This is a genomic window from Pseudoalteromonas sp. XMcav1-K (genome assembly GCF_044005875.1).
Taxonomy (GTDB): domain Bacteria; phylum Pseudomonadota; class Gammaproteobacteria; order Enterobacterales; family Alteromonadaceae; genus Pseudoalteromonas; species Pseudoalteromonas spongiae.
The window spans coordinates 288,357-403,699 of the sequence record NZ_JBIPJE010000043.1 but is presented as its reverse complement, the minus strand read 5'-3'; the positions used below and the strand labels follow the sequence as shown (position 1 = coordinate 403,699).

The 115,343-nt window shown below is 39.9% G+C and carries 115 protein-coding genes (2 of these 115 cut by a window edge); 75 read left to right on the top strand and 40 right to left on the bottom strand.

What is annotated here, in order from left to right; genetic code table 11:
* On the top strand, positions 1-223 hold the 3' end of the coding sequence (locus tag ACHSBP_RS12175; protein ID WP_395388963.1) for a sensor histidine kinase. It extends 1,061 nt beyond the left edge of the window; 223 of the gene's 1,284 nt are visible here — the last part of the coding sequence; the start codon falls outside the window, past its left edge; its stop codon occupies positions 221-223.
* A 259-nt stretch (positions 224-482) separates the two neighbouring features.
* Here ACHSBP_RS12175 and fur read toward each other — a convergent pair whose 3' ends face one another.
* From fur to ACHSBP_RS12150, 5 genes are all read right to left on the bottom strand, one after another.
* Complete coding sequence (gene fur, locus ACHSBP_RS12170) at positions 483-926, bottom strand: ferric iron uptake transcriptional regulator (protein ID WP_010560166.1); 444 nt, start codon at positions 924-926, stop codon at positions 483-485.
* A gap of 96 nt (positions 927-1,022) precedes the next feature.
* The gene (gene fldA / locus ACHSBP_RS12165; RefSeq protein ID WP_010560165.1) at positions 1,023-1,550 is read right to left on the bottom strand and encodes a flavodoxin FldA; all 528 of its coding nucleotides are present in this window, start codon (positions 1,548-1,550) and stop codon (positions 1,023-1,025) included.
* Between the two features lie 6 nt (positions 1,551-1,556).
* Positions 1,557-1,835: a LexA regulated protein gene (gene ybfE, locus ACHSBP_RS12160; RefSeq protein ID WP_010560164.1), complete on the bottom strand. Its 279-nt coding sequence runs from the start codon at positions 1,833-1,835 to the stop codon at positions 1,557-1,559.
* Positions 1,835-2,056 (bottom strand): DUF2788 domain-containing protein, encoded by a 222-nt coding sequence (locus tag ACHSBP_RS12155; RefSeq protein WP_010560163.1) that lies wholly within the window; start codon positions 2,054-2,056, stop codon positions 1,835-1,837. Before ACHSBP_RS12155 ends, ybfE begins: the two co-directional genes overlap by 1 nt.
* A 343-nt stretch (positions 2,057-2,399) precedes the next feature.
* Entirely contained in the window at positions 2,400-3,170 is a 771-nt protein-coding gene (locus ACHSBP_RS12150) for an alpha/beta fold hydrolase (protein WP_395388962.1), read from the bottom strand.
* Positions 3,171-3,302: 132 nt separating this feature from the next.
* Between ACHSBP_RS12150 and seqA the strand changes: the two genes are divergently transcribed.
* The 6 genes from seqA to ACHSBP_RS12120 all read left to right on the top strand — a co-directional run bounded on the left by seqA (position 3,303) and on the right by ACHSBP_RS12120 (position 10,637).
* On the top strand, positions 3,303-3,830 hold the full coding sequence (seqA, locus tag ACHSBP_RS12145) for a replication initiation negative regulator SeqA (protein WP_010560161.1): 528 nt from the start codon (positions 3,303-3,305) through the stop codon (positions 3,828-3,830).
* An 18-nt stretch (positions 3,831-3,848) separates the two neighbouring features.
* A complete protein-coding gene (gene pgm / locus ACHSBP_RS12140; RefSeq protein ID WP_395388961.1) occupies positions 3,849-5,489 on the top strand; it encodes a phosphoglucomutase (alpha-D-glucose-1,6-bisphosphate-dependent) in 1,641 nt (546 codons plus the stop codon).
* A 58-nt stretch (positions 5,490-5,547) separates the two neighbouring features.
* A complete protein-coding gene (gene astE / locus ACHSBP_RS12135; protein ID WP_395388960.1) occupies positions 5,548-6,591 on the top strand; it encodes a succinylglutamate desuccinylase in 1,044 nt (347 codons plus the stop codon).
* Positions 6,592-6,879: 288 nt separating this feature from the next.
* Positions 6,880-8,094 (top strand): thiamine pyrophosphate-dependent dehydrogenase E1 component subunit alpha, encoded by a 1,215-nt coding sequence (locus ACHSBP_RS12130; RefSeq protein ID WP_010560158.1) that lies wholly within the window; start codon positions 6,880-6,882, stop codon positions 8,092-8,094.
* Positions 8,094-9,071, top strand: coding sequence for a transketolase C-terminal domain-containing protein (locus ACHSBP_RS12125; protein WP_010560157.1), 978 nt, complete (start codon positions 8,094-8,096; stop codon positions 9,069-9,071). The genes ACHSBP_RS12130 and ACHSBP_RS12125 overlap by 1 nt, the downstream gene beginning before the upstream one ends.
* Positions 9,072-9,080: 9 nt before the next feature.
* The gene (locus tag ACHSBP_RS12120; RefSeq protein WP_010560156.1) at positions 9,081-10,637 is read left to right on the top strand and encodes a dihydrolipoyllysine-residue acetyltransferase; all 1,557 of its coding nucleotides are present in this window, start codon (positions 9,081-9,083) and stop codon (positions 10,635-10,637) included.
* A 37-nt stretch (positions 10,638-10,674) separates the two neighbouring features.
* On the opposite strand, the gene ACHSBP_RS12115 is transcribed toward ACHSBP_RS12120, so the two are convergent.
* Together ACHSBP_RS12115 and ACHSBP_RS12110 are read right to left on the bottom strand one after the other, a co-directional pair.
* Positions 10,675-11,832 carry a putative manganese transporter gene (locus ACHSBP_RS12115; RefSeq protein ID WP_395388958.1) on the bottom strand — a complete coding sequence of 386 codons (1,158 nt, stop codon included), beginning with the start codon at positions 11,830-11,832 and terminating at the stop codon, positions 10,675-10,677.
* 91 nt (positions 11,833-11,923) lie between these two features.
* On the bottom strand, positions 11,924-13,549 hold the full coding sequence (locus ACHSBP_RS12110; protein ID WP_395388957.1) for a M20/M25/M40 family metallo-hydrolase: 1,626 nt from the start codon (positions 13,547-13,549) through the stop codon (positions 11,924-11,926).
* Between the two features lie 107 nt (positions 13,550-13,656).
* Here ACHSBP_RS12110 and ACHSBP_RS12105 point away from each other — a divergent pair, with 107 nt between their 5' ends.
* From ACHSBP_RS12105 to ACHSBP_RS12095, 3 genes are read left to right on the top strand one after another with little or no spacing between them, the layout of a single operon-like run.
* Positions 13,657-14,466, top strand: coding sequence for a DUF3025 domain-containing protein (locus ACHSBP_RS12105; RefSeq protein ID WP_010560153.1), 810 nt, complete (start codon positions 13,657-13,659; stop codon positions 14,464-14,466).
* The gene (locus tag ACHSBP_RS12100) at positions 14,463-15,251 is read left to right on the top strand and encodes an ABC transporter ATP-binding protein (protein ID WP_010560152.1); all 789 of its coding nucleotides are present in this window, start codon (positions 14,463-14,465) and stop codon (positions 15,249-15,251) included. The genes ACHSBP_RS12105 and ACHSBP_RS12100 overlap by 4 nt, the downstream gene beginning before the upstream one ends.
* A complete protein-coding gene (locus tag ACHSBP_RS12095; RefSeq protein WP_010560151.1) occupies positions 15,244-16,446 on the top strand; it encodes an ABC transporter permease in 1,203 nt (400 codons plus the stop codon). Before ACHSBP_RS12100 ends, ACHSBP_RS12095 begins: the two co-directional genes overlap by 8 nt.
* A gap of 83 nt (positions 16,447-16,529) precedes the next feature.
* Here ACHSBP_RS12095 and ACHSBP_RS12090 read toward each other — a convergent pair whose 3' ends face one another.
* Positions 16,530-17,435, bottom strand: coding sequence for an OmpA family protein (locus ACHSBP_RS12090; protein ID WP_010560150.1), 906 nt, complete (start codon positions 17,433-17,435; stop codon positions 16,530-16,532).
* Positions 17,436-17,570: 135 nt separating this feature from the next.
* Between ACHSBP_RS12090 and ACHSBP_RS12085 the strand changes: the two genes are divergently transcribed.
* From ACHSBP_RS12085 to ACHSBP_RS11950, 28 genes are all read left to right on the top strand, one after another.
* Positions 17,571-18,290: a hypothetical protein gene (locus ACHSBP_RS12085; protein WP_010560149.1), complete on the top strand. Its 720-nt coding sequence runs from the start codon at positions 17,571-17,573 to the stop codon at positions 18,288-18,290.
* A gap of 14 nt (positions 18,291-18,304) precedes the next feature.
* A complete protein-coding gene (locus tag ACHSBP_RS12080) occupies positions 18,305-18,901 on the top strand; it encodes a LuxR C-terminal-related transcriptional regulator (RefSeq protein WP_010560148.1) in 597 nt (198 codons plus the stop codon).
* Positions 18,902-19,033: 132 nt separating this feature from the next.
* A complete protein-coding gene (locus ACHSBP_RS12075; protein WP_010560147.1) occupies positions 19,034-19,297 on the top strand; it encodes a Flp family type IVb pilin in 264 nt (87 codons plus the stop codon).
* A 28-nt stretch (positions 19,298-19,325) separates the two neighbouring features.
* Complete coding sequence (locus tag ACHSBP_RS12070; protein ID WP_010560146.1) at positions 19,326-19,619, top strand: Flp family type IVb pilin; 294 nt, start codon at positions 19,326-19,328, stop codon at positions 19,617-19,619.
* A 61-nt stretch (positions 19,620-19,680) separates the two neighbouring features.
* Entirely contained in the window at positions 19,681-21,093 is a 1,413-nt protein-coding gene (locus tag ACHSBP_RS12065; RefSeq protein ID WP_010560145.1) for a pilus assembly protein TadG-related protein, read from the top strand.
* Complete coding sequence (locus ACHSBP_RS12060; protein WP_010560144.1) at positions 21,094-21,999, top strand: hypothetical protein; 906 nt, start codon at positions 21,094-21,096, stop codon at positions 21,997-21,999.
* On the top strand, positions 21,992-22,669 hold the full coding sequence (locus ACHSBP_RS12055; RefSeq protein WP_010560143.1) for a hypothetical protein: 678 nt from the start codon (positions 21,992-21,994) through the stop codon (positions 22,667-22,669). The genes ACHSBP_RS12060 and ACHSBP_RS12055 overlap by 8 nt, the downstream gene beginning before the upstream one ends.
* Positions 22,670-22,900 (top strand): hypothetical protein, encoded by a 231-nt coding sequence (locus ACHSBP_RS12050; RefSeq protein WP_010560142.1) that lies wholly within the window; start codon positions 22,670-22,672, stop codon positions 22,898-22,900.
* An 18-nt stretch (positions 22,901-22,918) separates the two neighbouring features.
* Positions 22,919-23,806, top strand: a complete 888-nt coding sequence (cpaB, locus tag ACHSBP_RS12045) for a Flp pilus assembly protein CpaB (RefSeq protein WP_010560141.1) — start codon at positions 22,919-22,921, stop codon at positions 23,804-23,806.
* Between the two features lie 8 nt (positions 23,807-23,814).
* A complete protein-coding gene (locus ACHSBP_RS12040; RefSeq protein ID WP_010560140.1) occupies positions 23,815-25,110 on the top strand; it encodes a type II and III secretion system protein family protein in 1,296 nt (431 codons plus the stop codon).
* A gap of 5 nt (positions 25,111-25,115) precedes the next feature.
* Complete coding sequence (locus tag ACHSBP_RS12035; RefSeq protein ID WP_010560139.1) at positions 25,116-26,855, top strand: ATPase, T2SS/T4P/T4SS family; 1,740 nt, start codon at positions 25,116-25,118, stop codon at positions 26,853-26,855.
* The gene (locus tag ACHSBP_RS12030) at positions 26,848-27,696 is read left to right on the top strand and encodes a type II secretion system F family protein (RefSeq protein ID WP_010560138.1); all 849 of its coding nucleotides are present in this window, start codon (positions 26,848-26,850) and stop codon (positions 27,694-27,696) included. Before ACHSBP_RS12035 ends, ACHSBP_RS12030 begins: the two co-directional genes overlap by 8 nt.
* A gap of 9 nt (positions 27,697-27,705) precedes the next feature.
* A complete protein-coding gene (locus ACHSBP_RS12025; RefSeq protein WP_010560137.1) occupies positions 27,706-28,569 on the top strand; it encodes a type II secretion system F family protein in 864 nt (287 codons plus the stop codon).
* Complete coding sequence (locus tag ACHSBP_RS12020) at positions 28,570-28,914, top strand: DUF192 domain-containing protein (protein ID WP_010560136.1); 345 nt, start codon at positions 28,570-28,572, stop codon at positions 28,912-28,914.
* Positions 28,905-29,408, top strand: coding sequence for a tetratricopeptide repeat protein (locus ACHSBP_RS12015; RefSeq protein ID WP_010560135.1), 504 nt, complete (start codon positions 28,905-28,907; stop codon positions 29,406-29,408). Before ACHSBP_RS12020 ends, ACHSBP_RS12015 begins: the two co-directional genes overlap by 10 nt.
* Positions 29,395-30,198 (top strand): TadE family protein, encoded by an 804-nt coding sequence (locus ACHSBP_RS12010; protein WP_010560134.1) that lies wholly within the window; start codon positions 29,395-29,397, stop codon positions 30,196-30,198. Before ACHSBP_RS12015 ends, ACHSBP_RS12010 begins: the two co-directional genes overlap by 14 nt.
* A gap of 14 nt (positions 30,199-30,212) precedes the next feature.
* Positions 30,213-34,376, top strand: a complete 4,164-nt coding sequence (locus ACHSBP_RS12005; protein ID WP_395388955.1) for an IPT/TIG domain-containing protein — start codon at positions 30,213-30,215, stop codon at positions 34,374-34,376.
* A 46-nt stretch (positions 34,377-34,422) separates the two neighbouring features.
* Positions 34,423-34,878 (top strand): hypothetical protein, encoded by a 456-nt coding sequence (locus ACHSBP_RS12000; protein ID WP_010560132.1) that lies wholly within the window; start codon positions 34,423-34,425, stop codon positions 34,876-34,878.
* A 133-nt stretch (positions 34,879-35,011) separates the two neighbouring features.
* Positions 35,012-35,710 (top strand): IPT/TIG domain-containing protein, encoded by a 699-nt coding sequence (locus ACHSBP_RS11995; RefSeq protein ID WP_010560131.1) that lies wholly within the window; start codon positions 35,012-35,014, stop codon positions 35,708-35,710.
* A 32-nt stretch (positions 35,711-35,742) separates the two neighbouring features.
* Entirely contained in the window at positions 35,743-36,168 is a 426-nt protein-coding gene (locus ACHSBP_RS11990) for a hypothetical protein (RefSeq protein ID WP_148665232.1), read from the top strand.
* A 72-nt stretch (positions 36,169-36,240) separates the two neighbouring features.
* A complete protein-coding gene (locus tag ACHSBP_RS11985) occupies positions 36,241-38,268 on the top strand; it encodes an IPT/TIG domain-containing protein (RefSeq protein ID WP_395388954.1) in 2,028 nt (675 codons plus the stop codon).
* Between the two features lie 31 nt (positions 38,269-38,299).
* Positions 38,300-38,428: a hypothetical protein gene (locus ACHSBP_RS11980; protein ID WP_267890923.1), complete on the top strand. Its 129-nt coding sequence runs from the start codon at positions 38,300-38,302 to the stop codon at positions 38,426-38,428.
* Between the two features lie 71 nt (positions 38,429-38,499).
* Positions 38,500-39,192 carry a hypothetical protein gene (locus ACHSBP_RS11975; RefSeq protein ID WP_010560128.1) on the top strand — a complete coding sequence of 231 codons (693 nt, stop codon included), beginning with the start codon at positions 38,500-38,502 and terminating at the stop codon, positions 39,190-39,192.
* A gap of 116 nt (positions 39,193-39,308) precedes the next feature.
* Positions 39,309-39,896 carry a hypothetical protein gene (locus ACHSBP_RS11970; protein WP_395388953.1) on the top strand — a complete coding sequence of 196 codons (588 nt, stop codon included), beginning with the start codon at positions 39,309-39,311 and terminating at the stop codon, positions 39,894-39,896.
* Between the two features lie 172 nt (positions 39,897-40,068).
* Complete coding sequence (locus ACHSBP_RS11965) at positions 40,069-40,728, top strand: IPT/TIG domain-containing protein (RefSeq protein WP_010560126.1); 660 nt, start codon at positions 40,069-40,071, stop codon at positions 40,726-40,728.
* 263 nt (positions 40,729-40,991) lie between these two features.
* A complete protein-coding gene (locus tag ACHSBP_RS11960; protein ID WP_010560125.1) occupies positions 40,992-41,573 on the top strand; it encodes a LemA family protein in 582 nt (193 codons plus the stop codon).
* A 30-nt stretch (positions 41,574-41,603) separates the two neighbouring features.
* On the top strand, positions 41,604-42,686 hold the full coding sequence (locus tag ACHSBP_RS11955) for a DUF3137 domain-containing protein (protein ID WP_395388952.1): 1,083 nt from the start codon (positions 41,604-41,606) through the stop codon (positions 42,684-42,686).
* A 95-nt stretch (positions 42,687-42,781) separates the two neighbouring features.
* Positions 42,782-43,177, top strand: coding sequence for a hypothetical protein (locus tag ACHSBP_RS11950; protein ID WP_395388951.1), 396 nt, complete (start codon positions 42,782-42,784; stop codon positions 43,175-43,177).
* Between the two features lie 50 nt (positions 43,178-43,227).
* Here the strand turns inward: ACHSBP_RS11950 and asnB are convergent, their stop codons facing one another.
* The 9 genes from asnB to ACHSBP_RS11905 all read right to left on the bottom strand — a co-directional run bounded on the left by asnB (position 43,228) and on the right by ACHSBP_RS11905 (position 53,616).
* A complete protein-coding gene (gene asnB, locus ACHSBP_RS11945; protein ID WP_010560122.1) occupies positions 43,228-44,889 on the bottom strand; it encodes an asparagine synthase B in 1,662 nt (553 codons plus the stop codon).
* Positions 44,890-45,330: 441 nt separating this feature from the next.
* Positions 45,331-45,987: a CoA transferase subunit B gene (locus tag ACHSBP_RS11940; protein WP_395388950.1), complete on the bottom strand. Its 657-nt coding sequence runs from the start codon at positions 45,985-45,987 to the stop codon at positions 45,331-45,333.
* 8 nt (positions 45,988-45,995) lie between these two features.
* Positions 45,996-46,694 carry a CoA transferase subunit A gene (locus tag ACHSBP_RS11935; protein WP_010560120.1) on the bottom strand — a complete coding sequence of 233 codons (699 nt, stop codon included), beginning with the start codon at positions 46,692-46,694 and terminating at the stop codon, positions 45,996-45,998.
* Between the two features lie 34 nt (positions 46,695-46,728).
* Positions 46,729-47,628 (bottom strand): hydroxymethylglutaryl-CoA lyase, encoded by a 900-nt coding sequence (locus ACHSBP_RS11930; protein WP_010560119.1) that lies wholly within the window; start codon positions 47,626-47,628, stop codon positions 46,729-46,731.
* Positions 47,628-49,589 (bottom strand): acetyl/propionyl/methylcrotonyl-CoA carboxylase subunit alpha, encoded by a 1,962-nt coding sequence (locus ACHSBP_RS11925; RefSeq protein WP_010560118.1) that lies wholly within the window; start codon positions 49,587-49,589, stop codon positions 47,628-47,630. Before ACHSBP_RS11925 ends, ACHSBP_RS11930 begins: the two co-directional genes overlap by 1 nt.
* 11 nt (positions 49,590-49,600) lie before the next feature.
* Positions 49,601-50,368 carry an enoyl-CoA hydratase/isomerase family protein gene (locus ACHSBP_RS11920; RefSeq protein WP_010560117.1) on the bottom strand — a complete coding sequence of 256 codons (768 nt, stop codon included), beginning with the start codon at positions 50,366-50,368 and terminating at the stop codon, positions 49,601-49,603.
* Between the two features lie 9 nt (positions 50,369-50,377).
* Entirely contained in the window at positions 50,378-51,985 is a 1,608-nt protein-coding gene (locus ACHSBP_RS11915) for a carboxyl transferase domain-containing protein (RefSeq protein WP_010560116.1), read from the bottom strand.
* 8 nt (positions 51,986-51,993) lie between these two features.
* On the bottom strand, positions 51,994-53,169 hold the full coding sequence (locus ACHSBP_RS11910; protein WP_395388949.1) for an isovaleryl-CoA dehydrogenase: 1,176 nt from the start codon (positions 53,167-53,169) through the stop codon (positions 51,994-51,996).
* A 48-nt stretch (positions 53,170-53,217) separates the two neighbouring features.
* Positions 53,218-53,616, bottom strand: coding sequence for a MerR family DNA-binding transcriptional regulator (locus tag ACHSBP_RS11905; RefSeq protein WP_010560114.1), 399 nt, complete (start codon positions 53,614-53,616; stop codon positions 53,218-53,220).
* 288 nt (positions 53,617-53,904) lie between these two features.
* Here ACHSBP_RS11905 and ACHSBP_RS11900 point away from each other — a divergent pair, with 288 nt between their 5' ends.
* The 9 genes from ACHSBP_RS11900 (at position 53,905) to rmf (ending at position 63,910) form a co-directional block, all read left to right on the top strand.
* A complete protein-coding gene (locus ACHSBP_RS11900; protein ID WP_395388948.1) occupies positions 53,905-55,101 on the top strand; it encodes an acetyl-CoA C-acyltransferase in 1,197 nt (398 codons plus the stop codon).
* Between the two features lie 52 nt (positions 55,102-55,153).
* Positions 55,154-56,644 (top strand): CoA-acylating methylmalonate-semialdehyde dehydrogenase, encoded by a 1,491-nt coding sequence (locus ACHSBP_RS11895; protein ID WP_395388947.1) that lies wholly within the window; start codon positions 55,154-55,156, stop codon positions 56,642-56,644.
* A gap of 35 nt (positions 56,645-56,679) precedes the next feature.
* Complete coding sequence (locus ACHSBP_RS11890) at positions 56,680-57,837, top strand: acyl-CoA dehydrogenase family protein (RefSeq protein WP_395388946.1); 1,158 nt, start codon at positions 56,680-56,682, stop codon at positions 57,835-57,837.
* Positions 57,838-57,847: 10 nt separating this feature from the next.
* Complete coding sequence (locus ACHSBP_RS11885; RefSeq protein ID WP_010560110.1) at positions 57,848-58,624, top strand: enoyl-CoA hydratase; 777 nt, start codon at positions 57,848-57,850, stop codon at positions 58,622-58,624.
* Positions 58,624-59,727: an enoyl-CoA hydratase/isomerase family protein gene (locus ACHSBP_RS11880; RefSeq protein ID WP_010560109.1), complete on the top strand. Its 1,104-nt coding sequence runs from the start codon at positions 58,624-58,626 to the stop codon at positions 59,725-59,727. The genes ACHSBP_RS11885 and ACHSBP_RS11880 overlap by 1 nt, the downstream gene beginning before the upstream one ends.
* 2 nt (positions 59,728-59,729) lie before the next feature.
* Positions 59,730-60,626: a 3-hydroxyisobutyrate dehydrogenase gene (mmsB, locus tag ACHSBP_RS11875; RefSeq protein ID WP_395388979.1), complete on the top strand. Its 897-nt coding sequence runs from the start codon at positions 59,730-59,732 to the stop codon at positions 60,624-60,626.
* 1 nt (position 60,627) lies between these two features.
* Positions 60,628-61,389: an SDR family oxidoreductase gene (locus ACHSBP_RS11870; protein WP_010560107.1), complete on the top strand. Its 762-nt coding sequence runs from the start codon at positions 60,628-60,630 to the stop codon at positions 61,387-61,389.
* Positions 61,390-61,477: 88 nt separating this feature from the next.
* Entirely contained in the window at positions 61,478-63,319 is a 1,842-nt protein-coding gene (locus ACHSBP_RS11865) for a protein kinase (RefSeq protein WP_395388945.1), read from the top strand.
* Between the two features lie 420 nt (positions 63,320-63,739).
* Entirely contained in the window at positions 63,740-63,910 is a 171-nt protein-coding gene (gene rmf / locus ACHSBP_RS11860; RefSeq protein ID WP_010560105.1) for a ribosome modulation factor, read from the top strand.
* A gap of 55 nt (positions 63,911-63,965) precedes the next feature.
* Here rmf and fabA read toward each other — a convergent pair whose 3' ends face one another.
* On the bottom strand, positions 63,966-64,481 hold the full coding sequence (gene fabA / locus ACHSBP_RS11855) for a 3-hydroxyacyl-[acyl-carrier-protein] dehydratase FabA (RefSeq protein ID WP_010560104.1): 516 nt from the start codon (positions 64,479-64,481) through the stop codon (positions 63,966-63,968).
* A 146-nt stretch (positions 64,482-64,627) separates the two neighbouring features.
* On the opposite strand from fabA, the gene ACHSBP_RS11850 reads away from it, so the two are divergent.
* The 4 genes from ACHSBP_RS11850 (at position 64,628) to ACHSBP_RS11835 (ending at position 67,233) form a co-directional block, all read left to right on the top strand.
* On the top strand, positions 64,628-65,482 hold the full coding sequence (locus ACHSBP_RS11850; RefSeq protein WP_010560103.1) for a 6-carboxytetrahydropterin synthase: 855 nt from the start codon (positions 64,628-64,630) through the stop codon (positions 65,480-65,482).
* Positions 65,475-66,290, top strand: a complete 816-nt coding sequence (locus ACHSBP_RS11845) for a M23 family metallopeptidase (protein ID WP_010560102.1) — start codon at positions 65,475-65,477, stop codon at positions 66,288-66,290. Before ACHSBP_RS11850 ends, ACHSBP_RS11845 begins: the two co-directional genes overlap by 8 nt.
* Before the next feature lie 2 nt (positions 66,291-66,292).
* Positions 66,293-66,715, top strand: a complete 423-nt coding sequence (locus tag ACHSBP_RS11840) for an acyl-CoA thioesterase (RefSeq protein WP_010560101.1) — start codon at positions 66,293-66,295, stop codon at positions 66,713-66,715.
* 86 nt (positions 66,716-66,801) lie between these two features.
* Positions 66,802-67,233 (top strand): DUF962 domain-containing protein, encoded by a 432-nt coding sequence (locus tag ACHSBP_RS11835; protein WP_010560100.1) that lies wholly within the window; start codon positions 66,802-66,804, stop codon positions 67,231-67,233.
* 20 nt (positions 67,234-67,253) lie between these two features.
* On the opposite strand, the gene ACHSBP_RS11830 is transcribed toward ACHSBP_RS11835, so the two are convergent.
* From ACHSBP_RS11830 to ACHSBP_RS11810, 5 genes are all read right to left on the bottom strand, one after another.
* The gene (locus ACHSBP_RS11830) at positions 67,254-68,573 is read right to left on the bottom strand and encodes a Na+/H+ antiporter family protein (protein ID WP_395388942.1); all 1,320 of its coding nucleotides are present in this window, start codon (positions 68,571-68,573) and stop codon (positions 67,254-67,256) included.
* Positions 68,570-70,516: a DUF3488 and transglutaminase-like domain-containing protein gene (locus ACHSBP_RS11825; protein WP_010560098.1), complete on the bottom strand. Its 1,947-nt coding sequence runs from the start codon at positions 70,514-70,516 to the stop codon at positions 68,570-68,572. The genes ACHSBP_RS11830 and ACHSBP_RS11825 overlap by 4 nt, the downstream gene beginning before the upstream one ends.
* Entirely contained in the window at positions 70,509-71,459 is a 951-nt protein-coding gene (locus ACHSBP_RS11820) for a DUF58 domain-containing protein (protein ID WP_395388941.1), read from the bottom strand. The genes ACHSBP_RS11825 and ACHSBP_RS11820 overlap by 8 nt, the downstream gene beginning before the upstream one ends.
* 27 nt (positions 71,460-71,486) lie before the next feature.
* Positions 71,487-72,392, bottom strand: a complete 906-nt coding sequence (locus ACHSBP_RS11815) for a MoxR family ATPase (protein WP_010560096.1) — start codon at positions 72,390-72,392, stop codon at positions 71,487-71,489.
* Positions 72,393-72,514: 122 nt separating this feature from the next.
* Complete coding sequence (locus ACHSBP_RS11810; RefSeq protein WP_237128763.1) at positions 72,515-72,856, bottom strand: hypothetical protein; 342 nt, start codon at positions 72,854-72,856, stop codon at positions 72,515-72,517.
* A 160-nt stretch (positions 72,857-73,016) separates the two neighbouring features.
* Here ACHSBP_RS11810 and ACHSBP_RS11805 point away from each other — a divergent pair, with 160 nt between their 5' ends.
* From ACHSBP_RS11805 to ACHSBP_RS11745, 13 genes are all read left to right on the top strand, one after another.
* The gene (locus ACHSBP_RS11805; protein ID WP_054981225.1) at positions 73,017-73,619 is read left to right on the top strand and encodes a 3'-5' exonuclease; all 603 of its coding nucleotides are present in this window, start codon (positions 73,017-73,019) and stop codon (positions 73,617-73,619) included.
* 3 nt (positions 73,620-73,622) lie between these two features.
* Positions 73,623-73,823 (top strand): hypothetical protein, encoded by a 201-nt coding sequence (locus tag ACHSBP_RS11800; protein WP_395388940.1) that lies wholly within the window; start codon positions 73,623-73,625, stop codon positions 73,821-73,823.
* Complete coding sequence (locus ACHSBP_RS11795) at positions 73,823-75,202, top strand: replication initiation factor domain-containing protein (RefSeq protein ID WP_395388939.1); 1,380 nt, start codon at positions 73,823-73,825, stop codon at positions 75,200-75,202. Before ACHSBP_RS11800 ends, ACHSBP_RS11795 begins: the two co-directional genes overlap by 1 nt.
* Entirely contained in the window at positions 75,193-75,510 is a 318-nt protein-coding gene (locus tag ACHSBP_RS11790; RefSeq protein ID WP_237128767.1) for a hypothetical protein, read from the top strand. The genes ACHSBP_RS11795 and ACHSBP_RS11790 overlap by 10 nt, the downstream gene beginning before the upstream one ends.
* 2 nt (positions 75,511-75,512) lie before the next feature.
* Positions 75,513-75,752, top strand: coding sequence for a hypothetical protein (locus tag ACHSBP_RS11785; RefSeq protein WP_395388938.1), 240 nt, complete (start codon positions 75,513-75,515; stop codon positions 75,750-75,752).
* A 31-nt stretch (positions 75,753-75,783) separates the two neighbouring features.
* On the top strand, positions 75,784-76,020 hold the full coding sequence (locus ACHSBP_RS11780) for a hypothetical protein (RefSeq protein ID WP_395388937.1): 237 nt from the start codon (positions 75,784-75,786) through the stop codon (positions 76,018-76,020).
* A gap of 119 nt (positions 76,021-76,139) precedes the next feature.
* Positions 76,140-77,450 carry a hypothetical protein gene (locus ACHSBP_RS11775; RefSeq protein WP_395388936.1) on the top strand — a complete coding sequence of 437 codons (1,311 nt, stop codon included), beginning with the start codon at positions 76,140-76,142 and terminating at the stop codon, positions 77,448-77,450.
* Positions 77,443-77,844 (top strand): DUF2523 family protein, encoded by a 402-nt coding sequence (locus ACHSBP_RS11770; protein WP_395388934.1) that lies wholly within the window; start codon positions 77,443-77,445, stop codon positions 77,842-77,844. Before ACHSBP_RS11775 ends, ACHSBP_RS11770 begins: the two co-directional genes overlap by 8 nt.
* Positions 77,844-79,166, top strand: a complete 1,323-nt coding sequence (locus ACHSBP_RS11765; RefSeq protein ID WP_395388933.1) for a zonular occludens toxin domain-containing protein — start codon at positions 77,844-77,846, stop codon at positions 79,164-79,166. Before ACHSBP_RS11770 ends, ACHSBP_RS11765 begins: the two co-directional genes overlap by 1 nt.
* A 657-nt stretch (positions 79,167-79,823) precedes the next feature.
* A complete protein-coding gene (locus tag ACHSBP_RS11760) occupies positions 79,824-80,240 on the top strand; it encodes a hypothetical protein (protein ID WP_395388931.1) in 417 nt (138 codons plus the stop codon).
* Positions 80,241-80,300: 60 nt separating this feature from the next.
* A complete protein-coding gene (locus tag ACHSBP_RS11755) occupies positions 80,301-80,996 on the top strand; it encodes a phospholipase D family protein (protein WP_138632631.1) in 696 nt (231 codons plus the stop codon).
* 413 nt (positions 80,997-81,409) lie between these two features.
* Positions 81,410-81,763: a DUF6864 domain-containing function gene (locus ACHSBP_RS11750; RefSeq protein ID WP_395388930.1), complete on the top strand. Its 354-nt coding sequence runs from the start codon at positions 81,410-81,412 to the stop codon at positions 81,761-81,763.
* Between the two features lie 2 nt (positions 81,764-81,765).
* Complete coding sequence (locus ACHSBP_RS11745; RefSeq protein ID WP_395388929.1) at positions 81,766-82,083, top strand: hypothetical protein; 318 nt, start codon at positions 81,766-81,768, stop codon at positions 82,081-82,083.
* Between the two features lie 258 nt (positions 82,084-82,341).
* Here the strand turns inward: ACHSBP_RS11745 and ACHSBP_RS11740 are convergent, their stop codons facing one another.
* Entirely contained in the window at positions 82,342-82,833 is a 492-nt protein-coding gene (locus ACHSBP_RS11740) for a hypothetical protein (RefSeq protein ID WP_010560095.1), read from the bottom strand.
* Between the two features lie 327 nt (positions 82,834-83,160).
* Positions 83,161-84,147: a rhodanese-related sulfurtransferase gene (locus tag ACHSBP_RS11735; RefSeq protein ID WP_138632626.1), complete on the bottom strand. Its 987-nt coding sequence runs from the start codon at positions 84,145-84,147 to the stop codon at positions 83,161-83,163.
* Between the two features lie 207 nt (positions 84,148-84,354).
* Between ACHSBP_RS11735 and ACHSBP_RS11730 the strand changes: the two genes are divergently transcribed.
* Both ACHSBP_RS11730 and ACHSBP_RS11725 read left to right on the top strand, forming a co-directional pair.
* On the top strand, positions 84,355-85,689 hold the full coding sequence (locus ACHSBP_RS11730) for a DEAD/DEAH box helicase (protein WP_010560093.1): 1,335 nt from the start codon (positions 84,355-84,357) through the stop codon (positions 85,687-85,689).
* Entirely contained in the window at positions 85,689-86,525 is an 837-nt protein-coding gene (locus tag ACHSBP_RS11725; protein ID WP_010560092.1) for a S1 RNA-binding domain-containing protein, read from the top strand. Before ACHSBP_RS11730 ends, ACHSBP_RS11725 begins: the two co-directional genes overlap by 1 nt.
* A 24-nt stretch (positions 86,526-86,549) precedes the next feature.
* On the opposite strand, the gene ACHSBP_RS11720 is transcribed toward ACHSBP_RS11725, so the two are convergent.
* From ACHSBP_RS11720 to gyrA, 10 genes are all read right to left on the bottom strand, one after another.
* Positions 86,550-86,939 (bottom strand): hypothetical protein, encoded by a 390-nt coding sequence (locus tag ACHSBP_RS11720; RefSeq protein WP_010560091.1) that lies wholly within the window; start codon positions 86,937-86,939, stop codon positions 86,550-86,552.
* An 86-nt stretch (positions 86,940-87,025) separates the two neighbouring features.
* Complete coding sequence (pyrF, locus tag ACHSBP_RS11715) at positions 87,026-87,724, bottom strand: orotidine-5'-phosphate decarboxylase (RefSeq protein ID WP_010560090.1); 699 nt, start codon at positions 87,722-87,724, stop codon at positions 87,026-87,028.
* Positions 87,725-87,771: 47 nt separating this feature from the next.
* Entirely contained in the window at positions 87,772-88,908 is a 1,137-nt protein-coding gene (locus ACHSBP_RS11710) for a lipopolysaccharide assembly protein LapB (protein WP_395388928.1), read from the bottom strand.
* A gap of 3 nt (positions 88,909-88,911) precedes the next feature.
* Entirely contained in the window at positions 88,912-89,118 is a 207-nt protein-coding gene (locus ACHSBP_RS11705; protein ID WP_233430497.1) for a LapA family protein, read from the bottom strand.
* 69 nt (positions 89,119-89,187) lie between these two features.
* Positions 89,188-89,475, bottom strand: coding sequence for an integration host factor subunit beta (gene ihfB, locus ACHSBP_RS11700; protein ID WP_010560088.1), 288 nt, complete (start codon positions 89,473-89,475; stop codon positions 89,188-89,190).
* A 64-nt stretch (positions 89,476-89,539) separates the two neighbouring features.
* The gene (gene rpsA, locus ACHSBP_RS11695; protein WP_010560087.1) at positions 89,540-91,207 is read right to left on the bottom strand and encodes a 30S ribosomal protein S1; all 1,668 of its coding nucleotides are present in this window, start codon (positions 91,205-91,207) and stop codon (positions 89,540-89,542) included.
* 77 nt (positions 91,208-91,284) lie between these two features.
* A complete protein-coding gene (gene cmk, locus ACHSBP_RS11690; RefSeq protein ID WP_010560086.1) occupies positions 91,285-91,974 on the bottom strand; it encodes a (d)CMP kinase in 690 nt (229 codons plus the stop codon).
* A 108-nt stretch (positions 91,975-92,082) separates the two neighbouring features.
* The gene (gene aroA, locus ACHSBP_RS11685; RefSeq protein WP_010560085.1) at positions 92,083-93,360 is read right to left on the bottom strand and encodes a 3-phosphoshikimate 1-carboxyvinyltransferase; all 1,278 of its coding nucleotides are present in this window, start codon (positions 93,358-93,360) and stop codon (positions 92,083-92,085) included.
* Positions 93,360-94,439 (bottom strand): 3-phosphoserine/phosphohydroxythreonine transaminase, encoded by a 1,080-nt coding sequence (serC, locus tag ACHSBP_RS11680; RefSeq protein WP_010560084.1) that lies wholly within the window; start codon positions 94,437-94,439, stop codon positions 93,360-93,362. The genes aroA and serC overlap by 1 nt, the downstream gene beginning before the upstream one ends.
* Before the next feature lie 122 nt (positions 94,440-94,561).
* Positions 94,562-97,258, bottom strand: coding sequence for a DNA gyrase subunit A (gene gyrA / locus ACHSBP_RS11675; RefSeq protein WP_395388927.1), 2,697 nt, complete (start codon positions 97,256-97,258; stop codon positions 94,562-94,564).
* A gap of 154 nt (positions 97,259-97,412) precedes the next feature.
* Here gyrA and ubiG point away from each other — a divergent pair, with 154 nt between their 5' ends.
* The 7 genes from ubiG (at position 97,413) to ACHSBP_RS11640 (ending at position 106,494) form a co-directional block, all read left to right on the top strand.
* Complete coding sequence (gene ubiG, locus ACHSBP_RS11670) at positions 97,413-98,123, top strand: bifunctional 2-polyprenyl-6-hydroxyphenol methylase/3-demethylubiquinol 3-O-methyltransferase UbiG (protein WP_010560082.1); 711 nt, start codon at positions 97,413-97,415, stop codon at positions 98,121-98,123.
* Between the two features lies 1 nt (position 98,124).
* Positions 98,125-98,799, top strand: coding sequence for an HAD family hydrolase (locus ACHSBP_RS11665; RefSeq protein WP_395388926.1), 675 nt, complete (start codon positions 98,125-98,127; stop codon positions 98,797-98,799).
* A gap of 401 nt (positions 98,800-99,200) precedes the next feature.
* Positions 99,201-101,486 (top strand): class 1a ribonucleoside-diphosphate reductase subunit alpha, encoded by a 2,286-nt coding sequence (gene nrdA / locus ACHSBP_RS11660; protein WP_010560079.1) that lies wholly within the window; start codon positions 99,201-99,203, stop codon positions 101,484-101,486.
* A 64-nt stretch (positions 101,487-101,550) separates the two neighbouring features.
* Positions 101,551-102,681: a class Ia ribonucleoside-diphosphate reductase subunit beta gene (gene nrdB / locus ACHSBP_RS11655; RefSeq protein WP_010560078.1), complete on the top strand. Its 1,131-nt coding sequence runs from the start codon at positions 101,551-101,553 to the stop codon at positions 102,679-102,681.
* The gene (gene yfaE / locus ACHSBP_RS11650; RefSeq protein ID WP_010560077.1) at positions 102,681-102,944 is read left to right on the top strand and encodes a class I ribonucleotide reductase maintenance protein YfaE; all 264 of its coding nucleotides are present in this window, start codon (positions 102,681-102,683) and stop codon (positions 102,942-102,944) included. The genes nrdB and yfaE overlap by 1 nt, the downstream gene beginning before the upstream one ends.
* A 155-nt stretch (positions 102,945-103,099) precedes the next feature.
* Positions 103,100-105,547 carry a TonB-dependent receptor gene (locus ACHSBP_RS11645; protein WP_010560076.1) on the top strand — a complete coding sequence of 816 codons (2,448 nt, stop codon included), beginning with the start codon at positions 103,100-103,102 and terminating at the stop codon, positions 105,545-105,547.
* A gap of 233 nt (positions 105,548-105,780) precedes the next feature.
* The gene (locus tag ACHSBP_RS11640) at positions 105,781-106,494 is read left to right on the top strand and encodes a nucleoside-binding protein (protein ID WP_395388925.1); all 714 of its coding nucleotides are present in this window, start codon (positions 105,781-105,783) and stop codon (positions 106,492-106,494) included.
* A gap of 50 nt (positions 106,495-106,544) precedes the next feature.
* Here ACHSBP_RS11640 and ACHSBP_RS11635 read toward each other — a convergent pair whose 3' ends face one another.
* Together ACHSBP_RS11635 and ggt are read right to left on the bottom strand one after the other, a co-directional pair.
* Complete coding sequence (locus ACHSBP_RS11635) at positions 106,545-108,239, bottom strand: NAD-dependent malic enzyme (protein ID WP_010560074.1); 1,695 nt, start codon at positions 108,237-108,239, stop codon at positions 106,545-106,547.
* 185 nt (positions 108,240-108,424) lie between these two features.
* Positions 108,425-110,164 (bottom strand): gamma-glutamyltransferase, encoded by a 1,740-nt coding sequence (ggt, locus tag ACHSBP_RS11630; protein ID WP_010560073.1) that lies wholly within the window; start codon positions 110,162-110,164, stop codon positions 108,425-108,427.
* Between the two features lie 66 nt (positions 110,165-110,230).
* Between ggt and rrtA the strand changes: the two genes are divergently transcribed.
* Positions 110,231-110,821 (top strand): rhombosortase, encoded by a 591-nt coding sequence (rrtA, locus tag ACHSBP_RS11625; RefSeq protein ID WP_010560072.1) that lies wholly within the window; start codon positions 110,231-110,233, stop codon positions 110,819-110,821.
* 26 nt (positions 110,822-110,847) lie between these two features.
* On the opposite strand, the gene ACHSBP_RS11620 is transcribed toward rrtA, so the two are convergent.
* Positions 110,848-113,325, bottom strand: a complete 2,478-nt coding sequence (locus ACHSBP_RS11620) for a prolyl oligopeptidase family serine peptidase (RefSeq protein WP_395388924.1) — start codon at positions 113,323-113,325, stop codon at positions 110,848-110,850.
* A gap of 307 nt (positions 113,326-113,632) precedes the next feature.
* Here ACHSBP_RS11620 and ACHSBP_RS11615 point away from each other — a divergent pair, with 307 nt between their 5' ends.
* On the top strand, positions 113,633-113,926 hold the full coding sequence (locus ACHSBP_RS11615; RefSeq protein WP_010560069.1) for a hypothetical protein: 294 nt from the start codon (positions 113,633-113,635) through the stop codon (positions 113,924-113,926).
* A 105-nt stretch (positions 113,927-114,031) separates the two neighbouring features.
* On the opposite strand, the gene ACHSBP_RS11610 is transcribed toward ACHSBP_RS11615, so the two are convergent.
* Both ACHSBP_RS11610 and purE read right to left on the bottom strand, forming a co-directional pair.
* Positions 114,032-115,177, bottom strand: a complete 1,146-nt coding sequence (locus ACHSBP_RS11610; RefSeq protein ID WP_010560068.1) for a 5-(carboxyamino)imidazole ribonucleotide synthase — start codon at positions 115,175-115,177, stop codon at positions 114,032-114,034.
* Position 115,178: 1 nt separating this feature from the next.
* Positions 115,179-115,343, bottom strand: partial view of a 5-(carboxyamino)imidazole ribonucleotide mutase gene (gene purE / locus ACHSBP_RS11605; RefSeq protein WP_010560067.1) — the end only. It continues 318 nt past the right edge of the window; only the last 165 of its 483 coding nucleotides appear in the window; its start codon lies beyond the right edge, outside the window — the gene reads right to left on this strand; it ends in the stop codon at positions 115,179-115,181.

The following is a 115,343-nucleotide window of genomic DNA, read 5'->3' as shown; positions in this document are numbered from 1 at the left end:
ATTTGATGTAATCGATACTGGACCTGGCTTTTCTAATTTGGAAGACGCCGGCGCTGCGTTTTATACAACAAAAAGCGGGGGTAATGGTATTGGTTTAATGTTGTCACGCGTAATTATTGAAAATCATGGTTCGGTACTTAAACTTCAAAACCACACAGAGGGTGGTGCGTGGGTGCAATTTGCATTAGAACGGGTTGTTAACAATACCAATTCATTTAAGTAGCTGAGCATCTTAGCGCGCTAAATATCATGCGAACTGCATTAGAATTTATCAATGTTCAGCAACTACATAAGAAAACTTCCGCCTAGTTTGAATTTCAATTATCCAGCGCTCTCGCTGATCACATACTTAACAGAATTGATATAATTAGCGGTCAATTGATAAACCAAAGTGCCTGTTGGTTGCTAACAAGTATTATAAAAACAACATAATACAAACAAAAAAAGCGCCGATTGGCGCTTTTAAATCATCGACCTAACAATTAGCTGTTATCGTCTGCATATTTTTTACATGCTTCTTTATCTTCACATTCACCGTAAAGATAAAGCGAGTGGTTTGTTAGCTTGATGCCGTTGTCTTTAGCAATCTCTTCTTGACGCGTTTCAATCACGTCGTCTTCGAATTCAACTACTTTACCGCACTTTAAGCATACCAAGTGATCATGGTGTGTGCTGCCAGCTAGTTCAAATACTGATTTGCCGCCTTCAAAGTGGTGACGGGTAACAATACCGGCATCATCAAATTGGTTAAGAACACGGTAAACAGTGGCAAGACCAATTTCTTCGCCTTTATCTAATAAGATTTTATAAACATCTTCAGCGCTGATATGTTGATTATCTGGCGACTGTAAAATCTCCAAGATTTTGATTCGCGGCAGTGTTACTTTTAAACCTGCTTTTTTTAGCTCTAAATTGTGATCAGTCATCAACTTGGTCTCGTTTTTCTATTGTTTTGTCTATATTTGCACGACGTTTTAGTAAGGCTATACTAGATATAGCCTAATGTAAACGCAGGTTTAACTTTAATCTTCTAATTCTGCCAAGCACATTTCATCATACACTTGAGCACACCAATCTTTAATGCGCTTTTCTGTTAGTTCAGGCTGACGGTCTTCATCAATACCTAAACCAACAAAGTGGTTGTCATCAACTAATGCTTTTGACGCTTCAAATTCATAACCTTCAGTTGACCAATGGCCAACAACAATAGCGCCACGTTCAGTAACGATATCGTTAATCATGCCCATAGCGTCAAGGAAGTACTCGGCGTAATCTTCTTGGTCGCCGCAGCCAAAAATAGCAACTAGCTTACCGTCGAAGCTAATTTCTTCCAGTTCAGGGAAGAAATCATCCCAATCGCATTGCGCTTCGCCGTAATACCAAGTTGGGATACCAAATAAAATTAAATCAAATTCAGCAATGTCTTCTTTTGAGCTTTTAGCGATGTCATGAACATCCACCATTTTCTTACCTAGCTCTTTTTGAATTAGCTTGGCGACGTGCTCTGTGTTACCTGTATCACTACCAAAAAAAATGCCTACGCTTGCCATAGTTTATTACCTTTTTGTCGCTAATTTCTCTTGTAATATAATTTCTATTAATGCGCTTCGACTCACGTTCTGCTCTTCAGCCATATCATTTAATGCTTGATATAGCTCTGAAGACACCTTGAATTCGACGCGTTTTAAACCACGTGCTTTATCACGTTTAAGCTGATTACGCTTATTGATCTTAAGCTGTAATTCTCGTGGTAAGGGGTTGGTTTTTGGACGCCCCGGTCGCTTATCGTGTTCAAATAAGTCTCGGGTCGTTCTGTCAGATTCCGCTTTGGCCATTATCCAACTCCAGCACCTTGCCAAAATACCTGAATAAGCCCTTTCGCAATAAACCCAGAACAGCCTAAAAACAGCACTAACCAAACGACGTAACGCCCAAATTTAGGAACGTCACCTTTTTTTAAAACGTCTTGGATTGCCATACCGATTAAAAAGAATATTCCGGCTAAGCCGAAATAGAGTCCAAGTATATCAATACCATCTAATAATTTATCTAACATTATTATTCTGTATCTGCGCGAAAACGGCCGCAACTATAGCATAGTAAGCCGTTAAATACATTATCAAAGATCAAAAATAGTACCACTTTAAAAAGTGTGGTTTTTAAAGTTAACAAAATCACAAATAAGTAAATCTACTTGGGGAGGGTTTGGTTTGTATTTAAAGCATTTTAGTGTGCTTTGTAAATTTCGTGTACGTTAATAACGTCACGTATAAAAGCGTGAATTTAGTGAATGCAACGAATAGATAATTTAATAAATGTATAAAACATCGAGGGGATAAGAACCTAACTAATCGTTTGCATGTTAAACACAGCTAGGTTCTTGATAAAAACAAAACTATTTAATCTGCACTTAGAAACTGAGCTATTGCCAAATTCACTTGGCTTGGTTTTTCAGCATGCAACCAGTGACCTGCACCTGCGATGATCTTGGCTTTTGCATTTGGGAAAAGCGCTGCAATTTCACCGCGATGAGCTTCTAAAATGTAGTCTGAGTTAGCACCTTTTATAAATAAGGTTGGCTTTTTAAACGCATCACCTTGCGGCTTATCTAAAATATTATCGTACGATGCAATTAGTTGAGGCAAATTAAAGCGCCATGCAAAACCGCTATCTGTTTTTGCAAGGCTCTTTAATAAAAATTGCCTTACACCAGCCTCTTGAATGTACTCTGCCAATTGTTTATCGGCGTCGCTGCGGTTAGTGATTGCCTGTAAATCAACATTATTTAATCCATTAAATACTTGTTGATGACGAGGTGAATATTTAGTTGGCGCGATATCGAGTACAACCAATTTTTCGACACGGTTACTATTAGTTAACGCCATTTGCATTGCGACTTTACCACCCATAGAGTGACCAATCACAATTGCACGAGAAATAGTTAACTCATCTAATAGTTTTAAAACATCATCTGCCATCGCAGTGTATGTCATTTCGCTATTGTGAAATGACTGTCCGTGATTACGTAAATCAATGTTGATTACACAATTTTGCTCGCTCAGAGGTTTGGCGATTACATTTAGGTTTTCTTTTGAACCAAATAGTCCATGAATAATGACAATTGGGAGCGCGTCGGTTTTCTCACCTAGCTGAGTGTAATTTAATTGCATAGGGGTCGCTAAGCTAATGTAAAAGCTGCATTGTGCCGAGTGAAACTTGAAAAAGCAAACATAGAGAAATGAATTTAAACTGGGTATACTATGCGGGATTTTTGCTAAATTCGTCTAACAATTAGGATAACCATGAAAAAAATCGAAATCGACGACGAGTTATATCAGTATATAGCAAGTAATACGCAGAGTATTGGTGAAAGTGCATCGCAAATATTGCGCCGTTTGTTACAGCTGGATACGGAACTCCCAGAAAAGGCAGTAACAGAAACGCAAGAAGAGGCGCCTGAAGCCGCTCAACCAGAACAAAAAGAACATAAATGCGACAACGTATTTAATATTCTTAATAAAGAAGAGTTGGCAATGCAAAAAGGCGTGGTTGGCCGCTTTTTGTTTATTCTTTCTGCGCTGCACCGTACACATAAAGGCATTTTTAATCGTGTACTGGATATTAAAGGACGCGACCGTATTTATTTTGCAACCAATAAAGAAGATTTAATTGCATCGGGTAGCAGTACTAACCCAAAAAATATTATGGATAGTGGCTATTGGGTTATGACGAACTCAAACACGACACGTAAAAAAATGATGGTTCACGAAGTTGCCATATCATTAGGCTACAGTGAAGAAGAAGCCGAAAAGCTACGCGATTACTTATAAATATATTGAAGGTGAATCATGGCAAACCATGAAAAAGCAGGGCAGCGCGCCGTACAATCTGATTTAGTCAACATTCCTAAACTGATGTCAGCTTATTATTTGTATGAACCAGATATTGAGCAAAACCCAGAGCAAGCCGTTGCGTTTGGTACATCAGGGCACCGTGGGTGTTCGTTAGACACAAAATTCAACGAGTCTCATATATTGGCAATCACTCAAGCGATTTGTGATTACCGTAAACAAAACAATATATTTGGCCCACTGTTTTTAGGCAAAGATACGCATGCGTTATCAGAAGCTGCGTTTAACTCTGCTATTGAAGTATTAGTTGCGAACGAAGTGCAGGTTGTAACGCAAGAAAATGATGATTTCACACCGACACCTGTAATTAGTCATGCGATTGTCACGCACAATAAAACGCACAGTGCTGAACTTGCGGATGGTATCGTGATTACACCTTCACACAACCCGCCACAGGATGGTGGTTTTAAGTACAACCCGCCAAATGGTGGTCCTGCTGATACCGACATTACAAAGTGGATTGAGAATAGAGCAAACCAATTGTTAATTGAAGACTTGGTTGAAGTTGAGCTATTTCCATTTGTAAAAGCAAAGCGTTCGGGCTTTATTCAATACCAAGACTTAATGACACCGTATATTGACGATTTAGCTAATATTATTGATATGCAAGCGATCAGCAAAGCAGGCATTAAAATTGGCGTTGATCCACTCGGTGGTTCAGGTATTAATTTCTGGCCACTGATTGCTGAAAAATACAATCTTGATATTACTGTGGTTAACGAGCAAATCGACCCACAGTTTTCGTTTATGTCGTTAGATAAAGACGGCAAAATTCGTATGGATTGTTCATCACCACACGCAATGGCAAGCTTAATTGCCATGAAAGATAAGTTTGATATTGCGGTAGGTAACGACCCTGATTATGACCGTCATGGCATTGTCACGCCCGATGGTTTAATGAACCCGAACCATTATTTAGCTGTTGCGATTGATTACCTAATTAGTCATCGCCCAGATTGGCCGACCAACGCCAAAGTAGGTAAAACTTTGGTATCGAGTGGCATGATTGATAAAGTCGTCGCCAAGCATGGTCGTGAAGTATTTGAAGTGCCTGTTGGCTTTAAATGGTTCGTTGATGGTTTACTAGAATCAAGTTTACTGTTTGGCGGTGAAGAAAGTGCAGGAGCCGCATTTTTACGACGCGACGGTAGTGTGTGGGAAACCGATAAAGACGGCTTTATTTTAGCGTTACTAGCCGCTGAAATTTTAGCGGTTACGGGCAAAACACCAAGTCAGCATTATAAAGCACTCACTGATGAATTCGGCGCACCACTTTACAAGCGCTTAGATGCCCCTGCAAATACGGCGCAAAAAGCCAAACTGTCAAAACTATCGGCGGAAGATGTAAGTGCAAATACCTTAGCGGGTGATGAAATTACCGCAAAGCTAACTCACGCACCGGGCAACGGCGCGGCAATTGGTGGCTTAAAGGTAACAACGGCCAATGGCTGGTTTGCAGCCCGTCCTTCAGGTACCGAAGATATCTATAAAATTTATCTTGAATCGTTTGTCTCTGAGGCACATTTAAACGAGCTTGAAACTGAAGCCATCGCTTTAGTTAATTCAGTTATTTCATAACATTATTAGAAGTTTTAAAAGGCGGTTTACCGCCTTTTTTATTATGTAAAGAACAAAGATGAGTACTATGACAACAACAAATCTAGCAACTTCAGGCGATTTTTTATCAATTACCCGTAATCATGAATGGCATTTAGACCCTTTTGAGTTCACTTTAGATAACGGCACGCATGTCAGCGTTAAAGATACAGGCGTCATTGAGTTTACTCCTCCGCGCTATGGCAAAAAAGACATTGTGTTATCGTCAGCTGTGCATGGCAATGAAACAGCGCCAATCGAAATTTGCGATGAGCTAATCCAAAACATTATCAAGGGTAAATTAACCTTAGCGCATCGTGTGCTGTTTATTTTTGGTAACCCTGCATCTATTAATATTGCGAAGCGTTTTGTTGAAGAAAACCTCAATCGTTTGTTTTGTGGCGCACACAAAGCAGGTGAGCAGAATAATGAAAAAATACGTGCGGCAAAACTCGAAAACTACGTAAGTGATTTCTTTAATAAAGAGGCCGGTGAAGACAGAAAACGTATCCATTACGACTTACACACAGCCATTCGTGATTCTAAGAATGAAAAATTCGCGGTATACCCATTTTTACACGGTAAACCATGGAAAAAAGAAGAATTAAGCTTTTTATTAAGCTGTGGTGTAAATACTGTAATGATGATGAAGTCTGCTGCAACCACATTCAGCTATTTTTCTAGCAGTACCTTTGGTGCCGATGCGTTTACTATCGAACTAGGTAAAGTAAGGCCGTTTGGCGAAAACGATATGTCACGCTTTGAAAAGGCAAAGCAGAGCTTAACGCAGCTGATCTCTCAACATGAGATGCAATATCCCGCGTTTAACTTTGATGACTTTGAATTATTCGATGTATACCGCACCATTAATCGTACAGAGCAAAACTTTAGTTTTCCGTTTAGCGACAGCGCTGCAAACTTTACAGGCTTTGCCAAAGGAGCGCTATTGGCAACCGACGGCAATACCGAATATTTTGCCGATGTTGATGGCGAAGCAATTATTTTCCCTAACGCAAAGGTGGCACTTGGCCAACGCGCATTATTGACAGTTATCCCGCTACAAAATAAAACAGATTTTGTATAAATATCTTGCCACACCTTTTCGGATATTCAGCTAAAATTAGTTGAATATCCGTTTACGTTAACGTAAAGTCGAGCTAACTTTAATTTAATATCAGTCCAATTTATGGGTGATATGTACTAATCATACCAGTCATTTGCATAAATTAGTTGTTTAATGGTTATTGTTAGTTGAATTGATGCATTTATTTCAAATAACCTAGCTGTTATGCGTATCTCAACGTGTTGCTAATTATGTTGCTAAATTGGATATTTACTCATTTTTAAAGCGCTACATCATTAGAGGTAAGCTATGACGAACCCGCAAAATGTGTCGTTAAATGCGTCAACGGAACTCGAGTTTATCGATCCATCCGCATTAGACATACCTACTGTTAGTTTATTAGATGAAAATGGTCATTTAGTAAAAGGCGCAGTAGATCCAAACATTGATAAAGACACTGCACTAAAAATTTACAAAACCATGCGATTCATCCGTGCGTTAGATGAACGTATGCAAGCAGCCCAACGCCAAGGTCGCGTTTCGTTCTATATGCAATGTTTAGGTGAAGAAGGCGCAGTTACGGCCAGTGCCGCAGCGCTAAAAGACAGCGATATGATTATGGCGCAGTATCGCGAGCAAGCAGCATTGCGTTATCGCGGTTTTAGCTTAGAGCAGTTTATGAACCAAATGTTCTCTAATGAGAAAGATTTGGGTAAAGGTCGTCAAATGCCAATTCACTATGGTTCAAAAGAATTGCACTACATGACGATTTCATCCCCTCTTGGAACGCAAATTCCACAAGCAACAGGCTATGCATATTCACAAAAAATTCCACACATTAATGCGCAATCGGGCGAGCTTGATTCTGAAATTGATAACATCACGTTATGCTATTTTGGTGAAGGTGCTGCATCTGAAGGTGACTTTCACGCGGGCTTGAACATGGCTGCAGTGTTAAAAGCGCCGGTTATCTTTTTTGCGCGTAACAACGGTTATGCAATTTCGACACCGGCAGACGAGCAATTTGCCGGCGACGGTATTGCCAGCCGCGGTGTTGGTTATGGCATCAAAACAATACGTGTTGATGGTGCAGATGCGCTTGCAGTTTACGCTGCGACGCAAAAAGCACGTCAATACAGTGTAGAAACGGGTGAGCCAGTATTAATTGAATCGATTGCATATCGCTTAGGTGCGCACTCGACGTCGGATGACCCAACGGGCTATCGTTCAAAAGAAGAAGAAAGCACCAATACGAAATGCCCAATTCAACGCTTTAAAGGCTACTTATTAAGCAAAGGTTGGTTAGACGAAGCGCAAGATAACGCAGAAGATGAAAGCTTGCGAGAAGCAATTTTAGACGCTGTAAAAGTAGCTGAAAAAGTGGCTAAGCCACCGATTGAAGATTTAGTTACAGATGTGTACGACACACCAATTCCATTACTTGAAAAACAACTCGAAGCATTAAAAGAGCATGTAAAAGCGCATCCAGACGCTTACCCGACAACCGCAGGGAGAATCAAATAATGGCACAAATGAATATGTTACAAGCGATTAATTCTGCGCTTGATATTTCAATGTCGGAACATCCACTTGCCTGTATTTTTGGTGAAGATGTGGGTTACTTTGGTGGTGTATTCCGTGCTACCAGTGGCTTACAAGAAAAATACGGTAAACACCGTGTGTTTAACACGCCGCTTACAGAGCAAGGTATTTTAGGTTTCGCTAACGGTTTGGCGGCAGCAGGTGCACCTGCCATCGCAGAAATCCAATTTGCTGACTATATTTTTCCAGCGTTTGACCAAATCGTAAACGAGTCTGCTAAGTTCCGTTACCGCAGTGGTAATGAATTTAATGTGGGTAAGCTAACTATTCGTACACCATACGGTGGCGGTATCGCCGGTGGTTTATACCACTCTCAATCGCCAGAAGCGTATTTTGCTCATACACCTGGTTTAAAATTGGTTGTGCCACGCAACGCTTACCAAGCAAAAGGTTTGTTACGCGCATGTATTAAAGACGATAACCCAGTTATTTTCTTTGAGCCTAAGCGTTTATATCGCGCCTCTATCGGCGATGTGCCAGAAGATGATTTTATTATCCCAATTGGTAAAGCGGAAGTGGTTTCTGAAGGTTCAGACATCACGCTGCTTGCATGGGGCGCACAAATGGAAATCATTGAAAAAGCAGCTGAAATGGCGAAGCAAGATGGCATTAGCTGTGAAGTGATTGATTTACGCAGTATTCAACCTTGGGATGTTGAAACGGTTGCAAAGTCAGTAACTAAAACTGGTCGCTTAATCATCAGCCACGAAGCACCTATTACGTGCGGTTTTGGTGCCGAAATTGCTGCAACAATCCAGCAAGAGTGTTTCTTACATTTAGAGTCGCCAATTAGTCGCGTATGTGGTTTAGATACACCGTATCCGCTTGCACTGGAAAAAGAATACATTCCTGATGCATTAAAAGTGTTATCAGCAATTAAGCAGTCAGTGCAGTTTTAAGGAGTGGTTATGAGTCAAGATTTTATTTTACCAGACATTGGTGAAGGCATTGTTGAATGCGAAGTAGTCGAATGGCTTATTAGCGAAGGCGATACGGTAGCTGAAGATCAGCCTATTTGTGATGTAATGACCGATAAAGCATTGGTACAAATACCTGCAGTGCATAATGGTGTGATCACTAAGCTGTATTATCAAAAAGGTGAAATAGCAAAAGTGCATGCGCCGCTTTTTGCGATGGATGTTGATGGTGCAGCGGTTACGAGTGCACCTCAAGAAGTAGCGCCAGAAACCAGCACTGAGCAGCCAGTGGTAAGCGATGCGCCACAAGGCACCGCACTTGAAGATTTTATTTTACCGGATATCGGCGAAGGTATCGTCGAGTGTGAAATTGTTGATTGGTTAGTTGCTGAAGGCGATGAAATCAAAGAAGACCAAGCGGTTTGTGATGTAATGACAGATAAAGCGCTGGTACAAATTCCTGCTAAACACACGGGCCGAGTAACCAAGCTTTACCATCAAAAAGGTGAGATTGCCAAAGTACACGCTCCGCTTTTCCAAATGCAGGTTGCCAGTGCACAAGTTATCAATATTCAAGAAAAAGTGGTGAACGCTCAGCAAAATGCCTCAGCTAAACAGCTTGAAGCGACACCATCACAAGCTATTGCGAGCGGCAAAGCCGTTGCTAGCCCAGCAGTACGCCGTTTAGCGCGAGAGCATAACATTGATATTGCGAAGGTGGATGGCTCTGGTAAAAATGGCCGTGTTTATAAAGAAGATATTAAACGTTTCTTAAATGACGACAGTACAGCGTCTAAGCGCACTGACGACACATCAGCGCCAGTAGTAGCAACACAAACGCAAGCAACGCGCGTTGAGCCAATTCGTGGTATGCAAGCTGCGATGGCGAAACAAATGATGGAGTCGGTATCGACCATTCCACATTTCACATTGAGCGATGAGATTGATTTAACAGAACTTATTAGCTTGCGTAAAAGTCTTAAAGAACAGTATGCAAAGCAGGGCGTTAAGCTCACCATGATGCCGTTCTTTATTAAGGCATTGTCTCTAGCGTTAAAAGAGTTCCCTGTGATCAATTCGCAAGTTAATGCGGATTGCACAGAGCTTACATACTTTAATGATCACAACATAGGTATGGCGGTTGACTCAAAACTTGGCCTGTTAGTACCAAATATCAAATCATGCCAAGCTAAAAATATGGTGGACATTGCCAATGAAGTATCTCGCTTAACAGAGCAAGCGCGAGAAGGCCGTGTAACGCCTGCAGATTTAAAAGGCGGCACAATTTCAATTTCAAATATTGGTGCAATTGGTGGCACAACAGCAACACCAATTATCAATAAGCCAGAAGTTGCGATTGTGGCGCTCGGTAAACTACAACATTTACCGCGCTTTAATGAAAAAGGTGAGGTTGAATCACGTGCAATTATGCAAATATCGTGGTCAGGCGATCACCGCATTATTGATGGTGCAACGATGGCACGATTCAATAACTTGTGGAAACACTATTTGGAAACGCCAAGTGCCATGTTAATGGCAATGAGCTAATAGAAAAAAGGGGTCACATGACCCCTTTTTTAATTTACTAAAAAAAGAAGATTAAGTAGCCGATAGCTAAACTAGGTATGGAGGTATACAAGGTTGCTATGAGCGCCGCTTTTGGTGCAAGTGCAATCGCCGGGAAAAGGGCATCACCATCATTTGAAATGGCATTCGCCATAAGTGCCGAAAAGGGTACTAATCCTTGCATATAAAGTGAGGTGACAAGAATTTGTGGCCCGCACCCTGGTAGTAAACCAATTAAGCAGGCAATAAGCGGCAGTAACACGGCGTAGTTTTGAAAAAGAGCTGCTATATTCACATCAGACCACAGCACGAATAATTCATAGCCAATAAACGCAGCCACCACCCAACTGGTAATAAAGTGTGTATCTTGCAGTACCTTTGTCGTTAAATTTTCTTTACTGCAGTCGTCTTCAGCGGTGACATCTTGATAACTTTTACCAGGAGATGAGCACGCCCACAATAGCGCCACGATAAAACAACAGGCCGCAGCGATATAACCTAAGCCTTGGTTAATATTTTCACCAAAGTCATATTGAAATGCGACAAGCAGAGCGGCAAGTGTCATCGGTAACGCGACAATACGCCAAAATTGAAGGCTAATAAAACCAATAGGCTTAGGCAACCTTTGGCACTGTAATTGTTGATGTGATGGTGTATTTGGCGCAAGAAAATCAGCTGGGTGCAGCAAATTCACGAGCCAACCAAACAGTGTTGCAACTGTAAAACTAGTGGTTAACACCAACAGTGCTGTTTTTGGCTCTGCCGCGATAAGTAAGAATGCAGCATCGCCCATAGTGGCAATGAGCACTGCTACCAAGGAGCCAAAACTGGCTTGTTTTTTAGTGTATTGTGTTACTACTATTATTGCGCCGCCGCAGCCTGGTAGTGCACCGAGCAAAGCGGCAAACGGAATTTCAAGCTTTGGTGCAACCCGTGCAATATAACTCAACTCGAGTTTAGGAAATCGATTTACCAATAAGTAATAGCCATAAAGCGTTACTGCAACAAACATAGTTACTTGTAAAAATGCATCGGCGAGTGCGCCGAGCACCACAGCGCGGGTAGACTCATTAAAAATAAGGCAGAGCAATGCTATTGGTAAAAACAAGCGTTTATAAGCGAGAGATCTTTTAATTGTGTGTTTTGGTAGCGCGAATTGTGAGAGGGAAAACAACATATAGTGTACCTAATCGAATATTAGCTTCACTATAGTACTAACGGTAATGCGAATCAATCACATTACCGTTTAATTTAATCAATCGTAGTGATTATTTTTTTCGCTGGAACTCTGATTGACTGTACCACTTAGGCCAAGCCGTGCTGTCAGCAATATCTAAACCAACTTGATAAAACAGCTGTAAGTCCTCAACAGCACCTGAAAGGTCCCAGCCTTTACGGTATTGATCGCATGGTTGGTGATAGCATCCACGTAAAATCAGCCCCATACGTTTGCGATAACGGGCTGTTTCGTCGTCAATCGCTTCGGTGCCACCGCCTGAATACATCGCTGGAATGCCCATTTGTGCAAATGCAAAGTGATCAGAACGATAATAGCCACCAGCAGCAGGGTGCGGATCGCCTGATAGTGTACGACTTTGCTTTGCAGCAGCACGTGCTAAGTACTCATCCATTTCTGATTTACCAGCGCCAACTACGCTCATGTCTTTTACACGACCTAGCAGGTTCAAACTATCCATATTAATATTGGCAACAGATTTATTTGCGTCGATAACTGGGTTTGCTGCGTAATACTTGGCCCCCAACAAGCCTTGCTCTTCAGCTGTTACCGCTAAGAATGTGACTGAACGAGCAGGTTTCTTAGGTAGCATTGCAAATGCTTCTGCGATTTCAATCATACCCGCTGTACCGGTTGCGTTATCATGCGCACCGTTATAAATGTTGTCGCCTTTTTTACTTGGATCTTTGCCGAGGTGATCCCAATGCGCTGAGTATATAATGTGTTCGTCAGGTGTTTCAGCACCTGGCAATGTAGCAATAAAATTACGCGAAACTGACTTTTTAATTTCGCTTTTAACCGTTACAGACGCCGTTAGATCACCCATATCAATTGAGTAGCCACCTTTCGCGGCTTTTGCTTTCTCTTTAGCAAAATCAAGTCCGGCTTTCGTAAACAGTTCATTGGCAACATCAAGTGTGATCCAACCTTCAACTGCTACGCGATCCATATTCTTGTTTTCTTTTTGAAAACCAAATTGCGGGCCTGACCATGAGTTTTCAACCACCGACCATGGATACGATGCAGGGGCAGTTTCATGAACTATAATTGCGCCAGCAGCACCTTGGCGTGATGCTTCTTCGTATTTATACGTCCAACGGCCGTAATAGGTCATTGCATTACCGGTGAAGAGTGACTCGTCTTGCGTAGCAAAACCAGGGTCGTTAACCAGCATTACGACGGTTTTTCCTTTTACGTCTAATCCTTCGTAATCGTTCCAGTTATATTCAGGCGCGTTAATACCATACCCGACAAATACCAGCTCTGAATTTTCGATGGCTTCAAGCTCGCTCATGCGACTCGTACCCATTACCATATCTTTTTTGTATTGATATGTTTTGCCATCAATGGTTAGCGACATATCAGGTGATGCTTCGATTGATACAAGTGGTACCTCTTGATAAAAGCTACCTTTGTTGCCACCTACAAAGCCTAATGCTTTAAAATGTTTTTCTAAATAGGCAAGAGTGAGCTCTTCACCTTTAGTGGATGGCGCACGACCTTCAAACTCATCTGATGCAATTGTTTTTATATGTTGTCCGAGTTGTTCGGCATTAATGCTGTTATAAGCAGCATCGAGCGCGTGTTGATCATTGGTAGTTGCACAGCCACTTAACAATAAAGAGACGGCAATACCGATTGGCGTAAGTTTTTTCATAATTCAACCTGTGTCACAAATTTAGGCGATTATAAAAACTAGTTTAGTGTTGTGCTAGTAAATGCGTTAAAGTACGCGTTTTAGTTTTTACTTTTTAAATCACCAGAATGAAATTTGAAGCCCCAGCACATTGGACGACTGATTTTTTACATCATGGGATCTTTGACGATTTAAACGCCTTATTTAATTTAACGCAATTTTCCAACTGGCCAACACTTGATTGGCTAAACTCCTTAGCTATAAACATAACAAACCGAAATAACCAGCAAATTTCATTTGTTGCCAATGACGATGTTGACTGGCAACACGGTTATTACGAAGAAATCATTTTTGATAAGGGAGAGATCCCAACGCGTTTGGAGAACTGGCACGATTTGTTTGGTGCCTTTATTTGGTTACTCTTTCCAAAGACAAAGGCATTGCTTAATCAATTACATATTGAGCAAATAAATAAACATGGTAAAACCGAGCGCTCAAAAAAGCGCAATGCTATCACATTATTGGATGAATGCGGCGTGTTAGTCGTATGTGACCAAGCACAGGCAGATTTATTGAAAAATCACTTATGGGTCGAAGGTTTTTATAATCAGCGTGAACAGTGGCACAGTACGATTTATCCGTTTATGTTTGGCCATGCAAATTACGAAATGGCAACACGCCCTTACCTTGGATTAACCGGAAAAGCCCTGTATATCACCGTTGAACATCAATTAATGCCAAAATGCCTGAAAGATAGGTATGCTTGGCTAGACAGTTATCTTGAAAATCTTATTGAAAACGAAGACATTCTTTGCGATAACAGCAGTTTGTTTCCATTACCGTTACTTGGCGTACCAAATTGGTACGAGCAAAACAAAGAAAAAGCATTTTACGAAAATACCGATTATTTTCGTCCTAAACGAAGGAAGTTGAAATGATAGAAGTGTCGGCGCTGAAAAAGCGTTTTAAGCTTACTAAAGATCACAAAGTAAAAAACCAAGAAAAAAAGGATCCTAGAGAAGACAAAGATTACTTTCACTCAGTTCGTGATGTGTCGTTTACCTGTAACAAGGGTGAAGTACTGGGTTTATTAGGACCAAATGGAGCCGGTAAAACTACGACATTACGCATGCTTTCAACTGCATTGGGCCCTGATGCTGGAAAAATTGAAATTAACGGCATAGATGTTGTTAAAAAGCCACTTGAAGCACGTAAAAAGATTGGCTTTTTATCAGGTTCTACCGGACTTTACGGGCGTTTAACGGCGAAGGAAAACATCGAGTATTTTGCACGGCTTCATGGCATGAATAAGCAAGCGGTAAAAACGCGTTGTGAAGAGTTATTTGAAATGCTTGATATGCATAGCTTTTTAGATAAGCGAGCGGAGCATTTATCAACCGGCATGAAGCAAAAAACCAATATTGCCCGTGCAGTAGTGCATAACCCCGAAGTGATTGTGCTTGATGAGCCAACAACGGGCCTTGATATTATGACAACGCAAACTGTTATTAGCTTTATTCAAAGTATTAAAGCGCAGGGCACACCGGTTATCTTCTCAACTCACCATTTAGATGAAGTTGAGCTTTTATGTGAACGCGTAAGTGTTATTGATAAAGGCATTACCTGTTTTGATGGTACGATTGATGAATTTAAAGCACGTGGCCAAAGCGATGTATTAAACAATGCGTTTTTAACGATTTTGAAGGAGCAACAAAGTGTTTGAGGTATTTTTAAAAGAGTTAAAAGAACTGCTGCGCGATAGAAAAACCCTTATTTTTGTCGTTGCCTTACCGGTTGCAATTTTTCCGGTGATTTTTGCGCTGATGGGCTTTCTAATGAGTAAAGCAGCCTTAGAGGCTGAGCAAAAGGTTCATAATTACGCAATTATAAACGCTGAGTACGCACCTGAATTTAAAGACAAATTGTTTTTTCATAAAAACTTTAAGCTAGTAGAAGGTGACTTCAAAACCGTTGAAGAATTAAAACAAGCGGTGAAAGACGAAGTAATTGATGTCGGTATTGTTATTCCTTCAGATGCGCGCGACGCGTTGGAAAATGGTAGCAGTAATGAATGGCAAATTGTATTTAACGATGCGTCATCACTGAGTTTTATTTTTACCCGCATTAAAGAAATGGCGGAAGAGTTTTCGCAAACATTACAAAGTGAGCAATTTAACAAGCTCGGTATTGCGAAAGAGCATCAAGAATCACTATTGAACCCTGTTGTATTAGAAAAAGTAGATACCGCCGATTTACGTGAAAACTTAGGTGAAAAACTCGGCGCGTTAATTCCATATTTATTGATCCCGTTAGTGCTTGCTGGTGCAAGTTATCCAGCCATTGATTTAGGCGCGGGTGAAAAAGAACGCGGTACATTAGAAACTCTACTGCTTACACCAATTCCACGTACCGAACTGGTATTGGGCAAGTTCTTTACAGTACTTTTTACCTCACTTGCCACGGCATTAATAACCGTTGCCAGTATGGGAGTCTGGATGAAGTTGGCAAGTAGCTTCTTTGACGTTGAAAAAATAACTGATGCATTTTCAATGCTAGGTTTTATGGACTTTGCCTTGATCTTATTACTGCTAATTCCACTTGCGTGCGTATTTTCATCACTCGTGCTTGCGATTTCAATCTATGCACGTTCGTTTAAAGAAGCGCAAAACTATATGGGACCATTATCAATGCTGGCGTTTTTACCGCTGATTGTTGCCATGATGCCAAATATGGAACTCAGCATGAGTACAGCTATGGTGCCAATTACCAATGTTGCATTAGCAATTAAAGAAATTATTAAAGGCACAGTAGATTATAGCTATGTTGGTATGATTTTTATTGCTACTGCTGTTTTAGCTGGTGTATTAATGGCTGCATGCGTACATTGGTTTAAAAAAGAAGAAGTGTTATTTAGATAACAATTGGTTAGATAACAATTGGTTAGATAACAATTTTAAAAAATGGAATTGTAAAACGCCCAACACAGGTTGGGCGTTTTTGTTTAGAGCAAGTCTGTGCGTTTAACTAGCTCGACACGGCGGTTAGATAAACGCCCGTTTTCTGATGCATTGCTTTCTTTAGGTGAAAACTCACCGACACCAATTGCAACTAAACGCGATTTCTCAATACCTAAATCACTTAACTTAGTTTGAATAGCCAAGGCGCGCTTTTTCGATAATGTTTGATTGTACTGAGCATTACCACTGTCATCCGTATGACCGACTAAATAGAAGTTTTGATTAGGCACAGATTTTAGGTAAGTTGCCAGCTTTTCGATGCTTTTACCCGAAGATTCGGTTAACTCATCACTGTCAAACTTAAATTGAATATTGGGGATTTGATACTTTCCTTGTTTGTCGATAAGCGAATCGATATACGCCTTGTCGACAGATACCGTTGAATCATTATTGCGTTTTTCCACAACCTGCACATTTAGATTGCGCGCTTTATCGTAACCCGTTGCATAAATGGTGACATAAAGGTCGTCTTTAATGGCAAAAGAGCGAAACTCTTGTGTCTCATCAAATCCAAATGGAGCAGAAATACCTAAGGCGTTAGCCATACTCGCGATACTGCCACATGCCGATGCAGAACATTGACTTAATAGTGTAAAACCACTTTTTTCAAGCGCTGCTTGATATTGCTCTACAACATCCACTTCGCTCAACGCAAGTGGAATACTATAGCTAGTTGAGCTCAGTGAACCTTTGACATCTTTACCTTGATAGCCAGTTTGTTCAAACCCAACCAATACGGTTTTTTTAACGTACTTTTTGTAATCTTGATGGGTTATCGAAGACCCTTCAATATTCGACATAAATTGCGCTAGTTGATTGGTTTTAGCATTTAAAGCGAATGATGCAGAAATTGCTATTGTGGCACAAATAGCAAGGGGGTTGATTTTCATAACACGTCCTATGTTGTTCTGAATTTATAAAGTTACTAAATTACAAAGCGTTGCAAAATGTAAAATAATATGTTCCCATAAAAAAGATTTAAGTAAAACCTCTAATTTCTGAAAAATGCTTCAAGGATTGAAACTATGCTGCGTAGCCTACTTACGACCATTGTATTCGTATTATTCTCTTTGTGTAATTCTCTACATGCGAAATCAATTAAGTTAACTTATCAAGTGCTTCATGATGATTCGCCCTATGGTAACAGTGAGTTATGGATTAGTGCCGAAGCCACACGATTTGATCTAAATATTGAAGCACAACACGACATGACAGAAGTCGTATTGTTTAACGAAAGAACATCATCGCTATATAAACACGATTCTAAACAGCATTATGTTTTGGACGATAAAAGTTATAAAAATCGTGTTAAAAAGCAAATGAATTGGAAAAAGTCGGATGACGAATTTCACCAATTACTTTTACAAATGGAAAAACAATCTGGGTACCCACGTTTTTTAGATTTTGAAAAACAAGGCAACGTCTTTGTCGCTGAAAATGAGGGTGAGCAACTTTACATTGTAACGCCAGTTTTAGGTAACCAGTATTCATTAACAACTGATGAGTTAAAACTAATAAAACACGCAGTTGTAGAACGTAAAAAAATGGCGCTCGCAAAAATGGGCTTAATTGATTTTTTACCACTCGATATTTTGTATATGTTGAGTGAAAAACCTCAAATGATGTTTTCAAAATATACAAACAAAATGTATGCGTTAACATTTAAACTAAAATCTGTTGAGCGCATGAATAACACGCTTTTTTTAGAGAACCTACCAAAAAACTATCAAATGTCTAAACGTTAATATCAGAGATTAAAATGGATTTTTACATTATTGGTAAAGAGCATGATCTTGCGAGCAAGGTCTTTAAATGTGCTTGCTTAATTGACGTTAAAGTGCGCTTTGTAATGCCAGGCGACAGTATTATAAAAATTTATAATACACTCAATGCTGTTTGCTTCGTCGAGTCTGATTGTTTATCAGACGAATTAACTCGTCAATTTGATAAAACTTCGATTGTGGTGCTATCAAAACGGATTAGCTTAGAGCAGGAATGTGTGTATATGCGAGAAGGATATCGCGGAATTATAGATACCACACGATCGCCACAGCAAATTATCGATCAACTACAACTTTTGTTAAGCAATGTGGAGCTGATTTATAGTAGGGCAGCATTGTCTACGATTGCGTTGGAATATTTGCAAAATCGCGTGCTTGAATTTAAACCTATTAGTGCGCTTACTCGCAAAGAAAATCAAATAGTTACTTACATTCAAAGTGGTCTTCAGAACAAGGAAATAGCGAAAGAGTTAGCGATTTCTCCGGCAACTGTAAAAACACATGTGCAACGTATTTTGAAGAAAACGGGCGCAAAAAACAGAACGCAAATCATAAGTAAAACTGCGTATTTTTAAGTACGCCAAACGGAGTAGTTTTTTACCCTTATTTAATTTTGTAACAAAATCTAATCCTCCATTTGGTGAATAGAGCATTCTCTCTAAAGCACGTATCATTTTGTTGCGTTTATTCTATTTAAGGAGAAAATTGTGAAAAAACGTCAACTTGGTCAAGGTATGACCGAATACATTATTATTGTTGCTTTAATTGCGGTTGCAGCGATTGGTGTGTATAGCTTTTTTGGTAAAACAGTACGTAACCAGGTTTCAGCACTTGCAACAGAAGTTGGTGGTACTGATTCGTCAACTCAAATTCAAGCTGCTAAAACGGCTGCAGAAGACGGAGCTAAGGTAGCGGATAAGAATTACAACCTTGGTAACTACAACGAAGCTGCTAATAAGTCATCAAACTAAGCTAAACCATATTTAGTTGAGGTGGGTTATGAAACGGTACCAACATGGTCAAGGAATGACTGAATACATCATTATTGTTGCGTTAATAGCGGTAGCGGCAATTGGTGTTTACAGTTTTTTCGGGAAAACGGTCCGCAACCAAGCTGCTGCGATTTCAACTGAAATATCGGGTGTCGATTCAAGCAATCAAATCCAAGCAGCGAAAGACGCCGCAGATGACGCGAGCAACACAGCTAATAAGAACTACAACCTTGGAAACTACAATGAAGGCGCAAATAAAGCGTCAGGTGGTGGCGGTAGTGGTTCTGGTGGCGTCGATTAGGGATTGTTAGTTAAATAGTTCTAGGGAGTTTCGCTTCCTAGAACTACATATGGAGATGAAAATGAAAAAGCAGCGTGGTCAATCGTTGGTTGTAGGGCTCATGTTTCTGCCAATTATTGTTCTGTTCATACTTTATTTGTATAACGTTTCTCAACAAAACCTTCATAAAACGAGACTACAGAACACTGCAGACGCAGCGGTCTTAAGTAGTTCTCAATATTTAGTGAGGGAATTAAATTTTAAGGCGTACACCAATCGCGCAATGATCGCCAACCATGTTGCAGTGGGACAATATGTCGGTGTAGCGTCATGGTTCAACTTCCTTGTCGAAACAATTGATAACATTGAGAATGTAGCTAAATATATTCCCTACGTTGGGCCTGTTTTTTCTCAGGCTGAAGCGTGGGTAGATAATATTAATGAAGTGGCTGTTCAGCCAGGAATGGAAATTGCTGTTAGAGCGACTGATTTGGTGAATAACGCCCTTTCTATGTCGCAAGATATTATGGCTTACGCCTCGTCAGCGACCATGATTGAATCACTTAATGACGTGATCAAAGTTAATGATAACCACGCATCTCTTGATGCGATTGCTGCTCCTACCTTAGCCAATACACTTTTTAATGATTGGCGTGGGTTTCAAGGAGATTTCAACCGCCAAGATAATTCAGGCAGGTATAACGATTTCTATAAAGTTATATTAAATTCTCGAGACCCATTTATGAAAAACCGCTCACATGAGTGGCCATTCCCTTTTACGATAGACATTATTAGTTTCTGCTTTTTAGGTATGAGTATGAATTACTGGACCAAACAGGCAGGCGGTACAGATCTTGTTAACAATGGTAGATATGACCCAGAAACGTGGACATCAATGGACACATTAAGTTGGCATAAAGAATGGTTTAAAAAAAGTTTATTCAGCTCAGGTTGTCGTCGCAGCGAATTAGAAATCGGCTGGGGGGCAGCACATGCTGGCGAGGATAAAGATACAGGTCAGTTTAGAAGCCGCCAATATTATGGGCGCTCGCGTATGATAAATCGCGATGCATCAAATCGAGCAAGGTACAACGAATCGGAGTTCAATAATGCATACGGTGGCATTTATGATTTCTATTCGATAAAAAAAATTAACAAATCAAATGATGCGCCACCAGTAACAATTGTTGTGTCGAAATCAATCAATGATATTCAATCTTCAAAATCGCTAAATATAGGCACTATTAACGAGGCGACGACTAAAGAAGTAGACATCAATATTGAAGAACACTTACAAGTGCCGAGAAATCAACAATCATCAGCGTCAAAAGCTCGGATTTATTATTATCGAGCGAACGACCTGTGGAAAAACAATAAATTTGAATACGGTAATCTATATAACCCTTACTGGCAAAATACCTTATCCGATATCGATAATAATCAGCGTAGAGATCTTCTTCTCTTGTTAGCTTCCTTTAACTTAGCAGGTGCCTAAATGTTTATTTCACGTAATAAAGGACAGTCGCTTGTCGAGCTATCAGTATTGTTGGCATTTGTTATTGCTCCGTTAATGCTAATTTTACCCTATTTTTCAAAGCTCATTGAAGCGAGACATTACAACGATATGGCCGCCCGTTATGTTGCGTTTGAAAAAACCGTATGGTTAGAAAAAGGACCTGAGAACTACGCAAATAGTGGATACGGTAGACTGGCAGTAAAGCAAACAACAGATATATCAAAAGAGGTGCCCGATAGGGTATTTGGTAAAATAGAAAAAGCGATTAACTCTAGCTTGCCGTCATCACTGGTTTGGAATGCAAAAGAACATGGTTATGCAACATTCCAATTTAATCAATCGAAACGTAATGATGCTCAGAGTCTATTCGCAGCTTTTAATCCTAATGCAGAGCAAAGCAAACAACAGTTTTTCAAGGTTGAGTCAGGAAACGGAAAAGCGCCGGGTAAAATTTCAAGTATCACCAATGGTTCTTTAAACCTGCTTGAATTGGGGGGTACGGACTTCAATGATAAAAGCTTTTATACGGGTCGCTCGTCAATACAAATCGCGAGTCATTTATTACTAGAGGATGAGCGCTATCGGAACCAGCCGTCGAATATCAGTGGTCGTGAAACCAAGCGGCGTAGCGAATTTGAGTTTGTAATGAATAGCTCACTGTCACTTTTAGCCGATGGTTGGAATGTCGGCGGACCAAAACACAATTATAACCAAGTACGTGGTCTTGTGCCGTCGTCATTCTTAGATGGTGACATCTTAAACAAGGCCCGTAATTTATTGTCAAAATCAGGTATTCCAATTGTTAAAAAGCTAGGTCCCAGTGACTTGAAATTTGGACATATAGCCATCGAAGAGCTTCCTAAGGAAAGGTATCGAAATGAATAAGTACAACGTTTTTTTTGTTCTATTCACTCTTGTTTTTTGTAATCAAATTTATGCTTTTACGCTTGATTTTCCGAACGATGCGTCAGTAAAAGTAGTTGGTCACGACCTTTTTATCGATAGTAAACAAGTCTCTATTTGGCAAGTAGAGAGTAAAATGAGCCGTGAAGAGCATGCTCAGTTTTATGCTGAGCAATGGAAGCGAAACGGTAACAACTTTGGCGTTACTGCACTAAAAACCGAAACTGTGGTAAGTAAACTTTATGATAACGCACTCTATACTGCACAAGTTATTCAACACTTTCCTCACTCAATCGCTGTAGTCTCGGTATCAAAAGAACCGTCAAACTCATTAAAACGAATAGTTAGAAAAATTGAAGACTTACCGAGCCCAAGCGGAAGCGAGATTTTAAATAACATTAAAGCAAAAGACGGCGCAAAATATTCAAACACCTTGGTATTAAAGAATAACCGTACGATTTCGAAAAATATGAATTTTTATCAAACGTTTATTCAAAAGAAAGGGTTTTCGGTCGAGAAAGCACAAGTGCATCCAAAGCGTACAATGGGCGTTTTACTCGCTCGTAAAGGGCCTAACGAATTTAATGTAACCTTTGAAAGAAAAAATAACCAAACCTTTGTTACCGCAATTAAAGTTGACACGGATATATAGATGAAAAGGACACAAAAAGGACAATCGGCAGTCGAGTTTTTCGTTGTTACCGGCGCGCTCGTAGCTGCGTTACTCACGCCAATACCAAGTAATGAGTTGGGCGGTTTTTTACAAGAGCATCAAGGTAAAAATGCGATTGAAATCTTAACGATAAAAATTAAAGAAAGTTACGCTGCGTATAGTTATGCAAAAAGCATAACACCAATCCCTACAAACATAACAAACAACTAAGGAAGAGGTTTTAGTTACATGAAGTCTATAAAGTTTTTGGATAGAAACTGGATACTGTTATTCGTTTCACTGTTGTTAGGTGGCATTGCCGCTTGGGCAGTGGGAAACTATCTAAAAGTAAAAGAGGGGGAGATCAAACAACAGTATGCACGTACCGACATTGTAAAGGTACCTGTAGTAGTGGCGGTTTCACCTTTGTCACGTGGTGATGTAATAACCCCTGAGTCAGTTGTTGTACGTGAAATCCCAAGTGACTATGTGCCAGATGACGCAGTGCACCCAAATGACTTCGGTCAAATTGCGAACAAAATTATGCTGAATGACGTACAACCAGGAAAACCTATTTTACGTTCTTACGTACCAAAAACGGGCCAGCAGCAATTCTCTGACATCCTTCAAGACGGGCGCCGCGCAGTAACGATAAATATTAATGAAAATAACTCTAATGCAAACATGTTAAAACCTGGTGATTTCATCGATTTGTATTTATCTCAAAGCCAAGACGAAAAAAGCCTTCATTTAATATTAGAGCGTGTGACAGTGTTGGCGACAGGGCGTCAGAGCATTTCCGAGAAAGACAAGATCAAGCAAAGCATTTTTGGCGAAAGCGAAGATTACTCTACAGTGACGTTGGATCTGTCAGTTAAAGACGCAGGCCGAGTATCTTTGGCACAAGAATATGGAAACTTTGTGGCATTACTTAGAAATCGTACTGATGAACTTAAAGTTACAAATCGCCTTGTAAAAGAGGCGGATGTTTTTTTACATAATGAAAGAGAGCATCACGTTGAATACATTATTGGTGGCAGCGGTGGTATCGCTGAAGGCGTAAATAGCCAAAATAAAATTAAAGAAAATTTAAGTACATTGAAATCATTCGCAAATAATGTGAATAACAAGTTTTAGGGATAAAAATGAGAAGTTTATTTTATTTAGCGATGTGTGTCGTAGCGCTTTTTCCTAGTTATTTGCTGGCAAGTATTAAACTTGATATGCATGTGGGTGCCATAGAGGTTTTGCCGGTTTCTAAAGTTACGCGAGTAGTGGTTGGTAAAGGTGGCATCGTTAGTGCAAAAGTATTAGATGACAACCGCTTACTGCTTATTGCAGAAGAGTTTGGACAGACTGAAATTCAAATTTGGGATGAGGCAAACAATACTAAAAAGATTTATGTCAACGTAGATTCGGTCAATATGGAGCAACTTGTCGAGCAAGTACGAGTGCTAGTTGCAGGATTACCTGGTGTAAGCGCCAAACAAGTTGGCTCACTAGTCGTTTTAGAGGGTGAGGTGAGTAGCGAAACAATGAAACAAGCGCTTAAATTGTCTCAGGTTATTCCAAACTTAACTTCAATGCTGAGTTTATCTCCTCAATCAGTTGATCTTAAACACATGATCCGCATGGATGTGCAAATTGTTGAAATGCGTAACAACACATTAAAAAATGTTGGTGTAAAGTGGGACAATTCTATGGCAGGCCCTGCTTATGGTGGAGTAAAGAACTTTGTGCATAACGATTTATTTGCAACATATACACAAAGTGACATTGGCGACAAAATTGTTGAGTCTATCGGTGATGTTGCAATCGGAGGCAACGGTTATGCGTCATTTGGAATTGTGACAGGACTTGCATCGCAAATTCAATTGTTAGACGAGCAGGGCGACTCTCGTACGTTGGCAAGACCAACGTTAAGCACTCGAAGCGGCGAAAAGGCAAAGTTTTTAGCGGGTGGTGAAGTTCCTATCCCAATTACTGATTCTAATGGTGGGCTTAATGTCGAATATAAAGAGTATGGCGTTAAATTAGAAATTGAGCCGACATCAGATGAAAGCGGCAACATCGTGTCTTATGTAAAAGCGGAAGTTAGTGCTATCGACCCATCGGTTACGGTTGCCGGTTATCCAGGTTTTCAAACCCGTGAAACCGAATCAGTTGTGAATGTAAGAAATGGTGAAACACTTGTAATTTCGGGGCTTGTGAATAGTGATATGTCGAAATCTGTTAATAAGGTGCCATTATTAGGCGACATTCCAATTTTAGGAGAGCTCTTTAAATCTCGCGACTTTATCGACAAGAAAAGTGAGCTTGTGATACTAGTTACACCAAAAATAGTGCCAATTGAGGACGAATCTCATAAAAACCGCTTAAAACGTGCTAAAGAGTTGATCGGTGACGCTGAAAAGCTCGAAATGTTTAATATCTTGGATTAATTATTATGTTTGAGATAAGTATAAAAACAGCTAAGGGCACAGATGTAGGCACCGTTCGTTGTAGTGAACCATCTTGTTTAATCGGTAAAGACAAGCATCACCACATTAAACTACATGGTTTTAAAGTGTCAAAAGAACACGCTAAGTTATATTACCGTCCCGAGGGTATTTTTTTAGAAGACAGAGCTAGTCGTACAGGTACATTTGTTAATAGCCAAAAAATTGAGTCTGCAGGACCTTTATCTGAGTCTGATAGAATCGAAATTGGTGGTTATCATATTTACGTAAAAGCTGAAAACAAACACTCTACAAATTCGAGCCAATCGTTTAATACAAGCGCGTCAACAAATAGACCTTTAGGCCCAGACCTCGAAACTGACATTTCAGTTCCGAGCAAGCCAATGCCTGAAACTAAAATAGAAGGTCATGATTTGGCTCAAGGTGACAACGACGAGACGCGACAAAAAATTAGAGAGCGTAACGAATGGCGTAGACGTGTTCACAAGGAACTGATCAATCAAATTGATTTAAGACGAGTCAATGTATCTGAAATGTCCGATGAAGAATTGCGCTCTCAAAGTGGAAATTTAATCTCAAACATAATTAAAGGATTAAATGTACCTCCGCATATAGATGGACAAGAGCTCGCTAAAGAGGTTTTGGATGAATCTGTTGGTTTAGGTCCTTTGGAAGCACTTGTCAACGACAAAAATGTGTCTGAAATTATGGTAAACGCTTATGATGAGATCTTTTATGAACGCTCTGGAAAGCTTTTTCTTTCAGATATTAGCTTTACCGACCAACAGGCTGTGCTTAGTGCAATTGAACGAATAGTGACTCCAATTGGGCGTCGTATCGATGAAGGGCAGCCAATGGTTGATGCGCGCTTAAAAGATGGTTCTCGAGTTAATGCAATAATTCCGCCATTAGCATTAAAGGGACCCTGTATCACAATTCGTAAGTTCATGGAAAAAAAGTTAGAGATAGAAGACCTCATTAACTTTGGTTCAATGAATGAAAATATGGCTAACTTCTTAAAAACTACTGTTTTAAATAAGCGAAATGTCGTTATTTCGGGTGGAACAGGTTCGGGTAAAACAACATTACTGAATGTGTTATCAAACTTTATTCCAGATGATGAACGCATTATTACTGTTGAAGATGCGGCTGAATTAAAACTTTACCAACCAAACTTAGTGTCACTTGAAGCAAGGCCACCTAACCAAGAAGGCAAAGGTGCTGTTGAAATTCGAGATTTAGTTAAAAACTGTTTACGTATGCGCCCGGACAGAATTGTAGTAGGCGAGTGTCGTGGCGGTGAAGCGTTAGATATGCTGCAAGCAATGAATACGGGTCATGATGGTTCTTTAACTACCGCTCACGCAAACACTCCGCGAGACTGTATTTCCCGTCTTGAAGTCATGGTTATGATGGCGGGAATGGATTTACCAATAATGGCGATACGCGAACAAATTGGCTCAGCAGTAAATATGATTGTTCAACAATCACGTTTTAGTGATGGCTCGAGGCGTGTTACGTCAATTACAGAAGTTACCGGCGTAGAGGGTAACACCTTGCAATTGTCTGAAATTTTCAAATTTAAGCAAACAGGGTATGACCAGAACGGGAAGGTCGTTGGGCACTATATGGCAACAGGTATGGTGCCTGAGTTTTATGAAAATCTCCGAGATCGTGGTATTGATGTAGATCTAAGTATCTTCAAACCTGAGGTGCCAAATGTCTAGTGTCTTATTGATGGTAATAGTTGGTATATCCGTTGCTATTTTAGTGTTCGGAGGCTCTTTTATTTCACAAGAGTTAGCGCAAAAATACCATGAAACCTTCAAATACAATGCGAAGCGTAACCTTTCTGACATGTTTCTATTTATTGAACCAGGAAAGCTTTTTGTTGGAAACATTGTCTTAATGGTTGTTACTTTTATTGTCGTGTGGGCTTATACAGGCGCATGGTTTGTAGCATTAATTGCGGTTATTGGCATGGCTATTTTACCGCCGTATTTGTACAAGTATTTACAAAAACGACGTCGTAAAAAGTTTATTCAACAATTGCCTGATGGATTGAATATGATCTGCGCATCAATGCGCTCAGGTTCAAGTTTAATTAACGCCATAGAGGCTATGGTGCAGGAAGCTGAAGCGCCAATTTCTCAAGAGTTTTCACTCTTTTTAAGAGAGCAGCGGTTGGGGGTAGATTTTATGGAAGCCCTGGACAACATGGTCGAAAGAATGCCTGAACAAGACTTTAAACTCGTCGTTTCGGGTATGCAAATTTCGAAAGAAATCGGTGGCAATTTGGCCGAAACGCTCGAACGTCTAGGCGAGACTCTTAGAAAGAAAATTGAGATGGAAGGTAAAATTGACAGTTTAACTGCGCAAGGTCGAATTCAGGGAATTGTGATGACGTGTTTACCTATTTTTCTAGGATACGTGCTGTATCACATGGAGCCAGTTCATATGTCACGCTTATTTACAGAACCGATGGGATGGATTGTCATTGCGGGGTCATCAGTCATGTTGTACATCGGATATTTCTTTATTCAGAAAATAGTTAACATAGATGTTTAGAAGGTAAAAATGGTTTATTGGATACTTTTTTTCTTTGGCGCATCAATATGCCTAGGTATATATAGCGTTACTAAAATAAAACAGGAAGTGCCTGAAGATACGCGTGATTTTATGGATCCATTGCCACCGTCGTTAAAGATTATATGGCCTTTGGTTAAAATTGCTTCCTATTATATCGGTGAACGTTTACCAATTGATTACTTGGTTAAAACCAATAAAAAACTGCAAATTTCAGGTCTTTCTTACATTATTTCAGCAGAAGACTACTTTGGCATTCGTCTTGTTGTGTCAATGATATGCGGTTTAATGACATGGTTTTGTTTATCTGCTTTGGACTCTGTGTCGTTAGACTATATTGTTTTCGCGTTGATTGCTGGTTACTTTTTACCGTTAGTCACGTTAAGTGATTTGAAAAAGAAACGTCAATTAAAAATAGTTAAAGCGCTTCCTGTTTATCTCGACTTTATTACTATGGCGGTGGAAGCAGGCTTGAATTTAACAGGCGCGATCGCACAATCCGTAGATAAAGGCCCTGATGGTCCATTAAAAGTAGAGTTTGAAAAAGTAATGCGAGATTTACGTTCTGGCGTTGGCAAAATCGACGCATTTAGATCGATGGCTGAGCGTGTCCATATAAGTGAGATCAATAACTTAGTAAGTGCTTTAGCACAAGCTGAACGTACCGGTGCGAGTTTGGGTTCTACGTTACGTATACAAGCTGATCAAAGGCGAGTAGAACGATTTCAACGTGCTGAGAAAAAGGCTCTAGAAGCGCCAGTTAAACTTGTGTTTCCGCTTGTTGCATTCATATTTCCTGTGACATTTGCAATCTTATTTTTCCCAATCGTTATGAAATTTATATACGAAGTGTAAATGATGAGAGTTAGTAGATTGATGCTCGATGGTGAGTACATATCAGGTTTTGATTTGGGTATTGCAGATTCAATTTGGTTACGCCTTCGTGGATTGCTTGGACGCAAAATATCAAATAATTTTGGTCTAATTATTATGCCTTGTAATAGCATTCACACAATGTGGATGGCCTACGATATCGATGCGGTATTTTTGGATTCCAAAGGACGTATAACGTCAATACATCAACATTTAGCACCTTGGAAATTCGCGCGATGCAAAAACGCAAAAAATGTATTGGAGCTAAAGTCTGGCAATGCAGAAAAGCTAAAGTTAAAAGAAGGGAGTGTAATTTCATGGGGTTAAAATCAATTCGATGCATCGCATTCGTGCTTGCGGTAATACTCACTCATGGATGTTCAACTGCAAATGCACCGAAAAGTGCTGCACAAGAGAACAATATTGATTTATTGGTGTTAGAAGGTAACGCAGATACAGCATACAAATCTGGTCATTTAGAACTAGCAGAAGGGCTTTATCGTCAATTGCTTTCTTATAAAAAAGATTATGCACCGGCATGGTTTCGGTTGGGAAATATTTACACCCGCACTAACCGTCTTGACGCGGCAGTTAATGCGTATCAAAACAGTATATCAAGTGACAACGAGCATGCAAAAGCTTGGCATAACCTTGCGATTGCACGTGTTAGACAAGCAACTGATGTTTTGATTGAAGCGCAGAATCATTTGGTGGTAGACACCGCAGCGAAAGATAGAATGGACCAACTATTTCTTGAACTAATGCGGATCCAATCGGCTAAAAATCAGGGACCGAAAGTAGCGAGTTATGAAAACTTATAACGTTAAAAGGGGGCAAGTGGGACAATCGATGGCTGAGTTTTCAATCAGTCTGCCATTTTTAGCTCCGATCGTACTTGTATTAATTATGCTTTTGATTCAATGGGCGACGATTTACCGAGACAAAATGACATTAAACGCTGCAACGTTTGATGCTGTGAGATCGGGAACATTAAATCACGGTAGTATGGCTAAAATGCGAGAAGCGCTCGCACAAGGTATGACGCCATTATTTATGCGTGATGAGTCGTCTGGTGTTGAGGTTGGTAGGGCTTATTTGCTTGCAAGAGCTTATGTTGAAGGGAGTAATATGCTTGGGGTAGGCGCGCAAATTAAACAATTACACCCTACCAACGAAGTCTACGAGAAACATAAGGTTTTAAGAAAAGATGGCAGCGGCAATGTCTGGTATGAAATCCCGAACGATAATTTAATGTATCGAAATCCAGTACAAAAGCATATTAAAGGTGATGTGTTTCTCAATGTACAAGATGCCAATTTACTCAAGATAGAAGTAAATTGGTGTAAAAAACTTGAAGTGCCAATTGCCAATTGGGTAATCGGTAAAATCTTAACGTTTACCGACGTTTCTATTAATCCATTTGACGCAAAATATGTAAATTATGTACCGAGTAACCATCAACTTGGTTGTAATGCGCTCGGCTTAGTATCGGGTGCTGACGGTACATTCAATATTAACGAGTATTACATTTCACTTAAGTCATATGCGATTGCACGAATGCAAACCCCATATAGACAACAAGACTCATCTATACCGGATATAAAAGATTAGAAAAAGGACAACTAATGAAGACTAAAACGCTTATAGCGATGTTTTTGAGTGGTGTAATTTCACTCGGATTAGCTGGATGTAACGACCCAATAGAAACAGAACCTGACACGGTGCAACCAGATGATGGAAATGGGGGGACTGATGATGGAAACGGAAATGATGGCACTGATGGTAATGACGGTGGAGATGTAATCGACCCTTCGACAGGTACATGGGAAAACAATGACGAAGATGGGGATGGTACACCTGATTTAGAAGATGACTTACCTTTCGACCCTAATGAAAACAGTTATCCAGAGTTCTTTGAACAGGAACCCAATGACAATCCATCAATTGCTAATCCAGTAAGCTTAGAACATGGGTTTATTGTTAATGGTGTGATTTCTTCAAACCTTGATAAAGGTGATCTATTCGCGTTTGAAGTACAAGACACTAAATTTATTACCGCAATTTTTAGAACAGATGCACAAAGGTTTTCACCACAAGTTTATTTGTCAAATGCAGACGGTGAAGTGCTTGAATCTTATGAAATGTATCGTTCAGTAAGTCCAAACGTTGTGATTGTTAACTTTCAAATTCAAAATGCCGGTACATATAACCTAAGTGTAATGGATAACAATTACGCCGGTGGAAGCGACCTAATTTACAACGTAAGTGTTTTTACCGATGAAGATGTAGACGCCTTTGATGACATGAAGGAATATGCATTTGGCTCTAGTCTGGTATCTCAAGATAACGATAAAGATGGGATTAAGGACGGCTTCGAGTACGCGCTTATGGCTGCACCAAGTCATATTGATTTCGATGAGGATGGTATTCCAAACTGGTTCGATGAAGATGCGGATGGAGACGGATTTAGTGATGAAATTGAAGGTATCAACGATCTAAATAACGATTTTTTCCCAAATTACATTGATAGGGATTCGGACGGAAATAATATTGACGACCAGTTAGAAAGTGGCGACCCAAAGAATCCTAATAATTTTGACAATGATTCGTTTATCGACCACTTAGATTTAGATGATGACAATGATGATATTCTTGATGTATATGACCAAAAGCGTTTAGAACACGCGTCGCGTATTACTGCTATAGAAGAAAACGGCATCATGCTACGCTGGACCAATAATGTAACGTCAACAGCTTATACGGTAAGAGATTTTATTAGAGCTGGAGACAAGGCTGAGTTAATCGTAAGTGGTATAACAGAACAAACGCAGAATGTTGTGGTGTCATATAAAATAAACGGCGTCGTAACAAATTCAAAACCTCAAATCACACAAGATCTAGATAATAATTATAGATTGACGTTAGAGGTACCAAATATTGTTGGTAATGGTTATCTAAAAGTAGCCTATGAAGGAGATTACATTTCTGAGGAAATGCCTTTCACTGTACACGAATCAAGTTTACCTCTGTTGTCTAATGAGATTAGAACGATAGGAGAAAAAGATTTGTTAACGTTATCAGGTGATAATTTTGATAACGACACAAGTGTGTTTTTTGGTAGTAAAGCGGCTAAAGCAAGCTTGATTGACGAAAACACAATCACGGTGCAAGTGCCAGAGGGCATCACTGGTGGTTCATATTGGGTTACTAACACACATGGCGCAAGTAACGCTGTTAGTTACATATTGAACACAAATGTTGAATTTAATGTAACGTCAAGCAATGTAAAGGAAATTACCCATATCGGCGGAATTTTACCTAGCCATGGTTCCGCTATAACAGGAAATACATTTGAGCACCAAGTACTCGGTAGCCAACCTGAAGTGATTTATAGCTATACAGTAAACCAACAAGGTGAGCGTGAAACTTATTTGAGTACATTGTTGGTTCCTGGTCAGCGTAAAATCGAATTTAGTGATGAGTCTACAGCGAGTTCAGCACTGGTTGCTTATCTTGATTTAATGTTATTAGGTGCGGGTATTGGACCACAGGAATTTTTAGAGAAAGTAGCTGAATTTGAGGAGTATAAAGACTATATCGAACAGTCTGTGGCTTATTTAGAACAAGACTCGGCGTTTTTCTCATTTACCGAACCTCGTCAGGAGCGTATTGCGCTATTGAACCAATATGGACGTAAAATTTTAGACAAAGTAACTAGGCCTAACAGTGCCGAAAAGCATCGAGTTGCTAAAGCCAATGGTGAAACTGGCGCGACAAATAAATTTATTTCTACCAATACTGATACGTCAATTGAACCAAGTATTGTTTCTTACCCTGAAACCAACGGAACATGGGCGCTTTTCGATATGTCTATGGAGGCAACTACCTTTCTTGAGAATAAGTTTGTTGCCGGACATAAGTGTGGTGAAGGCGTAGACCCTAAATGGCACGAAGTGCTCAATTACGATGGTTGTGTCGAGTTACAAAACCGAAGCCAATTGTACTTAAGTTATCGTGTATATGAGGTAAACCCCATGACCGGTAACTTGAAAGACGGTGCTTTAAATAACCCACTGCAAGAGCATGTCGATACACCTTATCATAAAGATATGATGGGGCCTACGAGTGGTACTTTCCTTGGTTTAGAGTTTTGGTCAGCTGATTCATTAATTGATAAATGCGTTTATAAAGACTGCTTGTATCAAATAATCACGCCTGGAGTAGATGGCATCTATGGCATCAGTCCTTTTAGTTTAAAAGGTACTGAAAGTTATAATTTATCGGGCCAAAAAGCTAAGAAAATGTTAGCGATTAGAACGATCATCGATAACATTGTAATTCGCTTTTACAATACGCTAATTGATGCTGTTGGAATTGGCATACCAGCCGACAACGCAACAAAAGCGAAAATGGTACGTGACGTTATTATGGCAGTGTATCAGCATATGCCTGCAATCACAGATCAGGTTGAAGCTCTGGCCGCTAAGGACACTGTGACCGCGCAGGATTGGGAAGATCTTGCATATAATATTGGTCAAGAACTTTATAAGAAAGAAATTCAGCCAATCCTAACGATGGATATGAGTAAACTACCAAACATACCGGTAGGCCCAGCTACTCAAGCGATTCTTTCTGCCTATGAAATTCAAATGCCTGATTTTAGAAAGGCACTCGCTGAAAAGCTTGCGAAAAAGTTATTCCCTGGTTGGGGGGCCATAGACACAGCATATGATGCCTCAATGGTTGCGTCCGCAATGATAGATATGGCAAAAACACTAAAAGATATGGCGGCGGTTCCGACAAAGATCGATTATGTTGTTTCGTGGGGGCTAACGCTTTCAGACATTACACCACGAACAATTTTCAAAGATAATACCCAAAAATCATTTGAGATTGTCGGCAGTGGTATGGCTGTTGTAAAAGGGATTTGGGACGACGAACCAGAAGTAATTGTTATTGATAGCGTTACGGGTAAAGAGCTTGATACTGATGTTCAGTATGTAAACAAAGAGGGTACAAAACTAACATTTACACTCGATAATATCCAGCAGATTGAAGAGGCAGTTGGTCCTCTTACGGTTTATGTTAGACATCGAGGCGATGAAGCAAAGCTAGGTTATGAAATACTAATTGGCTCTAGTCTTTCAATCACAAATGTTACACCTAACAAAGCGCCACCCGGAACTGAGGTAACAATTGAAGGCGTCGGGTTCAGTACGAAAATATCAGATAATAAAGTCACTTTCACAGGCCCGAATGACACGCGGATCAGTGCCACGATTGTTTCAGCCACTACCGAAGTGCTCGTAGTTAAAGTACCGAATCAGGTTCAAACAGGCTTTATTACTGTAGAAGTAAATGGCGATTTAAGTAACGAATATCCTTTCTTCGGCCCAAGTCAGCTAGAAATTATATTTGGCGACAACGGTAACTTTAATGATGACGTTTACAAACTATCTGTTAATGGTGCGGTTAAATATGACAATAGTTCTCCAAAACGAAAAGTAGGACCTGTCTATGTATCTCTAGATGAGGGAACACACTCAGTTGAACTTACAGGTATCCGAGCTGATGATGGAATTGGTACCTACTACATACAGTTCGGCGGTGATGTTATAAGTGTTTCCGGTGATGCGCAGTCAGGCAGAGATTTATGTCCAGATGTTGTTAAGCGCTATCAAGTAGAAGTAGGTCAATCAGGCACTCATTATCATGCAGTTACACAACAAGTAATGGTAAAACAATCTGAATTTGCACGCTCAACAGATGACGAATGTGCAGCGAGATAGTTAATTTAAATAAAGCCCTTTTTTAAGGGCTTTTATAGGAGTTGTAATGAAAAAATTATTCTGTGTTGTATGCTTTTTTTCACTAAGTCACGTATACGCTTCGGAATATAGTGAGCAAGAAAATCAATGTGCAACAGCGTCAGACATTGTAACGAACCAAGACTATGATACGTTTAAATCATTTTTACCAGAGGTACTGTCGAATAATACCTCTGCGCTTCAACGTTTGGTTACTAAACAACATAACAAGTACTTTGGCTCTCGATATAACGGCATAGCAAACTTTAAAACAACTGATTATGAGCTCATAAAGCAACCTCAAAGTCATAAGGTTTCTTCAGTTAGAAGGAGTCATGAAAAATGGGGGGCCACCAAGCTATTACGAATCAGGTATACATTTGATACAACGATAGTAAGAACTCAAAAAGAACAATCAGTTGGTGGTTATTGTGAGTTTGGCTATATAGATAATAACTGGTATATGCTGAACTTACTTAAATAGAGCGCAAAAATTCATTGGTTAGAGAAGTATTTAACACTTGTATAAAGGTTAACTTGCGCTCAAGTTTGATTCTAACAATAACGTGACCTCAACTGATAAAACAGTGTATTTAATTACTAAGCAAAGGGTAAAGATGAGTAAGCTAGCAAATTTATTATTTCTTTCGCTGTTTACAACCAATGTAATGGCATCTGGGTCAGTATTAAGTAGTCAAACTGAAAAAGACACAGATCATGATAAAGTGTTTGATATCTATGACAGTTCGCCACAGCAAAAAGTTAAAACAATGTCGATTGAGGACCTGCCGATAATTCAATTATCACGAATATCAGGCAACTTTAATAACAAAATTGTAAAAGGGCGTTATCGCATCGGTGATACAGTTACACTGACCGGCATGGGCATCGACAAGATTAAAGACCCTGTGGTTGTAATTTACGATAACGTACGAAGCTATAACGTAAAGCAGATCGAATTAAGCAATAAAGGCATTTCTTTTCAACTTAGCGTTCCGCAAGGTAAATATAAGCTATTTGTTTACAGCAATGATAAGCGTACAAATGACTTATATATCGAACCTTTTGCAGCGGACGCACCGCTAATTTTCGGCAGCACGTCAGTTATCTTAACGAGAGGGAAAGAATACACCATAACTGGTACAGGATTTGATACAGATACAAAAGTGTTAATTGGCGCTAAAACCATTACTCCTCTCGCAGTGTCAAACGATTCCCTGTCATTTAAAGTGCCAGAGTCGAGTAGTGAAGGGTATTTGCAAGTACGCAATAAATTCGCAAAAAGTAATAGTATTCGCGTATTCAAATATAATTAACGATTCACATATCAAGCTAAACAAGGACTGTTATGAAATTTAGATGGACTATGTTTGCACTAGCATTGTCTAGCGCATCACTAATTGCATCACCAAACTACGGTATCGCTGCAAAAAATAACCAAGATCCAATTTTTATAGAAAAATGCGATGTTTATCAACAAGCGCAAAAAGAGGGAGACTTAGAAACTCTAAAGTCATTTGTAGATAAAGTGTGGTTTGAAGGTGATAAAGCTAAAAGAGCGGAGCAAGCTTTGTTAAAGAAAGCAGCCCGCTTTGAACAAAGAGTGTCAAAAGCCGGTAACTATATCGTTAAAGAAAAGCGTCTTTCAGATAAAACGCAAGATAATTTCGCAGAAGTACTCATAAATTGGACAAATGGGGAAAAATTTTCATCACATGACGGTTGTGTTTTTGAAAAAATAAAAGATAGCGATTTGTGGAGAATTCACTTATAGCGTTTTTATTTACTAAAGTCGCTTTATGATGACGGTTAAACCGTGAACATAAATAAAGTAACAAGGATTGTTATGATTTTTCGATTAGCGTTAGTAGCGTTCACATTATATAGCGCAGGCGTGTATGCAGCGCCACTTAATCAACTCGAAACGCCTAAGGGCACTTGGGAAAACAAAGACGAAGATGGCGACGGCGTTTTAGATGAAAACGATGATTTTCCATTTGACAAGAGCAAAGCGGTTTTTCCTGAACACATAGAAGAAGAATTTAACAATAACGTTGGTGAAGCAAACTATATTGGTTCAGTCCCTTTTAGAGTAGAGGGGGTCATTAACCAACATATTGATATTGATGATTTCAAATTTGACGTAACACAAGAGATTATTGATAACGATGACCTAATTACTTTTATAGTTTTGAAGCAAGCAGATAGATTTTCACCAACCGTTGGTGTGTTAACTAACGAAGGTAAAGCTGTTCAACATGTGAAACTTAAAATAGATACCGTTAATCCATTGGGTGCTGCGATTAATATCAGACCAAAAGAAGAAGGACAACTGAACTTCTCAATATTAGATGCGAATGGTATTCATGATGAATTATTCGAATATGAGGTTATCGCATTTATCGATTCAGACCGAGACGGCGTGCCAGATGAAATGGAACAAGCGCTAGGCTTAAACCACTTAGTTCAAGATACAGACGGTGATGGCGTAGTAGATGGCAATGAGTATTATGCTTTTTCAAGTCGCAATGTATTTTCTCACGATAGTGATAATGATTCAGTACCAAACTGGTTAGATGAAGACAGTGATAACGATGGCATAAAAGATACGTTTGAAAAAACAACGGATCTTGATGCGGACAAACTGCCTGCGTTCATTGATAAGGACAGTGATAACGATGGTACGTCCGACAAGGCAACGTTTGAGGCTGATGAAAAGCTTTTGGATAGCGATGGAGATTCACTAATAAATGTTGTTGATATAGATGATGACAATGATGGGGTACTCGATATATTCGATAAAGCTCCGCTAACGCCTATTGATTATTCAAGTCAACAAACTAATGCTGTGTTAACTCAGGTGACTCTATCATTGTCTGAGTCGGAATCAATGGTAAACACAGCCCGTCCTTTTTGGCCTATTACATTACATGGCCATAATCTAGACTTAACAAATGCCACTGTAGTTGTTTTTAAAGGTGATAAACGTATACCAATCGTTAACGAAAGGATTAACAACAACGACCCTGATAAGCTCACTATTGTCGTACCAAATTATGAATCAGTTGAACTGGGTGGAGAACCGTTAACTGTGTTTGTTGCAACCGACGAGTACAAAACTAATAGTGTCGAGCTGCATTTACTACACCCAGAAACACCGCTTATTTACTCTATTAGCGAAAAACGGGCTACACCCGGTACCAGTGTTGTTATAGATGGAGAAAACCTTACTTCTCTATCAGAAATAGTGCTTGGTGAATATAAAACAGCGGTTACTTGGCAAAGCGATAACTCTATTAGTTTTATTGTCCCACAAAATACACAGTCTAATTATTTACATGTAGAAAACTCATATGGAAAGAGTAACAAGGTCTTCTTTGCAATCGACGAAAGTAAATCACTGCAAACGTCAGTAGATATTCCTTCTGTATATCAAGGGTTCACAGGACCTTTTAAAGTATTACCTACAAAGCAAGAGGTTGCCTCATGGCAAGATTTGCCAGAACAGTTGGTGGTAGACATTGATGAGACCAAGGTGAGTATTTGGCATAACGAGCAAGAAATATTATCAACTATATTGTTAAAAGGTCAGACTAGTGTTGAACTTTCGTTAGAAAGCTTTATTAAAGAAAATGTCCTAACGCCATTATTTTTAAACAAAGACGACGCATTTAAAACTAGTGCATTAAACACACTTGTTGAGCTGGATGAATATCAAGAAATTATTTTATATTATGAGCAAGGTTTAGCTTCGGATTATGAAGTTTTCCTTACTGATGAAGAATATGCATTAGAAATGAAGCTAGTTCAAATTAGGGATATCTTAATTGCAGAAATGGCAAAAAAACAGTCTCAACAGGCAAGATGGAATTAAGGTTGAACCGACGAGGAAAGGCGTAACAAGTTTGTTTGATTACGACGGATACACGGAAGTTCAAAACAGTACACCGATGTACTTAAGTGCGGCAGTATATGAACTAGATCAAAACCCTAACCCAAAAGGTACACCAGCAACCGGAATTGATGCACTGTAAATTCGCGCTCTTAGATAACAAGTGGTACATGATCAACTTATTAAAATAAAAAGGATTGTGGTAAACAACCCATGGAAGAGACGATAACAACCGACAATAAACATTGGTTTAAATACACCGACTTTAACGGTAAAAACGAGCTGTGTGAAAACAGTGTTATCCAATTAAGAGTAACAAAGACATTTTATCCATTACCTTTTTGGCTTGAACTTATTTTCTTTGTATTACTGTTAGCAGTTTCGCTGTTTCCGCTCGTTAATCATTACGTTGCAATAGTTAATATTGCTTTTAGAGACTTAACCTTAGTCTATCTGCCCATTGTGCCATGTTATTTAGTTATACGAATGCTACTGGTGAATTTGTATTATCAAACTGGTAGCAAACTGTTTGTGTCAGTCAGTAACAGTGCGTTAGTGCTGCCTGCAAATCGCTTAATTGGTCATAAAAAAGGGCAGCTGGTTTTAGCAAAAGGCGATATAAAAGAGATAAAAGTGCAGTATATGCAAAATACTACGAGTCATAGTCTGTCTTGTCGCGCCTTACAGTTAACAATAGAGTCAATCTCTAACAACGTCATCACACTAAAAGTGGATTATTTTCCAATTCAATCAATGCTTTATTTACTAACGTACTTTGGTTACCCGCTTAGTTTCGAAAGAACACATTTTGGTATTTTAAAAATGGCACGTATGTTTATGTTAATTATTCCGGTAATTAGTGTAATGGCTATAAGCGGAGCATTATTCAGTGATAGCTTTTTATAACAAGAATAAATTATGAGAAATACGTGATAAATTTGAACTAACTTATTTGCATCGATTTTGTTATATCAAACTCATATAGCATCTAATAATTCCTAACACACGTAAAATATATCCAAATGAATATCGAAGAGTTACTTAAAAACCAACACCAAGTATGTTTAGCGCATACTCGGCGAATACCTTATACACGTTTTACCTCATTTTTAATCATGTTGATTGCATCAGTGGTTATTGCATTTTTTATCGATGCTGGGCCGCTTTATAATACACGGGAATCACAAACAAGCGTTATATTAGCGGCAACGCCGTTTATTTTTACATTGTTAGTGTGGTTACAGGCTTTTTTTCAACGCAGTACCTGTTATAACTCAGATGTGTTTATTACCCGTAAAGGTGTGAGTATTCCTGATTTAAAAGGGCAGCAAGACTACTTTATAAAATATGCCAATATCGTAAGTATTAACGTGTATTATTTACCACTAACCCCATTATTCAAATTTGGTCCGTACATTACAACGCACTTTTCCCTAACGGATATATTAAACGTGTCTCATGGAGTGCATACATTTAACACCAAAAATTCAGAATTGTTCATTGCGTTTTTAAAGGCGCGCGGGGTAAAGGTCAAATATCGTATCGCACGTTGGCCTGTTATTTATATTTTTCTGTTTCCACTGTTTTTTACGCTTTCGTGGCTGGTATAAAATTAGTTTCGAGATCGTTAATTATGTACTTGAATAAACAAAGCACCGTCTTTATCAACGCTGTGTGTTAACAGTCGAGAAAAACGCACTTTTGTGCAATATTTTTATAAACATCTTTATTAATAAATGGTATATGACTAACTTAATAAAGTAGTCACAATTTGAGTTAATTATGAGAAGTTATGTTATCGCTATTATTACGGGTTGTTTGTTTTGTGCAAATGCTTTTGCATCAGACAGTGATAACGATAAAGTACTTGATACCTTTGATTTAAATCCATCTTCTAAAGTAAAGCCGTTTGCTAAAGGTTTTATTCAAATTAATGAATTGGGTGGAAATTTTAACAACGTGATAGAAAAAGGGCGCTATCGTTTTGGTGATTCAATTACGTTAATAGGTGATAATTTCAGTGCGTTAAACGATCCTGTTGTGGTTGTGTATCAACACAATAATGTATTTAACTTTAAACCTAATTCCGTAACCGCTAATCAATTAACCTTTAATTTTGATGTGCCAAAAGGCAAGTATGCCTTGTTTATTTACGACGCTGATAGCAAAACAAATGAAATGAAAGTCGATGCGTTTAATAATGCGTCTCCGCTTATTTTTGGTCACAGTGAGATATCGCTTAGTAAAGGCAAGTCGTTTACCTTAAACGGCGTTGGTTTTACAAAAGGCAGCAAAATTGTCATTGGCGCATTAAAAGTAACCCCGTCAAACGTCACCAGTACGCAAATACAATTTGATGTTCCCAATAACGCTGCAGGTCTGCAGTTATACGTCGAAAATGCGTCCTCAAAGAGTAACATTGTACGAATTGTTAGTTATTAAAAACTGTTGATATTTTATGATTGCTTATCGCAGTTTGAATAGCATATCGGTTTAGGCGTTACGTCGAACGACGCGAAAAAATACAGTTAATAAGAGCTAAAATAGCGCAGCAAAATTACACATACCAGATATATAGGTAATTTAAAATGATGTACTTAAATGTTAAGGTAATGGTTAAAACCTAGACGGGCTTTACTAAGTCATACACAAGCTATTACTAGCCCGTTTATTAAAAGGATTGATAAAGTTAAAAGGAAACAATTATGTCTGAATTTCTCACAGCAAACTGGTTGCTCATTTCAATTTTAGTCGTTTTTATTGTTATTTTTTATGCGTGGTATGTCTCAATAATAACCAAACGCAACGCGATGGAAGAAGCGTTCTCTGGCATTGATGTGCAACTTAAAAAACGCACCGACTTAATTCCAAATGTATTAGCAATCGCGAAAAAATTTATGACACACGAAAAGGAGCTACTTGAAGAAGTCACCCGTTTACGAACTGATGTATTAAATGCGGCCAGCAGCAATAACAACGAACAACGTTTTAAACTCGAAGGTCAGTTAGAAAACTCGCTATCTGGTTTGATGATTGCGGTAGAAAATTATCCAGAGCTAAAATCGGATGCAACAATGCTTGATGCGCAACGTACCTATGCCGATGTAGAAGCGCATATATCCGCGGCAAGACGTAATTTTAATAGCGCAAATCGTGTATTACGTAACGCAATTCAAGTGTTTCCAGGCAACATCATTGCCGCCATGGTTGGCGTAAAAGCGATGGCATTTTTCGAAATTTCTGAATCTGAACGACAGCCGGTTAACGCCGCAGAACTTTTAAACTAGTTACGGGCTTTTTAGCAACAAGGAGAGTTTATGTCATCGGATAAACATGAGTTTGCAGATTTTTTGTCGAAAGAAATAAAAGGATATATTGATGCATTGTCATTACGTTTCAGACGTCATAAAAAAAATGCCACCGATGTGCCAGCATCAGACACCTTAAAAAACACGTTTGAACATGAGATTAAACCAAAGTTAGACCTTATTGAGCAGCAACGAGATTCGTTTAACAGCGAGTTTGAAAAGAGAAATCGCCTGCTTAATTTTAAAGTATTTCCTGCAGTGGTAATTATTGTTTTGTTAGTGGTTGCGCTAGGGGGCGATGGTAGTTTCTTTTCTACACTTATATTTGCGTTTTGTATTGGCACCAGTTGGGCGTATAAACCAGCGCTTGATTATATACACTTTTACAAACGAAACGTGATGCCGATATTAGTTAAAATGTATGGTGAATTTAGTTATTCACTGACCTCAGAAATCAAAAAAGACGAGATTAAAAAGCTCGCAATCTCACCTAGTTTTGATCACATTGAAACAGAAGATAGCATTGTTGGCGAGCTTGATAATATTGGCTTTCAATTTTGTGAACTAAAGCTTGAGCGCAGTGGTAATAATGGCCGACACGCTATGTTTAAAGGCTGTATGGTTAAGTTAACCATGCCGTTTGATTTTAATTCACACACTATCGTTCAGCAAGATCGCGGTAAAGTAGCAAATTGGCTAACAAAAGATCCCAAAGCAACACAAAAAGTAGAATTAGAAAACAATTACTTTGAACAAGCATTCGAAGTATTTTCAACTGATCAAGTGCTTGCTCGCTATATACTTACGCCAGTGATGATGGAACAGATCCTAGCGCTTTATACCATGTTTATGCACAAAGCCGGTGCACAAAGCTTTGAGTGTGAATTTATTGATAACACTGCGATATTTTTAATTAGTTACAAAGCTAATCTGATTGAACCAGCGTGGATAAGTCAGTCAGCTTACGATATTGATGCGTTACCACTGATTGAGCAAGAACTTGAATTATTAACCTCTATATCAAAACAACTTAACCTTGATTTAATGGCAGCACGAAAAGTATCAAGTGCACAAATGGCCGTAAATCAATAATCGTTTGTGTGTTTTATTTATGGTTTTATGGCTAGAGCGCCTGATATTAAAGGCGCTCTTTTTATGTAAAGGGGTATTACACAGTGCAAAACAATATGCGTAACTTAGCCTTTATGGCTTTATTTAGCGCGTTATTTGGTTGCAGTTCACATGTTGAAAATCAACTAATGGTTTCGGGTCTGGCTTTTTACAACGACAGCAACGAAACCATTGAAAATGTAACACTTAAAGTAACAGAGACTGGGAAAATGGTGAGTTGCACGCTTGTAGAGCCAAAGCGTTATTGTGCGACAGGTTTTCCGCAAACGCATTATAAAAATGCGAAGCTCTCTCTTAGCTGGCAAGTGTCGGGAAATAACGCAGTAACCAATGAGGTTGAATTTACTAAACCCGCTTCGATTGATAGTGATATAAGTTACATAGCGGTTATAAAATTTAATTCAACTACAGGCTTAGATGCGTTTTTCACTAAAAATCCAAGACCGTTTTAAATAAAAAAGCCCGAAAATTCGGGCTTTATCATGTTATATAAAGTGAATTATTAATACGCTTCGTTATGAACACCCGCTGCACGACCTGATGGATCGGCGTTGTTCTTAAAGCTTTCATCCCATTCAAGAGCGGCTTCAGTAGAGCAGGCTACCGACTTACCATGTGGTACAGTTTTCGCTGCAGCATCACCTGGGAAGTGCTCTTCAAAAATTGAACGATAGTAATAGGCTTCTTTTGTTTGTGGTGTGTTAATCGGATACTTAAACGCAGCAGCTTCCATCATTTGGTCACTTACGATTGATTCAACATGCTCTTTTAAAGTATCAATCCAACTATAACCAACGCCATCTGAGAACTGCTCTTTTTGACGCCATAATACTTCATCTGGTAAATAGCCATCGAACGCTTCACGAATAATGTGTTTCTCGATTTTACCGTCTTTACACATTTTACCTTCAGGGTTGATACGCATTGCGGTATCAACAAATTCTTTATCTAAGAATGGTACACGCGCTTCAACACCCCAAGCTGCCATCGATTTGTTTGCTCGTAAACAATCGAATTGGTGTAACTTACTTACTTTACGGTTTAATTCATCATGGAACTCTTTAGCATTTGGCGCTTTGTGGAAATATAAATAACCGCCAAATAACTCATCAGCACCTTCACCTGATAACACCATTTTAATGCCCATGGCTTTAATATAACGTGCCATTAAATACATCGGTGTAGACGCACGAATGGTTGTTACATCATATGTTTCTATGTGGTAGATAACCTCTTTAAGCGCATCGATACCTTGTTGAATTGTAAAGGTAATAGGGTGGTGTACTGTGCCGATGCTGTCTGCTACTTTTTGTGCAGCAGCTAGATCTGGCGAACCTTCTAAGCCAATAGAAAAAGAGTGTAACTGAGGCCACCAGGCACTCGATTCATCGTTATCCTCAACACGTTTAGCGGCAAACATTTGCGTGATTGCTGAGATTACCGATGAGTCTAAGCCGCCCGATAATAATACGCCGTAAGGCACATCACACATCAATTGACGTTTAACTGCCGCTTCTAAGCCTTCTTTTACATCGCTTACTTTTGCTTCGTTATCTTTTACCGCATCATAACTTTGCCAGTCACGTGCGTAATAAGGGCGAATTTCACCATCTTGACTCCATAAGTAATGACCTGGAGGAAACTCCTCAATGGTTTTACAAATAGGTGCAAGGGCTTTCATCTCAGATGCAACATAAAAGTTACCATGCTCATCATGACCGGTATAAAGTGGAATAATACCAATGTGATCACGGCCAATTAAGTATGCGTCTTTTTCTTCATCGTATAAACAAAATGCAAAAATGCCGTTTAGGTCATCTAAGAATTCAGGCCCTTTTTGTTTATAAAGAGCCAGTAAGACTTCACAATCTGATTCGGTCTGAAATTCAAAGTCTACGCTTAGATCTTGTTTTAATTGTTTGTGGTTATAAATTTCACCGTTTACTGCCAGTACGTGTGTCTGCTCTGGGTTATAAAGTGGTTGCGCGCCACTTGAAACACCAACGATGGCTAAACGCTCGTGTACCAAAATTGCTTTTTCTGATGAATATACGCCCGACCAATCTGGGCCACGGTGACGAAGTAACTTCGACATTTCGATTGCTTGTGAACGCAACTGCGCTGCATCTGATTTAATGTCTAGTACGCCAAAAATTGAACACATACTTCTTTCCTCATTCCTGTCAATTTTTCTTATCTTGGATAAGTTTGTTAATTAATTTGTACCAAACCAAAAATCAAATGTCACATCAAAATGAACAAAAAATAATGATTTATCAATTTGATTGTGAATTCGTTAAAAATATAAGCTCTCAATGATTGGATTATTAATAATTAACGATGATTTACAATGAATATTATCAAATCGATAATTTAGTGTGTTTTTCGCACAAAAAAGTATTTTTGAGCTAGTTTATGCAGTTAATCAAAAAACTAGATTTTGGCTTTAACAAAGACATTTATTAGCCTTTTAATGCGACGTGATAAATTTATTAAGTCGTTTTGTCGATAGGGTTAAAGAAAAAACCCCTCAATTGAGGGGTTTTTGTTGGGTTTCTCAGTGTTCATTACACCGGGAATGAGGAACTGTTACTGTGTAAGCGGTTTATACTTTCATTTCAGGAATATCACCTTCAACAATTAACTTACCAGCCGTTTTACTGATAATTTCATCAACACTTACACCAGGTGCGCGCTCTAACAAATAAAATGCACCGTCTTTTACTTCTAACACGGCTAAATCGGTTACGATTTTCTTAACGCAGTTAACGCCTGTCAGTGGTAACGTGCATGATTCAAGTAACTTTGATTCACCGTGTTTATTGGCGTGGGTCATGGTAACGACAATATTTTTTGCACCTGCCACTAAATCCATTGCGCCACCCATGCCTTTAACAAGCTTTTTAGGGATCATCCAAGAAGCAATATTTCCTTGTTGATCAACCTCAAAGGCACCAAGTACTGTTAAATCTACATGACCACCACGGATCATTGCAAAGCTTTCGGCACTATTAAATATTGCCGCACCTATGGCTGCTGTAACGGTTTCTTTACCCGCGTTGATCATATCCGCGTCAACTTGGTCACGTGTAGGGTATGGACCCATACCTAACAAACCATTTTCAGACTGCAGCATGACTTCCATACCATCGGGTACATAGTTTGCCACTAAGGTAGGAATACCAATGCCTAAATTAACGTAATAACCGTCTTGTAGTTCTTGTGCAACACGCATTGCAACTTGTTCTCTTGATAACGCCATGTTGCCTCCTAGTCTTTTGTAGTTACACGTTCGATGCGTTTTTCAAAGTTACCTTTAATCACGCGGTTAACATAAATGCCTGGGGTGTGAATTTCGCTTGGTGATAGTTCACCAGGCTCAACAATCTCTTCCACTTCAGCTACGGTAATTTTACCTGCTGTTGCGGCCATAGGGTTAAAATTCATTGCTGTGTGGCGAAACACCAAGTTACCGTAGCGATCTGCTTTCCACGCTTTTACAATGGCAAATTCACCGGTAATTGACTCTTCAAGAATATACGGGCGACCGTCAAACTCTTTTACTTCTTTGCCCTCAGCCACCGGTGTACCGTAACCCGTTGCGGTATAAAACGCAGGGATACCGGCTCCGCCAGCACGCATTTTCTCGGCAAGCGTACCTTGTGGTGTTAGCTCAACTTCAATTTCACCGTTAAGTAACTGCTGTTCAAAAATCGCGTTTTCACCAACGTATGATGCGATGATTTTTTTAATTTGCTTATCGTGTAATAAAATACCTAAGCCAAAATCATCCACACCACAGTTATTTGAAACCACGGTAAGATCAGTGGTTTTTCTACGTTTAATTTCTGCGATTAAGCCCTCTGGAATACCACATAAGCCAAATCCGCCTGCGATAACAGTATCGCCGTCTTTAATGCCTTCAAGTGCGTCTTGATAATTGTCGACGACCTTATTAAAACCTGCCATAAAATTCTCCTGAACGAGTAGGGCGAGAAATCGGTTAAGTTAGTTTGGCTTGTAATGCCAGTGAAACTTTACTTGTTGGTTGTTTATTTAATGCTTCACTAATTTGCCAACCTGCTTGGGCTAGCATTTCTAAATCAATTCCATGCTCAATGCCAAGTCCATTAAGCATATAAATTAAATCCTCAGTGGCAAGATTTCCTGACGCACCAGCAGCATAAGGGCAGCCACCAAGGCCTGCAACCGCTGAATCGACGGTTTTAATGCCCATATTAAGCGCGGTATACACGTTAGCAAGTGCTTGGCCGTAGGTATCGTGAAAGTGTACAGCTAACTTGTCAGCGGATACTTGCTCAAGCAGGGCGTTTAATAATTGTTCGGTAGATTGAGGTGTGCCAACACCTATGGTGTCACCCAGCGATACTTCGTAACTGCCCATAGCTAAAAGCTTTTTGGTTACTTTTACAACAGTATCAAGGCTAACAGCACCATCGTAGGGGCAACCCATAACACACGACACATAACCACGTACCGGAATATTATGTTGCTTAGCAAAATCCATTACAGGTTGAAAACGTGCTATGGATTCATCAATCGAGCAATTAATGTTTTTTTGGGTAAAGGCTTCGCTTGCCGCAGTGAATATGGCAAATTCATTTGCGCCTGCATTAAATGCAAGCTCAGCGCCTTTTAAATTAGGTGTAAGTGCGCTGAATGTAGTGAGTGCACTTTTATCAATTTGGCGTAATACATCGCTAGAATCAGCCATTTGTGGCACCCATTTGGGTGACACAAAAGCTCCGGCTTCGAGATGCTTAACACCCGCTTTTGCTAAAGCGTTAATCAGCGAAACTTTATCTTGTGTTGAAACTGAACCTTCATTTTGCAAGCCATCACGAGCGCCTACTTCAACTACTTTTACAAACTTTGGTTGCATTACGCTTCCTCAACTTTAGCAAGTAGGTCACCGTGCGATACAAGATTGCCCTCAGCAAAATAAAATTGGCTTAACTGGCCATCAAATGGTGCCGTTAAGGTGTATTCCATTTTCATCGCTTCAATAATAATAACTGCATCACCTTGTTTAAGGTTATCGCCTACGCTTGCCACTTGCTTGACTACTGTGCCATTAAGTGGTGCTTGTAAACTATTACCATCATTTTGTTTTTCAGCCACATAGTGCTTACTTTTCAATGCAAATTGGTGAGTGTTACCACTGTGCATAATCGCAATAGACTGCTCATCTAATACAAACTTCGCCGTGTGTTTCTCACCGTTGATAAATGCGGTGAGGTTGTTACCGTTAAAATCGGCATTTACTGCAAAGTGTTCAGTATCGTAAACCAAGGTCATAGCATCGTTATTACGCTGGCACTCAAGGTTAAAATCAACAAATGGCAAGGTATAATGATTACTGGCATTTAAGCTAAATGCGGTAAGCGTATTCCAAGGTGATGTACTTGTTTGACACGTATTTGCATTAATATAAACAAGCGCCGCCATTATTAATTGCAGAGTCTGTTCTTGTTCATCTTTTTGCGTTAGCTCACTAATGTGATCATCTATAAAATGGGTGCTAGTTGGGCTTTCAATAAAACTTGGGTGATTTGCTAAGGTATGCAAAAAGCTTACGTTAGTCGCAACACCTGAAATGGCTGTTTTCTCAAGGGCAAGTGATAGCTGGCGCAACGCAACTGTGCGATTGGCACCATGCACAATCAGTTTTGCAATCATCGGATCGTAAAATGCCGAGATTTCAGAACCTTCAATTACACCCGTATCGATTCTTACTGCTGAAAGATCACTTGCATGCTCATTTGGCATATCAAATAGGCTTAATACACCTGAAGATGGCATAAAGTCATCACTTGGCTCTTCTGCGTAGATACGCGCTTCGAAAGCATGGCCAGAAATCACTACTTGGTCTTGCTCTAGCGGTAGCGGCTCGTTACTAGCCACGGCTAATTGCCATTCTACTAAATCTTGACCCACCACACATTCAGTAACAGGGTGCTCTACTTGCAAGCGTGTATTCATCTCCATAAAGAAGAATTCATCGCCACACAATAAGAATTCAACGGTACCTGCGCCTTTATAGTTAATTTTTTTGGCGCAGCGTACCGCCGCTTCTCCCATTTCTTTTCGAAGCTCAGCGCTTAAACCAGGCGCTGGGGCTTCTTCAATCACTTTTTGGTGACGACGCTGCAGTGTACAGTCGCGATCGCCTAAATAAATACAGTTACCGAAGTTATCTGCAAACACTTGCACTTCTACGTGACGCGGTGCTTCAACATAGCGTTCAATCAGCACTTTATCGTTGCCAAAGCCAGCAAGTGCCTCTCGTTTTGCACCTTCTAACTCTTTGTTAAATGATGCGCTATCGCGTACCACACGCATGCCTTTACCGCCACCGCCATAGGTCGCTTTAATTAAAACTGGAAAGCCCACTTTTTCCGCTTCTGTAAGTAAAAATGCTGGGTCTTGGTTTTCACCATAGTAACCGGGTACAAGCGGCACATTGGCTTCAAACATCAGCTCTTTTGAGCGTGATTTTGACCCCATAGCGTTAATCGCTTCACTGCTTGGACCAATGAAAATAATGTTATTTTGCTCGCACTTATCAGCAAAATGTGTGTTTTCTGATAAAAAACCATAGCCCGGGTGAATTGCATTTACACCTGCTTTAAGCGCAACATTAATAATTTTATCGCCATCTAAATAAGATTCACGGCTTGGTGCTGCGCCAATATGGTAGGCCTCGTCCGCTGATTTTACATGCTCGGCATGAATATCAGCGTCGGAATAAACCGCAACTGTTTTAATGCCTAGACGACGTGCTGTTTTGATAATACGACACGCAATTTCACCGCGGTTTGCTATTAAAAGTTTATTAATCATGGTGATGCTCTCTATTGCCAGCTAGGTTTGCGTTTATCAAAAAAGGCTTGCAGACCTTCTTGTCCTTCATCCGATACACGAATTTGGGCAATACGTTCTGCAGTCAGTTGTCGTAAATCGTTATCAATCGATTTGTTTGCTACATCACAAATAAGCTGTTTTGCTTGCTTTGTAGCCTCAGGTCCGTTTTGTAAAATTGCATGAAGTAGGGTGTCGAGTGTATCTTCTGGTGAATCTGATACTTCATGAACTAAACCAAGGGCAAGAGCTTTATCGGCAAAAAACACTTCAGCCGTTTGGAAATAACGACGCGCTTGTCGCTCACCAATTGCATTAATTACATATGGGCTTATAACTGCGGGAATAAGACCAAGTTTTACTTCGCTTAGGCAAAATTTCGCTTTTTCATTAGCTACCGCAATATCACAACAGGCAATTAAACCTAGGGCACCACCAAAAGCCGCGCCTTGTACTAAACATAAGGTAGGCACTTTGGTTTCAAACAGTACCTGCATTAAACGGGCAAGCTCCATTGAATCCGCTACGTTATCTTCAAACGTATTAGACACCATGGATTTCATCCAGTTTAAATCAGCACCAGCACTAAAATGCTTACCTTCGCCTTTTAAAACTAACGCGCGAATATCTAAAGTGTTGGCATATTCAATTTGTTGAATAAGTTGTGCGATGGTGTGTGCGTCAAATGCGTTATGTACTTCGCTGCGTTCAATTGTAAGCGTCGCAACTTTCTGCTTTGTTATTGTTAAGGTTACAGACATCACTTACTCCTACATTCTAAATACGCCAAACTTCGATTCTTGCTCTGGCGCATTTTTAGCTGCACTTAAAGCAAGTCCGAGTACGTTTCGTGTTTCAGCAGGGTCGATGATGCCGTCATCCCATAATCGTGCACTGGCATAATACGGATGACCTTGTTCTTCATACTGCGCAATAATAGGCTTTTTGAATGCCGCAACTTCATCATCGCTCATTGCAAGGCCTTTACGTTTTAAACCATCTTGTTTTACTTGGGTTAATACGCCAGCGGCTTGTTCACCACCCATTACTGAAATACGAGCATTAGGCCACATCCACATCATGGTTGGCTCAAATGCACGGCCACACATGCCATAGTTACCAGCACCGTACGAACCACCAATTAAAATAGTGAACTTCGGCACATCAGCGCAGCTTACAGCTGTTACCATTTTCGCACCGTGTTTTGCGATGCCTTCAGCTTCGTATTTTTTACCCACCATAAAGCCGGTAATATTTTGTAAAAACACTAATGGAATATTGCGCTGAGCACAAAGTTGAATAAAGTGCGCGCCTTTTTGCGCTGATTCTGAGAAAAGAATTCCGTTGTTGGCAACAATACCTACGGGCATACCAAAGATCTCAGCAAAGCCGGTGACTAAGGTTTCGCCAAAGTACTGTTTAAATTCATCAAACGATGAATCATCGACAACACGGGCAATCACTTCACGAACATCAAATGGTTTTTTAAGGTCGGTACCTACTATGCCGTAAATTTCTTTCGCATCATAACGAGGAGCTTTGAAACTTGTTAAAATTGGGGCAGTAGGGCGTGTATGATTTAAACGCGATACACATTGGCGTGCAATTGAAAGGGCATGCTCATCATTTTCAGCGTAGTGATCGGCAACACCAGATGTTTTACAGTGCACATTTGCGCCGCCAAGTTCTTCGGCTGATACTTCTTCACCTGTTGCTGCTTTTACAAGAGGCGGACCTGCTAAAAAGATGGTGCCTTGCTCTTTAACGATAATACTTTCATCTGCCATTGCTGGTACATAAGCGCCACCTGCGGTACATAAGCCCATTACCACAGCAATTTGCGGAATACCTTTTGCTGACATACGGCTTTGGTTATAGAAAATACGGCCAAAATGCAGTTTATCTGGGAATACCTCATCTTGCTCAGGCAGGTTAGCACCACCTGAATCAACTAGATAAATGCACGGTAAATGACAACGCTCTGCAATTTCTTGTGCACGCAGGTGTTTTTTTACCGTAATAGGGAAGTAGGTACCGCCTTTAACTGTTGCGTCGTTTGCGATGATCATACATTCAACGCCTTTAACGCGGCCAATGCCTGCGACTACGCCAGCACATGGGATTTGCTCTGGATACACGCCAAAAGCTGCAAATTGCGATACTTCTAAAAACGGTGAACCTTCGTCTAATAAACAATTAATGCGGTCACGGACAAATAATTTACCGCGACTGCGATGACGTTCAACAAGGCTTTCGCCACCACCTTGGGTGATTTCTTGCGTTTTAGCTTTTAAGTCATCAACCAGTAGCTGCATTGATTCAGCTTTTGCTAAAAAGTCAGAATCAAGCGGGTTAATATTTGAAGTTAATATGGTCATGGTACATCCTATTTACTTTCGTTAAATAGTTCACGACCAATCAGCATACGGCGAATTTCAGATGTACCCGCACCAATTTCATAGAGCTTTGCGTCACGCAGTAATCGGCCTGTGGCATATTCATTGATGTAACCGTTACCACCTAGAATTTGAATTGCATCAAGTGCCATTTTGGTAGCCAGCTCTGCGGCATATAAAATTGCGCCAGCAGCATCTTTACGGGTTGTTTCACCACGGTCACAGGCTTTTGCAACGGTATAAACGTAAGAACGTGCGGCATTCATTTGCGTATACATATCAGCAATCTTGCCTTGAATTAGCTGGAAGTTACCAATTTCAGTATTAAACTGCTTACGCTCGTGAATATAAGGTACAACAATGTCCATACACGCTTGCATAATGCCAAGTGGACCACCTGCAAGCACAACACGCTCGTAATCAAGGCCGCTCATGAGCACTTTTACACCTTGGTTTAACTCGCCAAGAATGTTTTCTTCTGGTACTTCACAATCTTCAAACACAAGCTCACAAGTGTTTGAGCCACGCATACCTAATTTATCGAGTTTTTGTGCTTGACTAAAACCTGGATACGATTTTTCAACGATGAAAGCTGTAATGCCTTTCGGGCCCGCTTCTAAATCCGTTTTTGCGTAAATAACAAAGGTATCTGCATCTGGACCATTGGTGATCCACATTTTATTACCGTTGAGAATGTATTTATCGCCACGCTTTTCGGCTTTTAAACGCATAGAAACAACGTCTGAGCCAGAGTTTGGTTCACTCATGGCAAGCGCACCAATGTGTTCACCTGAAATAAGTTTTGGCAAATATTTTTCTTTTTGCACTTGGTTACCGTTACGGGCAATTTGGTTTACACATAAATTTGAATGTGCACCGTAGCTTAAACCGATTGACGCACTGGCACGGCTGATTTCTTCCATTGCAATTACATGTTCAAGGTAACCTAGGTTAGAACCGCCAAATTCTTCATCAACGGTTAAGCCCAATAAACCCATTTCACCAAACTTTGGCCAAAGCTGATTTGGGAACATATTGTCGATATCAGTTTTTTCAGCGAGTGGGGCAATTTCATTAGTTGCAAAACTATTTACGTGGTCACGGATCATGTCGGCTGTTTCACCAAGACCAAAATTTAATTCTTTATAAAGAGAAACGGTGCTCATTGTGTGTATCCTATTGATGTATTGTTGTCATAAGGTGTGATTATTATTTTAAGCGTCGTCTAGGTTTTTAAGTGTGTCACGACAGCGTCGTTCAGCGGTAACCAGTTCCATTAAAACAACTTTAATGTCATCCATTTGCTGTTCTAGATGTGCTTTTTTATCAGAGATTAGCTCAAGCATAATTTTAAGTTGAGTTGCACTTGATTTGTCGGCATCATACAGCTCGAACAAACGGCCTGTTTCAGCTAGCGTAAATCCTAGGCGTTTACCTCGTAAGATCAGTTTTAAACGCACTTTATCGCGTTTACTATAGATACGTGTTTGCCCTTGACGGCGGGGCGTAACCAAACCTTGGTCTTCATAAAAACGAATGCTTCTAGTTGTTATGTCAAATTCTTTCGCAAGTTCGCTAATACTAAAGGTCTGTTCTGTATTTTCTGTACTCATCTAAACTACACCTCATTAATTTGGTAATTAACTATAAGTGAAGTTTACGTAAAGGTAAAGCTGCATACTTGGGAGAGAGTATTTATCTACCCCAATTAGTCGTAGGTATATGCAATAAATGTTGGTTCGCCAACGAGCTTTACCAAGCTTACCGCCTTAATTTCAATACATAGTTGCCATTCATTGTCATTATTTCTTAACACTATAAAAGGTATGACATCTAGATTTACGTTTGCGTAAACGTAATTTTTATGTATGCTGAAAACATATAAATTTTGGAGATAACAAATGTCTGTTGAAAATTCTCAAATCGATCCGGTTGTAATTGTGAGTGCAAAACGCACTGCAATGGGCGGTTTTATGGGTGCTTTATCATCGGTAAATGCAACTGATTTAGGTGCTACAGCAATTAAAAGTAGTATTGAAAGCTGTGATTTAAACGCTGATATGATTGACGAAGTCATTATGGGCTGCGTATTACCTGCAGGTCTTGGCCAAGCACCTGCACGTCAAGCAATGATAAAGGCAGGGCTTAATTTAGCAACAGGCGCAACAACTATTAATAAAGTATGTGGTTCAGGCTTAAAAGCAGCGATGTTAGCCCATGACTTAATTAAAGCAGACAGCATTAACGTTGCGGTTGCTGGCGGTATGGAAAGCATGAGTAACGCACCTTACTTCTTACCAAAAGCACGTGGCGGTTTCCGTATGGGTCATGGTGAAATTAAAGATCATATGATGGCCGATGGCTTAGAAGATGCTTACGACAACAAAGCAATGGGTTGTTTTGCTCAAGAAACGGCTGATAAGTACGGTTTAACCCGTGACGATATGGATGCGTTTGCCATTTCATCTCTTTCTAAAGCCAACGCTGCAATTGAAAGTGGTGCATTTGAAGGTGAAATTGCGCCACATACCTATTCAAGCCGTAAAGGTGATGTGACAGTAGCAATTGATGAGCAGCCAGGTAATGCGCGTCCTGAGAAAATTCCAAGCCTACGCGCTGCATTTGCAAAAGACGGCACCATTACAGCAGCAAACTCATCGTCAATTTCTGACGGTGCAGCTTCACTTGTTTTAATGAAAGCGTCAAAAGCAGCAGAACTTGGTTTAACACCACTGTGTGAAATTAAAGCCCATGCAACAAATTCTCATATTCCAGCTGAATTTACGACAGCGCCAATTGGTGCGATGGAAAAGGTGTTAGACAAAGCAGGCTGGTCAAAAGAAGACGTTGATCTTTGGGAAATTAATGAAGCATTTGCCATGGTAACTATGCTTGCTATTAACGAAATGCAACTTGATAACAATAAAGTAAACGTGAATGGCGGTGCGTGTGCACTTGGGCATCCAATTGGTGCCAGTGGCGCGCGTATTTTAGTAACGCTTATTCATGCGCTGAAAAACCGTGGCCTAAATAAAGGCGTAGCATCACTATGTATTGGTGGTGGCGAAGCGGTCGCAATGGCAATCGAAGTAAAATAATTAAAAATTAAAGGCGCGTTGATGCGCCTTTTTTTATTTGGGGAGAAGAATAATGGTAAAGGTTCCTTTATATATTAATGGCGAAATGCGCCAATCGGGATCAAATGAATGGTTAGATGTTGTAAACCCAGCTAACCAAGAAGTGCTGGCACAAGTGCCATTAGCAACAGACAGCGAAATTGATGAAGCAATTGCCTCTGCTAAAGAAACGTTTAAAACGTGGAAAGATGTTCCTGTAACAGAACGTGCACGCATTATGATGCGCTACGCAGCACTTTTAAAAGAACACCATGACGAGCTAGCAACCATTATTTGTCACGAATTAGGCAAAACCTTTGAAGATGCTAAAGGCGATGTGTGGCGTGGTATTGAAGTTGTTGAACAAGCAGCTAACGCGCCTGCATTAATGATGGGTGAAACCGTTGAAAACGTAGCGCGTAATATCGATACCTATTCGTATATGCAGCCACTTGGTGTGTGTGCTGGTATTACACCATTTAACTTTCCTGCGATGATCCCACTTTGGATGTTCCCAATGGCGATTGTTTGCGGTAATACCTTTATTTTAAAACCGTCTGAGCAAGATCCGCTTACACCAATGCGTTTAGTTGAACTGTTTGAAGAAGCTGGCGCACCTAAAGGTGTATTACAGGTTATTCATGGTACAAAACACCAAGTAGACCGTATTTTAGATGAGCCAAGTGTACGTGCAATTTCATTTGTTGGTTCATGTGGTGTTGGTGAGTACATTTATTCACGTGGTACAGCGAATCTTAAACGTGTTCAAGCCTGTGTTGGTGCTAAAAACCACATGGTAATTATGCCTGATGCGAAAAAAGAGCGCGCTATTTCAAACCTTGTTGGTGCATCTGTTGGTGCGGCTGGTCAGCGCTGTATGGGTATTTCAGTTGCTGTATTTGTTGGTCAATCAAAAGAGTGGATTAACGAATTAAAAGAAGAATTTACCAAAGTACGTCCTGGCGTTTGGAATGACCCAGAAGCAGCCTATGGCCCACAAACATCGCCACAAGCAAAAGCACGTATTTTATCAATTATTGAAAGTGGTAAAGCGCAAGGTGCAACGTGTTTAATTGATGGCTCTGACTTTGTTGTTGAAGGTTATGACAAAGGTAACTGGGTAGGCCCAACGTTATTTACTGATGTAACGCGCGAAATGGACTTATATAAAGAAGAAATTTTCGGTCCTGTGCTTGCGTGTATTTGCGTTGATACGCTTGATGAAGCAATCCAAATCATCAACGAAAGCCCATACGGTAATGGTACGTCTTTATTTACAGCTTGCGGTGCGGCAGCACGTAAATTCCAGCATGAAATTGAAGTAGGCCAAGTAGGTATTAATGTGCCAATTCCGGTACCACTTCCTTTCTTCTCATTTACTGGTTGGAAAGGCTCATTCTACGGCGACCAACATACCTATGGTAAACAAGGTGTTCGCTTTTACACTGAGACTAAAACAATTACTGCACGCTGGTTTGAAGATGATATCGCAACCGGTCCAAATATGAGTATCAACCTACGATAAGGCATTTGCCTTATCTGCCGTTCAAAGGGGTGACTATGAATTTTAATCTAACAGAAGATCAACAAGCGTTTGCAGAAACCGCTAAACAATTTGCGATGAGCGAATTACTACCAAATGCGGGCAAGTGGGATCAAGAACATATTTTTCCAAAAGACGTAATCCAAAAAGCCGGTGAACTAGGTTTCTGTGGTTTATATACGCCTGAAGAAGCTGGCGGTCTTGGTTTATCGCGTCTTGATTCGAGCATTATTTTTGAGCAGTTGGCAATGGGATGCACGGCAACCACTGCGATGTTGACCATTCACAATATGGCAACTTGGATGATTGCAAGCTTTGGTACTGATGAAGTTAAAGCGCAGTATTGTGATGAACTTGTGATGGGGCAATTGCTTGCATCGTATTGTTTAACAGAGCCAGGTTCCGGTTCAGATGCCGCATCTCTTAAAACCAAAGCGGTTTTAGAAGGGGATGAATACGTTATTTCTGGTTCTAAAATGTTTATTTCAGGTGCAGGCGAAACAGATTTATTAGTAGTTATGGCGCGCACTGGTGAAGATGGCCCGAAAGGTATTTCGGCGTTTGTAGTTGATGCCAATGCTGCAGGTATTGAATACGGTAAAGCAGAAGAAAAAATGGGTTGGAACGCGCAACCGACACGTCTTATTTCGTTTGATGGTGTACGTATTCCAAAACAAAACTTACTTGGTCAAGAAGGCGAAGGCTTTAAATTTGCCATGATGGGCTTAGATGGCGGCCGCATTAATATTGCGACCTGTTCAATTGGTACTGCGCAGCAAGCACTTAACACAGCTAAAGAATATATGCTTGAGCGTAAGCAATTTGGCAAACCATTAGCAGCATTCCAAGCACTTCAATTTAAACTTGCTGATATGAGCACAGAACTGGTAGCTGCCCGTCAAATGGTACGCCTTGCTGCATTTAAATTGGATGAAAAAGATCCTGAGCGCACCACGTATTGTGCAATGGCAAAACGCTATGCAACCGATGTTGGCTTTAAAGTATGTGACGATGCACTGCAACTTCACGGTGGTTATGGTTACATCAAAGAATACCCGTTAGAGCGTCACTTCCGTGATGTGCGTGTACACCAAATTTTAGAAGGCACAAATGAAATTATGCGCCTAATTATTGGTCGTCGTATTTTGGCTGAAGGTTCACAAGAGATTTTGTAAGGAGAGCACAATGAGCGCACAAATCAAATTATCGATTGAACGGCATATCGCAGTTGTTACTATGTCTAATCCACCGGCAAATACGTGGACCAAAGAAACACTAACGCAATTGCGTGATATGGTCGCTGATCTGAATAACAATAAAGATGTGTATTCGCTTGTGATCACAGGGGAAGGTGAAAAATTCTTCTCAGCTGGCGCTGACCTAAACCTATTTGCAAGTGGCGACAAAGGCGTTGCCGCTGAAATGTCTATTATTTTTGGCCAGGCGTTTGAAGCGTTAAGTAATTTCCGTGGTGTATCTATTGCAGCGATTAACGGTTATGCCATGGGTGGCGGTTTAGAAGTTGCACTTGCATGTGATTTACGCATTGCTGAAGAACAAGCGCAAATGGCATTGCCTGAAGCAAAAGTGGGTTTATTACCTTGTGCTGGCGGTACGCAAAACCTTGCATGGCTTGTTGGAGAAGGCTGGGCGAAACGCATGATTTTATGTGGTGAGCGATTAACTGCCGAGAAAGCCCATAATATTGGACTTGTGGAAGAGGTTGTTGCTAAAGGCGAAGCGTTTGATAAAGCAATTGCGCTTGCAAAACAAGTTGAAGAACAAAGCCCAACTTCGGTTGCTGCGTGTAAATCACTGATCCAACATAGCCGCTCAGGCACTATGAGTTCAGCTTTACCACTTGAACGTGAACTTTTCATCAACCTATTTGATACGCAAGATCAAAAAGAAGGCGTGAATGCCTTTTTAGAAAAGCGTAAAGCAAACTGGGTGAACGGCTAATGGCTGTTGTTACGTTTGAAACAAAAAATACCGATAACGGCTTTGTTATCGGTATCGCAACCTTAAACGTTGAAAAGGCACTTAATGCGCTTAATCTTGAAATGATTGAGCTGCTTTATAACCAGTTACTTGATTGGCAAAGTGATGAAAAGGTTAGCATGGTGCTGTTACAAGGTGCGGGCGATAAAGCGTTTTGCGCCGGTGGTGATGTAGTTAGCTTGTACAATGCAATGCATACCGGCGAGCCAAGCAATTACATTGAGACGTTTTTCACTAAAGAGTATCGTTTAGATTACCTTATTCATAATTATGCAAAACCAATCTGTGTGTGGGGTAATGGCATTATTATGGGTGGCGGCCTTGGTTTAATGGCTGGTGCATCTCACCGTGTGTTAACTGAATCATCGCGTATCGCTATGCCTGAACTTACCATTGGTTTATACCCTGATGTCGGTGGCAGCTATTTTCTAAATAAAATGCCAACGCAAGTAGGCTTATTTTTGGGATTAACCGGTGCATCGGTGAATGCCCAAGATGCGCTTTATATTGGTTTAGGCGATACCGTAATCGAGCATCAGTTTAAAAGTGAGCTAATAGATTCACTTATAAGTACAAAGTGGTCAACCAATGCTGATGAAAACCATCAAGCATTAAGTCATTTATTAACAACGTTTAACGCGAAAAGTGATATTAACCTGCCAGCCAATGTTGAATCGCACAACGCAGTATTTGCTGCAATGGCAGAAGTAGACGAACTTACCGATAAAGTAGATGCCATTTTATCGTTTGAAACAGACGATAAATGGCTAACACGTGCGCAAAAAGGCCTTTCACATGGTAGCCCACTGGGTGCACATCTAGTATATCAACAGCTTAATCGTGCAAATGGCTTATCACTCAAAGCCTGCTTTCAAATGGAGCTAGGTATGAGCGTACGTTGTGGTCAACTTGGTGAATTTAAAGAAGGTGTGCGCGCATTACTGATTGATAAAGACAATGCACCTCAATGGCAATTTGACGCCATCAGCAATGTAGATAGCGATGTGATTGCATCATTCTTTAATGTTGAATGGTCAAACGGGCATCCACTAACGGATTTATAGGAATAATCATGGCAAATATTGGATTTATTGGTTTAGGTAACATGGGCGGCCCGATGGCTGCAAACCTTGTAAAAGCAGGTCATGCAGTTACGGTATTTGATTTAAATGACTCAGCAGTGTCTGAACTGGTTGAAAAAGGTGCTAATAGCGCCACAACTGCCTTAGCATGTGCGGAAGAGAAAGACTTTGTCATTACTATGCTACCTGCTGGCAAGCACGTTAAGTCTATTTATTTAGATGAAAACGGTGTTGGCGCTGCGCTTACAAATAATACACAAGTGATTGATTGCAGCACCATTGATGCGGATACGGCTAAATTTGTTGCAAGCGAACTTGCCAAACGTGGCGTTAGTTTTGTAGATGCACCTGTTTCTGGTGGCGTAGCGGGCGCGACGAATGGCACGTTAACTTTTATTGTGGGCGGCAGTGTTACTGAGTTTGAAAATGCAAAAACCGTTTTAGCTGACATGGGTAAAAACATTTTCCATGCGGGCGACCACGGTGCAGGGCAGGTGGCTAAAATCTGTAATAACATGCTACTTGCAATTTTAATGGCCGGTACCAGCGAAGCGCTTCAAATGGGTATCGACAACGGCCTTGATCCTAAGGTTTTGTCAGACATTATGCTGCAAAGTTCTGGCCGTAACTGGACGTTAGAATTATATAACCCTTGCCCGAATGTGCTTGAAAATGTGCCAAGCTCAAATGACTATAAAGGTGGCTTTATGGTTGATTTAATGGCAAAAGATCTTGGCCTTGCTATGGATACGGCAAGCAGCAGTCAATCAAATGTACCACTTGGCCGTTTATCGCAAAGCTTATATCAGTTAATGCAAAATCAAGAGATGGGTAATCTCGATTTCTCTTCAATCTTTAAGTTGTTTAATAAGGATTCATAATATGCAAGTAAATGGTAAAAACATTGTTATTACCGGAGGTGCGCAAGGTTTAGGGCTTGCGATGGCAAAACATTTTGCAGATAAAGGCGCGAGTATTGCCCTTATTGATATGCAAGAAGAGATGCTTGCAAATGCGAAATCTGAATTAGGCACCACAACGGGCGTTATTCGCACTTACGTATGTAATGTAACGCAAGAACAAGAAGTTGAAGACACCTTTAACCAAATTAATAGCGATTTTGGTCAGATTGATGGCTTAGTAAATAACGCAGGCATTTTACGTGACGGTTTATTTTTAAAAGTCAAAGAGGGCAAAGTGGCCAAAAAAATGTCACTAGAGCAGTTCCAATCGGTCATTGACGTTAATCTAACAGGTGTATTTCTGTGTGGCCGTGAAGCGGCAAACCATATGGTTAATAACGGGAATAAAGGCGTTATTATTAATATGTCGAGTGTGGCCCGAGCAGGCAATATGGGACAAACCAATTACGCAGCATCAAAAGCCGGCGTTGTTGCAATGACGACCACTTGGGCACGTGAACTAGGCCGTTATGGTATTCGTGTAGCTGCTATTGCACCCGGTGTTATCCGCACTGCCATGACAGATGCAATGAAACCTGAAGCGAAAGAGCGTTTACTTAAAATGAAGCCTGTTGGTCGTTTAGGTGAAGCAGATGAAATCGCGCATACAGCGAACTTTATTTTTGAAAATGACTTTGTTACTGGCCGCGTAATGGAAATTGATGGAGGTATCACTTTCTAACCATTAAAGCGCGTTTAAATCTAAAAACGAGTGGTCTTTCACTCGTTTTTTTCTTTATAATCAATAAAAACACAGTTTATTTCCTTTCATGTCTAAAGCCATTCGTAATTTTTATATCAATGAAGAGCAATCAATTTATTTGCTTTCACACATTGATGCTAAAAAACATAAGCAATGGCTGAAAATTTGCGAAAAGCAGCTAGAAAAACTTGGCTACCATCACGTTAAAGTAATTGGCTCAGGCGCATTTGGTTTTGTTTTTGTTGGCACCAATACTCAAGGTAAAGAATGCGTATTTAAGTTTTCACGTATTACCCTTGCACAAAGTGTTCGGGATCGCTTAGAAGATGAAGGCTACATGCTTTCTCAGGTAAAAAATCCTATGGTGCCTGAATTCTATGCCTTTGAGCGCATTAAAAAGCAGGGCATTTTAATGATGGCCTATGCGAAAGGCGATAACCTAGAACAAGTCAGCTTACAACAAGGCCGCGTGTCAGTGCCTTTTTTGGTAAATCTGGGTCTTGAACTTCGCAATATTTTGCTGGCACTTCGCAATCATAAAACTGGCTTTACCGAACAGCCTATAGTGCACGGTGATATTAAACCTTCTAATATTGTGTGGGATGAAAACACAAACCAGTTTTCGTTAGTTGATTGGGGCTCAAGTGTGTTTGCGCAAGAAGACGGTTTTGGTAATCCCGTTGCAGCCAATATGATGGATTTAATGAGCCATGATGCGAATTATTCAAATGCACGCATGGGCGATGTTTATTTTATTGGTGATGAGCAGATGTCGGGGGCTAAATCCTCGCCTCGTTTTGATGAACAAGGTGTAGCATCTACACTTTATGCGTTAGCGTCTGCACAATCATGTCGTTTTGGTAATCAAATCTTACCCGCTAAAAGTTTAGGCTTACCGGTTGAGTTTGCCAGTATTATCGATGGCATGCTCAGTAAAGATAAAACCACTCGCGATTTATCAGGCGATTACTTTATTAAAAACATGCCAAAAATTGCCAAAAGCTATTTACCTGACTTACCACTTCATAAAGACAAAGCACTTATTCCGTTTTGGCATCATCCCTTTGATGATAAGCCTGATACCGTAGTGTATAGCTCTCGAAAACAATTTTTACGTCAAGCCGACAGTGAAAAGCAACTTGCTAAGGTTGAAGATGCCCAGCTTGATCGCTACTACAAAGAGTTTTTAGTGGATATGGGGGATACTGAAAAAGCGTTTTTGGCGTCTATTTCACGTTTAGCTAAATATCCTGTGGTAGGCGGCTTAAGTTATCAATGGCGTGAAGATAATTTGTATGTTGAATCTAATTTGGTGCTGCACGATGAATCATATCGCACAGCCTTTACTCAAGCGGTAAACAATACCATTCGTATTGCTCAAGGCATTAAGCAAAAAGGGTTGTTTAAGTGTTGTTTATTCGATGCAAGGCAAACCATTCAGCTTGAGCGCGACCAAGAAGGTGCACTCATTTTCGATGAAATGCCAACCTTGCATTATTCCGTCTCTGAAATGCCTGATAGCGAAATAGTAAGGCCGCACAGTTATTTTGAAGATGGTAAAGACCCAGACGAACAACTAACGTTACCCAATGAAATTTTAAAAGCAGTTTTTGGCTTAAACCAAATTCACCATACAGGTTGCATTATTATTGAGTCGCTGCCTGAACGTATCAAAGTGCATTATTACTATCGCTTGTTAGAACCTAGCAAAAAAGGCCTGTTTGAAAATCTGTTAAACCGCATTATGGCAAACATCGTACGGATCAAAGATCATGGTATTGCGGGCTTTATGAAGTTGCCGTATAAAAACACTCGTGAGTTTTCTCTTTGCGATCAACACCCTAGCTTTTACTACCCGAAAAATCCGAAACTATTCATTGAAAATCAAATAGATAGAGGTAATAAATAAAGTTCAAAAATTGTTTTAAAAAAAACACAAATAAAAATATTTATTCGCTTATTGTCACTTCATTAAAAAATAATTTTCCTATTTACACAAAACTGCATTGATTTCCCAAATATGCAATTAAATCTTCATACATTTGTCATGTTTATTCTATCTAACATGTTTTCTGTGTTTGATCTAACCTTATAAATATGGTCTTCTAGACATGTGGCCTTTGAGCCAGTTCACTTACTCATAATGTAAAAAGGAGCAACTTAAATCTATGTAGAGCACTTCCATTTGTTAGCAACGATTGCTAACAAGGAAATGTTAAACACCGTAACTGTAACGTGAGACCGTTACGAATTTTTTAAGTTATTGGTTAAGGGCCTTTGCCCAACTTCAACATCCAATTAGTTTAATAAGAAGGTGAGGACATTACCTATGAAGAGACAAAAAAGAGATCGTTTAGAAAGAGCACATTCTCAAGGTTACAAAGCAGGCCTAGCAGGTCGTTCCAAAGAAATGTGTCCGTATGACAATATTGATCCAAGATCTCAATGGCTCGGTGGATGGCGAGAAGCGATGGAAGATCGCACAATGTTTAAATCATAGTTTTAGGAGACGACGCCCACACAAAGTGGGCGTTTTTGTATCTGCTCGTTTTAAATTAAAACGCGCTAGTATCTTGGAAAAGACCTACTTTTAAATCTTTTGCTTCATAGATTACACGGCCATCAACTTCAACCGTACCATCTGCAAGACCCATAAATAATTTACGCTTGATTACACGTTTCATATTTAAACGATACGTTACTTTTTTAGCTGTTGGTAAGATTTGGCCTGTAAATTTAACTTCGCCAACACCTAATGCACGGCCAAGACCTGGACCACCAGACCAACCTAAGAAAAAGCCCACTAACTGCCACATAGCGTCTAGACCTAAACAACCTGGCATTACTGGGTCACCTTTAAAGTGACAGTCAAAAAACCACAGGCTAGGGTCGATATCAAGCTCAGCAATGATTTCGCCTTTACCGTATTCACCGCCTTCATCGGCGATTTTAATGATGCGGTCCATCATGAGCATATTATCTGACGGAAGGCGGCAATTGCCTTCTCCAAACATTTCACCACGACCACATGCTTCTAATTCGGCTTTGCTATAACTGTTTTTCTGTTCCATAACTTCTTTCTTCTTAAATTTTTCCGGCTACTTTAGCTTACACTTGTACGCCAAACAACTCCGAACAGTTGAATTACAACAATTTGCTACTAATAGCCACGTTATCCCTTTATAATTACAGCATTGTTAAAAAGCGCAGCTTATCTATGATTTTATTTGTAAAAGACCTAACCGTTATTGATTTTTCTTACCTTTGTAAAGACCGTGGTCCATTGGGTGAAAGTTGGATCGTCGACCTTGAAATGCATGGCGATTTAAACGACGAATCAATGGTGCTTGATTTTTCACTGGTTAAAAAACAAGTGAAACGCATTATAGATGATGTGATTGACCATAAATTAGCGATTGCAACACAAGGCGATGCGGTTATTTCTGAGGCCGGTGAACAAACCAATGTTAGTTTTAGCTTTGGCGAGCATCAGCTTGCCGTCAGTTCGCCTCATCAAGCGTTTTGTTTGATTGATACAGATAAAATCAACGAAACCAGTGTTAAAGGCTTTTTAGAACAAACAATACTGCCACAACTACCTAGTAACGTAAGTAAAATCATACTGAACTTAAGACCAGAACACACCAACGGGTTTTATTATCATTATAGTCATGGTTTGAAAAAACACGATGGTAATTGTCAGCGTATTATTCACGGTCATCGCAGCACCATTGAAATTGAAGAAAATGGCATGCGCAGCCCAAGGCTTAACAAGCTTTGGTGTCAAAAGTGGCAAGATATTTACCTTGTAAGTGCAGAGGATCGTATCAACGCAAACGAACTTAAGTTTGTAGCACCAATTGAAAATGGTGTTCACTCTGCCTACAACGCATCGCAAGGGTATTTTGAGCTAAGCATCAGTGAAGCGGTTACCGATATTTTACCGGTTGATTCAACCGTTGAGTGCATTGCACAACATGTTGTACAAACATTAAAAAATGATAACCCAGAGAATTCTTATCGCGTAGCCGCCTATGAAGGTGTTGGGAAAGGAGCTATTGCATATGCTTAAAAAACTGTTGGCATTAAGTCTTTCAATTATAAGTTCAGCACAAGCATTAGAGCTAAAAGGGCATTTAACCCAAGGTGGCTTAGTAACAGGTCATATAAAAAACGCTAAGCAGGTTAAGCTAAACGATAAACCGCTTGCGATTACCCCCGGAGGCCATTTTGTTTTTGGTTTTGGCCGCGATGAAACATTAACACACACGCTTTCTTGGCAAACTGCTGATGGCAGCTGGCAAACGCAACCGATAGTAATAACCAAGCGTGATTACGACATTGATAAAATTACTGGTGTAGAAAAGAAATATGTTTCTCCGCCAAAATCAGTGCTTACGCGCACTAAAAAAGAAGCAAAAGCCGTGAAAGAGGCACGCAGTACCTTTTCTCATCGAGAAGATTTTTTGTCGCCGCTTTATCGCCCTGCGACAGGACGTATTTCTGGCGTGTATGGTAGTCAGCGTTATTTCAATGGTACCCCTAAACGTCCACACTTTGGGTTAGATATTGCTAACAAAACCGGTACACCTGTATATGCACCCGTTTCAGGTAAAGTTGTATTTGCCAATAACGACTTATATTACTCAGGTGGTACGCTTATTCTTGACCATGGTTATGGCGTAACCACAACCTATATTCACCTTCATAAACTGCACGTTAAAGAAGGTCAGGAAGTCAAATTAGGCGATAAAATCGCTGAAATAGGCGCTACTGGCCGCGTTACTGGGCCTCATTTAGATTGGCGCTTAAACTGGGGTCAAGTTCGCCTAGATCCCGCACTATTAATGCAAGTTCAGCTTGCGAGTAAACAAAAGTAATCATGACAAATCAAGATATTATTGAACAACGTATTAAAGACTCAATTACCTCTGTAACTAAAACGGTATTTCCAGGTCGTACAAATCATCACAACACCTTATTTGGTGGTGATGCACTTGCATGGATGGACGAAGTGGCGTTTATTGCTGCAACACGTTTTTGTCGTAAGCCTTTAGTAACCATCTCTTCTGATCGCGTTGATTTTAAAGAGGCGATCCCTGCAGGCAGTTTTGCTGAGCTTGTAGCTAAAGTGGTACACGTAGGTAATACCAGTTTGAAAGTAGAGGTAGTTATTTACCTTGAAACTATGCACAAAGATGACAAGCATCAGGCTATTTCAGGTAGTTTTACATTTGTTGCTGTCGATGCCGAGCATAAGCCAACACCGGTTGTATGTGACAAAATGATAAATGGTTTCGAATAGCATCGAGCAAATTGGCTTTTTATACCTCAGTGTATTATTGTTGTTAGTGTAATTATTCTAATAAATCTAATAACACTGAGGTAATTATGAAAACGATTGAACAATGGTTTTCTTTGTATGGCGAAAGCCATCAAAACCCCACCAACATTAAAATCCACAAAGTCGCAGTGCCGCTTATTTACTTCTCTGTTGTAGCGCTAATTAGTGCAATACCAGGGCTAACGGGGCACGTTATTCTTGGTGCTATCACGCTGGCCGCATTACTCTTTTATTTTATTCTGAGCATTAAACTTGGTTTTGTAATGTTGATTTTTACTGGGCTGTGTATTTACGTTGCGAGCAGTATTTCAATTTATGTGATTGAAATTGCCATTGCGGTATTTGTTGTCGCTTGGATATTTCAGTTTGTGGGGCATAAAGTAGAAGGTAAAAAGCCATCATTTTTTGATGACTTGAGCTTTTTACTCATAGGGCCTGCTTGGGTATTTAATCCGATTTTTAGTTTTGACAAAAAGTAAAAGGCCAAATAAGGCCTTTTTTATAATACCATTGCAGCAATCCAGCCAAATATTAACAACGGAATGTTAAAGTGAATAAATGTTGGTATAACGGTATCTCTTATATGGTCGTGTTGATTATCGGCATTGAGACCAGATGTCGGACCTAGGGTTGAATCAGAAGCAGGGGAGCCAGCATCACCTAATGCACCTGCCGTGCCCACTAACGCAGCGGTGGCCATTGGCGAAAAGCCAAGTGTTATGGCAAGTGGTACAATAATCGTCGCCACGATTGGCACCGTGGAAAACGAACTGCCAATGCCCATAGTGATCAACAGGCCAATTATTAAAATAAGTGCTGCGGCAAGTGCTTTACTATCACCAATTGAACTCGAGATACTTTGCACAAGCGTTGATACTTCATTGGTTTGTTGAATAACAGAGGCAAAGCCTTGAGCTGAGATCATAATAAACCCGATCATCGCCATCATTGCTGCACCTTTACTGAAAATATCAGACGACTCTTGCCATTTTACAATACCAAAAATAGTAAAAATAAGTACGCCGATTAAGCCACCTAGAATCATTGAGTTGGTAATGGTTTGCGCGTAAAGAGAAGTCACTACTGCAATAAAGCCAACAGCAATCACTTTGCTTTTGTTTTTAGGCAGTTTAATTTCGGAAGTTTGGTTTAACGCTTGATAAGTTCGCTCGTTGCGATAAGTAAAAAACACCGCGATTATCAAACCAATTAACATGCCAATAGCTGGAATAATCATCGCAAACGGTACACTGGAAGCGTCAATTTCTAGCGCATTTTTTCCAAGATTGGTGTGCACAATGTCATATAAAAATATTCCACCAAAGCCGTAAGGCAGCACCATATAGGCGGTTGCCAAACCAAAGGTCAACACGCATGCTATTGCGCGGCGATCGAGTTTTAAATGATCAAAAATAATAAGCAAAGGCGGTATCAAAATTGGAATAAACGCAATATGCACTGGAATTAAGTTTTGTGAACTGATTGATACAAGTAAGATTAAGCTCAATACGCTTGCTTTAATAAAAAGTTGTGAGTATTGAGTTTGTTCACCTTTTATCTGGTTAATTAATTTGTCTGCGACGATATCGGTTAAGCCTGATTTGGCAATAGCAACTGCGAACCCGCCAAGCATTGCATAACTTAGAGCGGTTTTTGCGCCACCTTGCAAACCATCATTAAATGCTTGCAGTGTTTGTTCAAGGCCAAGACCTGCGGTTAATCCTGTGGTAATCGCGGCGATTGTCATCGCTACGATCACATTAATACGCAGTAAACTTAAAATCAGCATTACACTAACGCCGAGTACGACTGAGTTCATAATTGTCTCTTATATTTTATGTTATTGACATTACGTTTAAGCATCTTAGTTTGTGCCTTTGTAAGCGTTTTTTCACCATAACGGTGGCGACTATAAAGGCTTAAGAAGCTCATTAAATCGGTTTTATTATTAGGGAAATGTTCGCATAATCGTGTTAAAAAATGTGCTACAGTTTCGCCATTTTCACGGGCGAGATTTTTGCCTTTCGCAAAATGCTCTAATGCAATTAAGTAAGCAGCAACTGGGTCGTCAATTTGCGTACGTAGTTGCCATAGTTTTATCACTAAAAAGCTTACCAAAAATAATCCAATTAACGACATCACAATCACTGCTATTTTGAGCGCACTGGTTTCCTTTATAAGCTCTTTTAATAACTTATTTTGTGCTTCGTTATCAAAACTCAGCACCCATGCTGTCCATTGATAATCCAATTGTTCGAGATAAAGCCTTAGTTCATTAAAAACAGCAATATCACTTAACGCGGTGAGGCCCACGCCAATATTATCTTCGAAGTCATCGCGTGTATTATCAAGTTGAGAGAGAGAACCGTATAGACGATCAGGTTCGACAAATGCAGTCGCATCAAATTTAACCCAACCTTTTGAAGGTAGCCAAACTTCCGTCCAAGCGTGTGCATCGTATTGATAAACTGATAAATATTTCGCGCTATTTGAAGCTTCACCACCTAAGTAACCCGATACTACCCGAGCAGGAATGCCCGCTGCTCGAAATATAAAGGCGCTGCTACTTGCGTAATGCCCACAAAAACCTTGTTTTTCCCCAAACATAAACTCATCAATTGAATTGTTACCAGTATAAATAGGTGGCTTTAACGTATAGCTAAATTGTTGTTGAGTGTAATAGCGTGATAGCAATTGAATAAACTGCTCGGTTGATGTTGATTGTGCTTTTAATTGAGCAGCTAACGCAATGGCTTGAGTATTGATATCTTGTGGTAATGTGAGATTTAACCGACGTTTGCTAGACGTTAAATCGTCAGCAAAGTCTATTTCGGTTATGTCATACGTAAATTTTTGGTTGTTAGGGTTAACTCGATATAAACCACCGTCAACTGTAGTGAAGATATTACCGGTGCTTGACGAACCTGCATACAAAGTGGGTAGCCAGTTTAATGATGTTTGTTCATGGTAGATTTTAATCTCGTGACCGGCTTTTTTAAGCGCGCTGTTGCGCAATTTTAAATCCGCTGAATCAACGATATTCCATGAACGACCATCAAACTCTTCATGTATCATAGTGCGCCAATAGTAAGGAGCAGCAATATTGTCAGGCACAACAGCGCGAAATGCGAGTTTGTCTGACTTAGTGAGATCAGAGATATTAAAAGGGTTTACCGATTCAGATAATCCAACTTGCGCGGTAGATAAACTAGGCATTCGCCAAAAGGCTGGCAATTTTGGTAAAAACAGGAAAAGTACACAGGTTATTGGCAAACTTAACAGTAATAGCTTAAAAGCACGTGCGCCGCTTTGTTTTATGATTTTTCGGTTGGTAAGTAAATACAGCGCGGTGATGTTGAGCAAAAATAAAAACAAAACCAAAAGTGTAACCGGCAGCGAGTGATAAAACAAAAACACACAGCTTGAAATGAAAAAGTTAACTAACACAATTGATTTGATTTGACGTGGCTTTTCAGCAATCAATAGTTTCAGACAATTGGCTTGCAATAACATGGCGATAAATAAATTTACAAGCTCACTGATGCCGATTGTTAAGAATAAGGTAAGCGTGCATACCAAAGCGAGTACATTACCAACGATAACAGTTGGTGCACTGGCTTTTGTGTAAGCAATTGCAAATACCCAAATAATTAAAAGTGCAACGGTAGCAACAAATAATACCGCAAGTTCATTAAATAATAAGGCGCTAACAATAGCGATGATCAGCGCAGATAAGCTTTTAACGCTTTGATGATTATACATTGCTTAATTCTTCCAAACATTTGGTCATATGCGGTGTACCCGAACCTAAATCTACTTTAGCGTGTGGTAACAATAGGCTATATCGTAAATTTTCATTTTCCGCATGGGTTACTAAATAGCTTAGATGTTGCAGTTTTTGCTCTAGGTTGCCGGGTACTGTTTGCAAGCTGAATTCGTATTCACTGGTACTGCCTGAAGAAAAGTCTTTAGTTGCAAGTACTTGGTGTTTAGCATAATGTTTCCACGATATGCGATTCACTTTGTCGCCATCAATATAAGGCCTAACTCCTTGATAGTTCTCACTAACCGTTGCTTGGTTAGATTGAGATTGGCTGTCTGATTCAATTTCAGCTTGGCTTACTTGGTGAAATGAAAACGACAGTGGAGTGGGGTATACATACGTTTTTTTATCGGGAACAAAGTAACTCCAAGTAGTTACAAGACCAAAAGGATAGCGAGAAAAAAACTTTAACCGTGGCAAACTATGCAGACCGCGATTAGCGATATTAATTTGTAATTCTAATTTTTGCGTAGTCTCTTCAATACTATCAATAAACTGGCTGCGAATATGCTCACCACTAACTTCTAAACTCGTGGTGCCATCTTTATTGACCAATTGAAAGTAGGCAAAGTACCCGGTGTGCTGATAACCCGCGACTGTGTGAGAAAGTGATACTTTAAGATTATACAGATTGATAAACGCAACGATAAAATTCACTAAAAGAAACGAAAACATTAAGTAACTAAACATAATTACTAAGTTGTTTTGGTAATTAATACCTAACACATAGACCAAAACGTTCGATATCAAATACGCCATGCCAAATTTACTCGGTAAAATATAAATATTTTTATGAGTAAGGGTAATAGACGTTTCGCTGTGCTTACGTTTTTTTAATTGATTGTTAAACCAAACATTTACGTGCGATTTTATTGACTGCACAAGACTTGTTTTAGTATCGGACATAACTTAAGGGTTGATTTTAACTTTATTTAATAAGTCATATGACAAACTATTTGAGGTATTACTGGTTAATCCAAGACGATGTTCCGCAACAAATGGAAATATAGCTTGTACATCATCTGGGATAACATAATCACGTTGGTGTATAAATGCCCACGCCTTAGCTGCGTTTGCTATCGCTATGGATGCTCGTGGCGATAATGCCATTGGGTAATCAGGGCTATCGCGTGTTTCATTTACTAAATCTAAAATATAATCAGCAACAACTGAAGAAAGTACGACCTCGCTAACGATTTGCTGCATCTCGACTAAAAGCTCTGGTGAAAGTAATGCATTAATTTTCTTTGCCGCGTTATTTATTTCACCAAGAAGAATAGATTTTTCTGAAGCTTTATCTGGATAACCTAAACCGATACGCATCAAAAATCGGTCTAACTGAGACTCTGGCAATGGAAAGGTGCCAGCTTGATGCATTGGGTTTTGTGTAGCTATCACAAAAAAAGGAGAAGGAAGTGTGTGACTTTTACCATCGATACTCACTTGTTGTTCTTCCATTGCTTCAAGCAAGGCACTTTGTGTTTTAGGGCCTGCGCGGTTTATTTCATCTGCCAACACAACTTGATTAAATAGTGGGCCTGCATGGAAATGAAAAGTTTGCTTATTTGGATCAAAGATGGTGCTGCCGGTAATATCCGACGGTAACAGATCGCTAGTAAACTGCACGCGTTGATAATTGAGACCAAGAACATTGGATAGCGCATGCGCCAAAGAAGTTTTACCCATACCTGGTAAGTCTTCAATTAATAAGTGACCCTTAGCGAGCAAACAACATATTGAGAGTTTAATTTGTTGTTGTTTACCTAAGATGACCGAATTTAGTTGTTGTATTATCTGGTCGAGTGTTTTGTTCATTATGCTAATGTTTAAATAAACTAATAATTCACAACAGCATATAACAAAGAAGTGGACGCAACAAATAGGAAAACAGTATCAAATACATTATTTAACATAATATACATTATGGGCTATATAGATTAAGCGAAAGTCTCCTGACTTTCTGGTTCTGCTGCAAGCCCTAAACATAGACCCACAATCGCACAAGCAGCACTAATCTTTTTTATAACATCTGTCCATACTGCCGATTCTTCTTTTGATTTCGATTTTTCTAATGCTAATTGCAATAAAGCCTCTTTAACATCCATTTCCATCGCTTCGGCAATGTATATCACTTGGTTGGCTGTAAGGTGCCTTTCACCTTTTCTAATTTTAGACAAGTTACCCTGATGCAAACTTTCAACATCAGACAGTACTTGTTTATCCTGAGTGTAGTCTTTAAATTTTTTATACTTATCAATAAGTTCGCTACTAAAAGCCATAAGTACCTCCTTTATAAATCTATTATAAATACAAAATCTCAAAAATGACATTTTGGAAAATATCACATTTGACATATTGACACATGTCAAAATTGACATTACGCTAAATATCAAAATTGACATGTGATCATTTTAAGACGGATTTGATAAGGAAATAATTATGAATTTAGCAGCTACACCTAAAGAATTTGATTTATATCGTTCTGATATTGTTGTGCTCGACACTGAAACCACAGGCTTAGATGAATACGCCCGTGTATGTGAAATCTCAATTATTGATGGTTCTGGCAATACACTACTAGACACCCTTATCAATCCAGAAATCGAAATCCCTCAAGATGCTATCGATATTCATGGCATAACAAATCAAATGGTTGCCGATGCACCAACAATTATTGATGTAGGTCTTCAAATCCAAGAAGCACTATCAGGCAAAACACTCTGTATTTATAACTCTGGCTATGATGTTCGCCTGCTTAATCAATCATTTAATGTTCATTTAGATTTTCAGAAACACGTTTGGAATACAGCATTTGATATACGCTGCATCATGCAAACCTACGCTGAATTCTACGGTGAATTAAAGCCTAACTTTGGTGAGCTTAAAGAGTTATATCCAACTCATTCATATCGCTGGCAAAAACTAGTAAACGCTTGTGCTCAACAAAATATCGATACTACTAATTTCACTGCTCACCGCGCACTAGGTGATTGCCAGATGACCTTAGCTCTTATGAATGAATTCATGAATATTCAAGGCTAAATCATGATTTTCTACTGGCAAGAAATCCCAAACCAAGACGAATACGGCCTTATGTTTAACGGCTTAGACACGTATTTATCTTTTTATTCAAAAGCTGAAATGTTGGCTTGGATAATTGATTACCAACAAGGTGCGGAATTTGAGCTAGTTGAAGTTGACGAAAACAATCGTGAAGAATTATTAATGTCGGGGGCGTTTGACTAATGAAACTAGCGCCTAAACAACAACACCAAAATGTGACAAAGGTTGATTACCTTACAGTTACTTTTTGCCCTGCTGAAATTCAACGCCTTAAAACAATGGCTAAATGGCACGTTTCAACGGGTGAATATAACCACTATCGCGAAGCGTACAACGCGCTTATTTGTGCTGAGGTATTTGACGAAAACGGTACAGACGACTTTGATATCGTCACTGAAACAAAACGTACTACTGACCGTTTTTATACTGATGAATCCGAAAAGGCTTATAACGATTTATTTGATAACAATAAACGTTACCCAAACAACATGCCTTATGATGAAAAGATAGCGCTTTGCAAAGTGGTCGTTAAAAAAACACAGAAATACAAAGTATTAGATAGCCTTATCGAGGGTGAACTACAACACTTCTTAACCCTATTAAATACAGTTGTTGCTACCAAAGCCGACCGTATGAACGCAGATGAACAACCGTGGACTATTCGCCAAAATACAGGCGGAATGTTTACATATGACCATTCAGCAACTCTTTACCGCCACGGGGTAAACAGCGGCATTGTAGCGTGGGGCGCAAATAACGCTGGCTGTATGGTTTCTTTTTCGGGCACTGGCTGCAAAGGCTTAGACCTAACGTTATTACATAAAATGCTTTCAAAAATGCCTCACGCAAAAATTACACGATTAGACATCGCTTATGATGACTACCAAGGCGAAATACCTGTTGACGAATACCTACGCCAATACGAAATGGGTAACTTTGCTTTAACTAACCAAATGCCTAACTGGTCATATATTTGCGGTGGTACTTACGTATCACTATCAAAAGAACAACAAACCGAATTTAAGAAAAAGCACGGCTGGCAAAAGAAATATGACTTAGTGCCTAACGCTGGTTCAACGCTTTATGTTGGCTCACGTTCTAACGGCAAAATGTTTAGAGCCTATGAAAAAGGCCGTCAAATGGAATGCGAAACCAATCCTAATTGGGTACGTGCTGAGCTAGAACTGCGCGCAACTGACCGCACTATTCCACTTGATGCACTGATTAACACAGATGCGGTATTTGCTGCGGCCTATCCTGCCCTCGCCTTTGTATCTGAAAAACGCTTAGTTATCGAAACAACTAAACGCAAAAAAATGGATTCAAGACTTGTTGATATTCGCATCCAGCTAGAAGCAACAGAGCAGCGCTTATTCAAATATCACAAACTCGCTTACGGCAAGTGCGTGAACTACATGAAACAAGCATTACAGCTATCAGATAGCGAAATCGTTAAACAATTAACCAAAGGATTGGCTGTTGATGACATGCCAACCAAGATAAGGCAAACGTTCGTTATGCCACCGAATTTTAACCAAACGGAGAACATCCCATGTCATTAAAAGTTGTTTTATTAGGCGCCACATTAGGCAATGGTATCAGCACTAAATCTGGTACACCAAAACCATATTCGATTGCATCTATTGATTACATCGTACCAGCAAGTAGCTATCACGCTGGTGACCATAACATCGATAAATGCGGCTTTGATAAGAAGTCAGTAAACATGCAACACAGCACCGACCTATTCAACAAGGTTCAAAAGCTAAGTGTTCAACATGGTGTGTGTGACGTTGACCTAACACTATCGCCAGACCCAGAAAATCCAGCACGCAACATCGTAACTGATATCGCGTTATCTAAGGACTAATTATGCAATGCGTGACGGTACTTCAAGACGGTACTTTACAGGCCAGTAACACAGCTTGTGATTTTGTAATCGTTACGCAGGAAGAATACCTAAATTTAGGTATGCAAGGATTGGCGGATTTGCTTACTGAGCTATTCGCTTTTGATTTAGCAACATTCTCAATGATTAACGCATCGTGTTTTGTTGCTTTTATTGTTGGCCATAGTATCGGGCGAGTAGTTCGAGCTATGGGCAAATCTTAAATATTTACTCAATTTAACAAGGAATTTCACCATGAAATCAAATATTTTAGCTCTAAAACAGCGTGCTGCATCTGTATCTAAAAAAGCAGCTTTAGCAACAACTGGTGTTCTTGCTTCTGCTTCTGCATTTGCAACTGATCACACTGCAACTATCAATACCGCAGTTACTGAGGGTCAAGCAAACTATACAGCTGTAATCCTCGGTATTTTAGGTATCGCCGCCATTGGCTTTGGTGTGGGTATGATTCTCAGCAAGCTAAATAAGTAATGGTTACTAGTATCGGCCTCGCTTGTTTCTTCGTATGGGTCTTTGCCGAGGGTTTTACCAGCGGGGTTCGTACTAGTTAATAAATGGCGGTCATGTACCGCCTTTTTTATCGGTGATTTATGCGCTTATCTATATTAATAATACTTTTCTTGAGCTTTCCGCTGCTTGCTGAACCAGACACCACAGATTTACGTGACCCTGAAGTCATCATGATGACAACTGTACAGGTTAATGGTTTACCGTTTAAGGCTGGTAAATCAAACGTGTGGACTGAAAAAGGCGATTTCAACGCAGCATGTAATCGTGTTATGGCTGAATTTTTTGACGCTGTTGATTTGGATAAAGCATCAGGTAACACTGTACCCGGCTATGAGTTTCATTCTTGGGGTAACAGTGGCGCTCCTTGTCCATTACGGTCAATCACTATGTATATTGAACCACCTGCGGGACCCGGTTGGCGCACGCTTATCAAAGGCTCAATTGATTTAGTCAAACAAGAAGAATCTGAATCGTGCCCACCATCTTACTCACCAGAACATATACTCCCTTATCACGGTAACGGTCGACTTCAATGCGCTAAACCACTTAACCATTGTCCCGCACCAACTGACCAAGATTATTTAATACCGGGCATTCAACAAGGTGTTCGTACAATATGCTATGACAACCCTGACGGTACACAGTGCAAAATTGAAACAGACGAAACAGGCGCGCACTATCAGCCATACGATTATGGCTCGCAAGAACCTGTCGAATGTCGCGATTCTACAACGCCAGACCCTGACCCAGAACCCGAACCAGACCCAGAACCTGAGCCTGAACCTGACCCCACAAATCCACCTGATGAAGTACCAGACCCAGAACCACCTACGGACACTGATAATTCACAAGGTGATGATTCTGATAAAAGCACTGATATCGAAGCATTGAATCAGATTAACGATAACCTGACGATTATTAACGAATCAATCAACACTGCATCAGATGAAAACTCAGAGCGCCTTAATCTAATTAAAGACAACATCGATAATACAAATACATTTTTAGATCAACAAAATGGTGTCTTATCAGATATCAGAGACGAATTAAAAAAAGAAGACTCTATAACCGCAACGGCCAATCGCAAAACGGGTGGATTAAATGGCTTGTTTAACGCTGAGAAATTAGCAACGCTTAAAACTGAATCAGTGGCTGTACAACAAGGCCTAAAAGATTACTACTCGCAAATTCAATCAGAAATTAAAGGTATGTTCGACATACAAATAAATGCAACAGGTACATACGAGGAAAGAACAATGGTAATCAAAGGTCAATCTTTCGACTATGGGTTAGGCCGCTTTGCTTCGTTTTGGCAATCACTTGCCCCTGTCGTGTTATTCGTCTTTTCTTGTCTAGCTTTGTATACAGTTTTAGGAGGTGTTCGTGCTTAGGTTTTTATTGCTTGTTTTAATACTAATACCGTGTTTTGCATTTGCAGACACCTACACAGGTGAACAAGGGGTCGCTCAAATGCAGGGTGACTTCTTTAGCGATTTTTGGTCATTCTTTGACGATGACTTACCAAGTTTTATAGATAGGTTTTGGGCGTATATTACTGTTTGGGCGGTTAAGTTTTATTTTGAAATGAAACTAGAAAGCATCAAGTTTGCGTGGTTTGTGGCTAAGCAAATATTAGAAAGTTTTCAAGTTGGTTCTCAGATAGCAAACCTTGCGAATGCGCTCCCACAAGACGTAAAAGCCGCGCTTGTTGATTCACGTTTCTTTGATGGTTTGAACATTTATCTTAATGCCCTAGTTACCCGATTTATTCTAAGGATAGTGTAATGAGTACGTATCTTTTTCATGGCGCTCCAGGTTCTTTCAAAACAGCATCAGCAACTTGGTTCGAAGTTATCCCTGCTTTACGTAAAGGCCGTTTAGTTGTAACGAACATCGAGGGGATTTTACCGCTCGAGACAATCGAGCATGAACTTGGTGAAACGTTCCCCGAAACAGCCCAGCTATGGCGTTTATCATCACAAAACGATGTTGGCGAAATGTTATGGCGCAATTGGTTTCACTGGATGCCAGTTGGCGCGTTAATTGTCATGGATGAAGTGCAAGACATTTATCCTACTGAATCGCGCTTTAAGCCAGAATCCTGTGACTATAAACATGTATCGAACTATAAGAACGTCTTACCCGATTATATGTACGATTATCACATGAAAAAGCTGGAGGAAATCAAACCCGAAGACTTAACAGAAGCTGATACCGATGATTTAGGAATAGAAAGGTTTAATGAACATGGCCACGTTATATACCCAAAAACGCTCAAAGAATCCTACATGCGACACAGAAAGTACAACTGGGATATCCTCTGCTGTACGCCCGATATTGGCAGTGTCCACAAATACATTAGAGCCGTTACCGAATACGCCTACGCACACAAGTACTTTGATGGACTCGCAAAAATCCCTTACTACTACCGACGTCCGAGAATCCACGAACACAACCCTAAGTTCGACGGCAAAAAGCCTAACAAAAACGAAACAATCAACTGGAAAAAAATCCCGTTGGAAGTCCACAAGTGCTACAAATCAACCGCTACCGGAAGTATTACGCAAGGAAAAGGTAAAAATTTCCTTCTCAGTCCGCAACTTTTTATTGTTTCCCTTTTGTTCATTTGTTGTGTCGGCTTTTTACTATGGTATTTCTTTGCCGATAAAAGCCCTGTGGAGGATAACGGCCAAGCCGCGCAAGTTCCTGTCGAAAGTACTTACAAGACTCCTGTTGTTAGTAATCGTGATGATAGCAATCAGGTATCTGCTCGCACTGATTTTCTTATAGAACTGCCATATAACGCTAAGCAAGTTTTTATATCTGGGGTAGTTACAAAGCGCGACGGTGCTGCGCTTTCAAGGCATATTATTTTTGAATTATTAACGCCTGATTTTGGTTCTGTATCACTTACTAATTTAGATTTATTAAGCATGGGGATAAGCACCAAGTATATAAACGAATGTAACGTACTTTTGCAAACACAAAAATTTGAGTATCGAGCCTTGTGTAACCCAAGGCCAATAGACAACCAAATACAAGAACCTAATAAATCATCAATAGAATTACAACCATTCGGAATTGGTAGTGAGTCAAGCGAAGTCTGAGCGTAACTGCTACCAATTCCGATGGGGGATAATATGAGCGAGAAACAAATAATCGAGATAATTTTACCGCTAACTATTTTTGAAATTATGTTAGCTGTACTCATGGCCTTTTTAATATATGACGCTTCAAGGTTCTTATTGCTCAAACTTTTAGAATCTATATCCAAAGGTAAATCTTAATGACCTTGCTTGAATTAACATATCCAATAATTAATTTCGTTAGCAATCACCCGTTCTGGACGGTCATAATGATGTTATGGGTTTATTTAGGCGTTTGTGCTGATTCTTGGCTTAGGGTGCAACCTAGAGCATCATCTGATAGTGATAAAGCTTAATTTAACTCTTTTGGGGTTATTAGGGGCTTGCCCCTGATGCAAAACCAACATGCCACATATCAATACCCGTACATCAAATCGACAAGGGCAAAACCAGCAACACTTGTATAAAAGTGGCTGGTTCGCCCCCTGCTAAACCAAAACAATGTATAAATTTAACTCCGATGTGTCAGCCCTCCCCCCTAATACTAATAGGGGGGGAGCAAAAATTTTACCGCATGTGCACTTAAACACCCTGTGCACGGTACTTAAATGTAATTGCATACAATCTTATGAAAACAATAATTCAACCCCTTAACCACTGAAATATAAGGAGTTAACAATGGTTAAGGTAGACTTTGAAGGTCAATTCTATTCACTATTCGGCACTGACTACGAATTAGCATCTAAAAAGCTCGGTAAATCACCAAGGCAAATAAGGCGCTATATCGAGACTGGTAGAGTATGCAATACAGTAAGAATACTAACGGATATAATTTACCGAGGTTATTTACCAAATTCTAATGGTTGGCATGATGCCTATATAGATAAAGACGGAGTAATGCACTCCCCTTACGGCAAAGTTACCTCTGGTGATTTGGCTTACCTACATAACTATAAATGGGCGGCACACAGAGCTACGGAACAACTAAAAACGGCAAGAAAAAGGATCTCAGAATTAGAGCAACTATCCAATAGTGATGAAATACAAGACGCATTACTTGATATTGTTGCTAAATTAGCTAGAAAAACTGGCTGATTTAATTTAAGTTAAGACAGTCAATTCTATTAAATTGCATTGAGTCAAGGAGTACATTCAATGGCAAAATTTCTAAATACAAGCGCAACCAACTATTACCTCGAAGAACTAATCAAATCATCATCCGAACGTTTAATTTTGATAAGTCCATTTTTAAAGTTAAATGAGCGAATTAAAGAGTTGTTAGAAGACAAAAATCGACTAAAGCTCGATATTCGAATTGTGTATGGCAAAAGTGAATTGCAACCTGAAGAAATTAGTTGGCTTAATGAGTTAACTTATGTGAGAACTAGTTTTTGTAAAAATTTACATGCTAAGTGCTACATCAATGAATCTTCATGCATAATTACTAGCTTAAATTTGTACGAATTCAGCCAAGTAAATAATAATGAAATGGGTATATATGTTTCTCGAGATGACGACGCAGAATTGTATCGTGATGCATATGACGAGGCACAGCGCATTATCAGAATTAGTGATGAGGTTAGAGTTAAATTAGAAAAAATTTCCTCTGAAGCTAGTGAAGAAACAGATGCAAACAGTAAGCTCTCATCTTCAAAAATTGCTAAAAAATTAGGGGTCAAAACACCTGAACTTTTAGAAATGATGGTATCTAATGGTTACTTAAGTCTAGAGGGGGATAAGCATTCTCTCACTGAAAAATCACAAGCTTTGGGTGGTGAGCTTAAAAAGAGTAAAAGGTTTGGTGAATATTTCGTTTGGTTTGAAGATAAAACTCTAGAAGCTTTTAGTTAAGCATATGTCAACATCATATATAAAATACAAACCTTAATTTATTGAAAAATAAAGGGAATGTTGTTATTCCCTTTTTGATAGTTAATACATGTTATGAGCTGATTTGTTTCAACCTAATTTGGTTACTAATAACATGTACGCACATATCAAACTCTTCGTTGTTTGAAGTAAAAGTTATTTCTATTCCACTTCTTAATGATTATTTCCTCCTTAATAATACTAACAGGCAATTTGCCTGTTTTCCGCAACTTATAATATGTCAATTTTCAAATAACCATATGACTAGTAACAACTAATTATTAGTGTTATAAATTGCTTTAGAATGTAAACAGGCAATGTTGCGGTAGAAAAAGAGGCAACTTGCCTCTTAATAAACTGTTAGAAATACTCAAACAAAACTTGGAGTAATTTAATTGATTCAAAATAGCCAGTATCCACTTAAAGTCACTACCTCATCATATGAGGTTATAGCCTCCGGGGTGGTACACATAACAGAGCCGGAAGTTACGTTTAACCTGGCTAATCTAACAATTAAGTTTGTTTTTAAATCCGACTCAGATGGAACCAAGCTCGAAGCTGAAGTTGTTGATGATGCTTTGATAGTTAGTTTATACAACTTCAACAACTCCCTTGGCCAAGGTAAAATCGAACCAATGGAAATTGGAAACCTTGACGGGAGACGATTGTTTTCAACATTTTTTATTAATACGCCCGATAGTAGCAACGTTCGCCAGTTCAATTACACATTCATGTTGATGGAGGCCTAAAAATGGAAGGAGCCATCAAACTACCTGAAAAAGATCAGGAAAAAACACAGAAATCTGCAAACGCAGTAACAAATAAGGAAATTGCTGGAAAAATTGCCGGACATATTGGTACTGGTAAAAATGCAAAAGATTCTTTCATATGGATGACCATAACCTGGAGTTTCTACATAGCTACCGGTATTAGTCTACTTGTCTTTGGTAGATCTTTCTTCGAGGTAGAAGAAGGTGAAAGCCTATTGGATTCGATAGTTCAGGTTTGGAGCATTTTTGTGCCGATAATTACCCTGGCTCTTGGCTATGCATTTGGTAAAGGCGAATGAACTTCTAACAAGCAAAGGCAGCATCGCCCTGCGGGCTGGACATGCTAACGCATGCCGCTGCTTTGAGCGTTACACACCCAAATGTCACTCTGACATATTTGAATATAGGCTTAACTCTTTAATAAAAAAGAGGAAATAATCATTTCCCCTTCCATCACATACTATACATTATAGGAATCACTTTATTGAATAACTTCCCCTAGTTAACTTGAATTTATTACTTTCAATCATCTTAACATCGTAATAAATTTATCTTTGCTAGATTTTCAATTCGTCGTTGGTATTTTGGGTCTCATTGGCTTGTTTTAATTCCTTTTCTTGACGTCGTTCTTGGCCTTTTTGATATTCTTCAGCGATCATTTCTTCTAATGCTAAAACTTGTTTTTGGAAATTTTCTTGGCTAATGTCACCCGTTTCAAGCATGCTTTCAAGTTCGGCTATTTTTTCTTTCAACTGTTTCACTTTTTCAAGATCGACGCCGAGTCGTTGCATTAAAATCGCTTCTTGAATTTTTTCTAAAAAACTCGCGTTGCGCTCTGATTCAAACATGCTTTTATTTTGATACTTTTGTGATGTTTCAGATGCAGTCTGACTTGGCATTTCTTTTGTCAATGCGTGGCTAAATGTTGCCGAATTTTCATCAGCTAGCGGCATTTCCTTGCCAGTTTTATTTTCATTAACGTTGTTGTTGTGGTTTGGTTGCTTAATCAGGTGTTCTGCATTGGTTGATGATGTGCTAAATAACAACATAATAATCCCTTAACCTTTATGTTGTTCGCTGTGCGAACAGTTAAATACGTATGTTAATTTACAAATATCAGGCCATGTTTTTACCGAATGCTCATCAATAGATAAGAATTTTATAATCCCATAGTTTACTTGTCACCAGTATTCACATGTTTACAGGAAGGTGCTTTAAGGAAAGAAAATAAATTTTACTTAAAACCACCCTATTTTTTAACGCTTTATCACACGTGCTTTTTTGCGCTTATTACTGAGTTGTGTTTATTGAAAGAATAAAAAAATCCGATGACTACACGCCATCGGATTTTAATGTAAAACAACGTTTTAATATTGCTATGAAGCTTTTTCAGATTGTGCCTTTTTACGCGCGGCTTTTTCAGCTTTACGTTTGATGATAGCTTCTTGTGCTTCGTTACCTATGTGGCCTTCTCCTCGTGCTTTTGCCAGCTCAATTTGTTTTTGACGCTCTGCAAAACGCTCACGTTGCTCGTCACTTACTGTATCGATACAATGATGACATGATAAGCCTTCTTGATAAGCTTCAAGTTGCTTTTCTTCTTCGGTAATAGGCATACGACACGCATGACACTGATCGTATGAGCCTTTATTTAAGTCGTGGTCTACCGCAACGCGATTATCAAATACAAAACACTCGCCTTTCCACATAGTGTCTTCTTTTGGAACTTCTTCTAAGTACTTAAGAATACCGCCTTCAAGGTGATAAACTTCTTCAAAGCCCTGCTCTTTCATATAAGCTGTTGATTTTTCACAGCGAATGCCACCGGTACAGAACATTGCTACTTTTTTATTTTTGCTTGGGTCGAGGTTTTTCTCAGCCCATTGGGGAAACTCGCGGAATGTTTTGGTTTTTGGATCAACGGCATTTTCAAAAGTACCAATTTCGATTTCGTAATCATTACGTGTATCAACTAGCACAACATCAGGGTCTGAAATAAGTGCATTCCAGTCTTTTGGTTTTACGTAAGTACCAACAACTTCTTTAGGGTCAATGCCTTGTACACCCATAGTAACGATTTCTTTCTTAAGTTTTACCTTGGTGCGGTAAAACGGACATTCGTCATCAAACGATTCTTTCGATACAATATTATCAAGTCCTGGTTGCTTATCTAACCACGCTAATAATGCATCGATACCCTCACGCTTTGCGGCAACCGTTCCGTTAATACCCTCTTCAGCTAACAATAATGTACCGCGCACATTATGTTGTTCCATAGTATTAAGTAAAGGTTGACGAATTTCTTTATAGTTAGGTAAAGAAACAAATTTATAAAGGGCACACACGACGTATTGTTGAGACATAATTTTCCTAATGTTTAGCTTTAAATACTAACCGGAGCGTAATTCCGGCGCCAAAATGGGTCGCTATTGTATCAGAAACTTTGTACTGTTCAATTCTACTGTCTATATTTTGCACACAAAACCATCGCTAATTAGCTATGTTTTTGTCTTTCATGTAAAATGCTCGCTTTATTTTATGCCACAAACACATTGAGTGGAGAGACACATTTGTCCTTTGAAGATTTAGGCGTTGATAAGCGAATTGCAAGTCAACTTTCACACATTGGTATTACTACGCCGACGGATATCCAGCAACAAGCTGTTCCTGTTGCCATTGCTGGACATGATTTACTTGCCCAATCAAAAACAGGTTCGGGCAAAACATTTGCATTTCTATTACCTGCAATTACACGCTTAAGTAAGCAAAAAGCGTTAAGTAAACGTGATCCGCGTGCGTTAATCATTACGCCGACACGTGAATTGGCGAATCAAGTGTATAAACAGTTAACCTTGATTATTGCAGGCACAGGATTAAAAGCGACAAAAATTGTTGGCGGTGATAATTATAACGACCAAGTTAAAGCGCTTTCTAAAGACCCACAATTTGTTGTTGCAACACCAGGTCGACTAGTTGACCACCTTGATGACCGTAATTTCTACTTAGAAGGTCTTGAATTATTGATTCTTGACGAAGCGGACCGTGTATTAGAGCTTGGTTTTAAAGAACAAATCGAAAAAATAAACACTGCGGCAAATCACCGTTTACGCCAAACTTTATTTTTCTCGGCTACATTAGAGCATGCCGAAGTAGATGCGCTTTCACGTAATTTACTTAAGAACCCAAAACGCGTAACCATTGATGCCAGTACACAAGAACACAACGACATTACGCAAAAGTTTTTCTTAGCGGATCACTTAGATCATAAGATTGCGCTATTAATCGCCACAACAAAAAGCGCTGAATCCGGCCAACAAATCGTGTTCACCGCAACCCGTGATGACACGATAAAGTTATCCGAAATCTTAGAGCAAGAAGGCTATAAAACGCTCGCGTTATCGGGCGATATGAATCAAAGCAAACGTAATTCTATTATGGATGCGTTTTCTCGTGGCCAAGCACAAATCTTAGTGACGACGGACGTTGCATCTCGTGGTCTAGATTTACTCAATGTATCACAAGTTATTAATTTCGATTTACCCAAGCAAGCTGAAGAATATGTGCATCGTATCGGTCGCACCGGACGCGCTGGCTTTAAAGGCAACGCATTGTCTTTAGTAAGTGCAAAAGATTGGCAGAGTTTTAAAGCAATTGAAAGTTACTTATCTAAGCGTATTGGCTTTTCAGAAATTGATGGCTTAGTAGGTAAATTTAAAGGGTTTAAAGAAAAAACACATCAACCAAAACAGAATGTTAAAGCAAAATCCGTCAATCAAAAAACAAGCAAACATAAAAAACCATTCAAAAAGCCAAATAAAGCCAAAATTGCGAAGGCTATTCCGGCACCGTTTGATGTTGATGGTGTTGCACCGTTAAAGCGTCGCCCAAAAAAGGATGAAGAATAATGACAATTCAACGTGGTAAAATGAATAGTTTAGTTGTTAACGAAATTGCGTATGAAGGTGCGTATTTAACAGATGACAGCGGTAATGGTGAAGTTTTTCTTAAAAAAGAAGAGATGCCCAATGGCTTAGCAGTAAAACAAGTGATTGAGGTATTTGTATTTGAGGAGCAAGGAAACTTAACCGCAACAACCAAAACCCCAATTGCACAATTAGGTGACTTTGCCCTACTCCAAGTCACATCAATTAATGCCATTGGTGCGTTCGTTGATATGGGCATTGGTAAAGAGTTATTGGTGCCTTACAACGAGCAACGCCCAAAATTTGAGTTATCACGTTCATACTTAGTACATCTTTATTTGGACAAAGCATCACAGCGTTTATGTGGTTCATCAAACCTAAACAAATTTGTTAAACAAGAAGCAACAGGCTTTAAAAAGTCTCAAGAAGTATCCATTATTGTTGCTGGTCGCACAGATCTAGGTTTTAAAGTGATTGTAAATAATGAATACTGGGGCATGGTGTTTACTGACCAAGTTTTTAAACCTCTGTTTATTGGTCAAAAGCTGCAAGCCTATGTTGCTAAATTACGTGAAGATGGCAAATTAGATATTCGTTTAAGTAAGCCTGGTATTGCAGGTTCAAATGAACTATCTGATGTAATTTACGATAAGTTAACACAGGAAAACGGTGTTATTCATTTAGGTGATAAGTCAGATCCAATCGCCATCAAAAAAGCATTTGGTTGCAGTAAAGCAAACTTTAAGCGTGCTATTGGGCATTTGTTTAAGGAAGGTAAGATTGATCTTGCCGCGACTAAGATTACGTTAGTTAAATAAAAAAGGCACATTGCGTGCCTTTTTCTATAAATGGTTTGTTGAATCTACGAGATCAGCAAATTGATTACTGTAAACACATTTCTGATAACGTTTGCCGTAATCTAATGCCTCATTACCGTCTTCAAACTCGATAGGCGCTAAACGGAAAATTTGCAGTTCGCATTCGTCTTTATATGTTTCAATTAAATTCAAGCACTCTTCCATTTTTGCTAAATTAGTTTCGTTTTTACCAATCGCTTGGCAACGAGCCTCAACTTGCGTATTTAATGAAAGCTTTAATTCAAATTGATTAATGGGCTGGTGATTAATGGTATCTAATATATCTATAAACGCATTTTGGCGTGTTTCGTTATCGTAATGTTGATAACCTAGATAGGCTGCAACAATAGCAGCAATTGCAAAAATAAAACGCATGAAGTACTACTCTTCTTATTCTTTTTAGCTTCAAACGGGAATGCACTAATGCCTTAATTTACATTAGTGCAACTACTTTAATGAGGTTAACTTAAAGTGTTATTTATTTCAATTAAAGTCGCTTGTGGATCAGGAGATTGGGTAATTGGGCGACCAATAACAAGGTAATCACTACCGGCATCAATTGCTTCTCGTGGTGTCATAACGCGTTTTTGATCGCCTTTATCAGAACCAGCAGGTCGAATACCTGGGGTGACTAACTTGAATTCACGGCCCAAAGTTGACTTTAATACTGACGCTTCTTGAGCAGAACACACCACGCCATCAAGGCCTGCATCTTTTGCCAATTTCGCTAAAAACTGCACTTGTTCATTAGGCGTTTTATCAACACCTAAACGTTTTAGTTCAGCTTCGTCCATTGATGTTAGAATTGTTACTGCGATCAGCAATGGTGCGTCATCGCCATACTTTTCAAGCGCTTGTTTGGCTTTGCGCATCATTTCTGGGCCGCCACTGGCATGTACATTGACCATCCAAACGCCTAATTCCGCCGCTGCGGCAACTGCTTTTGCAACTGTATTTGGAATATCGTGAAATTTTAAATCTAGAAATACATCAAAGCCTAAATCAATTAACTTCTTCACAAATTGAGGGCCAAAATACGTAAACATTTCTTTGCCCACTTTTAAGCGGCAATCTTGTGGTGAAACGCGTTTTACAAAATCTAACGCGGCGCTTTCATCTGCGTAATCTAATGCAATTAATACTTTGGCATCGTGGTTCATTAATAAATCCTAACTCAAAAAAAGGAATAACATTTTATGTGTTTTGTTTAAAACCCGTCTACGCCACTCAATGGCACCAATGACTCAACATGTTTACAAGAAGGACAAAACCAATACATTTTTTTACTTGTAAAGCCACAGTGGTTACATTGATACAATGATTTTGTGGCGATGTAGTCTTGGACTAAATTATTTATTTCCGTTAACACTGTTTTAATGTCTTGGCTTTGTTCAGACATTAACATTAATAAGTAACTAAAGCCCCTAATATTGGGCTGCTTACGCAAAACTTGTGTAATATAGTTTCTCGCTTCATTAACCTTACCTTGGGCCATAAGACTTTTACAATAATGTATTTTTATAAGCACACTATCGCTTTTTAAATGCTTAGAAAGATGAGAGAAATAGTTATCTTGTAAGTTAAGCTTTTCGTAGCTTACTTCTAATCTATCTAAAAAAATTGGCGCGAATGCGACATTTTTATCGAGTAAACTACCCCAGTATTTAATCGCTTGAAGAAAATCACCATCGTTAAATGCTTTTTCGCCAAGCATGTACTTTGGTCTAACGAGATCTTGTGTCAGTTCTGTTACGACATCAAGAGGTTTTAAATCTTTGTCTTGAATCGCCTTTTCGCAATAAAAATTAGCGATTGTTTTCTTTAATTGGCTGGTGTTAAAGTCGGACTCGTGAGATTGAAATAGTGCAATGCCTTTATCCCAATCATGACTTTGTAAATACAATAGCATTAACTGACAAAGCGCGTTGTTATCTTTTAATGAATGCAGATAAACAAGATTTTCTTCAGCGCGGTCAAGCAATCCTGCCATCATATAATCTTGCGCAAGTTCATAAAGAACATGTTTTTTTTGCTCTAATGAAAGTCCGTCATGTTTTAACAGTAATTCGTGTACTTTAATTGCGCGGTCTAACTCACCACGTCGACGGAATAAGGTTGCCAGAGTTAAATAATGTTCAACAGAATTTGCTGAAATTTCTAGTAAACCAATTAGGTGTTCTAAGCCTTGGTCTTCTTCACGGTCAAGTAAGAACTTTAAACCTTTACTATACTCATTAATAATTTCTTGGTTTTGTTGTTGGGCTTCATTATTTGCATTGTTTTTACCCATGATATAACCGTAAGCTGCCGCTACTGGTAACAACAAAAACAGCAATTCGATCATTAACTATCCATGACTTTGAGAAGTAAGCTTCTGATTTTGTCTTCTTAAACGACGGTTTTGCAGTTTAGCTTTTGACAATAGAATTGTACTGAGTGCAACACCTAAAAATAGGCCTAAAGCACAACAAATACTTATTATGAAAGCGAGAGGGATTTCTGCACTTGCTATTATAAAGTTAATTTTTACCAGATGAGGGTTTTGCGACCCCAATACAAATAAAACAAATAGCAAGCACAGGAGAAAAGTTACTTTGAGAATTTTGGTCAAAACAGCCTCAAATTATGCAATACTTGCATTCACGCGGTCGCGCAGTTCTTTTCCTGGCTTAAAGTGAGGTACGTATTTGCCCTGCAATTCTACTTTATCACCCGTTTTTGGGTTACGACCAACACGTGGTGCACGATAATGTAGAGAGAAACTGCCAAAACCACGGATTTCAATTCTATCTGAACTTGATAAAGAATCAGCCATAAGTTCTAACACTTCTTTTACTGCATTTTCTACATCTTTCGCTGGAATATTTGCGTGCTGTTCAGCAAGTTTTTCAATCAGTTCTGATTTTGTCATGTAAGTACCCTTTATAATTGTAATAGGAAGAGCAGCTATTAAGCTGCTCTTCCAAGTCGACTAATTAGTCTTTTTGAGCATTTTTGAAAGCTGCTGCCATAGCGTTTTCGAACTGTGGCTCTTCTTTCTTAAGCTTATCTAGCGCTTCTTTCTCTTCAGCTTCTGAAATTGCTTTGATTGAAAGGCTGATTGCGCGGTTCTTGCGATCAACACCAACAAACTTAGCTTCTACTTCGTCACCTACAGAAAGAACTGTTGAAGCGTCTTCAGTACGCTCAACTGCTACGTCAGCTACACGGATGTAACCTTCAACACCTTCGATAAGTTCAACTGTAGCGCCTTTAGCGTCAACTTCAGTTACTTTACCTTTAACAATAGCACCTTTTTTGTTTGCGTCCAGGTAGTTATTGAAAGGATCAGCTTCGATTTGCTTAACGCCTAGAGAGATACGCTCACGCTCTGGGTCAACTTGTAAAACGATAGCTGTGATTTCGTCGCCTTTCTTGAATTCACGTACAGCTTCTTCGCCAGGCGTGTTCCAAGAAATGTCTGAAAGGTGAACTAGACCGTCAATGCCGCCTTCTAGGCCGATGAAGATACCGAAGTCAGTGATTGACTTGATCTTACCAGTAACTTGGTCGCCTTTGTTTTGTAGACGAGCAAATTCTTGCCATGGGTTAGCTTTACATTGCTTAAGACCTAGAGAAATACGACGACGCTCTTCGTCGATTTCAAGAACCATAACTTCTACAGTGTCACCTAAGTTAACAACTTTTGAAGGGTGGATGTTCTTGTTAGTCCAATCCATTTCAGAAACGTGTACTAGACCTTCTACGCCTTCTTCGATTTCAACGAAACAACCGTAGTCAGTAAGGTTAGTTACACGACCAGAAAGCTTAGAACCTTCTGGGTAACGACCAGCGATAGCTGCCCATGGATCTTCGCCAAGCTGCTTAAGACCTAGAGAAACACGTGTTTTATCTTTGTCGAACTTAAGTACTTTAACTAAGATTTCGTCACCAACGTTAACGATTTCGCTTGGGTGCTTAACGCGTTTCCAAGCCATATCAGTGATGTGTAGAAGACCGTCAACACCACCTAAATCAACGAATGCACCGTAGTCAGTAAGGTTCTTGATGATACCTTTAACTTCTTGACCTTCAACAAGGTTTTGTAGAAGTTCTTCACGCTCTTGTGAGTTTTCTGACTCGATAACAGCACGACGAGAAACAACAACGTTGTTACGCTTCTGGTCAAGCTTGATAACTTTGAATTCTAACTCTTTACCTTCAAGGTGAGCTGTGTCGCGTACTGGGCGCACGTCAACTAGTGAACCTGGTAAGAATGCACGGATAGTGTCAACTTCAACAGTGAAACCACCTTTAACCTTACCATTGATGATACCAGTAACAGTTTCTTGCTCTTCACATGCTTTTTCAAGACGGATCCAAGCTTCGTGACGCTTAGCTTTCTCACGAGAAAGGATAGTTTCACCGAAACCATCTTCGATTGCATCTAGTGCAACATCTACTTCATCACCAACTGCTACTTCCAATTCACCAGCAGTGTTTTTGAATTGCTCAGCAGGGATTGCGCTTTCAGACTTAAGACCCGCGTCTACTAGTACGATGTTGTTTTCGATTGAAATAACAGTACCTTTAACGATTGAACCTTGTTCTGCTTCAAAACCCTTTAGGCTTTCTTCAAATAACTGTGCAAAATTTTCTGACATTATAAGTCTCTAAATAAAATATCCATTTGGCTATCCTGCCGCGTGGGGTTGTTGTAAAAATTAACTCTTCCTATGAGTTAACCAATTAAATTCTTTTCGATACACAAAGACACTACTTGCTCAAATGCTTGATTTGCATCGAGTTCGGTAGTGTCTATAACAATTGCATCTTCAGCAGGCACAAGCGGAGCAACTGGGCGATTCATATCGCGGTCGTCACGTGCTTTGATATCTGCAACTAGGCTGTCTATTTTAACATCAACACCACGTTGCTTCAACTCAAGAAAACGGCGATTTGCGCGCTCTTCTGCTGATGCTGTTAAATATACTTTTAGCACTGCATCAGGGAACACTACAGTGCCCATGTCGCGACCATCCGCAATTAAGCCTGATTCGCTTCTAAATGCACGCTGGCGGCGTAATAACGCTTCGCGAACACTCGGCAATGCGGCAATTTTAGATGCCATGCCACCAACCTCTTCAGTACGAATCGATTTGGTAACATCTTCACCTTCTAAAATAATTTTACCATTGCCGGTTTCATTATCTACCACAAATTGCACATCTAAATTAGCCGCTAACGGCAATAAAGCTTCTTCGTCTGTTGGCGCTATCATATGGTGGCTCGCTGCTAGCGCTAAAACACGATAAATCGCGCCACTATCTAATACGTCCCATCCAAGCTTATTTGCTAATAAACGGCAAACGGTTCCTTTACCTGAACCACTTGGTCCATCGACTGTAATTACTGGTTGACTACCCAACATTACAACCTCCCAAAATGTACAAAACTAAAATCGCCGCGCAGTATACGCGATAATTAAAAAATTATCGCTACTTTACGGCGAAAAATCTGTGATTTCTATTTTAGACGATTATTCCGACACACTTGCAAGTGTTTCAAAATAGGTAGGAAATGTTTTATAGGTACATTTAGGATCATTGATAATTACATCATGACCACCTACCGCCACCATTGAAAAGCACATGGCAATTCGGTGATCATCATAGGTGTCTATTTCAGCAAGTTGAATGTTATCAGTTGGGGTTACTTCAATAAAGTCATGCCCTTCTACCACCTCTGCACCGAGCTTTTTAAGCTCCGTTGCCATAGCATAAAGACGATCCGTCTCTTTTACTCGCCAGTTATAAATGTTGCGTATCGCTGTTTTACCTTTTGCAAAAAGCGCAACGGTTGCAAGTGTCATCGCTGCATCTGGGATTGCATTGGCGTCGATATCTACGCCCTTAAGCTCCCCCTTAGACACAACAAGATAATCGTCATGCCATTCGATTTTTGCACCCACCTGCTCCATCACTTTTGCAAAACCAATATCGCCTTGCACACTTGCTGCGCCAACACCATTAATACGAATTGTGCCGCCGTTAATCGCTGCGGCCGCAACAAAGTAAGACGCACTTGATGCGTCACCTTCAACCATAATGCGACCAGGCGATTGATACTGCTGGTTACCGGTCACTACAAATGATTGATAATCGTTATTTTCAACACGAACGCCAAATTTGGCCATTACGCCTAACGTAATATCAATATAAGGTTTTGAAACAAGCTCACCTTTTATCGTGATTTCTGTGTTGTTTTTAAAAAGCGGCGCCGCCATTAACAGCGCGGTTAAAAATTGGCTCGAAATACTACCGTCAATTTCTACTTTACCACCGGCCAGTTGATTACCCACGATTTTAAGTGGCGGATAATCTTTATTTTTTAAGTAGCTAATATCTGCATCTAATGCGTGAAGTGCATCAACAAGGTGACCAATTGGCCTTTCTTCCATGCGAGGTTCGCCGATTAGCTCATATTCCCCATTGGAAGTCGCTAAAACCGCGGTAAGTGGACGAAATGCGGTACCTGCATTACCTAAAAATAGTGGTTCAGTAGGTGTTTCAAAATTGCCGCCTTTACCATGAACTTGGGCAATTGTTTTATCTTCATTTAGCGATACCTCAACGCCCATAGCATTGAGCGCTTTAAGCATATGACGAATATCGTCGCTATCGAGAAGATTCTCTACTTGTGTTGTACCTTCGCATAGTGCTGCTAGTAATAGAATGCGGTTAGATAAACTCTTAGAGCCCGGTAACGTTACTTCGCCATTTACACGCTGAATCGCTTTTAAGTGCAACTGTTCCATTACTTATGCTCCTGTTCGAACTTATGCATGAAGTCTACTAATGCTTTTATGCCGTCAATTGGCATTGCATTGTAAATACTGGCACGCATACCACCTACCATACGGTGGCCTTCGAGGGCGAGTAACCCAGCTTGTTTCGACTCTGCTAAAAATGCTTTGTTCAGTGATTCGTCGTTAAGCCAAAATGGTACATTCATACGTGAACGGAAGTCACGCGCAACGGTATTTTTATAAAACTGGCTATTATCAATAAAGTCATAAAGTAATGACGCTTTTTCGATATTTTGTTGTTCTATTGCGGCAACGCCACCTTGTGCTTTTAGCCATTTAAAAACTTCCGCAGCTAAATACCAAGAATACGTTGGTGGCGTGTTATACATGCTCTCTTTTTTAGCTTCTAAGGCATAATCAAAAATGCTCGGCTTCTCAGTACCTTCACGTGAAAGCAGTGATTTTTTCACAATAACAATCGCAAGGCCTGATGGGCCGATATTTTTCTGTGCGCCCGCATAAATTAAATCAAACTGATTAACGTCAATTTCACGCGAAAGAATGTTTGAAGACATATCAGCGACGATTGGCGCACTGTGTTTTACCGTATCAAAAATTTCAATACCGTCGATTGTTTCATTTGGGCAATAATGAATGTATGACGCATCGCTCGGTAATGGCCAAAGGTCAGGCGTTAAACAATTAAACTCGCCGTTTTTATCATCGCGTACATTAATTTCAATAGCATCAGTAAACTTTTGTGCTTCGCTAAATGCACCATCAGACCAAATGCCACTATTGATGTAGACCGCTTGTTTGTTTGCAACATGAAGATTCTGCGGTACTGCAGCGAACTGACCGCGACCACCACCGTGCATAAATAATACAGCATAGTTATCAGGTATGTTCATTAACTCACGTAAATCACGTTCGCTTTGCTCAGCAAGCGCTATAAATTCGCTACTGCGATGACTTATTTCCATCACATTAACGCCAAGCCCTTGCCAGTTTAAAAACTCTTTTTGCGCTTTTTCTAATACTGCTCGGGGCAGACTAGCTGGCCCTGCACAAAAATTATATACACTCATTCCCAAAACCTCATTTGTACATAATTAGAAAACAAAAAAGCGGCTGTTAGCCGCTTTTAACATTGTTCATACTGTAACTGATTAAATATCAAATTACCGCATGATAAAGATGAATATTTTTTCTATTCAGCCGGTTGCTCTGAATTATTTTCATCTGTATTTGGTGTTTCATTACTTTCGCTTGAAACTGCTTCATCTTCACCTTCTTCAGAAAGGAATTGAGATTCTTCAATTTCATCGATACGCTGTAAACCAACAACTTGTTCGTCATCAGCTGTACGAATTAAAATAACACCTTGTGTATTACGACCAACGGTAGATACTTCATTAACACGGGTGCGTACTAATGTGCCTTTGTTAGAGATAATCATGATTTCATCATTATCTTCAACTTGCACCGCGCCAACTACTTTACCATTACGCTCAGATACTTTAATCGACACAACACCTTGTGTTGCGCGGCTCTTCGCTGGGTAATCTTCAAGTAGTGTACGTTTACCGTAGCCATTTTCAGTGATGGTCAATACCGGACCATCATTCTTAGGTACAATAAGTGACACAACTTTCACGTCATCTGGCATCTTAATACCGCGTACACCTGTCGCTGTGCGGCCCATTGGGCGTAACGCTAGTAATTCTTCACCTGTTTCTGGGTCAAGTTTCACTTCACCTGATTCTGAATCACGTTGCTTTTCGTTGAAGCGTACTACTTTACCGTGGTCAGTGAACAGCATGATGTCGTTTGTGCCGTCGGTGATATCTGCACCAATCAAGCTATCGCCTTCGTTTAGGTTGATTGCGATGATGCCCGAAGCACGCTGGCGACTATATGCCGTAAGTGGTGTTTTCTTAACTGTACCGTTCGCTGTGGCCATTAATACATACTTATCTTCTTCATACTCGCGTACTGGTAAGATAGTGGTAATACGCTCATCAGCTTCAAGTGGTAGTAAGTTAACAATTGGCTTGCCACGCGCCGCGCGACTCGCTAATGGTAACTGATACACTTTCAGCCAATATAAACGACCTGACGTAGAGAAACATAAAATAGTGTCGTGGGTGTTTGCAACTAATAGACGTTCAATAAAGTCTTCATCTTTCATCTTAGTTGCAGACTTACCTTTACCGCCACGACGCTGCGCTTCGTAATCAGAAAGCGGTTGATACTTAACATAACCTTCGTGTGACAGTGTTACCACAACGTCTTCTTCAGTGATTAAGTCTTCAAGACTAATATCGTGCGCAGCTGCAGTAATTTCAGTGCGACGCTCATCGCCGAAGTTTTCTTTAATTTCAACTAGCTCTTCACGAATAACTTCCATTAAACGCTCAGGAGTTGAAAGGATATAAAGTAGCTCAGCGATTAGATCTAATAGCTCTTTATATTCATTTAAGATTTTCTCGTGTTCTAAACCTGTTAGTTTATGTAAACGAAGGTCTAGAATTGCATTCGCTTGTACTTCTGACAAGTTGTATTGACCATCGCGAATACCTAAATCTGGTGCAAGCCATTCAGGGCGAGCAACGTCGTCTTCACCTGCTTTTTCTAGCATGCCTTTAACGTTACCAAGTTCCCAGCTACGAGAAAGTAAGGCTACTTTTGCTTCTTCACGAGTTTGCGAACGACGAATAACCTCGATAATAGGATCGATATTCGCAAGCGCGATTGCTAAACCTTCAAGGGTATGTGCTCTGTCACGTGCTTTACGTAAGTCAAATACCGTACGGCGCGTTACTACTTCGCGACGGTGCGTAACAAACGCTTCAAGCATTTCTTTTAGGTTAAGTAGTTTAGGTTGACCATTATCTAGCGCAACCATGTTCATACCAAACACTGTTTGCATTTGTGTTTGTGCATACAGGTTGTTTAGAACAACTTCGCCTACTTCACCACGTTTAATTTCGATAACAATGCGCATACCGTCTTTATCAGACTCATCACGCAGTGCACTGATGCCCTCAATTTTCTTGTCTTTAACAAGTTCAGCAATCTTTTCAATTAAACGTGCTTTGTTAACTTGGTACGGGATTTCGTGAACAATAATTGTTTCTTTACCCGTTTTTTCGTTAACTTGAACTTCTGCTTTGGCGCGGATATAAACTTTACCACGGCCTGTTTTATACGCTTGCTCGATACCTTTTTTGCCGCTGATAATACCCGCTGTTGGGAAATCAGGGCCTGGGATATAATCGATAAGCTCTTCAATTTGTATTTCAGGGTTTTCAATAACCGCTAAACAGCCGTTAATTACCTCAGATAAATTGTGTGGCGGAATGTTAGTCGCCATACCTACCGCGATACCCGATGCACCGTTTACTAACAAGTTAGGAACTCGTGTTGGTAGTACCGCTGGGATTTTTTCCGTACCATCATAGTTATCAACGTAATCAACCGTTTCTTTTTCAAGATCCGCTAATAATTGATGGGCCATTTTAGCCATACGTACTTCGGTATAACGCATCGCAGCAGCGCTGTCGCCGTCTACCGAACCGAAGTTACCTTGACCATCAACTAATAAATAACGAAGTGAGAACGGCTGAGCCATACGTACAATCGTATCGTAAACCGCGCTATCACCATGTGGGTGATATTTACCGATTACGTCACCTACAACACGTGCAGACTTTTTATAAGGTTTGTTCCAATCATTATTGAGTTCATTCATTGCGAAAAGTACGCGGCGATGAACTGGTTTTAAACCATCTCGTACATCAGGAAGCGCACGTCCTACAATTACGCTCATGGCATAATCGAGGTATGAATTTTTTAATTCATCTTCAATATTGATTGGAAGGATTTCATTGGCGAGATCTGTCATCCGATTTCTCTTCCTTCAATCGTGTATTAATTCAGTTATTATTTTTATAACCAAAGCATGCTAACACAAAAAATCATTATTTACAGGTTGTAAGCGGTAGTCTTTTTATAAAAAATCCCTTTATAATGCCCTCAAATCACTCTGGATGCTTTTTATGACCGTTCAACAAAATGTAGATGCAAGTGAAATTGCAAAATTTGAAGCCATGGCCGACCGTTGGTGGGACCTTAATGGTGAATTTAAACCGCTACACGAAATAAACCCGCTTCGTTTAGACTTTATTAACTTATATAGCCAAGGCATTTTCTCAAAAAATGTATTAGATGTTGGCTGCGGTGGCGGTATATTAGCTGAAAGCATGGCTAAACTAGGCGCGCATGTGACGGGCATTGATATGGGTGAAGAGCCCTTAAATGTTGCTAAATTACATGCATTAGAAGTGGGCGTTTCCCTTAACTATGAAAAAGTGACCGCTGAAGCGTTTGCCGAGCAAAACCCTCAGCAATTTGATGTTGTTACGTGTATGGAAATGCTTGAGCATGTACCGGACCCTGAATCGGTAATCGCATCATTAGCAACATTGGTGAAGCCTGGTGGTCATGTGTTTATGTCAACGCTTAATAAAACACTTAAAGGGTATTTATTTGCCATTGTCGGTGCCGAGCACTTACTTAAGATTGTGCCAAAAGGCACACACGACCACGACAAATTCATCAAGCCTGCAACTTTGATTAATTGGGCTGAAAAATACGGCCTTAAAGCGCGCATTATGAAAGGGTTAAGTTACAATCCGCTTGGTCAAACGTATAGTTTAACCAACGATGTGTCAGTTAACTATATGATCCATTTCGAAAAGTTAGCATAAAATGTATCAAGCAGTATTGTTTGATTTAGATGGCACCTTAATCGACAGTGCGGATGATTTAGGTGCTGCGCTTAACTTTGTGTTGGCCAAACATAATAAACCGACGGTAAGTGCAGAAACATATCGTACGCAGGCCTCTAACGGTACGCTTGCATTACTCAAACTTGGTTTTGGTGATGAATGGCGACATTTCTCAAACGACGAACAAACACATTTAAAAGAAACGTTTCTTACTTATTACGCGAACAATTTATGGTGTAAAAGCCGTTTTTACCAAGGTATTGTGCCACTAATTACGTTTTTAGATGAGCACGCAGTTCCTTGGTCGATTGTGACAAATAAACCAAAGCACTTAACTAACCCCCTTGTTGCGCAAATCACACAATTTGCAAACTGCAAAAATATTGTATCGGGTGACACACTTGAGCGGGCCAAGCCCTACCCTGATCCTTTGCTTTACAGCTGTGAATTAATGAAGGTTGATCCTAGGTGTTGCATCTATGTCGGTGACGATGAGCGCGATATCATTGCTGGCAAATCTGCGGGGATGAAAACAGCTTCGGCGCTTTGGGGATATTTAAATGGCAACCCTGTTTCAAGCTGGCAATCTGACTTTAGCTTTACCAACGCCTGCTCACTGCTTAACCATATATCTAGTTACTATGGTAAAAAATAACCACTAGATATAGTGGTTATTTTAATCTCGGACCCAAAAACAATACCTTGTGAATTTGCAACAAATAAATTTTAAATATTTTTTTTTATCGTATTTTTTTCGTTGTTTTTTCACATAGACTAAACACACTTTACTTAACAAGTTAGTGGATGCTAACAGACTAGTTAGTAAAAAATTGATCACAAATTATCTCGCTTTTCTAGGCCTTGAAAAAAGACGCATACCCCTCTATCTTGTGATCATCTGTGATGGCGACACCATATCTAGTAGCTAAGCGAAAAACGAGCACTAGTGGTAATTTCGCCTGAGCCGTGCGCTTAAATAATAGGACAAAAGTCCAGTTTAATATTTCGACATAATAAAAATTTTTTGCTCGTTTGAAGGAAATTGCAGGCATAACTATGAACCAAGAGCTTTCAGTCAGTAAACGTGACGGTCGCAAGGAACCGCTTGACCTAGACAAAATTCACCGCGTTATTGCATGGGCAGCAGAAGGCCTAAATAACGTATCTGTATCGCAAGTAGAACTAAAATCACACATTCAGTTTTACGACGGTATCCGTACAGAAGATATTCACGAAACCATTATCAAAGCTGCTGCTGATCTAATTTCGAAAGAAACACCAGATTATCAGTACCTTGCTGCGCGTTTGGCAATTTTCCATTTGCGTAAGAAAGCCTATGGTAAATTTGAGCCACCGAAACTATATGATCATATGGTTAAGATGGTTGAAATGAACAAGTATGATCCACATCTACTTGCCGACTATAGCCTGCAGGAAATCGAAGAGCTTGACGCATATATTGATCATTCTCGTGATCTTACCTTCAGCTATGCTGCCGTTAAGCAGTTAGAAGGTAAATACCTTGTGCAAAACCGTGTTACCGGTGAGATTTATGAAAGCGCGCAGTTCCTTTATATTTTAGTTGCAGCATGTTTATTCTCAAAATATCCGAAAGACACGCGTTTAGACTATGTAAAACGTTTTTATGACGCGACATCGACGTTTAAGATCTCATTACCAACGCCAATTATGGCGGGTGTGCGTACCCCTACACGTCAATTCAGTTCATGCGTACTGATTGAATGTGACGATAGTCTAGATTCAATTAATGCAACGTCATCGTCGATTGTAAAATACGTAAGCCAACGTGCTGGTATTGGTATTAATGCTGGTCGAATTCGCGCATTAGGTAGCCCAATTCGCAGCGGTGAAGCATTCCACACTGGCTGTATTCCTTTCTACAAGCACTTCCAAACGGCAGTTAAAAGCTGTTCACAAGGCGGTGTACGTGGTGGCGCGGCAACCCTATTCTACCCGTTATGGCACTTAGAAGTTGAAAACCTACTGGTGCTTAAAAACAACCGTGGTGTTGATGACAACCGTGTTCGTCACTTAGATTACGGCGTTCAGTTTAACAAAGTAATGTATTCGCGTTTAATTAAAGACGATTACATCACGCTGTTTAGCCCGTCAGATGTGCCTGGTCTTTACGATGCATTCTTTGAAGATCAAGATGAGTTCGAGCGCTTATACGTACAATACGAACAAGATGAATCAATTCGTAAAAAACGTATTAAAGCGATTGAATTATTCTCTATGTTTGCCCAAGAGCGTGCAAGCACAGGTCGTATTTACCTACAAAACGTAGACCACACAAATACACATAGCCCGTTTGATTCAAAAGTAGCACCAATTCGTCAGTCTAACTTGTGTTTAGAAATTGCGCTTCCTACTAAGCCGTTAAAACACGTAATGGACGAAGAAGGTGAAATTGCACTGTGTACGCTTTCTGCGTTCAACCTAGGTGCGATTAAATCACTTGATGAATTAGACGAATTAGCAGAACTTGCTGTACGTGCACTAGATAACTTACTAGATTATCAAGATTACCCTGTACCGGCTGCATATAACGCAACTATGGGTCGTCGTACGTTAGGTATTGGTGTAATTAACTACGCTTATTACCTTGCGAAAAACGGTGTTAAGTATTCAGACGGTTCAGCAAACGCGTTAACTCACCGTACATTTGAGGCAATTCAATATTACTTAATGAAAGCGTCAAATGAACTTGCTAAAGAAAAAGGCGCATGTCCTAAGTTTAACGAAACAACGTACGCAAAAGGCATTATGCCAATTGATACCTACAAGAAAGATCTTGATGCGGTATGTAATGAGCAATTGCACCTTGATTGGGATGGCCTACGTGACAGCATTGTTAAACACGGTATGCGTAACTCAACGTTATCTGCGTTAATGCCGTCAGAAACGTCATCGCAAATCTCTAACGCAACCAATGGTATTGAGCCACCGCGTGGACACATCAGTGTTAAAGCGAGTAAAGACGGTATCTTAAAGCAAGTAGTACCAGAGTACGAGCGCTTGCAAGATGCGTACGAGTTACTTTGGGATATTCCAAGCAACGATGGTTACTTGCAATTGGTGGGTATTATGCAGAAATTTATCGACCAAACCATTTCTGCTAACACAAATTATGATCCAAATAAGTTTGAAGGCGGTAAAGTTCCAATGAAGCTATTGCTTAAGGATTTACTAACTGCATACAAACTTGGTGTTAAAACACTTTACTACCACAACACCCGTGATGGTGCATCGGATTCTCAGGACGAGCTTAAGCCAGAGCCTGAAGATGATGGCTGTGCAGGCGGCGCGTGTAAGATCTAAATCCCAGCGGGCAAAGTATACACTCTTTGCCCGCTAGTTTGTTTTCTCTAGAGTTAATAATAATATGTCGTATTCAACATTTAGTCGCGAGCATAATGACCAACTAAAAGAACCAATGTTCTTTGGACAAACTGTTAATGTTTCGCGCTATGATCAACAAAAGCATCCTATTTTTGAAAAGCTAATTGAAAAGCAACTTTCGTTCTTCTGGCGTCCTGAAGAAGTTGACGTAAGCAAAGACCGCATCGACTTCGAGGGTTTACCAGAGCACGAAAAGCACATTTTCTTGAGTAACTTAAAATACCAAACACTACTTGATAGTGTACAAGGTCGTTCACCAAATGTTGCGTTACTCCCTATCGTATCAATTCCAGAACTTGAAACTTGGATTGAAACGTGGGCGTTCAGTGAAACAATTCACAGCCGTTCGTACACCCACATTATTCGCAATGTAACAAAACAGCCAGAACTGATTTTTGACGACATTGTTACCAATGAAAAAATTGCAGAGCGCGCAGAAGAAGTGACGCGTTACTATGATGAACTAATCAGCTTAACGACGATTTACAACGAATACGGTGAAGGCAAACACCAAATTAACGGTGAAGAAGTAAAGATCAATCTATTCGATCTTAAAAAGAAACTGTATCTTTGCATCATGTCAGTAAACATTTTAGAAGCAATCCGCTTCTATGTTAGTTTTGCTTGCTCGTTTGCGTTTGCAGAACGTGAATTGATGGAAGGTAATGCGAAAATCATCAAGCTTATCGCACGTGATGAAGCGCTTCACTTATCGGGCACACAGCACATTCTAAACATTATGCAAGAAGGTGATGACGACCCTGAAATGGCCATTGTTGCAGCGCAATGCCGCGAAGAATCGATTGCAATGTTCACCAAGGCAGCAGAGCAAGAAAAAGAATGGGCAGAATACTTATTCAAAGACGGCTCAATGATTGGCTTAAACAAAGACATTCTTTGCCAGTATGTTGAATACATTACAAATGTACGTATGGCAGCCGTTGGTTTACCAACTGTATTTGAAACCAGCTCAAACCCAATTCCTTGGATCAACGCGTGGTTAGTTTCAGATAACGTACAGGTAGCACCACAAGAAGCTGAAATTAGTTCTTACCTTGTCGGTCAAATTGATTCAGAAGTAAATGCTTCTGACTTTGGTGACTTTGATCTTTGATGAGCAAAGTTACTGTTGTAAATACTGATCAGAGTCTTGAATTCGACTCTGATCAGCCAAATCTACTCACCTTCTTAGAAAAAAATAAAATCCAAACACAATTTCACTGCCGTGAAGGGTTTTGCGGTGCCTGCCGCTGTAAGCTAGTCAGTGGCAAGGTCGACTACCAACAGGAACCATTGGCATTTGTTCGTAAAGGTGAGATTTTATTGTGTTGCGCCACGCCACTTGAAGATATCGAAATAGACATTCCAAAGTTTTAAAGCTGCCTACTCCTCTTTCTGTATTTCGCCGTAATAATTCCGTAATTAGAAACAATTAATATATGTAATGATATAACAATTTATTTATTTGTACGTGCGATGATGTTACAGTATCACATAACACGTATTTTTTTAATCTTACTGAAGTATTCGTTATGAAAAAATCTCTCATTAGCTTGGCAGTGCTAAGCGTAGTATTCCCTCTTAGCTCACACGCTGCACAGATTTCAGGACAATTAACTGATAATTCAGGCAAGCCAATTACTGGTGTTGCAGTGCATGTTCATGGTAAAGAAAAAACTGTTACAACCAACAGTGAAGGTCAATATCAAATTGAACTGGATGCTGATAGCCAGCTACATTTCAGTAAAGATGGTTTTCTAGACAAACGCATTAGCGTTAAAAACCAAGCGCAAACAATCAATTTTGTACTAGAAAAATCATCAATTGAAGCAATCACTGTATATGCTTCAGCGCTTCACAAAAGTAACCTTGAGATGGCCTCTCCTGTAGCAGTGCTTGCAGGAGACGAGCTCAAAGATAAATCATCTAATACACTCGGTGAAACCCTAAATAGACTACCGGGTGTTAGCCAAACATATTTTAGTTCTGTCGCGTCTTCACCTGTTATTCGAGGTTTAGATGGCCCACGTGTACGCGTTATGCAAAATGGTTTAGAAAGTAGTGATGCATCGCGCGTTGGCCCTGATCACGCAAACACCAACGAAACATTAAGCGCAGAACAAATTGAAGTACTGCGTGGACCAGCAACATTGCTGTATGGTTCAGGAGCAATTGGCGGTGTAGTGAATGTGGTCGATGGCCGTATTCCGACAACTAACTACGAGTCGTTAGAAGGTGCTGTTGAATATAAACACGATACCGTTAACGAAGGCAATACAGCAGCATTTGTACTAAATGGTGGTGATAATGGCTTTAATTTCCATCTCGATGGTTTAAAACGTAAAACTGAAGACACCGAAGTGCCAAAGTTTGAAGCGCATCACGAAGAGCACGAAGAAGAGCATGAAGGCGAAGACCACGCAGATGAGCATGACGAAGAAGTATTAGATTCAATTGAAAACAGTTTTATTGACACAACTGCATTCAATTTAGGCACAAGCTATGTGAACGAACACCTAGTTGTAGGGGTTTCTTATGGCAAGATTGAATCAGACTACGGTATTCCGGGCCACTCTCATGCACACCACGACCATGATCATGGACATGAACACGAAGAAGAAGACCATGGGCATGAAGATGAGCACGAAGAACATGGCGATGTATTCGCTCGATTAACTCAAGACCGTTATCAAGCGCGTTTTACATACAGCCTACATGATTCTATGATTGAGCGTTTTGATGTGAAACTTGGTTATACTGATTACCGCCACGCCGAAATCGAAGAAGGCATGGAAGGCACTGTATTTACCAACGAATCGAAAGAATTACGTGCAACTGCTGAACATAACCTATTAGGTTGGCACGGTGTCGTAGGTTACCACTACTATGATTCGGATTACGGTGCTGATGGTGCAGAAGCATTTACCCCACACAGCGATACAACACAGCATGCACTTTTCGTATTGGAAGAAAAAACGTTTGGCGATTTTCGCGTTGAGTTGGGTGGTCGTTTTGAAAATACAGAAATCGATGCACCAGAAATTCACCTTGGTCATGACGAACACGACCATGAAACGCATGGTGATGAAGATCATCACGGTGAAGAATACGCATACATTGGTGAATTCGATAGCGTAAGTTTATCTGCAGGCTCTATCTGGAATTTCAAAGAAGGTCATTCGGTAGCGCTTTCTCTCGGTCATTCAGAACGTGCGCCAAGTGCGGCTGAGCTACTATCAAATGGTCTGCATATTGCAACAAGCACATATGATCTTGGTCTAGGCTATGAAATTGAAGACGGTGAAATTCATTTTGAGCCTGAAAACATTGAAAGCGAAACATCAAATAATATCGACCTAACGCTACGTAAGTTCAATGGCGATTTTGGCTATACCATAAACGCTTTTTATAATCAGATTGATAACTTCTATTTCCAGCAAGATACAGGGTTGGTAATTGATGCACACCATGACGAAATGCTTTCTATGGACGAGTATTTATCGCATGGTCACGATGCAGATGAAGCAACACGTGTTTTCCAATATCAATATGCAGATGTTGATTTGTACGGTATTGAGTTTGATGTTCACTATCAAGTAAATAATCAACTGCTAGTAAAGTTAATTGGTGATCATATTCGCAACGATGTTAAAGACTCATCGGAATATTTACCGCGTTTCCCGCAAAATAAATTAGGTTTTGAAGCTGAATATGACTGGCATGCATTGCAAGTAAACTTTGCTGCTACGCATTACTTTGAGCAAGACAAGTTAGGCGCACACGAAACTCACACCGACAGCTACACATTATTTGATGTATCTGCGAAGTATAATCTTGATGTGTTAAACACTGATTCGTTTGTATTTGCAAAAGTGCAAAATATTACAGACGAACTTGCTTTCAGCCATACTTCGTTTATTAAAGATATCGCACCATTACCAGGTCGTAACGTACAGTTAGGCCTACGCGTTTATTTCTAATACCCGAGAAAATACCAACAAAAAGGGCGTATTAACACGCCCTTTTTTATTGTCTACCTGTAGTAACATACCGAGAAATCATCAATATAAACGTCATCAAACGGCATGTTGCCATATCACAAAGGGTTATTGTTTAGCCTGTTAGCCGCTAAATCAATGATAGTTATCTGAAACATTCCTACAATCTGCTAAAATTCTATTAAATTTATAATAAAACCCTACCTGAGGCTTTTGTGAAAATAACAACACATCTTGTATCACTCGCAGCGCTTTGTCTTTCAACAACGGTTTCTGCAAAAACACATTTCTCTGACTTTAGTGTGAGTTACTTAAACGGTAATAACTATGAAGTAGGCGACAATAAAAAACAAATCGTAACGCTAGAACACTTTGCGGTTACAAGCTGGGGAGACAGCTTTACTTTTGTTGACCGTTTGGAGTCTGACAATGGTGATAAAGAAACCTACGGCGAATTTTCGCCACGCTTTAAAATCACCGACTTTGAAAACAATCCCGTTAAAGCACTTTACGTTACCACTACAATTGAGTACGGCACGTTTTCATCCCATGATGGTTTTGGTTCAAGCTTAACAAACTACTTATACGGCGTAGGTGCTGGGTTTGATGTGCCCTACTTTGATTTTTTCAATGTAAACCTATACTACCGTAACAATGAGCATGGTGATAATAACTACCAAACAACCGTTACATGGGGTTTACCAATCGGACCGCTTTATTATGATGGTTTTATTGATTATGCAACAAGCAGAGACAACAGCGACGCACAGATGAATTTCACGTCGCAGCTAAAATATGATGTTGCCCCGCATTTAAATATCGATTCAAAATTATACCTAGGTATCGAATACGTTTATTGGCTTGATAAATTTGGTATACGTGGTGTTGACGAAAACAATGTTAATTTACTAGTTAAGTATCATTTTTAAACTAAAAAGCCCTGCATATTTGCAGGGCTTTTTATTATCACACGATAAACTTAAATGCTTACGCGCTTGTAATCACGATATTCAGGTAACCAGTAGTTCTTTTCAATTAGGCTCGCTAATTTTTCATCTGAAATCTCAAGCGCCACACCTTGTTCAATGGCTTTTTTCGCAACGTTAAACGCAATCTTTTTAGAAAGCGATTCAACTTTAGTTAGCGGCGGCAACAAGCTACCTTCGCCTGTATTTGCTCTTGGCGATTCTGCGGCAAGGGTTTCACTTGCCACCATTAACATTTCGTCGGTAATACGCTTGGCACCCACTGCAACTACACCTAGGCCAATGCCTGGGAAAATATAGCTATTGTTACATTGTGGAATAATGTGCTCTTTGCCATTAAAGGTAACTGGTTCAAATGGGCTACCCGTTGCCACTATTGCCTCACCGTTGGTCCACGCAATCACGTCTTCAGGCATCGCTTCAACTTGTTTGATTGGGTTACTTAACGGGAAGATAATCGGCTGCTGACTACCTTGGTGCATTGCCTTAATTACCTGCTCAGTAAATAGACCCGGTTGACCCGATACACCAATTAAAATATTTGGTTTTGCGCAGTTCATTACATCGAGCAAAGATGCATAATCGCCGCTGTAATTCCAATCGCTAATGGCGTCTTTTTTCTGTGTTAATACTTGTTGGAAGTCACGTAAATCACCCATACCTTCGGTTAATAAACCAAAACGGTCAACCATAAAGATTTGCGAACGCGCCTGCGCTTCACTAATACCTTCACTTACCATTTGCGCAATAATTTGCTCGGCAATCCCACAACCCGCAGAACCGGCGCCAACAAATACCACTTTTTGTGCAGATAGCGCTTCACCTTTAACACGACACGCAGCCAATAATGAACCTACGGTAACCGAAGCTGTGCCTTGAATATCATCGTTAAAGCTACAAATGCGGTCACGGTAACGTTGTAATAACGGCATTGCGTTTGGTTGTGCAAAGTCTTCAAACTGCAACATAACATTTGGCCAACGGCGTTTAACTGCGTTAATAAATAGCTCTAAAAACTCGTCGTATTGTTCTTGCGAAATACGCTTATGACGACGCCCCATATACATAGGATCATCCAGTAGCGCTTGGTTATTCGTACCCACATCAAGCATTACCGGTAATGTATAGGCTGGGCTAATGCCGCCTACTGCGGTATAAAGTGATAATTTACCAATAGGAATACCCATACCACCAATACCTTGGTCACCTAAACCAAGAATACGCTCACCGTCAGTAACTACGATTACTTTTACTTTACCTTTGGTGGCGTTACGTAAAATATCATCGATACTATGGCGGTCTTCATACGAAATAAATAGACCGCGGTGTTTACGATAAATATCAGAAAAACGCTCACACGCCTCACCTACCGTTGGGGTATAAATAATCGGCATCATTTCTTCTAAGTGATCACGTACTAAACGGAAGAACAAGGTCTCGTTAGTGTCGTGAATGGCACGTAAGTAAATGTGCTTATTTAAGTTATTGGTGAAGCTTTTGTACTGCTGATAACAACGCTCAACTTGTTCTTCGATTGATTCAAAAATTGGCGGCAATAAACCCGCTAAGTTAAACTGTTCGCGTTCGCGCTGGCTAAAAGCACTGCCTTTATTTAATAGTGGTGTTTCAATTAGCGTCGGCCCAGCATAAGGGATGTACAAATAATTTTTATGTGTGTGTTCTGTCATTGTATTCTTGGTGGTGTGTTGTAATAGCTTTAATTATTAGACTAAAGTTTAAAAATGCAAAACTATAAGATAAATAACGAATAATTGAAAACATTATCTAAGTAGCAACACGTTAAAGCAATGATTCTTGCCTCAAATTAACCAAGTTTAACGTATTGCTATCAATCTATTTACTTTGCCGCAGGTTATTGTCCGAGTGCAATGCCCTCACGGCGCGGATCCGCAGCACCGATAAGTTTATTACCCTCAATCATTACCGCGTGAATACCCGAATTTAAATCGCGAATAACGACTTTGTGGCCGCGTGCTTCAAGCGCTGCTTTGTAACGTGTTACGTCACTGCCTTTTTCAAGTGTCGTTACGCGGTTACGGTTAGTAATGTTGGCAAGCTCTATCGCCTGTTGTGGCGTTAAACCAAAATCAAGTACGCCAACAAGTGCTTTGACTACATAATTGATAATGCGTGAACCACCCGGCGAACCGATAACCATTTTTAAACTACCGTCATGATTAAACACCATAACCGGCGACATAGAAGAACGCGGACGCTTATTTGGCTCAACACGATTTGCCACAGGTTTACCGTCAATCTTAGGATTAAAGGTAAAATCAGTAAGTTGGTTATTAAGCAGGTAACCATTCACCATTAACGCTGAGCCAAAACCCATTTCAATTGATGTTGTCATTGAAACCGCATTACCCGCGCTATCTACAATTGACACATGAGACGTTGATGGTTGCTCGTAATTAATCTGCGCGACAGACCAATCTTGTGAAAATTCGCCAGGTTGCGCCGTGCCCATGTCTTTTTCACCAATTAGTTTACTACGCTCTTGTAGATAATTTTTATCCAACATTTGCGCGACAGGTACGTCGATAAAGTCAGGATCAGCAATATAGTGATCACGATCCGCAAACGCTAGACGTGATGCCTGAGTAAACGCATGAATTGATTCAAGTTCCCACGATGTATTAAGTGGTGCTTTAGTGTTTTCAAGTAACGCCATAATTTGCAGTACCGTAATGCCACCGGAACTCGGCGGCGCCATAGAGCACACTTTATATGTTCTATACGGTGCACATACGGGCTTTCGCTCAACACTTTTATAATTGGCTAGATCTTGAAGGCTGATTTTGCCTGGCGCAATGGATGAATTTGTTACGGTTTCAACAAGTTGCTTTGCATTTTCACCTTGATAAAACGCGTCGATGCCGTTTTTAGCAATCGCTTTATATAAGTTCGCTAGCTTTACATTAGTTTTAACTGTGCCAGCCTTTAGCGCGGCGCCATTTGGCATAAAGTAATCTTTGGTGCCGTCAATTAATGCAACCCCAGGGTTTATTTGCAGACTGACCAGTTTTTCAAGTCGCGGTGATACCACAAAGCCTTCTTGCGCCAATTGTATCGCGTCAGTAAATAATGTATGCCATGGCAATTTACCATAACGACTGTGCGCTTTTTCTAGCGCAGCTAGCGCGCCAGGCACTCCCACTGAACGTCCACCTACAACCGCATTAATCCAGCGAATTGGTTTACCATTTTCATCTAAAAACAAAGATTCACTCGCATTCGCTGGCGCAGTTTCACGTCCATCAAAGCTAGTTAAATGACTATTAGCGTTATCGTAATGCATCAGAAACAACCCGCCGCCAATACCAGACGATTGAGGTTCTACTAATGTTAGTACTAATTGCACAGCAATTGCGGCATCAACGGCGCTTCCACCTTTAGCCAAAATTGCATGACCTGCTTTTACCGCATAGGGGTTAGCAGCCGCAACCATAAACTTATCAGCAACAACTTGTTGTTTTTTAGTAAAGCCGGTATTTGCTTCTGGTTCACCAACGATTGTGGCGCCAACATTGAATGAGAATAAGCTCGATGCGATAAGTATTTGTGAGAGTGTCTGTTTTAATGTTTTCATAATTAAGCAAATCTATTATTTGTGATAATCTTACAGACATTTGATATTGATTAACACAGATAGCGAATGTTAAATCTTCCAACCGATAAACGTTATATCACTGCCCCGCTTGTTCTGATTTTTGCCGCGATAATTATTTTTGCAACGCCGCTCAGTGAATTATTTGAATACAACCGAAGCCTATTTTCTCATGGTGAGTACTGGCGACTTGTTACTGCTCATTTTAGTCACTCAAATAGCTACCATTTAATGTTAAACCTAGCAGGCGTTGCGCTCATCTGGGCGTTACACGGTGAATATTATGATATTAAAAAATACGCATTGGCACTTCTGTTACTTGCGCTCTACACTGGCGGTGGGCTTTATATTTTTTATCCTGAAAATACACTTTATAATGGGTTAAGTGGTGTTTTACATGGTTTAATCATTGTTGGTGCGTTAATTGACTGCCAAAAAGGTATGAAAACGGGTTTTCTTTTGTTCATTGGTGTTTGGTTAAAAATCGCTTGGGAGCAATATGCTGGCGCAAGTGCGGAATTAGGACAACTAATTAACGCACGGGTGGCAACCGAAGCACACTTGATTGGTGCAATATCCGGTATTTTTGTTTATGCGAAATTAAATCGTCACGCACTTCGTGAAAATATCACCCAATAAAAAGGCCGCTATGCGGCCTTTTTAAATTATAAGTTTTGTTCAAACAACTTATAAATACGACGGTACTCATCTAACCACGAAGAAGGCTGTTTAAAACCATGTGGCTCAACCGGGTATATTGCCGTTTCGTAGTTTTCTTTTTCAAGTTCGATAAAACGCTGCACTAAGCGCACTACGTCTTGGAAAAATACATTGTCGTCAACCATTGGCGCATTAATTAACAATGGTTTTTCTAACCCTTCAGCGAAATAAATCGGTGAGCTGCGCTTATAGGCAATTGGATCTACATCTGGGTGGTTCAAAATGTTCGATGTATACGGATTATTGTAATATGCCCAATCCGATACAGGGCGAAGTGCGGCACCCGCTTGGAATAATTCTGGGCGAGTTAACAATGCCATAAAGGTCATAAAACCACCGTAAGAGCCACCATATGTACCGACGCGCTGGTCGTTAACATTCGCGTTTTCAGTCATCCATTTTACACCATCGGCTAAATCTTCAATTTCAGGCTTACCCATATGGCGGTAAATTGCGGTACGCCAATCGCGACCATAGCCTTTAGATGCACGGTAATCCATGTCCATCACCACATACCCCTGCTCTGCTAGGAATGAGTGGAACATAAATTCGCGGAAATAACCTGACCAACCTAAATGTGAATTTTGTAGATAACCTGCACCGTGATTAAAGATAACCGCTTTGCGTGCTTTACCTGTTTCACCTTCTTTGTAATCACGTGGATAATACACTTTTGCATAAATAGGCTGCTCAGTATGGCTTGACGGAACGGCTACAATTTTTGGCGCTACAAGTTGCGTATTTAGAAACTTATCCGATACAGTATTGGTTAAACGCGTTACCGTATCACCATCAACAATAGTTACGTACAGCTCAGGCGGTAATGCTAATTTTGAGTGCGTTAACAATAGTTTTGATTCATCCGGACTAAGCTGGTAATCGGTCATGCCGTTTAAATCGGTTTGCGCAACGCTTTCACCCGTTGTTAGATCTAGCTTGTAGATTTCGTAAATGCCAGGGTGTTTTTTGTTTGCTTTATAAAAAATTGACTGGCTATTACGAGCTTGTGTTAGTTCTGATACTACAAACTGACCGCTTGTTAGCTGCTTTGCTTTACCCGTAAGCGCTTTTGTATAAATATGGCTGTAACCAGATTCCTCAGACAAATAATACAACGTATCGGGTTGTTGATTTAACCAACCAAAATTATTGTACGTATAGTTAACCCAAGCTTTATCATGTAAGCGATGTTGCGAAACCAGTTTGTTGCTTGCAAAGTCTACAGTTGCAATCCAGCGGTCTTTATTATCAAACGCTTCAAGCATCACAGCCACTTGTGAACCATCGCTATTCCACTGAATTGCATTTTGTGACCAACCCCAGTCCATCATTAAATTAATATGACGAGGTGCTTTTTCTGATTTGTATGTTTTACCTTGTGCTTTTGCGTTTTCGGCTTTTACACTTGCTAATACGTCTTCATCAAACCCTGGTAATGTATCGAATGGTAGGCTTGTTTGAGTATTTTCAGTGAGGTCAATCATTACCAACTCTGAGCCAGACGGCTTGGTATCGGCAACACGACGTCTTACTTTTTCAGCAACAATTTCACCGTTTTGACCAATGTAGTTTGGCATAATATCGCCATCATCACGCCACGGTGAACTTTTAGTAACAACTGTAATGAGTTTGTCGCCCGCTGGTGATACGACTGCACTGACAATACGATTACCTTTACCAAGGTAATATGTATCGTTCATAACGCTTTCGTTTTGCGTTTTTAATGACTCGTTGTAGGCGTGTTTATCTTGTTTGTTCTTGTGGGTTAGTGCTACATAGTCAATGAGTTTATGTTGCTCTTTAGCAATATAACTTGTTGGCTCTTTTACGCCTTCTGGTTTATCAGCAACTTTAAGTGCTGCTATTTGTGAGCGCAGGCCCGTTTCTACATTAATTTTGTAAAAATTATTGTTAACTCGATATGCAAGTTCACCGCTAGTTAAAAACAAAAGCTGTGATGCATTATCATCACTCAAGGTCAGCTGCTTTAATTTACCTGTTGCTTGCTCAACAGCAAAAATATTGCCTTTAAAGGTATATGCTACCCACTTGTTATCTTGACTAAAGGTTAATTGTTTCGCACCGAGTGTGTGCAATTTATCCAGCGATACTAAATCACCATTGCCTTGCTTGCCCAACATACGAGTGTAGGTATCGCGTAATTCGTTACCCGCTTGTTTGCGTGCATAATTTACCGACTTAGAATCAAACGACCAAAATGCACGCTCAGGTTGACGACCTAACCAATCTGGGTGCGCCATTGCTTGTTTTAACGTAATGGTTTCTGGGCCTTGGTGAGTCGTAGTTTCAACTACTGGTGAAAATTCGTTAGCGCCTGCGATGGTAGATTGTTCAGTCGTTTTACAACCTGCCAAACTAATACACGCAGTTACAGCAAGAGCAATAATAGATTTATTATACATTGTGTGTTTTTTTGTAATTAAAATTACACTAATTTAACCAAACAATTGGCAATAATAAAACTGCGCTTATCGTTTAATTATGTGATTTTAGCGATTACATTTGTAACAAAAAAAGGCCAACAAGGTGTTGGCCGAATACTCTGCGCTAGCAATTTAGGTCGAAACGAAAAAGTAATTTCTCGTTTCAAAGTAATAGACCGTGCGATTCATTATTTAGTTCAAAATTTATTCAAAAAATTTATTTTAATTTCTCAAATCCGATAGTCATTGACTACCCTTTAACTATATCCAATTTGAATAGCCTGTTATGAGCAAGTTTAGATTACGTATTTATCGCGGACCTGATAAAACAAGTTTAGCTAAATGGCTTAAACAAGATGAACTTGAAAACTGGTCACGCTATCAACACTTTTATTGTGATGGAAACGAGTCAATTATTTCGCTTGATATCGGAAGTTTTTGGCAAACCATGATAAACAATAAACAAAGTCACCATGAGCAATACTTAGAAGGACACGAACGGTTATTGCAAGGTAAATACATTACCAACAACGCAGTGCCATTTTATGTTGAAGTAGATATTCAATCAGAATTAAATTAAATGGTTTTATCTTTTAGGTATAATTAAACGCATAAAAAACGGTTATACACACTAACGCGTACAACCGTTTTTTTAATGCACATGCTGTATAGTTAACTAAACAGTTTATTTAGACAGTTCAACGGCACGTGCTGCGACGCCTGGATAAGCATCTTCTGGTAAATAGTTCGCAAGCACTGCAAGCTTTTTACCTAGCTCAACATTGCTGCTCGCTACGACATTAATATGACCCATTTTACGACCTGCGCGAACTGCTTTGCCGTACCAATGACTGGTTACTCCAGCAACGGATAACACATCAGCAGGAATGCTCGGCTCACCAAGCACATTGATCATCGCACTTGGCCCAATAATTGCGGTATCACCTAATGGCAACCCAGCTACAGCGCGTAAGTGGTTTTCAAACTGACTACACAGCGTACCTTGCTGTGTCCAATGACCTGAGTTATGAACGCGAGGTGCAATTTCATTCACCATTAGTTGGCCATCAACATCGAAGAACTCAATTGCCAATACACCAACATAATCCATCGCTGCTGATAGTTTATTAAATGCCGCTAACGCCTGGCTTTGAATTTGCTCATCAATATCAGTAGCAACTGATAACGTAAGCACGCCATTAGTGTGTTCGTTTTCAGTGACAGGGTAAACCGCAGTATTACCCTGCTTATCACGTGCACCAATCACTGATACTTCACGCTTAAACGGGATCATTTTTTCGGCAATAATGGTGTGTGGGAAATCTATACTACCTGCTGCAATAAACTCAGCCATTTCTGACCAAATTTGATCTACATTAGAATCTGGTTTAATACGCCACTGCCCTTTACCATCGTAACCTGCTTGACAGGTTTTGATCACAAGTGGCAATCCTAAATCGATAATGGCACGGTCTAAGTGTTCACGCTCGGTGATAAGTAAATACGGTGCACAAGGTACATTCGCTTGATCTAATAGTGCTTTTTCGATGCTACGGTCGCCGCCAGCCTTAATGGCATCTTTACCTGGGTAAAATTTGCCACTTTGACAACATAACGCTAATACATCATCAGGAATATGCTCAAACTCTGCGGTGATCGCATCACATTCTGCAATAGCAGTAACTAAGTCTTGCTCATACACGGCGAGTGTTAGCGGGTGAACAACTTGCTCAGAACCAACATCATAGGCTTTGATATTTATATCAAGAGGCGCACCTGCCAAACTCATCATACGGGCAAGTTGGCCTGCGCCGAGAACTAAAATATTCATATTATTCTGCTGGGTTTGGATGTGCTAACACAGTATCAGTTTGGTTTTTTCTAAATTCGTCGATTTTCGCTAGCAATTCAGGCTGCTGACAACCCAGAATTTGCGCCGCTAATAATCCAGCGTTTGCAGCGCCCGGATCACCAATCGCAAGCGTACCTACCGCTAC

Bases quoted from the DNA above. Each gene is read 5' to 3' on its own strand.
- fur (WP_010560166.1), bottom strand. From the start codon at position 926: ATGACTGATCACAATTTAGAGCTAAAAAAAGCAGGTTTAAAAGTAACA.
- fldA (WP_010560165.1), bottom strand. From the start codon at position 1,550: ATGGCAAGCGTAGGCATTTTTTTTGGTAGTGATACAGGTAACACAGAG.
- ybfE (WP_010560164.1), bottom strand. From the start codon at position 1,835: ATGGCCAAAGCGGAATCTGACAGAACGACCCGAGACTTATTTGAACAC.
- ACHSBP_RS12155 (WP_010560163.1), bottom strand. From the start codon at position 2,056: ATGTTAGATAAATTATTAGATGGTATTGATATACTTGGACTCTATTTC.
- ACHSBP_RS12150 (WP_395388962.1), bottom strand. From the start codon at position 3,170: ATGCAATTAAATTACACTCAGCTAGGTGAGAAAACCGACGCGCTCCCA.
- seqA (WP_010560161.1), top strand. From the start codon at position 3,303: ATGAAAAAAATCGAAATCGACGACGAGTTATATCAGTATATAGCAAGT.
- pgm (WP_395388961.1), top strand. From the start codon at position 3,849: ATGGCAAACCATGAAAAAGCAGGGCAGCGCGCCGTACAATCTGATTTA.
- astE (WP_395388960.1), top strand. From the start codon at position 5,548: ATGAGTACTATGACAACAACAAATCTAGCAACTTCAGGCGATTTTTTA.
- ACHSBP_RS12130 (WP_010560158.1), top strand. From the start codon at position 6,880: ATGACGAACCCGCAAAATGTGTCGTTAAATGCGTCAACGGAACTCGAG.
- ACHSBP_RS12125 (WP_010560157.1), top strand. From the start codon at position 8,094: ATGGCACAAATGAATATGTTACAAGCGATTAATTCTGCGCTTGATATT.
- ACHSBP_RS12120 (WP_010560156.1), top strand. From the start codon at position 9,081: ATGAGTCAAGATTTTATTTTACCAGACATTGGTGAAGGCATTGTTGAA.
- ACHSBP_RS12115 (WP_395388958.1), bottom strand. From the start codon at position 11,832: ATGTTGTTTTCCCTCTCACAATTCGCGCTACCAAAACACACAATTAAA.
- ACHSBP_RS12110 (WP_395388957.1), bottom strand. From the start codon at position 13,549: ATGAAAAAACTTACGCCAATCGGTATTGCCGTCTCTTTATTGTTAAGT.
- ACHSBP_RS12105 (WP_010560153.1), top strand. From the start codon at position 13,657: ATGAAATTTGAAGCCCCAGCACATTGGACGACTGATTTTTTACATCAT.
- ACHSBP_RS12100 (WP_010560152.1), top strand. From the start codon at position 14,463: ATGATAGAAGTGTCGGCGCTGAAAAAGCGTTTTAAGCTTACTAAAGAT.
- ACHSBP_RS12090 (WP_010560150.1), bottom strand. From the start codon at position 17,435: ATGAAAATCAACCCCCTTGCTATTTGTGCCACAATAGCAATTTCTGCA.
- ACHSBP_RS12085 (WP_010560149.1), top strand. From the start codon at position 17,571: ATGCTGCGTAGCCTACTTACGACCATTGTATTCGTATTATTCTCTTTG.
- ACHSBP_RS12080 (WP_010560148.1), top strand. From the start codon at position 18,305: ATGGATTTTTACATTATTGGTAAAGAGCATGATCTTGCGAGCAAGGTC.
- ACHSBP_RS12070 (WP_010560146.1), top strand. From the start codon at position 19,326: ATGAAACGGTACCAACATGGTCAAGGAATGACTGAATACATCATTATT.
- ACHSBP_RS12065 (WP_010560145.1), top strand. From the start codon at position 19,681: ATGAAAAAGCAGCGTGGTCAATCGTTGGTTGTAGGGCTCATGTTTCTG.
- ACHSBP_RS12060 (WP_010560144.1), top strand. From the start codon at position 21,094: ATGTTTATTTCACGTAATAAAGGACAGTCGCTTGTCGAGCTATCAGTA.
- ACHSBP_RS12055 (WP_010560143.1), top strand. From the start codon at position 21,992: ATGAATAAGTACAACGTTTTTTTTGTTCTATTCACTCTTGTTTTTTGT.
- ACHSBP_RS12050 (WP_010560142.1), top strand. From the start codon at position 22,670: ATGAAAAGGACACAAAAAGGACAATCGGCAGTCGAGTTTTTCGTTGTT.
- cpaB (WP_010560141.1), top strand. From the start codon at position 22,919: ATGAAGTCTATAAAGTTTTTGGATAGAAACTGGATACTGTTATTCGTT.
- ACHSBP_RS12040 (WP_010560140.1), top strand. From the start codon at position 23,815: ATGAGAAGTTTATTTTATTTAGCGATGTGTGTCGTAGCGCTTTTTCCT.
- ACHSBP_RS12035 (WP_010560139.1), top strand. From the start codon at position 25,116: ATGTTTGAGATAAGTATAAAAACAGCTAAGGGCACAGATGTAGGCACC.
- ACHSBP_RS12030 (WP_010560138.1), top strand. From the start codon at position 26,848: ATGTCTAGTGTCTTATTGATGGTAATAGTTGGTATATCCGTTGCTATT.
- ACHSBP_RS12025 (WP_010560137.1), top strand. From the start codon at position 27,706: ATGGTTTATTGGATACTTTTTTTCTTTGGCGCATCAATATGCCTAGGT.
- ACHSBP_RS12020 (WP_010560136.1), top strand. From the start codon at position 28,570: ATGATGAGAGTTAGTAGATTGATGCTCGATGGTGAGTACATATCAGGT.
- ACHSBP_RS12015 (WP_010560135.1), top strand. From the start codon at position 28,905: ATGGGGTTAAAATCAATTCGATGCATCGCATTCGTGCTTGCGGTAATA.
- ACHSBP_RS12010 (WP_010560134.1), top strand. From the start codon at position 29,395: ATGAAAACTTATAACGTTAAAAGGGGGCAAGTGGGACAATCGATGGCT.
- ACHSBP_RS12005 (WP_395388955.1), top strand. From the start codon at position 30,213: ATGAAGACTAAAACGCTTATAGCGATGTTTTTGAGTGGTGTAATTTCA.
- ACHSBP_RS12000 (WP_010560132.1), top strand. From the start codon at position 34,423: ATGAAAAAATTATTCTGTGTTGTATGCTTTTTTTCACTAAGTCACGTA.
- ACHSBP_RS11995 (WP_010560131.1), top strand. From the start codon at position 35,012: ATGAGTAAGCTAGCAAATTTATTATTTCTTTCGCTGTTTACAACCAAT.
- ACHSBP_RS11990 (WP_148665232.1), top strand. From the start codon at position 35,743: ATGAAATTTAGATGGACTATGTTTGCACTAGCATTGTCTAGCGCATCA.
- ACHSBP_RS11985 (WP_395388954.1), top strand. From the start codon at position 36,241: ATGATTTTTCGATTAGCGTTAGTAGCGTTCACATTATATAGCGCAGGC.
- ACHSBP_RS11975 (WP_010560128.1), top strand. From the start codon at position 38,500: ATGGAAGAGACGATAACAACCGACAATAAACATTGGTTTAAATACACC.
- ACHSBP_RS11970 (WP_395388953.1), top strand. From the start codon at position 39,309: ATGAATATCGAAGAGTTACTTAAAAACCAACACCAAGTATGTTTAGCG.
- ACHSBP_RS11965 (WP_010560126.1), top strand. From the start codon at position 40,069: ATGAGAAGTTATGTTATCGCTATTATTACGGGTTGTTTGTTTTGTGCA.
- ACHSBP_RS11960 (WP_010560125.1), top strand. From the start codon at position 40,992: ATGTCTGAATTTCTCACAGCAAACTGGTTGCTCATTTCAATTTTAGTC.
- ACHSBP_RS11955 (WP_395388952.1), top strand. From the start codon at position 41,604: ATGTCATCGGATAAACATGAGTTTGCAGATTTTTTGTCGAAAGAAATA.
- ACHSBP_RS11950 (WP_395388951.1), top strand. From the start codon at position 42,782: ATGCGTAACTTAGCCTTTATGGCTTTATTTAGCGCGTTATTTGGTTGC.
- asnB (WP_010560122.1), bottom strand. From the start codon at position 44,889: ATGTGTTCAATTTTTGGCGTACTAGACATTAAATCAGATGCAGCGCAG.
- ACHSBP_RS11940 (WP_395388950.1), bottom strand. From the start codon at position 45,987: ATGGCGTTATCAAGAGAACAAGTTGCAATGCGTGTTGCACAAGAACTA.
- ACHSBP_RS11935 (WP_010560120.1), bottom strand. From the start codon at position 46,694: ATGGCAGGTTTTAATAAGGTCGTCGACAATTATCAAGACGCACTTGAA.
- ACHSBP_RS11930 (WP_010560119.1), bottom strand. From the start codon at position 47,628: ATGCAACCAAAGTTTGTAAAAGTAGTTGAAGTAGGCGCTCGTGATGGC.
- ACHSBP_RS11925 (WP_010560118.1), bottom strand. From the start codon at position 49,589: ATGATTAATAAACTTTTAATAGCAAACCGCGGTGAAATTGCGTGTCGT.
- ACHSBP_RS11920 (WP_010560117.1), bottom strand. From the start codon at position 50,368: ATGTCTGTAACCTTAACAATAACAAAGCAGAAAGTTGCGACGCTTACA.
- ACHSBP_RS11915 (WP_010560116.1), bottom strand. From the start codon at position 51,985: ATGACCATATTAACTTCAAATATTAACCCGCTTGATTCTGACTTTTTA.
- ACHSBP_RS11910 (WP_395388949.1), bottom strand. From the start codon at position 53,169: ATGAGCACCGTTTCTCTTTATAAAGAATTAAATTTTGGTCTTGGTGAA.
- ACHSBP_RS11905 (WP_010560114.1), bottom strand. From the start codon at position 53,616: ATGAGTACAGAAAATACAGAACAGACCTTTAGTATTAGCGAACTTGCG.
- ACHSBP_RS11900 (WP_395388948.1), top strand. From the start codon at position 53,905: ATGTCTGTTGAAAATTCTCAAATCGATCCGGTTGTAATTGTGAGTGCA.
- ACHSBP_RS11895 (WP_395388947.1), top strand. From the start codon at position 55,154: ATGGTAAAGGTTCCTTTATATATTAATGGCGAAATGCGCCAATCGGGA.
- ACHSBP_RS11890 (WP_395388946.1), top strand. From the start codon at position 56,680: ATGAATTTTAATCTAACAGAAGATCAACAAGCGTTTGCAGAAACCGCT.
- ACHSBP_RS11885 (WP_010560110.1), top strand. From the start codon at position 57,848: ATGAGCGCACAAATCAAATTATCGATTGAACGGCATATCGCAGTTGTT.
- ACHSBP_RS11880 (WP_010560109.1), top strand. From the start codon at position 58,624: ATGGCTGTTGTTACGTTTGAAACAAAAAATACCGATAACGGCTTTGTT.
- ACHSBP_RS11870 (WP_010560107.1), top strand. From the start codon at position 60,628: ATGCAAGTAAATGGTAAAAACATTGTTATTACCGGAGGTGCGCAAGGT.
- ACHSBP_RS11865 (WP_395388945.1), top strand. From the start codon at position 61,478: ATGTCTAAAGCCATTCGTAATTTTTATATCAATGAAGAGCAATCAATT.
- rmf (WP_010560105.1), top strand. From the start codon at position 63,740: ATGAAGAGACAAAAAAGAGATCGTTTAGAAAGAGCACATTCTCAAGGT.
- fabA (WP_010560104.1), bottom strand. From the start codon at position 64,481: ATGGAACAGAAAAACAGTTATAGCAAAGCCGAATTAGAAGCATGTGGT.
- ACHSBP_RS11850 (WP_010560103.1), top strand. From the start codon at position 64,628: ATGATTTTATTTGTAAAAGACCTAACCGTTATTGATTTTTCTTACCTT.
- ACHSBP_RS11845 (WP_010560102.1), top strand. From the start codon at position 65,475: ATGCTTAAAAAACTGTTGGCATTAAGTCTTTCAATTATAAGTTCAGCA.
- ACHSBP_RS11840 (WP_010560101.1), top strand. From the start codon at position 66,293: ATGACAAATCAAGATATTATTGAACAACGTATTAAAGACTCAATTACC.
- ACHSBP_RS11835 (WP_010560100.1), top strand. From the start codon at position 66,802: ATGAAAACGATTGAACAATGGTTTTCTTTGTATGGCGAAAGCCATCAA.
- ACHSBP_RS11830 (WP_395388942.1), bottom strand. From the start codon at position 68,573: ATGAACTCAGTCGTACTCGGCGTTAGTGTAATGCTGATTTTAAGTTTA.
- ACHSBP_RS11825 (WP_010560098.1), bottom strand. From the start codon at position 70,516: ATGTATAATCATCAAAGCGTTAAAAGCTTATCTGCGCTGATCATCGCT.
- ACHSBP_RS11815 (WP_010560096.1), bottom strand. From the start codon at position 72,392: ATGAACAAAACACTCGACCAGATAATACAACAACTAAATTCGGTCATC.
- ACHSBP_RS11810 (WP_237128763.1), bottom strand. From the start codon at position 72,856: ATGGCTTTTAGTAGCGAACTTATTGATAAGTATAAAAAATTTAAAGAC.
- ACHSBP_RS11805 (WP_054981225.1), top strand. From the start codon at position 73,017: ATGAATTTAGCAGCTACACCTAAAGAATTTGATTTATATCGTTCTGAT.
- ACHSBP_RS11800 (WP_395388940.1), top strand. From the start codon at position 73,623: ATGATTTTCTACTGGCAAGAAATCCCAAACCAAGACGAATACGGCCTT.
- ACHSBP_RS11795 (WP_395388939.1), top strand. From the start codon at position 73,823: ATGAAACTAGCGCCTAAACAACAACACCAAAATGTGACAAAGGTTGAT.
- ACHSBP_RS11790 (WP_237128767.1), top strand. From the start codon at position 75,193: ATGTCATTAAAAGTTGTTTTATTAGGCGCCACATTAGGCAATGGTATC.
- ACHSBP_RS11785 (WP_395388938.1), top strand. From the start codon at position 75,513: ATGCAATGCGTGACGGTACTTCAAGACGGTACTTTACAGGCCAGTAAC.
- ACHSBP_RS11780 (WP_395388937.1), top strand. From the start codon at position 75,784: ATGAAATCAAATATTTTAGCTCTAAAACAGCGTGCTGCATCTGTATCT.
- ACHSBP_RS11775 (WP_395388936.1), top strand. From the start codon at position 76,140: ATGCGCTTATCTATATTAATAATACTTTTCTTGAGCTTTCCGCTGCTT.
- ACHSBP_RS11765 (WP_395388933.1), top strand. From the start codon at position 77,844: ATGAGTACGTATCTTTTTCATGGCGCTCCAGGTTCTTTCAAAACAGCA.
- ACHSBP_RS11760 (WP_395388931.1), top strand. From the start codon at position 79,824: ATGGTTAAGGTAGACTTTGAAGGTCAATTCTATTCACTATTCGGCACT.
- ACHSBP_RS11755 (WP_138632631.1), top strand. From the start codon at position 80,301: ATGGCAAAATTTCTAAATACAAGCGCAACCAACTATTACCTCGAAGAA.
- ACHSBP_RS11745 (WP_395388929.1), top strand. From the start codon at position 81,766: ATGGAAGGAGCCATCAAACTACCTGAAAAAGATCAGGAAAAAACACAG.
- ACHSBP_RS11740 (WP_010560095.1), bottom strand. From the start codon at position 82,833: ATGTTGTTATTTAGCACATCATCAACCAATGCAGAACACCTGATTAAG.
- ACHSBP_RS11735 (WP_138632626.1), bottom strand. From the start codon at position 84,147: ATGTCTCAACAATACGTCGTGTGTGCCCTTTATAAATTTGTTTCTTTA.
- ACHSBP_RS11725 (WP_010560092.1), top strand. From the start codon at position 85,689: ATGACAATTCAACGTGGTAAAATGAATAGTTTAGTTGTTAACGAAATT.
- ACHSBP_RS11720 (WP_010560091.1), bottom strand. From the start codon at position 86,939: ATGCGTTTTATTTTTGCAATTGCTGCTATTGTTGCAGCCTATCTAGGT.
- pyrF (WP_010560090.1), bottom strand. From the start codon at position 87,724: ATGAACCACGATGCCAAAGTATTAATTGCATTAGATTACGCAGATGAA.
- ACHSBP_RS11710 (WP_395388928.1), bottom strand. From the start codon at position 88,908: ATGATCGAATTGCTGTTTTTGTTGTTACCAGTAGCGGCAGCTTACGGT.
- ihfB (WP_010560088.1), bottom strand. From the start codon at position 89,475: ATGACAAAATCAGAACTGATTGAAAAACTTGCTGAACAGCACGCAAAT.
- rpsA (WP_010560087.1), bottom strand. From the start codon at position 91,207: ATGTCAGAAAATTTTGCACAGTTATTTGAAGAAAGCCTAAAGGGTTTT.
- cmk (WP_010560086.1), bottom strand. From the start codon at position 91,974: ATGTTGGGTAGTCAACCAGTAATTACAGTCGATGGACCAAGTGGTTCA.
- aroA (WP_010560085.1), bottom strand. From the start codon at position 93,360: ATGGAACAGTTGCACTTAAAAGCGATTCAGCGTGTAAATGGCGAAGTA.
- serC (WP_010560084.1), bottom strand. From the start codon at position 94,439: ATGAGTGTATATAATTTTTGTGCAGGGCCAGCTAGTCTGCCCCGAGCA.
- gyrA (WP_395388927.1), bottom strand. From the start codon at position 97,258: ATGACAGATCTCGCCAATGAAATCCTTCCAATCAATATTGAAGATGAA.
- ubiG (WP_010560082.1), top strand. From the start codon at position 97,413: ATGACCGTTCAACAAAATGTAGATGCAAGTGAAATTGCAAAATTTGAA.
- ACHSBP_RS11665 (WP_395388926.1), top strand. From the start codon at position 98,125: ATGTATCAAGCAGTATTGTTTGATTTAGATGGCACCTTAATCGACAGT.
- nrdA (WP_010560079.1), top strand. From the start codon at position 99,201: ATGAACCAAGAGCTTTCAGTCAGTAAACGTGACGGTCGCAAGGAACCG.
- nrdB (WP_010560078.1), top strand. From the start codon at position 101,551: ATGTCGTATTCAACATTTAGTCGCGAGCATAATGACCAACTAAAAGAA.
- yfaE (WP_010560077.1), top strand. From the start codon at position 102,681: ATGAGCAAAGTTACTGTTGTAAATACTGATCAGAGTCTTGAATTCGAC.
- ACHSBP_RS11645 (WP_010560076.1), top strand. From the start codon at position 103,100: ATGAAAAAATCTCTCATTAGCTTGGCAGTGCTAAGCGTAGTATTCCCT.
- ACHSBP_RS11635 (WP_010560074.1), bottom strand. From the start codon at position 108,239: ATGACAGAACACACACATAAAAATTATTTGTACATCCCTTATGCTGGG.
- ggt (WP_010560073.1), bottom strand. From the start codon at position 110,164: ATGAAAACATTAAAACAGACACTCTCACAAATACTTATCGCATCGAGC.
- rrtA (WP_010560072.1), top strand. From the start codon at position 110,231: ATGTTAAATCTTCCAACCGATAAACGTTATATCACTGCCCCGCTTGTT.
- ACHSBP_RS11620 (WP_395388924.1), bottom strand. From the start codon at position 113,325: ATGTATAATAAATCTATTATTGCTCTTGCTGTAACTGCGTGTATTAGT.
- ACHSBP_RS11615 (WP_010560069.1), top strand. From the start codon at position 113,633: ATGAGCAAGTTTAGATTACGTATTTATCGCGGACCTGATAAAACAAGT.
- ACHSBP_RS11610 (WP_010560068.1), bottom strand. From the start codon at position 115,177: ATGAATATTTTAGTTCTCGGCGCAGGCCAACTTGCCCGTATGATGAGT.